This is a genomic window from Ghiorsea bivora (genome assembly GCF_000744415.1).
Lineage (GTDB): Bacteria > Pseudomonadota > Zetaproteobacteria > Mariprofundales > Mariprofundaceae > Ghiorsea > Ghiorsea bivora.
On the sequence record NZ_JQLW01000001.1, the window covers coordinates 1 to 84274 of the forward strand.

Annotated in this window: 84 protein-coding genes and 4 tRNA genes; 12 read left to right on the top strand and 76 right to left on the bottom strand. The window is 42.8% G+C overall.

Annotated elements, in window-relative coordinates; genetic code table 11:
* A partial coding sequence (locus tag DM09_RS00005) for an IS4 family transposase (RefSeq protein WP_038246457.1) occupies nucleotides 1–389 on the top strand: 389 nt, incomplete at its 5' end.
* An 85-nt stretch (nucleotides 390–474) separates the two neighbouring features.
* On the opposite strand, the gene lplT is transcribed toward DM09_RS00005, so the two are convergent.
* The 13 genes from lplT to DM09_RS00070 form a co-directional block, all read right to left on the bottom strand.
* Nucleotides 475–1635 (bottom strand): lysophospholipid transporter LplT, encoded by a 1161-nt coding sequence (gene lplT, locus DM09_RS00010; protein ID WP_038246460.1) that lies wholly within the window; start codon nucleotides 1633–1635, stop codon nucleotides 475–477.
* Complete coding sequence (locus DM09_RS00015) at nucleotides 1628–3787, bottom strand: AMP-binding protein (RefSeq protein ID WP_051937828.1); 2160 nt, start codon at nucleotides 3785–3787, stop codon at nucleotides 1628–1630. Before DM09_RS00015 ends, lplT begins: the two co-directional genes overlap by 8 nt.
* Nucleotides 3784–4380, bottom strand: coding sequence for a TetR/AcrR family transcriptional regulator (locus tag DM09_RS00020; protein ID WP_038246462.1), 597 nt, complete (start codon nucleotides 4378–4380; stop codon nucleotides 3784–3786). Before DM09_RS00020 ends, DM09_RS00015 begins: the two co-directional genes overlap by 4 nt.
* A 125-nt stretch (nucleotides 4381–4505) precedes the next feature.
* Nucleotides 4506–6863, bottom strand: coding sequence for a phenylalanine--tRNA ligase subunit beta (gene pheT / locus DM09_RS00025; RefSeq protein WP_038246463.1), 2358 nt, complete (start codon nucleotides 6861–6863; stop codon nucleotides 4506–4508).
* Nucleotides 6864–7937, bottom strand: a complete 1074-nt coding sequence (gene pheS / locus DM09_RS00030; protein WP_038246467.1) for a phenylalanine--tRNA ligase subunit alpha — start codon at nucleotides 7935–7937, stop codon at nucleotides 6864–6866.
* 172 nt (nucleotides 7938–8109) lie between these two features.
* Nucleotides 8110–8466 (bottom strand): 50S ribosomal protein L20, encoded by a 357-nt coding sequence (rplT, locus tag DM09_RS00035; protein ID WP_038246469.1) that lies wholly within the window; start codon nucleotides 8464–8466, stop codon nucleotides 8110–8112.
* A gap of 21 nt (nucleotides 8467–8487) precedes the next feature.
* Complete coding sequence (rpmI, locus tag DM09_RS00040; protein ID WP_038246473.1) at nucleotides 8488–8685, bottom strand: 50S ribosomal protein L35; 198 nt, start codon at nucleotides 8683–8685, stop codon at nucleotides 8488–8490.
* Nucleotides 8686–8698: 13 nt separating this feature from the next.
* Nucleotides 8699–9232, bottom strand: a complete 534-nt coding sequence (gene infC, locus DM09_RS00045) for a translation initiation factor IF-3 (RefSeq protein WP_051937830.1) — start codon at nucleotides 9230–9232, stop codon at nucleotides 8699–8701.
* Between the two features lie 24 nt (nucleotides 9233–9256).
* Nucleotides 9257–11161: a threonine--tRNA ligase gene (gene thrS / locus DM09_RS00050; RefSeq protein WP_038246478.1), complete on the bottom strand. Its 1905-nt coding sequence runs from the start codon at nucleotides 11159–11161 to the stop codon at nucleotides 9257–9259.
* Nucleotides 11162–11194: 33 nt separating this feature from the next.
* A tRNA-Val gene (locus DM09_RS00055) sits at nucleotides 11195–11269 on the bottom strand.
* 178 nt (nucleotides 11270–11447) lie between these two features.
* A complete protein-coding gene (locus tag DM09_RS00060) occupies nucleotides 11448–13709 on the bottom strand; it encodes a CHASE2 domain-containing protein (protein ID WP_038246482.1) in 2262 nt (753 codons plus the stop codon).
* A gap of 117 nt (nucleotides 13710–13826) precedes the next feature.
* Entirely contained in the window at nucleotides 13827–14972 is a 1146-nt protein-coding gene (locus tag DM09_RS00065) for a cysteine desulfurase family protein (RefSeq protein ID WP_038246484.1), read from the bottom strand.
* 9 nt (nucleotides 14973–14981) lie between these two features.
* Nucleotides 14982–15434, bottom strand: a complete 453-nt coding sequence (locus DM09_RS00070) for an Rrf2 family transcriptional regulator (RefSeq protein ID WP_038246487.1) — start codon at nucleotides 15432–15434, stop codon at nucleotides 14982–14984.
* A gap of 121 nt (nucleotides 15435–15555) precedes the next feature.
* Here DM09_RS00070 and alr point away from each other — a divergent pair, with 121 nt between their 5' ends.
* The 4 genes from alr (at nucleotide 15556) to DM09_RS00090 (ending at nucleotide 21258) form a co-directional block, all read left to right on the top strand.
* On the top strand, nucleotides 15556–16626 hold the full coding sequence (gene alr / locus DM09_RS00075) for an alanine racemase (RefSeq protein ID WP_038246489.1): 1071 nt from the start codon (nucleotides 15556–15558) through the stop codon (nucleotides 16624–16626).
* 3 nt (nucleotides 16627–16629) lie between these two features.
* Nucleotides 16630–18591: an acetate--CoA ligase gene (gene acs, locus DM09_RS00080; RefSeq protein WP_038246492.1), complete on the top strand. Its 1962-nt coding sequence runs from the start codon at nucleotides 16630–16632 to the stop codon at nucleotides 18589–18591.
* A 53-nt stretch (nucleotides 18592–18644) separates the two neighbouring features.
* Nucleotides 18645–21074, top strand: a complete 2430-nt coding sequence (locus DM09_RS00085) for a hypothetical protein (protein WP_038246494.1) — start codon at nucleotides 18645–18647, stop codon at nucleotides 21072–21074.
* Between the two features lie 108 nt (nucleotides 21075–21182).
* Nucleotides 21183–21258, top strand: a tRNA-Phe gene (locus tag DM09_RS00090).
* A 603-nt stretch (nucleotides 21259–21861) separates the two neighbouring features.
* Here DM09_RS00090 and DM09_RS11445 read toward each other — a convergent pair.
* A complete protein-coding gene (locus tag DM09_RS11445) occupies nucleotides 21862–22002 on the bottom strand; it encodes an Arm DNA-binding domain-containing protein (RefSeq protein WP_198401630.1) in 141 nt (46 codons plus the stop codon).
* A gap of 254 nt (nucleotides 22003–22256) precedes the next feature.
* Nucleotides 22257–22332: transfer RNA gene (locus DM09_RS00095), tRNA-Ala, on the bottom strand.
* 104 nt (nucleotides 22333–22436) lie between these two features.
* Between DM09_RS00095 and trpE the strand changes: the two genes are divergently transcribed.
* From trpE to trpC, 4 genes are all read left to right on the top strand, one after another.
* Nucleotides 22437–23873, top strand: a complete 1437-nt coding sequence (gene trpE, locus DM09_RS00100) for an anthranilate synthase component I (RefSeq protein WP_038246497.1) — start codon at nucleotides 22437–22439, stop codon at nucleotides 23871–23873.
* Nucleotides 23870–24439: an anthranilate synthase component II gene (locus DM09_RS00105; protein WP_038246500.1), complete on the top strand. Its 570-nt coding sequence runs from the start codon at nucleotides 23870–23872 to the stop codon at nucleotides 24437–24439. The genes trpE and DM09_RS00105 overlap by 4 nt, the downstream gene beginning before the upstream one ends.
* A gap of 2 nt (nucleotides 24440–24441) precedes the next feature.
* Nucleotides 24442–25476: an anthranilate phosphoribosyltransferase gene (gene trpD, locus DM09_RS00110; RefSeq protein ID WP_038246502.1), complete on the top strand. Its 1035-nt coding sequence runs from the start codon at nucleotides 24442–24444 to the stop codon at nucleotides 25474–25476.
* A 136-nt stretch (nucleotides 25477–25612) separates the two neighbouring features.
* A complete protein-coding gene (trpC, locus tag DM09_RS00115; RefSeq protein WP_038246505.1) occupies nucleotides 25613–26413 on the top strand; it encodes an indole-3-glycerol phosphate synthase TrpC in 801 nt (266 codons plus the stop codon).
* Nucleotides 26414–26457: 44 nt separating this feature from the next.
* On the opposite strand, the gene DM09_RS11755 is transcribed toward trpC, so the two are convergent.
* The gene (locus tag DM09_RS11755; protein WP_269764219.1) at nucleotides 26458–26592 is read right to left on the bottom strand and encodes a hypothetical protein; all 135 of its coding nucleotides are present in this window, start codon (nucleotides 26590–26592) and stop codon (nucleotides 26458–26460) included.
* Between the two features lie 86 nt (nucleotides 26593–26678).
* Here DM09_RS11755 and DM09_RS00120 point away from each other — a divergent pair, with 86 nt between their 5' ends.
* Both DM09_RS00120 and DM09_RS00125 read left to right on the top strand, forming a co-directional pair.
* Nucleotides 26679–27059 carry a helix-turn-helix domain-containing protein gene (locus DM09_RS00120; protein WP_038246508.1) on the top strand — a complete coding sequence of 127 codons (381 nt, stop codon included), beginning with the start codon at nucleotides 26679–26681 and terminating at the stop codon, nucleotides 27057–27059.
* Nucleotides 27060–27061: 2 nt separating this feature from the next.
* Entirely contained in the window at nucleotides 27062–29233 is a 2172-nt protein-coding gene (locus tag DM09_RS00125) for a YgiQ family radical SAM protein (RefSeq protein ID WP_038246510.1), read from the top strand.
* A gap of 65 nt (nucleotides 29234–29298) precedes the next feature.
* Here the strand turns inward: DM09_RS00125 and DM09_RS00130 are convergent, their stop codons facing one another.
* From DM09_RS00130 to DM09_RS00195, 14 genes are all read right to left on the bottom strand, one after another.
* Entirely contained in the window at nucleotides 29299–30081 is a 783-nt protein-coding gene (locus DM09_RS00130; RefSeq protein ID WP_038246512.1) for a hypothetical protein, read from the bottom strand.
* Between the two features lie 57 nt (nucleotides 30082–30138).
* Entirely contained in the window at nucleotides 30139–31029 is an 891-nt protein-coding gene (locus DM09_RS00135; RefSeq protein ID WP_038246515.1) for a hypothetical protein, read from the bottom strand.
* A gap of 85 nt (nucleotides 31030–31114) precedes the next feature.
* Nucleotides 31115–31525, bottom strand: a complete 411-nt coding sequence (locus tag DM09_RS00140) for a hypothetical protein (RefSeq protein WP_038246518.1) — start codon at nucleotides 31523–31525, stop codon at nucleotides 31115–31117.
* A gap of 88 nt (nucleotides 31526–31613) precedes the next feature.
* The gene (locus DM09_RS00145) at nucleotides 31614–32084 is read right to left on the bottom strand and encodes a hypothetical protein (protein ID WP_038246520.1); all 471 of its coding nucleotides are present in this window, start codon (nucleotides 32082–32084) and stop codon (nucleotides 31614–31616) included.
* 89 nt (nucleotides 32085–32173) lie between these two features.
* Nucleotides 32174–32719 carry a diheme cytochrome c gene (locus tag DM09_RS00150; protein WP_051937832.1) on the bottom strand — a complete coding sequence of 182 codons (546 nt, stop codon included), beginning with the start codon at nucleotides 32717–32719 and terminating at the stop codon, nucleotides 32174–32176.
* 28 nt (nucleotides 32720–32747) lie between these two features.
* Nucleotides 32748–33206, bottom strand: a complete 459-nt coding sequence (locus tag DM09_RS00155; RefSeq protein WP_051937834.1) for a DUF1924 domain-containing protein — start codon at nucleotides 33204–33206, stop codon at nucleotides 32748–32750.
* Between the two features lie 35 nt (nucleotides 33207–33241).
* Nucleotides 33242–33865: a hypothetical protein gene (locus DM09_RS10920; RefSeq protein ID WP_051937836.1), complete on the bottom strand. Its 624-nt coding sequence runs from the start codon at nucleotides 33863–33865 to the stop codon at nucleotides 33242–33244.
* An 83-nt stretch (nucleotides 33866–33948) separates the two neighbouring features.
* Nucleotides 33949–34698: a thermonuclease family protein gene (locus tag DM09_RS00165; protein WP_157753567.1), complete on the bottom strand. Its 750-nt coding sequence runs from the start codon at nucleotides 34696–34698 to the stop codon at nucleotides 33949–33951.
* Between the two features lie 10 nt (nucleotides 34699–34708).
* Nucleotides 34709–35644, bottom strand: a complete 936-nt coding sequence (locus DM09_RS00170; RefSeq protein ID WP_038246524.1) for a dihydroorotate dehydrogenase — start codon at nucleotides 35642–35644, stop codon at nucleotides 34709–34711.
* 108 nt (nucleotides 35645–35752) lie between these two features.
* The gene (gene coaD / locus DM09_RS00175; protein ID WP_038246527.1) at nucleotides 35753–36235 is read right to left on the bottom strand and encodes a pantetheine-phosphate adenylyltransferase; all 483 of its coding nucleotides are present in this window, start codon (nucleotides 36233–36235) and stop codon (nucleotides 35753–35755) included.
* A complete protein-coding gene (gene rsmD / locus DM09_RS00180; RefSeq protein WP_051937837.1) occupies nucleotides 36232–36768 on the bottom strand; it encodes a 16S rRNA (guanine(966)-N(2))-methyltransferase RsmD in 537 nt (178 codons plus the stop codon). The genes coaD and rsmD overlap by 4 nt, the downstream gene beginning before the upstream one ends.
* Before the next feature lie 14 nt (nucleotides 36769–36782).
* On the bottom strand, nucleotides 36783–37628 hold the full coding sequence (locus DM09_RS00185; protein ID WP_038246530.1) for a response regulator: 846 nt from the start codon (nucleotides 37626–37628) through the stop codon (nucleotides 36783–36785).
* A gap of 36 nt (nucleotides 37629–37664) precedes the next feature.
* Entirely contained in the window at nucleotides 37665–38969 is a 1305-nt protein-coding gene (locus DM09_RS00190; RefSeq protein ID WP_232507705.1) for a M16 family metallopeptidase, read from the bottom strand.
* Complete coding sequence (locus DM09_RS00195; RefSeq protein ID WP_038246532.1) at nucleotides 38969–40303, bottom strand: M16 family metallopeptidase; 1335 nt, start codon at nucleotides 40301–40303, stop codon at nucleotides 38969–38971. Before DM09_RS00195 ends, DM09_RS00190 begins: the two co-directional genes overlap by 1 nt.
* A gap of 93 nt (nucleotides 40304–40396) precedes the next feature.
* On the opposite strand from DM09_RS00195, the gene DM09_RS00200 reads away from it, so the two are divergent.
* The gene (locus tag DM09_RS00200) at nucleotides 40397–40684 is read left to right on the top strand and encodes an EscU/YscU/HrcU family type III secretion system export apparatus switch protein (RefSeq protein ID WP_038246533.1); all 288 of its coding nucleotides are present in this window, start codon (nucleotides 40397–40399) and stop codon (nucleotides 40682–40684) included.
* Nucleotides 40685–40771: 87 nt separating this feature from the next.
* Here the strand turns inward: DM09_RS00200 and DM09_RS00205 are convergent, their stop codons facing one another.
* The 46 genes from DM09_RS00205 to DM09_RS00425 form a co-directional block, all read right to left on the bottom strand.
* Entirely contained in the window at nucleotides 40772–41149 is a 378-nt protein-coding gene (locus DM09_RS00205; protein WP_038246535.1) for a VOC family protein, read from the bottom strand.
* Entirely contained in the window at nucleotides 41146–41637 is a 492-nt protein-coding gene (gene def / locus DM09_RS11450; protein ID WP_038246536.1) for a peptide deformylase, read from the bottom strand. Before def ends, DM09_RS00205 begins: the two co-directional genes overlap by 4 nt.
* 9 nt (nucleotides 41638–41646) lie before the next feature.
* Nucleotides 41647–42171: a glycine cleavage system protein R gene (locus DM09_RS11455; protein WP_038246538.1), complete on the bottom strand. Its 525-nt coding sequence runs from the start codon at nucleotides 42169–42171 to the stop codon at nucleotides 41647–41649.
* A 19-nt stretch (nucleotides 42172–42190) separates the two neighbouring features.
* Nucleotides 42191–42751, bottom strand: coding sequence for a sugar transferase (locus tag DM09_RS00220; RefSeq protein WP_038246540.1), 561 nt, complete (start codon nucleotides 42749–42751; stop codon nucleotides 42191–42193).
* A gap of 23 nt (nucleotides 42752–42774) precedes the next feature.
* Nucleotides 42775–43146 carry a type II toxin-antitoxin system PemK/MazF family toxin gene (locus tag DM09_RS00225; protein WP_038246542.1) on the bottom strand — a complete coding sequence of 124 codons (372 nt, stop codon included), beginning with the start codon at nucleotides 43144–43146 and terminating at the stop codon, nucleotides 42775–42777.
* Nucleotides 43140–43394, bottom strand: a complete 255-nt coding sequence (locus tag DM09_RS00230; RefSeq protein ID WP_038246543.1) for an AbrB/MazE/SpoVT family DNA-binding domain-containing protein — start codon at nucleotides 43392–43394, stop codon at nucleotides 43140–43142. Before DM09_RS00230 ends, DM09_RS00225 begins: the two co-directional genes overlap by 7 nt.
* A 68-nt stretch (nucleotides 43395–43462) precedes the next feature.
* A complete protein-coding gene (locus DM09_RS00235) occupies nucleotides 43463–44410 on the bottom strand; it encodes a UDP-glucose 4-epimerase family protein (RefSeq protein ID WP_038246546.1) in 948 nt (315 codons plus the stop codon).
* Nucleotides 44407–45627, bottom strand: coding sequence for a glycosyltransferase family 4 protein (locus tag DM09_RS00240; RefSeq protein WP_038246549.1), 1221 nt, complete (start codon nucleotides 45625–45627; stop codon nucleotides 44407–44409). Before DM09_RS00240 ends, DM09_RS00235 begins: the two co-directional genes overlap by 4 nt.
* 4 nt (nucleotides 45628–45631) lie before the next feature.
* Nucleotides 45632–46489, bottom strand: coding sequence for a dTDP-4-dehydrorhamnose reductase family protein (locus tag DM09_RS00245; protein WP_038246551.1), 858 nt, complete (start codon nucleotides 46487–46489; stop codon nucleotides 45632–45634).
* A gap of 1 nt (nucleotide 46490) precedes the next feature.
* Nucleotides 46491–47618, bottom strand: a complete 1128-nt coding sequence (gene wecB, locus DM09_RS00250; protein WP_038246553.1) for a non-hydrolyzing UDP-N-acetylglucosamine 2-epimerase — start codon at nucleotides 47616–47618, stop codon at nucleotides 46491–46493.
* A 9-nt stretch (nucleotides 47619–47627) separates the two neighbouring features.
* Complete coding sequence (locus DM09_RS00255) at nucleotides 47628–48653, bottom strand: polysaccharide biosynthesis protein (protein ID WP_038246556.1); 1026 nt, start codon at nucleotides 48651–48653, stop codon at nucleotides 47628–47630.
* Entirely contained in the window at nucleotides 48654–49787 is a 1134-nt protein-coding gene (locus DM09_RS00260; RefSeq protein WP_038246558.1) for a glycosyltransferase, read from the bottom strand.
* Complete coding sequence (locus DM09_RS00265) at nucleotides 49784–50719, bottom strand: NAD-dependent epimerase/dehydratase family protein (RefSeq protein WP_038246560.1); 936 nt, start codon at nucleotides 50717–50719, stop codon at nucleotides 49784–49786. The genes DM09_RS00260 and DM09_RS00265 overlap by 4 nt, the downstream gene beginning before the upstream one ends.
* A 39-nt stretch (nucleotides 50720–50758) precedes the next feature.
* The gene (locus DM09_RS00270; protein WP_051937839.1) at nucleotides 50759–51652 is read right to left on the bottom strand and encodes a glycosyltransferase; all 894 of its coding nucleotides are present in this window, start codon (nucleotides 51650–51652) and stop codon (nucleotides 50759–50761) included.
* Complete coding sequence (locus DM09_RS11675; protein WP_232507706.1) at nucleotides 51653–53668, bottom strand: glycosyltransferase; 2016 nt, start codon at nucleotides 53666–53668, stop codon at nucleotides 51653–51655. It lies immediately after the preceding gene.
* Nucleotides 53665–54939, bottom strand: coding sequence for an O-antigen translocase (locus DM09_RS00280; protein ID WP_038246562.1), 1275 nt, complete (start codon nucleotides 54937–54939; stop codon nucleotides 53665–53667). Before DM09_RS00280 ends, DM09_RS11675 begins: the two co-directional genes overlap by 4 nt.
* A gap of 31 nt (nucleotides 54940–54970) precedes the next feature.
* Nucleotides 54971–55387, bottom strand: coding sequence for a sulfotransferase family protein (locus tag DM09_RS00285; RefSeq protein ID WP_038246565.1), 417 nt, complete (start codon nucleotides 55385–55387; stop codon nucleotides 54971–54973).
* Nucleotides 55387–56955, bottom strand: a complete 1569-nt coding sequence (locus tag DM09_RS00290) for a glycosyltransferase family protein (protein WP_038246567.1) — start codon at nucleotides 56953–56955, stop codon at nucleotides 55387–55389. The genes DM09_RS00285 and DM09_RS00290 overlap by 1 nt, the downstream gene beginning before the upstream one ends.
* Nucleotides 56952–57800 carry a hypothetical protein gene (locus tag DM09_RS00295; protein WP_038246569.1) on the bottom strand — a complete coding sequence of 283 codons (849 nt, stop codon included), beginning with the start codon at nucleotides 57798–57800 and terminating at the stop codon, nucleotides 56952–56954. The genes DM09_RS00290 and DM09_RS00295 overlap by 4 nt, the downstream gene beginning before the upstream one ends.
* On the bottom strand, nucleotides 57797–58633 hold the full coding sequence (locus DM09_RS00300; RefSeq protein ID WP_038246571.1) for a sulfotransferase: 837 nt from the start codon (nucleotides 58631–58633) through the stop codon (nucleotides 57797–57799). Before DM09_RS00300 ends, DM09_RS00295 begins: the two co-directional genes overlap by 4 nt.
* Before the next feature lie 11 nt (nucleotides 58634–58644).
* Nucleotides 58645–59397 (bottom strand): ABC transporter ATP-binding protein, encoded by a 753-nt coding sequence (locus DM09_RS00305; protein ID WP_038246573.1) that lies wholly within the window; start codon nucleotides 59395–59397, stop codon nucleotides 58645–58647.
* Between the two features lie 2 nt (nucleotides 59398–59399).
* The gene (locus DM09_RS00310; RefSeq protein WP_038246575.1) at nucleotides 59400–60236 is read right to left on the bottom strand and encodes an ABC transporter permease; all 837 of its coding nucleotides are present in this window, start codon (nucleotides 60234–60236) and stop codon (nucleotides 59400–59402) included.
* Complete coding sequence (locus DM09_RS00315; protein ID WP_038246577.1) at nucleotides 60229–61332, bottom strand: DegT/DnrJ/EryC1/StrS family aminotransferase; 1104 nt, start codon at nucleotides 61330–61332, stop codon at nucleotides 60229–60231. The genes DM09_RS00310 and DM09_RS00315 overlap by 8 nt, the downstream gene beginning before the upstream one ends.
* Nucleotides 61333–61375: 43 nt before the next feature.
* Complete coding sequence (locus DM09_RS00320; protein WP_038246579.1) at nucleotides 61376–61948, bottom strand: acyltransferase; 573 nt, start codon at nucleotides 61946–61948, stop codon at nucleotides 61376–61378.
* On the bottom strand, nucleotides 61923–62321 hold the full coding sequence (locus DM09_RS00325; RefSeq protein WP_038246581.1) for a sugar 3,4-ketoisomerase: 399 nt from the start codon (nucleotides 62319–62321) through the stop codon (nucleotides 61923–61925). Before DM09_RS00325 ends, DM09_RS00320 begins: the two co-directional genes overlap by 26 nt.
* Complete coding sequence (gene rfbA / locus DM09_RS00330) at nucleotides 62318–63190, bottom strand: glucose-1-phosphate thymidylyltransferase RfbA (protein WP_038246583.1); 873 nt, start codon at nucleotides 63188–63190, stop codon at nucleotides 62318–62320. The genes DM09_RS00325 and rfbA overlap by 4 nt, the downstream gene beginning before the upstream one ends.
* On the bottom strand, nucleotides 63187–64257 hold the full coding sequence (gene rfbB / locus DM09_RS00335; protein WP_038246585.1) for a dTDP-glucose 4,6-dehydratase: 1071 nt from the start codon (nucleotides 64255–64257) through the stop codon (nucleotides 63187–63189). Before rfbB ends, rfbA begins: the two co-directional genes overlap by 4 nt.
* A gap of 192 nt (nucleotides 64258–64449) precedes the next feature.
* Nucleotides 64450–65049 carry an adenylyl-sulfate kinase gene (gene cysC, locus DM09_RS00340; RefSeq protein ID WP_038246630.1) on the bottom strand — a complete coding sequence of 200 codons (600 nt, stop codon included), beginning with the start codon at nucleotides 65047–65049 and terminating at the stop codon, nucleotides 64450–64452.
* Nucleotides 65050–65083: 34 nt separating this feature from the next.
* Entirely contained in the window at nucleotides 65084–66370 is a 1287-nt protein-coding gene (locus DM09_RS00345) for a nucleotide sugar dehydrogenase (RefSeq protein ID WP_038246587.1), read from the bottom strand.
* Between the two features lie 79 nt (nucleotides 66371–66449).
* Nucleotides 66450–66722 carry a ComEA family DNA-binding protein gene (locus DM09_RS00350; RefSeq protein WP_051937841.1) on the bottom strand — a complete coding sequence of 91 codons (273 nt, stop codon included), beginning with the start codon at nucleotides 66720–66722 and terminating at the stop codon, nucleotides 66450–66452.
* A 74-nt stretch (nucleotides 66723–66796) separates the two neighbouring features.
* On the bottom strand, nucleotides 66797–67900 hold the full coding sequence (gene rodA, locus DM09_RS00355) for a rod shape-determining protein RodA (RefSeq protein WP_038246593.1): 1104 nt from the start codon (nucleotides 67898–67900) through the stop codon (nucleotides 66797–66799).
* On the bottom strand, nucleotides 67897–69687 hold the full coding sequence (gene mrdA, locus DM09_RS00360; RefSeq protein ID WP_038246595.1) for a penicillin-binding protein 2: 1791 nt from the start codon (nucleotides 69685–69687) through the stop codon (nucleotides 67897–67899). The genes rodA and mrdA overlap by 4 nt, the downstream gene beginning before the upstream one ends.
* Nucleotides 69671–70102, bottom strand: a complete 432-nt coding sequence (locus DM09_RS00365; protein WP_157753569.1) for a hypothetical protein — start codon at nucleotides 70100–70102, stop codon at nucleotides 69671–69673. Before DM09_RS00365 ends, mrdA begins: the two co-directional genes overlap by 17 nt.
* Entirely contained in the window at nucleotides 70092–70886 is a 795-nt protein-coding gene (gene mreC, locus DM09_RS00370; RefSeq protein ID WP_038246597.1) for a rod shape-determining protein MreC, read from the bottom strand. The genes DM09_RS00365 and mreC overlap by 11 nt, the downstream gene beginning before the upstream one ends.
* Nucleotides 70883–71920 carry a rod shape-determining protein gene (locus DM09_RS00375; protein WP_038246600.1) on the bottom strand — a complete coding sequence of 346 codons (1038 nt, stop codon included), beginning with the start codon at nucleotides 71918–71920 and terminating at the stop codon, nucleotides 70883–70885. The genes mreC and DM09_RS00375 overlap by 4 nt, the downstream gene beginning before the upstream one ends.
* Before the next feature lie 78 nt (nucleotides 71921–71998).
* Nucleotides 71999–76177, bottom strand: coding sequence for a DNA-directed RNA polymerase subunit beta' (gene rpoC / locus DM09_RS00380; protein ID WP_038246601.1), 4179 nt, complete (start codon nucleotides 76175–76177; stop codon nucleotides 71999–72001).
* A gap of 2 nt (nucleotides 76178–76179) precedes the next feature.
* A complete protein-coding gene (rpoB, locus tag DM09_RS00385; protein WP_081881018.1) occupies nucleotides 76180–80283 on the bottom strand; it encodes a DNA-directed RNA polymerase subunit beta in 4104 nt (1367 codons plus the stop codon).
* Nucleotides 80284–80423: 140 nt separating this feature from the next.
* Complete coding sequence (rplL, locus tag DM09_RS00390) at nucleotides 80424–80804, bottom strand: 50S ribosomal protein L7/L12 (RefSeq protein ID WP_038246603.1); 381 nt, start codon at nucleotides 80802–80804, stop codon at nucleotides 80424–80426.
* Nucleotides 80805–80860: 56 nt separating this feature from the next.
* Nucleotides 80861–81376: a 50S ribosomal protein L10 gene (rplJ, locus tag DM09_RS00395; protein WP_038246604.1), complete on the bottom strand. Its 516-nt coding sequence runs from the start codon at nucleotides 81374–81376 to the stop codon at nucleotides 80861–80863.
* Between the two features lie 178 nt (nucleotides 81377–81554).
* The gene (gene rplA, locus DM09_RS00400) at nucleotides 81555–82241 is read right to left on the bottom strand and encodes a 50S ribosomal protein L1 (RefSeq protein ID WP_038246606.1); all 687 of its coding nucleotides are present in this window, start codon (nucleotides 82239–82241) and stop codon (nucleotides 81555–81557) included.
* Nucleotides 82242–82244: 3 nt separating this feature from the next.
* A complete protein-coding gene (gene rplK, locus DM09_RS00405) occupies nucleotides 82245–82673 on the bottom strand; it encodes a 50S ribosomal protein L11 (protein ID WP_038246607.1) in 429 nt (142 codons plus the stop codon).
* 112 nt (nucleotides 82674–82785) lie between these two features.
* A complete protein-coding gene (gene nusG, locus DM09_RS00410; RefSeq protein ID WP_038246609.1) occupies nucleotides 82786–83316 on the bottom strand; it encodes a transcription termination/antitermination protein NusG in 531 nt (176 codons plus the stop codon).
* Nucleotides 83317–83505 carry a preprotein translocase subunit SecE gene (gene secE, locus DM09_RS00415; protein ID WP_038246610.1) on the bottom strand — a complete coding sequence of 63 codons (189 nt, stop codon included), beginning with the start codon at nucleotides 83503–83505 and terminating at the stop codon, nucleotides 83317–83319.
* Between the two features lie 47 nt (nucleotides 83506–83552).
* Nucleotides 83553–83628: transfer RNA gene (locus DM09_RS00420), tRNA-Trp, on the bottom strand.
* 14 nt (nucleotides 83629–83642) lie between these two features.
* Entirely contained in the window at nucleotides 83643–83795 is a 153-nt protein-coding gene (rpmG, locus tag DM09_RS11260) for a 50S ribosomal protein L33 (protein ID WP_081881019.1), read from the bottom strand.
* A gap of 74 nt (nucleotides 83796–83869) precedes the next feature.
* On the bottom strand, nucleotides 83870–84274 hold a 405-nt coding region (locus DM09_RS00425; RefSeq protein ID WP_038246612.1), incomplete at its 5' end, for an EF-Tu C-terminal domain-related protein.

The window sequence follows — 84274 nt, forward strand, 5'->3', positions numbered from 1 at the left end:
CTGTGCGTAAGGTTGTCTATAAAGATGAAGAAACAGGTAAGATTTTCACCTTTATAACCAATCATTTTCATTGGTCAGCCAATACTATTGCAGGTATTTACAGACAGCGATGGCAAGTTGAATTGTTCTTTAAGTGGATTAAGCAAAACCTAAAAATAAAAACATTCATTGGCACCTCTATGAATGCTGTTATCACACAAATTATGGTCGCACTTTGCACTTACCTTATGCTTGCTTGGATGAAGTTTACATTCAACTTGAAACAAAGCCCGATGCAAATTATTCGATTGCTACAAATGAATTTGTTCGTGAGTAGAAACTTGATGGAAATCTTCAAGCCTCCCGAACAAAAACTTGAAAATACGAATCAATTGGGGTGGAAGTTTTGAATACAAATCTAAGTGGGACAGCAGTGGGTCAGAGCCCTTTTTATAAATAACCAACACATCTTCGTACCTTCCCCTTTATCCAAACCTATGTATTTTCAGGTAATTTTTCCGCAATGATAGTTGTCACCACCAAAATAAAACCACCCAATACCATCATGGATGTGGTTGCAGCCACCCCCATACTCACTGCAAAAGTATACACAGCCGTAGCCGTCAACATTGCCGTATTTTCAAAGAAATGTTGCACTGCAACCGCATGCCCGCTACCCACCGATTGATGCCCAATATCTTGCAATACCGCATTCACCGGCACAACAAACAAACCACCGCACAAACCTGCAACAAACAACAACGCCCGCGCTACGTTAACATCATCCACCAACATCAAAGCCAAAATACTTAAACCCAAAGCATAAGCTGCAAATCGCACCCGCCTTAATTGGTGCATGGGGATGATTTTAGGGGCTAAAAGTGCGCCGCATGCAATGCCCAGCGCAATAAACAATGAAAGCAGTGAAATATCTTCAGTGGTGGACAATAACAACACCACAGGCGCCCAAGCAATAATAATGAGACGCAAGGATACTGCCGATGCCCAAAACAAACTCACACCCAAAGTGGAAAAACGTGCTCTAGGGTTGGAAAGTAAGGTGGTCACTGTTGCCTTAAAACTACCCAAGGCACCCTTGGCTTCTTTTTTATGTGCCGCAGGCAGCTTGGACATCAACAACGCCACCACAGCCGAGACGGTGTATAAACTTAACACAAAAAGCAGTGCCATATGAATGGAATAATCCGCAACCTTCGCACCAACCACCGTGCCCACCAAAATCGCAACAATGGTGCTGCCTTCTACCCAGCCATTACCCTTCATTAAATCATCATCATTATCCACAAGCTCAGGTAGAATCCCATACTTAGCAGGGCTGTATGTCGCAGCCCCGACACCCACCACAGCATAAGCAATTAAAGGCTCCATACCCAACAGCAACATCAATGCGCCCACACCTTTAATGATATTGGCTAACATCAACACTTTGGGTTTGGAATGAGTATCGGCAAACGTGCCCACCCAAGGGGCTAACACCACAAATGCCACCAAAAAACAACCTTGAAGCGCAGGCACATACCAATCACCTTGCAATGCACCTTGCATCACCATCGCCACCGCCACAAACAACATCGCATTGTCTGCCATTGCCGTTAAAAATTGGGCAGTAAGCAGCTTACGAATATCTTTATTCATTACCCGCCAACATCTTCTCAGCCAATGCTTGCGCTGCCACATAATGAATTTTACCCGTACCCAACAGTGGTATCTCAGAGGTATACAAATATGTTTTAGGCACATTTAACTCATTAATGCCATGTTCTTTAACATATGCCACCAAATCCTTGCGACTTGGTGATTCTAGGGTACTCATCAGCACAACTTTCTCACCCTTACCCACATCAGGAAAAGCCAGTGCCACATGTTCATGCTCAGACCAACAGTGTTTACATAATTCTTCCACTGCCGTGAGTGAAATCATTTCTCCTGCCACTTTGGCAAATCGTTTGGCTCTGCCTTGAATATGTACAAAACCTTCATTATCCACTTCAACAATGTCACCCGTGTCATACCAACCGTCTTTGGGTGGTTGAATTTCACTCGGATTATCATGCAACAAATAACCTTTCATCACATTGGGTGCTTTCACAAACAACCGACCACCTTTGGGAATACCTGGAATATGCTCCAATTTGTATTCAATGCTGGGCATAAATCGCCCCACAGTGCCCAGCTTAAAATGCATGGGCGTGTTCACCGATAAGATTGGGCTGGTTTCCGTGGCACCGTACCCTTCCAGCAGACGCACACCAAACTTCTCCATCCACAAATCGCGTGTTTCCTGTTGTAACTTTTCAGCACCTGCTACAGCATATTTCATGGTATAAAAATCATAAGGATGCGCATATTTTGCGTATGCTGCTAAAAAGACATTGGTACCAAAAATGATGGTTGCATTGATATCATAGGCCATTTCAGGGATAATACGATAATGCAGTGGCGAAGGGTAAAAGAATGTTTTGATACCATTTAAAGTGGTTAACATGGTGCCTGCCGTTAGCCCGAAAGAGTGAAACATAGGCAGTGCATTCAAACACACATCATTTTCATTAAATGAAATACTAGCACGTACTTGCTCCACATTTGCCAAGATATTTTGATGTGAAAGCACCACGCCCTTGGGCACACCTTCTGAGCCCGACGTAAACAATACCACTGCTGCATCATTTGGTTTCACATGTTTAATCAACCTGCGAATACCCAAACTTGGGAATTTCGCCATCACCAAACCTTTCAGCTTATGAACTATATTCAGGTTTTCTTTCAGGTCTTCCAAATAAACAACTTCAGCTTTGGTGGCAATCGCAGCGATAAGTTCATCCAACTCTGCCAATTCAATAAACTTCTTCGATGTTATCACCGTGCTCACACTGGCAGTTTTTAGCGCAGCAAGCACAGCTTTCTCACCTGCTGAAAAGTTCAACATAGCTGGAATAAGCCCGCGTGCCTGCATAGCAAAAAAGGTTAAAAAGCAACCATTGGCATTGGGTAACATCAAACCAACACGCTCACCCTTTTGCAACGACTTGGGCAACAGTTGCTGTAAAACCATGCTGCGCGTAAAAATATCTGCATAATGCAACGGTGTACGCTCCAAATCTTCAATCACCTCATGTTTTTTACCGTGAATCACAGCCGCATCGAGTAAACTATCCCAAAGCCGTTGTTTATAGTTGGACGATTGAAACACCATGTCCCGCATAATATCCGCCAGCTGCTCCCCTGCTTTATGCCTACGTTCACGGCTACTTATACCTTCAGGAAAAACCATGTTTGTTGGCGGTAAAATGGTTAAGGAAATTTGCGGAAACCAACGCAATTTAGCCTGTCCTTGCATACGTGAAAGATGAGAGTACTGCGCTCCCTGAATGCACACGGGAAGTATAGTCGCGTCTGCTTTATCCGCCACCATACCAGAGCCTGGATATACCTTCATCAATGAACCCGTAGAAGTAATTCTACCTTCAGGAAATACCACAACTCTGTGCCCTTCTTTGACATGCTGAATCAAACTTTTCATCGCCATAGGATCGCTATGATCAATGGCAAATAATGACACAATACGTTTAACGGGTGCCATCCACCATTTATTATAATATTGCCCATGTATTGCAAAGCTGACTTTGATGGGTAAAAACAATGTTAATAAAATACCATCTAAGAATGATGTATGGTTTGCTACAATAAGGGCGCGTTCATCTAGGTCTTTAAGATGCTCCAAACCTATCACTTTCACCTTAAACACCTGTTTTAATAATATCTTAGCAAAAAACATCAACAATCTCATACATCACCTCCCTCAATGTTAAAACGGACCAATAAAGTTTGCACAATATCTTTGATGTGCAAACCATCATCATCCAACTTGTTCAGCAGTGTTAGGGTACAAATCCCATGTACGCCCGCCCATAACGCCCTCGCCTCTAAGGCAATGTCTTGATTAGACTTATCAGGATAGGCGCATTTCAACTGTTCTTCAAGCAGACGAAACAATTGTGCCCTATGTTTTTGATATATTTCAGGAAGCTCTACATCATCAGGCAAACGATGCTCAAACAAAGTCTGCCAGCGATTTGTTTCTTGCAATGCATAATCCACATAACGCATCACCATGGCTTCAATCGCCGCATGACAATGTGTCGCATCTTGCACCGCTGCACGTAAATATTTCTCCAAAGCCAACAATGAGCGCATATTGACTTCAAAAATAAGCAAATCCATGCTCTTAAATACTTGGTATAATGTACCTACAGCATAACCCATTTCTTTGGCAATATGTCTTGCATTCATCCCCTGCATGCCATGCTCAACAATACACTGCTCAGCAACATCAATCGCCAGCTGCCTGATTTCTTCACGCGTATGTTTTCCTCTTGCCATAAGATCCTCTCAAAGTGAACGCTGTTCATACCACCGGAACAGTAAAGTGAACACTGTTCATTATGTCAAGCGAAAAAAGTCAGGCTAGTCTAGTTTAGCCTGACTTTTTTATTTCTAAAAGGATGTTATCCGCGAAGTTCTGCTTTAAACTTCGTTGCCATTGCATCAATTACTGCTTGCATCACCTTGTCTGAATCCTCTTGTGTCAGTGTACGTTTGGCATCTTGTAATACAAAACGAATACCCAAACTCACCTTACCTTCAGGCACACCTTGACCATCATACAAATCAAAAATAGAGGCATCAACCAGCTGCTGCCCACAAGCTTTACGCACAGTTTGTAGAATAACATCGGAAGTGACACCCTTATCAAACAGAAACACCAGATCGCGTTCAATCGATGGAAACTCGGGAATAGGCTGGAACTTGGCTTTTTTGCCCGTGTGTAATACATCCAAATTGATGGATGCCACAAACACATCATCGGATAAATCAAAACCACCCGCCAAATCACCATCCACTTTACCGACATAACCCGCTACGGATTTACCAATAAAAATCTTTGCTGTTTGCCCTGCTTGTAAACCTTGCACATCATCATCTGCCATAAAACGCGCCGTTAAACCGCGCCCTTGCAACCATGATTCAATCGCACCTTTCAAATCAAAGAAATCAGCTTTTCGAGACTTCGCATACCAAGTATCTTGCTGCACATCACCCGTCATCAACCAAGCCAACATATTGGTTTCTGTATGTTCATCAAGCGGACCCGTATAAATTCGACCTTGCTCAACCAATGCCACACCTGTTTGCTGACGGTTCATATTGTATTTTGCCGTATTCAACAAACTTGGAAACATCGAACGACGCATCACGCTCATGGCTTCAGAAATCGGATTGGGTAATATCAAATCTTTATCATCAACAGGTACAAATAAACGCTGCTCATCTTTTGAGATAAAAGCATAATTAATCACTTGCACAAAACCCAAACGCACTGCATCAGCAATACCTGTATCCACCTTACTTGGTTGAATAGTTGTCAACGGTGGTAACACTGCAGGGATATTGTCAAAACCAATCACACGTGCATATTCTTCAGAAATATCTTCTGCCAACCGCACATCAGGTCTATGACTGGGTACACTAAAGTTTAAAATATCCCCATCATGTTCAATACCAAAACCCATACGTTCCAGCACTGCATCTGCCGTTTTAGGCACTTCAATGCCAAGACGTGATTCAATGCGCTGCATATTCACTTTTATTTGCGTGTCTTTAATTAAACTATCCGCATCACCTACGGCTGTAGTTTTGCTAACTTGGCCACCAAACAAACTCACAATCATTTGTGCTACTTGATCCATAGCAACCGCAATCATGGCAGGATCAACGCCCCGCTCAAAACGCATGGATGAATCCGATACCAAACCGCAAGTGCGCCGCGTAATACTAATGCGCGCAGGTCTAAAGGCTGCGGATTCCAAGATGATATTGCTGGTTTTTTCAGTCACACCCGTAGGTTCTGAACCCATAATACCCGCCAAAGCAATCACATGGGCATCATCAGCTATCACCAAGTCTTCAGCCTGAAGGCTCACTTCTTTGCCTTCTAAAGAGGTAAACGTTTCGCCTGCTTTGGCTAAACGCACAGTAATGCTTCCATCCAGTGTGTCCGCATCAAAAGCATGCATGGGTTGCCCCAAATCCAACATGGTATAGTTAATCACATCCACCACGCCATTAATCGGACGCAAACCCGCTGCAATTAAACGTGTTTGCAACCATTCAGGTGAATCAACCACTTTCACCCCTTCAATGCGGCAAGCCGTATACAATGTGCAATCTTCACTGGCTGTAACCGCAACAGTCGGCGCAACCACACTATCATCGGTTGTTACAACTTCATCACCAGGCTCAATCAACGGCAGAGCATAATCTGCTGCCAAATCTCTTGCGATACCTCTTAGACTCATGCAATCACCGCGGTTGGGTGTAATGTCCAAGTCCAATACCGCTTCTTCAAGCTCGAGGTATTCACCAACTTCTTCGCCTACGGGAGCATCTTTGGGTAGAATCAACAAACCATCTGCATCTTCAGCCAAACCAAGTTCAGCTTCCGAGCAGCACATGCCAAAGCTAACCTCACCACGGATTTTACCTTTTTTAATTTTTAAACCATTGGGTAAACTCGTACCTACAGTGGCAACGGGTACTTTATCGCCTTCCACCATATTCGATGCACCACATACAATGGCAAGATGGTCAACATCACCCAAATCAATTTTAAGCAGTTTCAATTTGTCTGCATCAGGATGTGGTTTCATTTCCACGATATGACCCACGCGAACGCCTTTCACACCAGCACGCGGTGTTTCAATACCTTCAACTTCATGCCCCAAACGTACCAAATCATCAGCAACATCTTGCGGTGTTTTTTCAATGGGGCAATGCTCTTTTAACCAAGAAAATGGAATTTTCATCTACTTAGCCCCCATTCTGCGTAAGAATCGCACATCGTTTTCAAAGAATAATCGCAAATCAGGAATACCATGTTTTAGCATCACCAAACGCTCCACGCCCAAACCAAAGGCAAATCCAGAATATATACTGCTATCAATACCCACCGCTTTCAGCACATTGGGGTGAATCATACCGCTGCCCAACACTTCAATCCAACCGCTGCCTTTACAAATACGGCAACCTTTGTGATTGCAAAATACACAACCAATATCTACTTCCGCAGAAGGCTCTGTAAACGGGAAATAATGGGGGCGCAAACGAATCGGTACATCTTTTTCAAAATAAGCTGACAAGAAATGTTGTAGCACACCTTTTAAATGCGCCAGCGATACATCTTTATCCACCTTAAACACTTCAACCTGATGAAACATAGGTGAATGGGTCACATCATAATCACAACGATAAACACGCCCCGCTGCTACTACCGCAAGTGGCGGTTCACCACCTGCATCCACACAAGCTTGCATAGCACGAATTTGTACGGGTGAAGTATGCGTGCGCAATAATTTTGTATCGGCGGTGCCTTCAATATCAAAGAAAAAGGTATCATGGTTGGCACGCGCAGGATGTTCTGCAGGAATATTTAAAGCATCGAAGTTATGAAATTCATCTTCAATTTCAGGACCTTCCGCCAGCGCAAAACCCATTTGAGAGAATATAGCCGTCATTTCATGCAAACCCTGCTGCACAGGATGAAGTGCGCCGGGCGTTGACGTGCGTCCAGACAAGGTTACATCAATACGCTCTGCATCAATACGCGCTTCTTTTTCTTTGCTCGCCAATAAAGATTCAGCTTTATCCAAAGCTTCCGCCAATGCATTTTTGGTCGCATTTACAAACTGACCAATCACAGGTCTATCTTGCGGTGGTAACTTACCCACGCCTTTAAGCACACTGGTCAGTTCACCTTTTTTACCCAAATAAGCCACACGCAAGGCTTGCAATGCTTTTAAATCAGCTGCATCTGCAAACAAAGCCAACGCTTTCTCTTGCAGCGCTTGTAGCTGTGCTTTTAAAGAATCAATCTCACTCATACGTTAAACCTCTGTTTAGCTGTGATGAATTGCCTACTCTCAAGGCAAGAAGTTTACCCCTTGTGGGTACCGCGCACTATGCGGTTCAAAAAAGTTTTGCACAAACAAAAATGGCAGAGTCATTACGACCCTGCCATTCTCCAATCGAACATCCGACATCTGTCGGGAATATTTATTGAATGTTTGCTTTAGCCGTTGCTGCAAGTTGCGCAAACGCTTCTGCATCACGAACTGCGATATCAGCAAGAACTTTACGATCTAGCGTGATACCAGCTTGGGTTAAACCAAACATGAAACGTGAATAGCTTAAACCATTCAAACGTGCTGCCGCATTGATGCGAACAATCCACAAACTGCGGAAATCACGTTTTTTAACTTTACGGTCACGGTACGCATACTGGCGACCTTTATCTACCGCTTGAGTAGCTACACGGAAACAGCTCTTACGACGACCGTAATAACCTTTTGCAGCTTTAATAACTTTCTTATGACGAGCATGCGCCTGAACACCTGATTTTACGCGAGGCATATCTTTCTCCTATCTACTAACTTATGCGCCGGGAATCAAACGATTCAAAGCTTTAACATCTGATGGTGCAACTAAAGTTGTACCACGGAATCCACGAATACGCTTCGGCGATTTTTTAGTCAAAATGTGTTGAGCGTTTGCTTTATTACGCTTCCATTTGCCGCTTCCTGTTTTAGAAAAACGTTTTGCAGCACCACTGTGTGTTTTCATCTTAGGCATTGTGTACCAACCTCTATTTCTTCAACGGATTAATGATCATAATCATTTGCCGTCCTTCCATGTTAGGCATTTTTTCAGGTTTGCCCAATTCCTTTACTTCTTCAGCAATATGTTCCAATTGCTCACGTCCTTGCCCCGTATACGCCATTTCGCGACCACGAAAACGCAAAGACACTTTAACTTTGTTACCTTCTGACAAGAACTTACGAACATTTCTAAGCTTTACATCCAAATCATGTTGGTCAGTGGTGGCGCGAACCTTCACTTCCTTCACTTGAATCACATGTTGCTTTTTCTTTGCTTCGTTCGCTTTTTTGCTTTGGTCGTACTTATACTTGCCATAATCCATAATTTTGCAGACAGGCGGCTTGGCATTGGGTGACATCATAATGAGATCCAGCCCAACTTCTTCTGCTTTTGCAATAGCCTCATGGCGTTTCAAAACACCAATTTGTTCTCCGTCATGACCAATAACACGAACTTCTGGAGCTTCAATGTCATGGTTCACTGCTAATTCTTTCTTGGCGATAAGTACTCTCCTTGCCAGCTTACGTTTTTTCCAGCTTCCCTGTTACAGGTACTGATTTTTCATATTTTGCATCTCTGCAATCCATGAATCCACAGATTGTACACCTAAGTTATCACCACTTCGGGTACGCACAGATACAGTGTTTTCCTCTTTTTCACGCTCACCCACCACTAAAATGAAGGGTACACGCTGCAAAGTGTGGGCGCGCACCTTATAGCCGACTTTCTCATTACGCAAGTCCGATTCTACTCTAAAGCCTGCAAGCCGCATTTTTTCAGTGATTTCTTGAACATAATTTGACTGTGAATCCGAGATATTACACACCACAACTTGTGTTGGCGCAAGCCAAAATGGGAATTTACCCGCATGTTCTTCAATCAAAATACCGATAAACCGCTCTAATGAGCCCAAGATTGCCCTGTGCAACATCACTGGCACATGTTTTTTGTCATCAGCACCAATATACTCTGCATCCAGACGACCTGGCATAGAGAAGTCCACTTGAATCGTACCGCATTGCCAAACACGCCCCAAACAGTCCTTGAGCGAGAACTCAATCTTAGGGCCATAAAATGCCCCTTCACCAGGGTTTAAACCATATTCAATACCCTTAGACTTCAAAGCCTCGTGCAAAGATGACTCAGCCTTATCCCACTGCTCATCTGTACCCACACGTTTTTCAGGGCGGTCAGACAAGAAGATAATGACCTCTTCAAAACCAAATTTCTTGTATGTTTCATACACCAAGTCGATAAATGTACCGACTTCATCTTGAATTTGCTCTTCTGCACAGAAAATATGCGCATCATCCTGTACAAAGTTACGCAAACGCATCAAACCATGCAATGTACCCGATGGTTCATTACGATGACATGAGCCGAACTCAGCCAAACGCAGTGGCAAATCACGATATGAATGTAAATTCTGATTGAACACCTGAATATGGCAAGGGCAGTTCATGGGTTTAATCGCATATTCACGGTTTTCTGTGCTGGTGGTAAACATATCCTCACGGAACTTTTCCCAATGCCCGGACTTTTCCCAAAGTTTTCTATCTACAACCTGTGGTGTTTTGATTTCTTGGTAGCCATTATCACGCATGATGGAACGAATTTCATTCTCAACAACCTGCCAAATATTCCAACCTTTAGGGTGCCAGAAAATCATACCTGGCGCTTCTTCTTGAAGATGGAACAAGTCCAATTGTTTAGCTAACTTGCGATGGTCGCGTTTCTCGGCTTCTTCCAATCGATGCAAATAGGCTTTTAGGTCATCTTTAGATGACCAAGCCGTGCCATAAATACGGTGAAGCTGCTCATTTTCCGCATTACCTTCCCAATATGCACCGGACACTTTCATCAATTTAAAATGTTTAAGCTTAGAAGTGTTAGGCACATGTGGACCACGACATAAGTCGCCCCATTCACCTTGTTTGTAAATACTAACTTCTTCGCCTTCAGGAATACGACCAATCAACAATGCTTTGTATTTTTCGCCAATGTTTTCAAAATGCGCAATCGCATCATCACGCTGCCAAACTTCACGCACAATCGGAAGTTTACGTTTGGCAATTTCTTTCATTTTCTTTTCAATGACTTTTAAATCATCCGGTGTAAAAGCGCGCTCAAAAGCAAAATCGTAGTAGAAACCATCTTCAATCACAGGACCAATCGTCACTTGCGCAGCAGGAAACACTTCTTGCACTGCCATGGCTAATAAATGTGCGGTAGAGTGACGAATCACTTCCAAGGCTTCATCAGACTTTTCAGTAATCAAAGCAACACTATCGCCATCAGATAAGGCGTATGACAAATCAACAACATCGCCGTTCACTTTCGCTGCAATCACAGCCCTTGCTAACCCTTCGCCAATATCCATGGCTAAATCGAATGCTGTTGCACCATCGTTTAAGGTTCGTGTAGAGCCATCTGGCAATTGGATATTCATAAAAAAGCTCTACTCCTTGCGTCCTACAAAAAATGGTAGGCTCGGGCGGTTTCGAACCGCCGACCCCCACCATGTCAAGGTGGTGCTCTACCCCTGAGCTACGAGCCTAAATCAATCAACCTGCAGTGTGCAGGGCTGCGCATTGTAAGAACAAGCCTCCACAAGGCAAGCCTTACTTCACAGTGTTCGACAACCACCTTTTCCAAACTTAAAAAACGACCGAAAGCCTACTGTCTTTTTACACGACAAAAGGCTTACGCAAAACACCTCGAAAACTTTATTTTTATTATTTGCTTTTAAGGTTAAACACACCTTCCCAATCGTCAGGCGGTGGTGTTTGCGTATAAGTCTTCAAACGATTCACCATGACATCATAAAGCCCACATTCAGGGTTTTCTACATACAAGATGCTCATCGCCTGCAGGGCATCTTCATATTGACCATGCATCATCAAACTCCAAGCTTGTTCATAAGCCCTACTTTCTTGTATTTGCGCTTGTGTCACCTCGCTCCTCATCCCAATTGGTTGATATAAATCTACAGGCTGAGAGCGCCCAACCACACGAACCCGGTCAACAAAACGCGCGGACACCTCGTTACGCACCAACACATACGTGTCCTTGCTCATCAAAATAGGTACACGGTAAACTTTACATACACCTTCAAGGCGTGCTGCCAAATTCACATGGTCACCCATAATGGTATAATTCATACTCGATTGTGTTCCCATATTCCCCACAACCATAGGCCCAGAGTTGATGCCAATACGCACATGTACTTCTGGTAAACCCTCTTCTTTCCATTCCTCACGCAACAAAGTCAACTTCTTTTGCTGTTCCAACGCTGCAACGACACAACGCACGGCGTGATCTTCAAGGTCAATGGGCGCACCAAAAAATGAGATAATGGCATCACCTTCATATTTATCGATTGTTCCTTTTTGCGCCAGAAGAATATCACTCATAGCCGTAAGATAACGGTTTAAAAATGCGACCAACTCCGATGGCGTTAATTTCTCCGAAAAAGTTGAAAATGAAGCAATATCTGAGAAAAAAGCTGTTAAATGTTTTTCTTCACCACCCAGCTTCAAGGCATCAGGGTTTTTTGCTAAATTCTCTACCACAGACGGTGCCAAATAATGTGAAAAAGCATCATGAATAAAAGCGCGTTTTCTCGACTCGATAATATAACCAAACAATGCTGTAGGTAATGTTGCCAACAATACGCCAATAATAAGATAGGTTTCTTGAATCCAAATATTTTGTGCCGTAAACATCCACTGCGAAAAAACCATTATCAACAGCGGAATACCTATAATACTCAACCCTTGCACCAAAGGAGGGCGATGATATACCAAATAACCAGCCAACATGCTCAATAATAACACAGCCAACAACTCCAAAACTTCTACTGAAATTGGTCTGCGCAATTCTTCGCCATTCAAAATATTAGCAATCGCAACCGCATGCCCTTCTACCCCTGGAAACACCGAATCAAATGGTGTGGGTCGATAATCATAAACACCAATGGCTGTCACACCAAAAATAACAATTCTATCTCTAAGCTCATCACCCTTTAAACGATCATACAAAATATCTGCAGCTGAAATATGCTTAAATGTACGTCCTGGCCCATAATGATTAAGCAACATATTACCGCGCTCATCGGTCTGCATAGACAATGGCCCTAACTGAACTTCTTCTACACCAGCTTCGCCCACGACAACAGCCATGCCCGGCCAATCCAAATACATACGTAAGGTTTGCATAGCCATACTGGGGTACACAAAACCATCCATTTCAGCCATCAATGGGATACGGCGCACCGTACCGTCAGAATCAGGAAAGAAGTTAAAAAAACCAATCGCATCTGCCGCCTGCGTAATACGCGGTAAGTTCCCTTCAATGGCAGCAATATGCGGCATGCTCAACATGGCTTCTTTACTAAACTTCGATATCATCGCCAACGATTGCATCAATTCAGCTTCAGCAGGCATTTGTTTTAAAACCAATTCAGGCACATCTGCACCTTGCGGATAAAAGAAGTAACCAGGCACCAACTTATCTTTATATTTTTTAATGACAGCTTCAAGCTCACCATCCACATCACCCCATTGGCGATGCTGTTTTAACCATGCTAAATGATTCAAAGTATAAGGGTCATCTGCTACTGCTGTACGCAAAACGCGTATGGCTTCATCTACTTTATTCACCTGTTTTTCTGAGAACACAATATCAAAACCCAAGGCTTTTGCACCGTATTTTCCTACAGCTTTATCAACCACTTGCGCAATCAAATCCCGAGACCACGGCCAACGCCCCACTTCGGCAAGCGAATTATCATCCACCGCAATAATAACAACTCTAGGATCGGCAGGGATAGGTCCTCTAGCCTGAAAACGAAAGTCCAAGGATTTCATTTCAAATTGTTCTAAAGCATTGGGTTTAATAATCACAAGAGAAAAAGCAACACATGACATCAGCACAACCAGCGGCATACCCAGCCACTTCGCATGTTGCTCAATAAATTTCGTAATGGACTGAAGCAAGAAGCCCTCCTAGCAGCATAAAACCATGCTATTGCAAAGCTTAACGTAGCTGTTCAATTCCTTCTCTTCAAGTTTTCACTGTAAAAACAGCTTATTACGCACTAAGAAGATTGTGTATCAACGCCCACTCATTTGACGTAATCTTGCTTTTATTTTGCACAAAGCCGCAATTAAAGCATCTACCGTTGTTTCATCATGCTCCAAACCGAAACTCACACGCAGACTACTTCTCGCCTGTTGTTCAGGCAAACCCATTGCCAGCAAAACATGTGATGGTTCACGTTTACCTGATGAACATGCTGAGCCCGAAGCCACGGCAAACCCCATCAAATCCATTTGCATTAATAATGTTTCACCCTCTAACCCTGGCACACAAAACATACTGGTGTTTGCCGTGCGTTGATGGGTTTGACCAAAAATACAAACATCAGGTAATGCCGCCAACAACTTGCTTTCAAACAAGTCACGCAAATGTTGAATAGGCGCATAATCCTGTTGCCCAAGTGCTGCTGCAAAACCAGAAACACCAACAACATTTTCGGTGCCTGAACGACGACCTCGTTCTTGCCCACCCCCTATCATCAAGGACTCCAATGACACACCTCGACGCATCACCAATGCCCCTACACCACGAGGGCCACCAATTTTATGCGCTGAGAAACTGACAAAATCAGCATCCAATTGTTGAAGATTGATTTCAAATTTACCCAAAGCTTGTACGGCATCTACAAAAAATGAAATGCCACGCTCACGGCAATGTTTACTCACTTCAAACACAGGCTGAATCACACCCGTTTCATTGTTGACCCACATCAAACAAGCCAACTTTGTATCATCTTGACATGCTGCCATAAAAGTTTCCACATCAATGCGTCCACCTTTATCGGGTTTCACCAGAGTGAATGACCAATCAGAATAACGCATGCACCACTGCTCCACAGCCTGCAATACTGCAGGGTGTTCAATAGCAGACAGGACAATATGCCCTGACTTTGCGCCTGCAACCATACCCTGAATCACCATATTGTTGGACTCTGTGCCACCGGAAGTAAAAACAACACTACCAGCATCCACTGCAAAATACTGGGCAATCGTATCTCTAGCATCATCCAATTTACGCCGCGCATTGCGCCCTGCCCAATGTAGGCTGGATGGGTTGCCAAACGCTGTTTCCACAACATCCTGCATCGCAACGGTTACTTGGGGCAACTGTGGGCATGTGGCATTATAATCAAGGTAAATGTGTTTGTTTTGAAATGTCATGCCCGCACCCTAGTGGTGCATCAAAGTTTTTTCGACTGCCTTTAATGTATGCATATAGTTTTTATCATCACAAACATCTTGTATGGTGACGGTTTCAAGGAAAAAATTGATATGGTGACCCAATGCTGTCCATAAGTTATGCGTATCACAGCGGCTTCCACGATGACAACCTTCAGTTTCCAACTTGCACATCGTTGTTTGAATGGTTTCATTCACTGCATGCATAATATCTGCAATGGTAATCTCATGGGTTGGTTTTGCTAAACGATAACCGCCACCAGGGCCGCGCACCGAATCAACCAAACCATTTTCCCTAAGCTTACGAAACAACTGCTCCAAATACGATAAGGAAATATATTGCCTTTCAGAAATAGATGACAAGGTAATCGGCCCTTCATCTTGGTGCCCTGCCAAATCTACCATGGCGGATACTGCGTACCGCCCTTTGCTCGTTAATTGCATGGTTCACATACCTCCATGATTTTATTTTTGATGCCGAATTCTGGTATACCTGAGCAAATTAGTCAAGTATAGTGCGTACCCACCTTTTGACCTTGTAGCCAATAAAAGCAACACTTAGCCCATGCGACCTGCAACATTAATCATAAACCTTCAACACTTGGCTTGGAACTACCACCTATTGCAAAAACATGCAGGGGAAACCAATATCATGGCAGTGGTTAAAGCCAATGCCTATGGTCACGGGCTATTACCTATCGCAAACACCTTATACCAAGAAGGCTGCCGAAATTTTGCTGTAACAGATGCTTATGAAGGTGAAACATTACGCAGTGAAATACCACAGGATAGCAATATTGTGTTATTTTCAGGTGTTTTTGATGCTGAGGATGCCGCTTTATGTCAAAAATATGCACTTACCCCGGTGATCGCATTACCCGAACAACTCACCTTGCTTCATTGCGCTGGTTTCACAGGTAAACTTTGGCTTAAGGTAGACACTGGCATGTCACGTATTGGCGCAACATCACCACAAACCCTGATTAAACAAATCCCACCTTCCATGCGACTTGCTGGCATGATGTCTCACCTTGCATGTGCTGATGAACCTAAACATGCGCTCAACCAACAACAAATCAAACAATTCAAAACCCTTCAACAAACCATACAAGCACCCGCATACAGCTTGTTTAATAGCGCTGGTCTGATTGCTTTTGCACAACATATCAACACGGATATTGCCCGCCCTGGACTCGCACTTTATGGCATAGAACCGATAGCTTCCAAAGCTTTAGGGCTTAAACCTATCATGCAACTGCGTAGCCAAGTCATGCAAATAAGAGACATTCAAAAAGGGGAAACCGTATCTTACGGCGCTACATGGTCAGCACCACAAGATATGCGTATCGCGATTGTTGCATTAGGTTATGCTGATGGTTTACCAAGATTATTATCCAACCAAGGGCAAGCTTGGATACATGGTCAGCTATTACCAATCGTTGGCCGTGTTTGCATGGACTATTGTATGCTCGCTATAAACCAACATCATGTGCAAGTGGGTGATGAAGTTGTGTTCTTTGGATACCATGATGGTCAACCCTCAGCCAACCACGTCGCTACACAGTGCCAAACCATCAGTTATGAGCTGTTCACGCAAATTCCTTCGCGTGTACCGCGAACCTATGTTAAGGAGTAAACCATGAGCCAAGACAATATTGAATCGACTTTAGAAGAAACCCGTATATTTAACCCGCCAGCATCGGATAGTTCTTTTGCTTCATTAGCAGATAGACAAGCTTTATGCGATAAGTTTGAGGCTGATTTTGAAGGTACTTGGGGCAACTTGGCAAAAACCGAACTCACGTGGCAAAAACCATTTACCACTGTGCTCAACAGCGACAAACCACCATTTTATAAATGGTTTGAAGATGGCAACATCAACCTTTCGGAAAACTGTATCGACAGGCATGTGACAAATGGGTTTGGTGCACGTACGGCTATTATTTGGGAAGGTGAACCCGGCGATGTCCGCCATATTTCGTATGCAGAACTATTGCGTGAGGTGAGCAAAGCAGCCAATGGTTTGAAAGCGTTAGGCATCAACAAGGGTGACCGCGTGGTGATTTATATGCCTATGGTTCCTGAAGCTGCATTTGCCATGTTGGCTTGTGCGCGTATTGGTGCCACTCACTCGGTAGTCTTTGGTGGTTTTTCCGCCCAAGCCCTTAAAGACCGTATTGAAGACGCAGGTGCAAAACTGGTCATTACCGCCGATGGTGGTTATCGCCGTGGCAAAGTGTTTAATCTTAAAGACAGCGTAGATACAGCCACCCAAGAAGGCTGCGCAAGCCTTGAACATGTCTTGGTGGTTAAACGTGGCAACAATGCTATCACATGGCATGAAAAAGATGTGTGGTGGCATGAGTTGTGTGATAAACAATCTGAAAACTGTGAACCCACCACCATTGAAGCTGAACACCCTCTGTTTATCCTTTATACCTCAGGCTCCACGGGCAAACCCAAAGGTATTGTGCATAGCACAGGCGGTTATTTGCTTTGGGCACATCTCACCATGTTGTATAGCTTTGATTTCAAAGCTGAGTCTGATGTATTTTGGTGTACTGCCGATGTGGGTTGGATTACAGGGCATTCCTATTCCGTGTATGGGCCACTATCCAATGGCGGCACGACCGTGATGTATGAAGGTACACCCACCTATCCCGATGCAGGTCGGTTTTGGAAAATTTGCCAAGACCATCAAGTATCCATTTTTTATACCGCGCCCACAGCTATTCGCGCGTTAAATAAAGCAGGTGATAAATTCCCCAATGCTTATGACTTATCCAAGTTGCGCGTATTGGGTACAGTGGGTGAACCCATTAACCCCGAGGCATGGATGTGGTACCATGAAGTGATTGGTGGTGGTCGTTGCCCCATTGTGGACACATGGTGGCAGACCGAAACAGGTGGGCACATGCTTGCACCCATGCCATTTGCCGTACCCACCAAACCAGGCTCTGCCACACTGCCTTTGCCAGGTGTATTTGCTGACATTGTTGATGAAACAGGTGAGACAGTGGCTCAAGGCGGTGGTTTATTGGTGCTCACCAAACCTTGGCCATCTATGCTCAGAGGCATCTGGGGTGATGATGCCCGTTTTGTTGAGACTTATTGGCAGGATTTTGCTGACCAAGCTTATTATTTGGCGGGAGATAGCGCGCGTAAAGATGAAGATGGTTATTTCTGGATTATGGGGCGGGTGGATGATGTGTTGAATGTATCAGGACACCGTTTGGGCACCATGGAAATTGAATCAGCATTGGTCTCCCATGATGCTGTCGCAGAAGCTGCGGTAGTGGGTCGCCCTGATGACATCAAAGGCGAGGGCATCTTTGCTTTTGTTATTCTTAAAGTGGATGCCAGTGAAACATTGGAACAAGAACTTCGCACCCATGTTGCCAAAGAGATTGGTGCTATCGCTAAACCTGATGTGATTCGTTTTACAGATAATTTACCTAAAACACGTTCAGGTAAAATTATGCGCCGCTTACTCAGGGACATTGCCGCAGGTCGTGACATCACTTCAGATATTTCCACCTTGGAAGACCAGTCTGTCATCGCCCAGCTTCAAGGTAAATTACAAGGTAAAGGGCTATCGTAACCGAACACTCGGTTTATCATGCGCCCATTGCCAAACCTTCGGCGGTGGGTCGTGTGTATTTATCTGTCTCTGGTGTATTACTGCTTTTATTGATTGCATGGCATTATTCCATTCAAGTGACAGCACATAATACCGCACGAAATCAAGTCACCTCATGGTTACAAAACATGGGCGCAAGCGCAGAACACGTTGATTTCCGCATGTTGCGCGGCGCATTAACCATCAACAATATCAAAGCGACCTATTTGGGTGGTGATTTGTTTATTCAACAACTTTTCATCAAAGGAAACCCCGCATCTATCACTAGTGAACACCCCTTATTACAGCAAGTGGTTATCAATCATGCATCGTATGATGCAAGTGGGATCAACAAAACATGGCAACCCCAACACATGACTTTTCCTGATACACTGGCACGTATTTTTTATCATGCAAAACGTGTGCAACTTATCCAAAGTGACATCAAACAGACTTTTGGCATGCCCAAATTTTTGATTAAACAGCTCACGGTATCTGGCTCACCCAATCAACGCCATATCACAGCGCAAGGCTCTTTAGGCAACACCACCAACACATGGCAAATGAATAGTATTGTACCAACACAAAACCAACAGCAAACTGGACATATCATCGCCCAATACCAAGACATCACCAGTGATATCAACTGGACAGGTTTTTGGCTTACAAAAAACCTTAAAATACATGTACAACAACAGCGTCAAAACAAATCACTGCAACTCAACATCAACCAAGAAGATAATCAATGGCGCACACAATTTACGGCAAATGCTTGGGACATTGTACGCCCCGATTTACAAACCAGCATTACAGGTCAGGGTGAGATTATCAAACAAGGCAAAACATGGGTAATCAACAGCCCCAAGCTTTCCTTGACCGATACCAGTCTTCATGCCTTACAAAGTGAAATCACCAAAAGCACCGTGCATGATGTTCATATCAATACCGCCAAGCAACGCATAGCCATCGACAGTCTACTCATTCAAGATGCCACATTCACCATAGACACATACAGCACAATCCAGTTGGATAATGGATGGCATATCAATCTCGATAATATCAGCCTGCTTGATATACACCCCACATTACGCGTACAAAACGCACCCATCACATTTCCAGCACTTAATGGTTATGCTAAAATAAAGAATAACCAACTTGAATTTGATGTATCAGGACAAAGTGCCAACGAACAATTCGTGCGTATAAAAAGTCAGGATGGCAACATTCATCTCACAGCCAAAGAAGTGCCGCTGCGTTTGCTGCGAAACCTGCTGCCTAAACCATTGCAAGAAAAAGCTTTAACCTTACAAGGTGATACCCAGCTTCAGCTTACCATAAAACCTTGGCAACAATGGCAAACAACGGGGAAAGTCAACATACACAATATGCACCTTGCATCGAAGAACCAAGCATTTAAGGCTGCTACATTCGATTTGCACATTCAACATGCCGACCTACAAGGTGTTCAACAAGCGACAGCTACCGCCAGTCAGTGGATGATGCAGCTGCCGCTTACCCCCCGCCAAGCATGGGGCACACCATCTCATTTAGAGAATTGGATGCGCATTCCGTGGCAACTACAAAATATTCAACTTCAAGATGGTCGCATTAATATCGGCGGTGAACAGCCATGGTTTAACCAAGCCAACCTGTATATTTCCAACTGGCAAACCAAAAATACCAGCTTAACTTTTCAAAGTGACTTTGGGTTATCCAAACTCAATGCCACCATGTTACTGCAACCTGATGCACAGCACATGATGCAGTGGAAAAAGATTCAATTATCCATACAACATGCCAATATGTTTACATTATCACCTTGGTTATCTTTTTCGGGCATGCCTACGCTCAACAAAGGTCAATTCAGCATCCAAATGCAAGCAACTAAAAAAACTAACATTCAAGGGACAGCTAAACTTTTGTTTAGCCATTTACAATTCACCGCATTAAATACACAAGATGACTTCCTACTACAAGCAACGGGGCAAACAGGGCAAAGCATTATTCAACACCTCAGTCGCAATCATCAAATTTCCTACCAACTCAATTTTCAAGGCGAAGCAACACAAGATTTAGGGCAGGTCATCGGTCAAGCTCTATTGCAAGCAACCATGAACAAACTTAGTCATACACAAAATCCTAAGCCCCATAACGAACAGAGAAAAGTTTTAGGCAGTATTCGTATCCATCAAAATGACCCCCTATCCCACAATGAACGGACTCGCTTACGCCAAATGATAAAACGAGCCAAAAGACATGGCTGGCATGTCGAACTGCTACCCGACTTAGGTACATCCGAGCTCACCTCACAACTCAAAATACAATCCTATCAAACACAGGCGCTTATCAAACATTTTATGTCCAAACGCGGCATAAAACCACAAAACATCTATCTTATTGCCGCCCAGAACAAACACCACAGCACAAGCAGCACGGCTTCCATTCATATTCATTTGGTGAAATAAGAGCTCTTAAGAACAAAGTGTAAGGAAAAGCTTGCAACCCAAGCCCAATCACACTAGAAATCGCACCTCTGAAAAAAGCAGCTTATTATTTACCTGCTTCTTTTGATTGGCTCGATAGCTCAGTCGGTAGAGCAAGGGATTGAAAATCCCTGTGTCCCTGGTTCGATTCCAGGTCGAGCCACCATATAAATAAAGGGATTACAGAAATGTAGTCCCTTTTTTATTTGCTTTTTGGTCAACAAATGGTCAAATGGTGCAATGGCAAGCATATCAAAACAAGGTCCTTATTAGTGGCGTGTTCGGATTACACGTAAAAGTTATCCCCTTTAATCAAAAACATTTGAAACCCATGCCGATGCTCAGGCTTGGGCGCAACTATCGAGTCGGAAATCACCCGGAAAAAGCGCAGCCCCCAACCCGAACATAGTAGAATTAATAGCATCTCAAAACTTGAAAATTTCTCATATGCACCTAGCAAATATTCCAGGGTAGAACCCCTCAATTTTTATACGATGTAAAGCACATGGCTTGTAAAAAACAATGTGCTTTATAACTATGACAAACTCTGGTTAGGCTTATTTCTTACAGCCCTGTTTATTTCCGCCATGGTATTTTAAGTACATGTGCCATAAGGCTGCCACAATGAATGGTGTGGACAGGGTTACCATAAATATTTCAAAGCTATTTAGTTTATCCATAAAACATCCCTCACTTTTTTATTTTATATGCCCGATTATGTATTGAGCATAGTGAACACTTATTTTTTCTCAACCTTAGAATATACCTGTCAACCAACAAAACTATAATCAAAACGCCAATATTTTCCTGATTTTAAAACAAGCAAATACAGCCCTTCTCCATCTGTTAGCTTAATTTGCGACTTACCTTCAGGAAGTTTCACTGCACAAATTTTCACATCTGGAAGCATATTATCACCCCATTTCCTCCCCTGTTTGGGAATATTTTTTAATGATTTTTCATGGACTTACAGATATAAAAAACCAAGAAGTGACGGTATATTTTCGTGCCATACTGTCCAATATAGATTTATACCGTCAAATATACCGTCATTTTTGTAAGATGTTCACAACCAGCATAAGACAACATAGGCTACAAGGTCAAGAAAAAAGCCGCTAAACACTAGGCTTAACGGCTTATATTGGATGCTGATAGATATTGAAATGGTGGAGCCTAGCGGGATCGAACCGCTGACCTCCACACTGCCAGTGTGGCGCTCTCCCAGCTGAGCTAAGGCCCCATTTTGCGCAGCGGATGGACTTCACGCCAGCAAAAGTGAGCCGCATTTAGCCATGTGCTTTGTTTTGTGTCAACATACGCCCATCTTTATTGTCGAGGTTTGTTGTGAAACTGTTTCAACGCATATTATCTGCTGATTGTGATACACCTGTATCTTTGTTTGCCCGTTTACGCGGCGCACATAACTGCTTTTTATTTGAAAGTGCTGAGGGTGGTGAGCATTGGGGAAGATACAGTATTATCGGCTTCGATCCAGCACAAATCGCCATTGAAAAAGAAAATGGTTTAATGATTCAACACCGTGATGGTAGCGAGCAATATTTTGCTGCTGGCGATATGCTGACTTGGATTCGTAATACGGTGATCAAACAACCCAAAATTGAAGCCCATGACTTGCCTTTTACGGGCGGTGCTGTGGGTTATTTTTCTTATGACATTATTCACCGCTTTGAGCCTGGTGTTGAACAACAAAACACCAATGCGCAAGTGGTTGCAGCATATATGTTGGTTGATCGTTTTGTGGTCGTTGATAATCTCAAAGGCATTGTACACTTATGCGCACTTGAAAAAGACGCACATCAAGCGCAACAAGTGTTGGATACCATAGAAGCAACCTTAGCAAATCATCCAACACCTGCACCATTTCACCCTGCTGCTGTAACCGATGCCAAGCTAAACATTCCGCCATCCAGCGTCAGCCAAACCGAATATGAAACCATGGTAGAAACAGCCAAAGAATATATTTTGGCAGGTGATATTTTTCAGGTTGTGGTATCCCAACGTTTTAGCCAGCCCCTCAATGTTGACCCCTTAAACCTTTACCGCGCTATTCGCCACATCAACCCTTCACCTTACTTGTTTTATATGCACATCCAAGATGTGACCTTGATTGGTTCATCTCCTGAAATCTTGGTGCGCAAAGAAGGTAATAAAGCTATTGTTCGACCCATTGCTGGCACACGTCCGCGCGGCAAAACAAGCCAAGAAGATACGATGTTGGAACAAGAACTGTTGGCGGATACCAAAGAAATAGCCGAACATGTAATGTTGGTCGACTTAGGACGCAATGATTTGGGCAGAGTAAGTCAATTTGGTTCAGTTAAGGTCACCGATTCCATGGCAATTGAGCGCTATTCACATGTGATGCATATTGTGTCTCAAGTTGAGGGGGAGTTACGTGATGATGTAGACGCTTTGGACTTACTCGCGGCAACCTTTCCAGCAGGCACACTTTCTGGCGCACCGAAAATAAGAGCTATGCAAATCATTGATGAACTTGAAGGGCAACCGAGAGGAGCATACGGTGGCTGCATTGGGCATATCTCTTTTGGTGGTGAAAACATGGATACTGCGATTATCATTCGCACCGCAGTGATTGAAGATGATATGTTACATGTGCAAGCAGGTGCTGGTTTGGTGGCTGATTCTGTACCCACCAATGAGTACCAAGAGTGTGTAAACAAAGCTTCAGCTATGTTTAGGGCCGTCGCCCTAGCATCAGCACAGACTTCCTCTGCACAAAGCAACGGAGAAAAATCATGAGTTCGGCAACATTGGTTATTGATAACTACGATTCTTTCACATTTAATCTGGTGCAATATTTGGGTGAATTGGGCGATACCCCCCATGTGTTCCGCAATGATAAAATCAGCATTGCCGAGATTGAAACTTTGAATCCATCGCGCATTCTGATTTCACCAGGGCCTTGTACTCCTGCCGAAGCTGGGATTTCCAAAAGCGTGATTGAAACTTTTTCAGGAAAATTACCTATTTTAGGCGTATGTCTTGGGCATCAATCCATTGGCGAAGTCTTTGGTGGCAAAGTGATTCGTGCACCACGTTTGATGCACGGCAAGGTCAGCCCTATTGAACATGATGAATCGGGTATTTTTAAAGGTTTACCTACCCCATTTACAGCAACACGTTACCATTCCTTGATTGTGCAAGAACCATTACCTGAAAGTTTAATTCGCACCGCCTGGACAGCAGAAGGAGAACTCATGGGACTGCGGCATAAAGAACACCCCACTTTTGGGCTACAATTTCATCCTGAGTCCATACTCACCGAACATGGACACACCATGCTCAAAAACTTTTTGGAGTTATAATCATGCCTAAAGTGCGCAAACACTACAACATCCAACAAGCAATTTCTGACACCCAGAAAGGCATACCTTTAAGTGCAGCACAAGCTGAAACTGTCTTTAATGAAATCATGCAAGGCGAAGCCACCCCCGCCCAAATCGGCGCATTGTTAATGGGGTTAAGCATCCGTGGCGAAACCCCTGAATTGGTTGCAGGTGCAGCGCGTGCCATGCGCAGTGCGGCAACTAAAATCAAACCCAAAGCTACGGGACTATTAGATACTTGTGGTACAGGCGGCGATGGTGCATCAACGTTTAATATCTCCACCACGGTTGCCATTGTCTTGGCGGCATGTGGTGTACCTGTTGCTAAACATGGTAACCGCGCCATTTCTTCCAAGTCGGGTAGTGCCGATGTGCTGGAAGCTTTGGGTGTAAAATTAGATATTTCACCTGAACAGGTGGCAGCATGCGTGGATGAAGTGGGCATTGGTTTCTTGTTTGCACCCCAATGTCACCCTGCCATGAAATATGCAGGCCCTGTTCGCCGAGAAATGGGGGTACGTTCCGTGTTTAACCTTCTCGGCCCCTTAACCAACCCTGCGGGTGCAGAATATCAAATCTTAGGCGTATTTGGTGAAGAAAAGTTAGACCTTGTGGCAGGAGCATTATCCCAACTGGGTACCCAACGTGCATTAATTGTGCATGGCAGAGATGGTCTTGATGAAATTACCACCACAACCATCACGGATGCCGTATGGGTAGAAAATGGCACAACCCACCGCTTTGAAATTGATCCTGCTGCATTTGGTATGCCTTATGCCACACCCCAAGCTTTAGAAGGTGGTGATGCTTCATTTAATGCGGAAGTGATTAAACATATCCTTGCAGGTGTACAAGGTGCAGGGCGTGATATTGTACTCTTAAACAGTGCTGCAGCCCTTTGGGTAGCCGGCAAAGTAGATAGTATTGCCGACGGATTAGGCTTGGCTGCGCAAACGATTGATGATGGCAAAGCCACTGCCACTTTGGATGCGTTAATTGCATTCACCAATAAATAATAATGAACCGCAGAGGGCGCGAAGGTACGCAGAGTTCTTATAAGAGGGTTACCACAATAACTAACATAGATCTGAATCTACATTTCATTCCCTCTGCGAAACTCTGCGTCCTCTGTAGTTCAAAAAAGGTTAAAACATGAGCTCAATATTAAATGAAATCGCAGCCTACAAACGCGAATGGGTGAAAAGCTGTAAAAGCAAAGTCAGCGAACAGACTTTATTGTCTGAAGCCAAAGCCATTGCACCTTTGGATTATGCAGGTGCCTTGATTAAACGCATTGGCAACAAAGAAAATGCAGTGATTGCTGAAGTCAAAAAAGCTTCACCATCCAAGGGTATTATCCGTGAAGACTTTAACCCTGTATCCATCGCCAAGGCTTATGAGGCAGGCGGGGCAACATGTTTATCTGTGCTTACCGATGTGAAATATTTTCAGGGTGATGACCAATTCGTGTCTGATATTCGTGAAGCCGTAAACATCCCCATTTTACGTAAAGATTTTATGTTAGACCCTTATCAAATCATTGAAGCGCGCGCCATGGGTGCAAGTTGTATTCTATTAATTATGGCGATGATTGAAGATAGTTTAGCCCAAGAATTATGTGCAACCGCCAAAGAATTAGGCTTATCCGTATTGCCTGAAGTACATGATGCCAAAGAATTGGAACGCGCCATGGATTTAGACACCCCTCTACTTGGTATCAACAATCGCAATCTGCACACCTTTGATATTAGCTTGCAAACCACACTGGATTTATTGGCTGAAATCCCAAGTGAGCGTACCGTGATTACCGAATCGGGTATTTTCGCCCACGATGATATTCAAATGATGAATCAGCATGATGTGTATGGTTTTTTAGTCGGGGAATCTTTGATGCGCCAAGATGACCCAGAGCTGGCTTTAAGAACACTATTGGAAAGGTCTTTAATAAAATAGTTGAGAGGGAGACTTGCTCCCCCCCCTCTCAACTATAGTAAAACTTATTTCTTTCCTTTATTGTTAGGGTTCATTTGGCTACCCCTGTTACCTTGCGCTTTATCATATGCAGTATTAGTACCTGAAGTTCCTTTATTGCTGTTTTGTTGATTTGCAGAGTTATCTGAAGGTTTTGTCATAATTGACTCCTGTTATATAATTTATTCCCTACGGAATATTTAATGCAGCAGGGAATATAGGATCCAATGTAGACTTCGGAGTTACCATGTCAAGAAATTTCAATAACTCAACTGTTACCTTTCGTGCGATGCTTGGAAACTGTTTAAAGAACATACGACAACTAAAGCATATTGAGCAGGCATACATCGCTTCCCATGTAGGCATATCTCAATCCACTTGGTCAAAAATTGAACGTGGCGAAAGTTCCATATCAGTTTCCCAACTCGTGCAAGCTGCAAGATTATTTAATATTCAACCAAGTGACATTCTCCTAAATGTGGAAACACTCATAAGAGAACTTGAGTCGCAAGGTGTCCATATCGAGTATGAGAAAGTCGTAAATTCAAATAGTACTGCAACCTCCTTTGTTGGAGGAGCTGCATTAGGAGCTCTTATTACAGCTGTATTAATGAGTGACAAAAAATAATTATGCACAGTACCCCCCGCTCCATTCTCTCTTACCCCAAATATTGGGCAGCAGCCCATGAAAAACCTGCTTTTCAGTTACCCATGTGTAAAGCTGATATGGATAAACTGGGCTGGGATAGCTGCGATATTATTTTGGTTACGGGTGATGCTTATGTGGATTTACCCAGCTTTGGCATGGCGGTTGTTGGTAGAGCTTTGGAAGCCCAAGGTTTTCGCGTTGGCATTATTGCCCAGCCCAACTGGAAATCAGCCGATGAGTTTAGAGCATTGGGTAAACCCAACCTATTTTGGGGTGTAACAGCAGGTAATATGGACTCCATGGTTAATCGTTATACATCCGAGCGTAAGATTCGTTCGGATGATGCATATACCGTGGGTGATGTGGGCGGCAAACGCCCTGATAGAGCGGTCACTGTGTACGCACAACGCGTGCGTGAAGCCTTTAAAGGTGTACCCGTGGTGATCGGCGGCATTGAAGCCAGCTTACGGCGCATTGCCCATTATGATTACTGGTCGGACAAGGTTAGGCGCTCTGTGCTTATGGACTCCAAAGCGGATATTTTGGTCTATGGCAATGGCGAGCGGCAAATTATCGAAATAGCACATGCCCTTGGCGCAGGTAAAAACATCAAAGACTTAAAACATATTCGTGGCACTGCTGTGATGATGAACCAAGTACCTGATGGCTGGATTGAAATTCCTAGCACCGATGTAGATGAGGTGGGTCAACCTTTTCAGCACCCAAACCCCTATGCGATGACAGGCGCAGACAAAGCATGCGATGAAAAGCAACTGCATAGAGTACGTGAACAAGTGCAACCTGTATCCATTTTGGATATCAAACAACACCGTAATACCACGGTCATTCGAATGCCATCGTATGAAGCTTTGGTGGATGATGAAATTTTGTATGCTCATGCTTCCCGACTACTGCATTTGGAGACCAACCCTGGAAATGCGCGTGCTTTAATTCAACAGCATGGCAACCGCGAGGTGTGGATTAACCCACCCGCTATTCCACTTACCACAGAAGAGCTGGATAGCGTCTTTGATTTACCCTATTCAAGGCTGCCTTATATGGGTTATGGTGATATCAAAGCCAAAGAAAGCAAAATTCCTGCATATGAAATGATTAAAAACTCAGTCAACATTATGCGCGGCTGCTTTGGTGGCTGTACATTTTGCTCGATTACTGAACATGAAGGGCGAATTATCCAAAGCCGCTCTGAAAAATCTGTACTCAAAGAAGTGGAAGCCATACGCGATAAAACACCGAATTTTACGGGCGTGATTTCCGATTTGGGTGGACCAACGGCAAATATGTATAGACTCAAATGTAAGTCTGCTGAAATTGAAGCATCATGCCGCAAGCCATCTTGTGTATTCCCTGGTATTTGTAAAAACTTAGGTACTGATCATAACCCACTGATTCAATTGTATCGTAAAACACGCAACCTCAAAGGTATTAAACGCGTGTTTATTGCCTCGGGTTTACGTTATGACTTGGCAGTCGAGTCCCCTGAATATATCAAGGAATTGGTTACCCATCATGTGGGTGGTTATCTCAAAATTGCACCCGAACACACCGAAAATGCCCCATTGGACAAAATGATGAAACCTGGCATTGGCAGTTACGATAAATTTAAAACCTTGTTTGAGAAATACTCCAAAGAAGTTGGCAAAAAACAGTATTTAATCCCGTATTTTATCGCCGCTCACCCAGGCACTACCGATGAAGATATGCTCAATTTGGCACTATGGCTCAAGCAAAACAATTATAAGGCAGACCAAGTGCAAGCCTTTTTGCCATCTCCGATGAGCACCGCCGCAGCCATGTATCGGTCGGGGCGCAATCCGCTCAAAGCTATCAGCCGTGTTAAACCCCGATATAAAGAAGAAGTATTTGTACCCAAACGCAAAAAACAACGTGATTTACACAAGGCCTTCCTTAGATACCACGACAAAGATAACTGGCCTATGCTCAGGGATGCCCTGAAAAAAATGGGTCGTGCAGACCTCATTGGTAGCGGAGAACATCAATTGATTCCTGCATATCAATCTGCACCGCTCAAACAAGGTAGCCGTAAACAGGGCATAAGTTTTCGCACCCAACATAGCCGTGCAGAGCGCAAACCCAAACAACATCAATCCCGCCACCGAAAACGCAAGTAACAAAAAAAGACCTTATAAAGCTATGCCTTATAAGGTTAAGGTCTTAATATCATAACAGTAAGTTTTTAAGCCTGTTTACGTCTTAACAACAAACCCATAACCAACAAACCAAATGTCATCAAAAGTGGTGTAGATAATGAGCCTGAAACACAACCTTCTTCATCTTCTCCACCTCGAGGTGATCCTGCTCTAGGCACAATAGGTGTAGCTCTATCCACAACAATATTAACGCTAGCAGCATTGGGCAAACCACTCACTGTCACACTACCATCAGCATTAAAAGTTGCCGTGTTCATAAGTGTTGCTGTCGAGTTCGTAAAATCAACCATATACACTTTATCACCAGCATTCACTGCCCGATTAAAGTAAATAGTTGGTGTTGGTGTAACAGCCGTATTAATCAAGGGTGAAACTCCACCTGCAATGCTATGCCCGGCCGCAAGCGTGATACCTGCTTGCGTATAAATATCTGTGATTGCAGTTTCAGTAACCTGACCACCGCCCACAACCACTACAGTTGTTGATGCTGAACCTTCAGCTGTTTTCGCAAGCGTAAACGGTGACATCGTATTATAATTAAAATTCGTGCTACCCCCATTTACTTCTTGCGCATTGTTATAACCATCACCATCACTATCTGACAAAGCCAAACTTGCGCCACTGCGCCATGTAGCTGCCATGGGTAATACTGCATTGCCACCGCTGGGGCTACCTGAATGACATGCGCTGCAAGACACAGCTGCCCCATTACCCAACCCTGCATTCAATGACCCAACATATTGCGGCTGTGCCAATGCTGAAGTGTTTCCCAACACCAACATCAAACCTAAACCCAACACTTTTTTCATCGGTTATCTCCTACCAACACAAAACCCTAAAATTTTTACCGTAGTTTTTTTGTTTTATCAAATACTTTGTTTACGACGATTCACTAAACCCAGTGCTAGTAATCCACCAAACATCAGCAATGGCAATGTAGGAACGCCCGTGATACAACCACCAACGCCTGAGCCTTCACCATCATTTTCATTGTCGCCACCCAAATTTGGGAAGTTTATACCCGGTTGAAGCGTTGTTGGGGCAACAGGTATTGTTCGAACCACTGCAATTCTTGCAGGCGTAGATGTACCATTCGGCAATAATTTAATTTGCACACCGCCATTAGGGGCAATCGCCCAACCTGTTGCTGCAATAGGTGTATTGGTTTGTGCATAAGTATCAATGACATACACCATTGTTGCCATATCAGGTGCGCCAGCCTTAAACAATAGCGTGACGGGTGTAATTGCCGAAGGCGTAGCATAAATATCCACAGCAACACCTGCTGTTACCGTTGCCCCACCCATCACTTCTTTACCCGCTGGAATTGTAATTCCTGCTTGGGCATAAATATCTGTAATCGCAAACTCAGTGGCTTGCGTATCACCTTGCACAAACACGTTAGGCAACTTCACATCATTCGTTGTAGCAACAGCTTTGGTAAATGGTGTAACCAACTTATTATTAAAATCCAGTGATGTACCGCTGGCTTCTTGTACATTGGTAAAACCATCTTGATCACTATCTGTTGTTCCCAACGGTAGTCGAGCTGCTTGAGTTAAACCCATAGGCAATGTAATGGTTGCACGGCTTGGTGCCACTGCAGGATAACCCGCATGGCAAGCTTCACATGATAACCCTGTTGTTCCCAAAGCTGTGTTTAAGGGGGAAACATATTGTGCCAACGCACTTGCAGTTGTTGACATACTCAAAAGCCCGCCTGCCACAGCCAGGGCTTGTATCCATTTGATATTCATCTATAACCTCACATTTTATTTGAATAACGCATGGCTATAAAAGCAGCTATTCTTTGCCGTGCGTTAAATCACAATACTTATAAGATTAACGTTTGCGTCGAACCACAAAACCCAAACTTAACATTGCCAAAAACATCATCAACGGAGTGGATAGAGAGCTTGCAACGCAGCCAGTTAAAGATGCTGTACCAACAGGTGTTGGTGCCGAAAAAGTCCAATTAGGGTTCACACCACCGTAATTAGTCGCATATTTTATATCAAGTGCATCCCAACCTGCTTGTGTGCTAGGACCCGCTTGGCTGCTACCACCCTGGGCTTTCCAATCGACACCTAGTGTAGTAGTAACACCTGGGGTTCCCGTGTGGCAAGATGTACAAGTAGCTGGATTAATGTAATGTGCATTAAATGCGTTGTAAGCACCTATATTCGCACTTGCAACTGTAGAACCAATACTGAGTACGCCCAATAAAGAAGCCATCATTATATTTTTTTTCATCTGATTCCTCCATGAATATGTAAAACTGTGTAAAAAAAGCCTCTTGAAATAAGTATATTCCAAGAGGCTTGTTCTTACATACTAAAACTTAGTCTTTTTTGCGACGAACAAAAAAGCCCAAAGACAACATTGCCAATACCATCATTAATGGTGTTGTTAATGATGAAGTCACGCAACCGCCACCTGATGAACTAGCTGCTGTAGTAGTTACCACAATGTCAGTAGGCGCTGCCAATGTGCCATTGCCCGCTGGTGCATTACCTGCCGCAATTTGCGCACCATTCAACACACCATCAGCATCAGCATCCATACCATCAAGAGTTGCCCAGTTAGGCATATAGGCAGTCTTAGCCCCACCAGCGGTTTTAAAGTTTGCACCAAAGGCGTTTAGTGTGCCAGTCGTCGCATTAGTTGTATGGCATAATGCACATGAAGTTACCGTGGTACCATAGTTAACATTGAAGTTAGACAACGCTAGAGGTTGAGCACTAACTATAGTTCCACCCATGGTTAATGCACCTGCAATGGCTGCTGTTGTTACAATCTTTTTCAAATTCATATCTTCTCTCCTATCTTTCCTCTATAGCAAAAAACTAAACATTTATATTAGCTATATGATGCACAACATATGTGATGCCCCGCACATAGCTAATCACCAATATCACTCCAGTAGCCATAATTCGGAATCAGAATCGTGTCATCATCAAATATACCCTTATCAATCGCTCTATGGCAAGCATTACAGTTGATTAAAGACTTCACCTTGGGATTATTTTTAACATATTTATCAGGTAAATTCTTATGTTTACGTTTGATGTATGGCACTTCCGTAATACGTAACGGTGTTACACCCTCGGGGATTGAGCGAACGATTTTGGTTGAGCGTTTATAAATGGAGGTATCTGCAGCATTATCCACCAGAAATTTAAGCACTTCAACGCGGTCTTCCTCATCCAGCTCTGCATTTTCACCAAAATGGTCTTCCAACTCATCAGGCAACATGAGTTTTTCCCAAGAACGTTTGGGTAATAAACCAGGGTAATATGCATAATGACATTCTGAACAGCTATCATTGTACAAATCATTCATGACTGGTTTTACACCCTTGAAGCGAAAAAGATTCTCAAAGATATTTTCTGCATATGCCTGACTAGAAAAACCAACAATAGCCATCACTAATAATATTTTTTTCATCTGTGAACTCTCTTATTTTATTCTTATATTACTTAAAACTTTTGAAAAACGCCAAGAAATTACCTTTTTCTTGGGCAGTACACTCACGACCATAAGTCCATTTACAGTTGCGTTTAAACCATTTTTTGATTTTCTTCGCTTCCGAAAAACGTGGCACTTGTTCGCCCTTACGGTTAACACTCACCCCTGAAAGTGTCATGGGAGCAATTTCTTTACCCGTCTTGGCATGTTTGCCAGGCTTGGTTAAATCCACGCCATGACAAGTTGCACAGCTTCTATCTTTCATCATTTCACCTTTATGCTCAAAAGGCATAACCTTGGTCCACATTTTTTTGCCTGCTTCAGCGCTAAAGTTAGAAGCGCCTTCGGCTTCAAATTTTGCCATCATTTCAGGAATAGCACTGCCACCTTCTGCTGCATATCCAACGGTGTTTCCCACCAGCGGTGTCATCCATAAAGCAGCCGCTAACATCAATGTTTTTTTCATGGGTCTATCTCCTTATACCTTTATTTATTATTTGTTTACCAGGTTAATGCAATGCCTGTAATCATCGCCGCACTACCTAAAATACCATAAGACGCATGGTCTGTGCTCACTGAACCACTATTGGTATTGTAGTCGCTCACGGCACTGTTCACCGCCAAGTAATAACCAATCACACCAAGTGTTCCCAATAGTACATGCAGATTATCTCGGTCTAACAAGCCATCTTCCAAATGAAAGTCATCCCAGTGTGTCCACAGACCTGTGCCGATCGCCAATGCACCAAGCTGCCAAGCTGCTTTTGCCGCCACAACATGCACATTACTTTTTAAATTTGCTGAGCCATTATCTTTTGAAACAGAGTCCGCCGTCAAACCTGTAATCCCAGCCAACCCCATTGATGCCAAACCCAAATACATATGCGTTTGGTTAAGTGTAATCACTGGTTTTTCAAAAGCTGAGTCGGGAATATTTGGCACCACTGAGTGACTCGAGGCTGAGACCACATTATTATCAGCAAGCAAAAACTCTGTATGCATATCCTCAATATTTAAGTTTAAATCAGCCAATAAAATATTGTTTTTTGTATCTTGTGCTGCTGCTGTTGTTATACATGCAAACACCATTGCTAACATTGCTATCGGTCGAACAATAAAATGCATAGATCATCCTTTTTCTAAATTTTTTTATTATGTTTTATACAAGGTCACGAACTCTAATGAGCAAAACCCTCGCCAAGCAAGTTTTAGTTTATGTGATATACATCACTTTGTGTGTAGACACTCAAAAACCACTTGCCCTTCTTGGATATACGCAACTTCCCCCGCACCAATATCTGTTGCCCCAATTTCAAAGTATTGCGCTTGAATGCTCTGCGATAGCTCTTAGGCACAGTTACCGTCAACTTACCAAGCTCAAATCGCCAACCATTTTTCTCTACTTTTGTGACAACACCATGAATTAAACGAAACTGACCCAATAAACCAGTGCGCAATTGCTTGGGTGTTATCACGCGCCAGCGCTTATGTCCCCACATCTTTCGCTTGGCTGCAATGGCTTTTTGCTCTATCCGCAACAACTTCTTTGCTGCACTTATATTCGGCGCAAAGGTATACACATGTGCCAAGCCTTGCTCCACCAAAGCTGCATTTACCCACAAGCCATTTCGCAGATATACATGCGCCAATGTGCGCCCATATTTATCTTTCTTTTCTTTATCAAAAGTAAGGCGAACTTGTTTGCCTGCAATCAAAGTAATCAGCGCATTTTTGGCTTGTTGACCAAAGGGTTGGGCAGAGCTGGTATCGTGCTGTATTTCAGGCGTGTTGATGCCCAACAAACGAATCTTTTCACCTTGGATTGTTTTAAACGTATCCCCATCCACGACCCTATCCACGGTCACCCATCTATTGTACGTAATCCAAGATAATGAACCTGCAAAACCTGGCTGTATAAATAAAAACAGCACACATAATACAATTCCATGACGTGTCAAACCACGCACATCAAATACGTAAACTTCCCACCAAATCTTGATAGGCTTCCAGCTTATGTTTGGTAAGGTAGTCCGACAAAGCATGCAATACTTTGCGACACAATAGCGGGTCATAAAACAACCCTGTACCCAAACCCAAAGCTGAGGCACCAGTGATCGCAAATTCCAAGGCATCTTTGGGTGTGGTTAAACCACCCTGCCCTAAAATTGGGATATTGTGCTGATCAGCAACCGCGCGCGTTTGATGAATTTTCCAAAGTGCTACAGGTTTAATCGCAGGCCCTGAAAGACCACCTGAAATATTACCAATCACAGGTGTTCGACTTTCGACATCGACAGCCATACCTACCAATGTGTTAATTACCGATAAACCATCCGTGCCTGCTTCTATGCAAAGGCGAGCTGTCTCTGCAATATCCGCGTTATTTGGGGATAGCTTGGTAATCAAAGGTTTGGATGTTTGCGCCCGCATCACTTCCACCACTTTGGCAGCCATACAAGGGTCATTACCAAAATGTACACCACCCTCTTTCACATTGGGACACGAAATATTAATTTCAATTGCCGTCACAGGTGAATCATCGTACATGGCTGCCACTTCGGCATAATCATCAAGTGTTGAACCGTTGGCATTTGCCCAGAATTGGGTGTCCTCATGCGGCAAATGGGGCAACACTTCATCAATCACATAACGTGTACCTGGGTTTTGTAAACCAATCGCATTCAACATGCCCGATGGTGTTTCATACACCCGGTGCGGTGCATTACCCATACGCGGCTCAACGGTTGTACCTTTAAGAATCACTGCGCCCACATCTTTGTTAGAAAAACCTTCAATACGCGTGTATTCCTCACCAAACCCTACACATCCCGATAATAGCACCAATGGTGTTTGTAACTTTAACCCTGCAAATTCAACACTTAAATCAGGTGTAGATACACTCATCTGTCTACCTCTATCGCTTCATACGCAGACACATGTAAACTTGGGCTTATGTGTTTTGCCATCGTATCAATACACCCATGCATTTGGCCTTTTAAATGATATATCATGTTACTTTTTTCCTTTTTGCGGCAAATAAACTCGAACAGCAGCTGGCACCAATGCGTTCACATCGCCGCCCATGCTCGAAATTTCGCGAATAAAACTGGATGAAACAAAGGTATATTCTTCACGTGCCATCACAAAAACCGATTCAATGTCTGCATCCAACTTACGATTCATTGCAGCCAATTGAAATTCATATTCAAAATCTGATGCGGCGCGTAAACCACGCAAAATAGCAGTGGCTTGGTGTGTCTGTGCCAAATTGACCAATAAACCATCAAAACTTAAGGTTTGGATACGATTTTCATTGGTAAATGTTGCATTCACCATATCCAATCGCGTTTGCACATCAAACATTGGGCTTTTTTTAGGGTTATCTGCAACTGCAATAATCACCTTATCAAAAAGTTTTAACCCACGTTGTACAACATCCACATGCCCCATGGTTATCGGGTCAAATGTGCCTGGATAAATAGCTGTTTTCATCATGGTGTTTCGGTATTGGCAGCAAAAAAATACAATGTTGTTTCACTGTATTTGCGCGTTTGAACGGGAAAAATATCTTGTTTCCATTGCAAACGTGAGCGTGATGATTCTTCAATCACCAAATTTTCATAAGTTATGCCTTGTTTGGCTAACCATGTGGGTATTTGCGCAGCAAGCCCTGTGTTGTAAGGTGGGTCAGCAAAAATAAAGTCAAAATATTGCCCTGCAGGTAAAGCCTTGGGCAATGAAGCAGATTGAATACGCCATCCTTCAATACCCCATGATTCTTCAATCACCTTCATGGCTTGGCAGGCAGTCCTATCGGATTCGATACTAAGCACACTACTTGCACCACGCGATAAGGCTTCAAGCCCAATCACCCCACTACCTGCAAACAAATCCAATACCGATGCATCATGCAAATCACCAAGAATATTAAACAATGCTTCACGCACCCGTGAAGGTGTTGGGCGCAAACCTTCTATATCAGGCACACGCATCGTGCGCCCACGCATATCTCCAGCTGTAATTCGCACTTTAAATTAAGGTGTTACCACTTGCGTTCAAACGAGCCAAGATTCTTTTTCAGAATCGCCAAAGCATTATCATCGCCAGGCGATAAATCATCACAGGTAAAACCAATATCTACCGCAATGTTTTGCTCTGTTTCAGGCCAAACCAAAGATAAGTCCCACTCTTGATTTAAACGCTCAGCCCAAGTTTTCGCTTTTTCAGCCTTCACATTGGGCAACAAAGCAGCAAACCGACCTTGCCCCATATCTGCGACCACATCATAAGAACGTGTTTTCTCACGAATTAAGCTACCCGCTTCTCTTGCCGCACTTTCAGCAAACCAATCGGCATGACCGCGCACCAGAGATACATAGTTGCCAATGCCAATCACCACCAAACTCAATGGCTGCTGAGCTGCACGACAGCGATCAACCTCTTGATTAAACCGCTGATAAAAATACTGCTCTGTTTCAAGGTCTGTAACAGGGTTGCGGTAAAAATATTGCTCCAACCGCTCGCTGCGCATCAATGCTGTATTCACCCGAGCAATCAGCTGCATAGGAGTCACGGGTTTCACCAAATAGTCATCTACACCCAAGGTTAACCCTTTAACTTGATCATCAATTTCATCCAACACAGAAAGAAAGACAAATGGTGTCAGGTTAAAACTTTTGTCCGCTCGAATTTCTCTGTATAATCCCCAACCATCCAAATTAGGCATCATAATATCGGTTAAAATCAAATCTACATGACGGCTACGCAAAATATTTAAGGCATCTTCACCATCTTCAGCTTCCAAGACACGAAAACCACCTTGTTGTAAAAAGTGGCTGGTTACATCACGACTGGTATTGGAATCTTCAACCACTAATACTGTCTTCATTTTTCCCTCACCTTGCCCATGACATCACTTGTTTTGCTATTGTACCCCATCAGGGCCAACCAAAACACGCTTCCAATCTTTGGGCTGTAAATATTGTTTTGCCACCCGTTTAACATCTGCAAGTGTGACTGAACTCACGCTTTTCGTCCAGTTTTGCAAATAATTCAAAGGGCGTTTATATACCCCCATCATGGCCAACAGACCTGCCCGCTCCCGATTAGAATCCATACGCTGTGCAAAGCTACCCATCAGATTTCGCTTGCTTTTATTCAAGTCTGTTTGACTAATATGCCCATCAGCTAAATCTTTCAACACATCTCGCAACACCGCCTCTGCTTCAGCAGCTTGGTTTGCCTTGGTTAACAAACGTATGGTGTACGCACCATTGGTCTCTAACGGTTGAAAGAATGAATATACACCATACACAAGCCCACGTTTTTCACGAATCTCCTCCATCAACCGAGAGCCAAACCCACCGCCGCCCAACATATGGTTTAACACCAACAAAGCCTTGTAATCACGATGATGACGCGATGGGCCAAGCCGCACCCACTCAACCAAAGCTTGATGTTTATCTAATGTTACAAACGCTGATTGTTGCGCACTGGGTTGGGGTGACTTGATATCAGAGAAAACATGCACAGGTTTACCTTGCCAAACATTTAAATACGGTTTTAGAGCCGCAACCAACGCATCCATCGTAATGTCACCACTGACTGCCAACACCGCACCGTTCGGTTTCACTTGTTGCTGGTACACCTGCTGTAAGTCTTTCAAATGGATACGCTTCAACGACTGCACATCACCCGACACAGCATGTCCATAAGGGTGGTTGGGAAACAATAGTTTATTCACTTCTTCAGCCGCATAAGTTGTGGCCTCTTCTCTTGCTTTGGTGACTGCTGAAATAGCATTTTGCTGTAAAAATTCAAATCTTTGCTGATTCCAACCCGGCTGCAATACCGCTTCTGACAACGCCTGCACACCTTCATCCAAAGCCTCGCGCAAAACCGTGAGCGAAAAAGACATGGTATCTTTATCCACGCCACTAGCCAAACGAATCGCTGCATCATCCAACTTGGCTGCCCATGCTTGATCATCATGTTTTTGTGTATGGTCAGTAAGCATGGCTGACAATAGTGCTGCTGAACCCGCCTTACCTTTCGCATCAAAACGGCTGCCCGCTGGCACGACCAATTTCATCGCCACCATGGGCACATTGTGTGCTTCTATCAATAAAATATTTAACCCATTATCCAGTATTTTTTGTTGTACCACAGGTGCTGCAACGGCTTGACTGCTCACCAATAAACCTAAACAAAACATCCAAACTTTCATCATTATGCCCCCTTTCTTGCTACGTTATGTTTCGGTTGCAATATACCCGTGGTGGCACGATTGGGTTTCAACCAACGTGCAATAACATCACGCACATCTTCAGGTTTGACGGCACGAATCAAATCCAACCATTTATCTTGTTGTGCCGCACCAATGCCTACTGTTTCTAAAATACCAATATGCTTAGCGCGTAGGTATAAAGAGTCTTGTGCAAACACTGCATTGGCAATCAAGCTACGTTTGGCTGCTGCAAAACGACGTGCATTCGGTAAATGTTTGCCCATATCACTAATCAGTGCCCAGAAGTTGGTTTCAAACGTCGCCACGTTTTGCCCAATACCAAGCGCACCATAGGCATACCATAAATCCAGCCCCATTGTAAATGGGTCATAACCTGCTCCCACCCCTGCCGCAGAACGCTGCTCATTAACCAACACCTGATGTAATACTGCTGATTTTCCACCAGCCAAAATCTCTGTCGCCAAAGCTAAAGCTGCCGCTTCTTTATCATTCTGACCGGGCACCCAAGAAGGCACGGGCAACGTGAAAGCAACCATAGGTAATTGAGCTGGAAGCTCTACAATCACCCGTTTTGCACCCAAAGGCTCTGGCTCCGTGGGATTGAACCTTGGTTCAACAGCTCTTTTTTTCATCTTGCCAAAGGTTTTACCCACAACCTTTTTAACCTGCTTAAAGTCCACATCACCCACCACCACAACTGTCACATTGGCTGATACATAATGTTTATTGTAAAAGGCTCTTACATCATCAATGGTTAATGCTTGTAAATCCTGCATCCAACCAATCACAGGGTTGCGATATGGGTGTAAACGCAGCGATGCAGCGGATAACTCTTCAAACATACGCGAATTAGCATCATCTTCAGTGCGCATCCTGCGTTCTTCCATAATCACTTTAATTTCGCTCTGAAAATCTTTGTCCCTCAGTTTAAGATTAGCGAAACGTTCGGCTTCCATCTTTAAAACACGGTTAACTTCGGCTGCAGGCACAGTCTCAAAATACGCCGTATAATCCGTGGATGTAAAGGCATTATCATTGCCGCCCATGGCTGAGATGATTTTAGAGTATTCACCTGCCGCCAATTTTTTAGAACCTTTAAACATCATATGTTCAAACACATGTGCCAGCCCCGTTTTACCTGGCACCTCATCACGCCCACCCACTTTAAGCCAAACCTGCACCATGGCCACTGGTGCAGAATGGTCCTCTTCTACAATAAGTTTGACACCATTGTTAAAACTTGCCTGTTGTAATTCCGCCTGTGCAGTTGTCGCAAAACTCAGAAAAAATACAGTGATCCATAATAATTTTCGCATCAACAATAACTCCAGCCTTAAAATTTGAATCTGAAAGCTAACCTATGCTTTCATGAAGGTTAAGCATTCTGAAAAAACAGCGATGAATAGAAGATGAAGAAAATTCGTGAACAGCAAGCCGCCGTCGCCATTGGTTATGATACCCAAACCCATGCTGCACCAAAAGTGTTAGCCTCAGGTTATGGTGAGGTTGCCAAAGCAATCCTCAATTTAGCCAAAGAAAATAACATACATATTCATAATGACACCCAGCTTGCACAACTCTTAGCACAAGTGCCTGTTGGACAAGAAATCCCCGAAGAAGCATACCAACTGGTTGCTGAGCTCCTTGCCTTTCTCTACAACATGGATCAAAAAATGGGCAAACCTACGCCACCATAGCAGGTTGGTTATATCACCCACTTCAGTGATTCAGCAGCTATAAACCACTTATACGCCAGAAACATTGCGCACTAAACTACCCCTCATTTAGCAGTTGTTTTGTATTTGGATTAACTCAACCGCGTTACCATCAAAATCATAAAAGAAAATTGCCTCACGACCTGACTTACTTTGCGTATAGACTATATCATTGTGTTCAAGTTTCATTTTAATGGCTTCAAGATTGGAAACAGACAAGGCAAAGTGACGATAACGTCCACCATGTTTAGGTTTTATACTTGCTGAATCTGGATTATCCAACAGCATAATATGCAGCTGCTGCCCACCACCCAAACTATAAAACAACCCAGCAAAATTGAGGTCTGGGCGAATATCTTGTTCTAAACCCAATATATCGCCATACACTAACTTCGCCTTAAGCAAGTCGGAAACGATGATAGCCACATGATGAAAAGCAGTGCTCATACATCCATCCTACGAATCAAGTCTTTGGTCGACACCACTTTATCGATAAAAAGAATACCGTCCAGATGGTCGATTTCATGTTGAATCACCCGCGCTTCAAAAGCTTTGGTAGACAGTTCATGTACTTGCCCATCTAAACCCTGATAGCGCACAGTAATCCGCCTCGCCCGTGGTACAGTACCCACCCATTCAGGCACAGACAAACAGCCTTCACGCCCCAAGGCTTCGCCATCGTGTTCAATGATTTCAGGGTTCACCATAATTAAACGACCATGGTTTTTATTTTTATGTAAACCCAAGGAGCAATCCACAATAATAATACGCTGCAACACCCCCAACTGTGGAGCCGCAATACCTACACCGCCAGCACCCGCCAACATCGCCGCTTCCAAGCGCCTCACAACATCATGCAGCTTGGCATCAAACTGGGTAACAGGTAATGATTTTTTCCGCAACCGTTCATCAGGCAAAGTAAGCAATTCATACATGGGTAAAGTTTACATCACCCCATCATCAAGCGAATGCACCTCAATGGATACACCAAGCTTATCTGCAACCACTTTAAGCTTATCAGATAAACCTTGCAGATGCTCACCCACAACCACTTCCAACGCCATCATATACACCCCACTACGCTCACGCGTGGATACATCGGCAATGGACACATCCATATTCGCCAACGCATCAGTCACTGCAAACACAATACCCGACTGGTCTGCACCACTGACCGTAATCACGCAATCAGGCTCTTGCGGAATCAAGCTTGCTTCATCATCGCTCAACACTTGTGATTGCACGCTTAAACCTGTGCGTTGCTCTAATGCTGCGAGCGAAGCTTTTAGGGCTGTAACATCACCACCTGCTGCCAATTCCACAATCAACATCATGGTAAACCGCCCACGCAGCACCGCCATGGATGAATCTTCAATATTTGCTTGCGCATGAAGCAGCACTTCACTCACATCTCGTACAATACCTGCTCTGTCTTTTCCTGAAATGGATAATAAAATAGACTGTTTCATGTTTGCACCTCGTTTACTTTTAGTGGGAAACCCCATCCTTACGCATCACTTTGATAAAGGTTAACCACAAAATATAAATATCAAAGAAAAATGATTGTTTATCACTGTATTCCACATCCAAATCTACCTTCTGCGGAATCGGAAGCTCATCGCGCCCGTTGACCTGCGCCCAACCAGTCAAACCTGGCACAAGCTGATGCACACCCTTTTCTGTGCGTAGGGAAACCAAGTCATCTTGATTAAACAAAGCAGGGCGCGGCCCCACAAAACTCATGTCCCCTTTCAAAATACACCACAGTTGCGGCAACTCATCCAAACTTGATTTCCGCAAGAAATCACCAATCGGTGTAAGCACACTTTTAGGGTCTTGCAGCAAATGTGTCGCAACAGCTGGTGTATCCACCTTCATACTACGAAACTTGGGCATCTTAAATATTCGGTTATCTTTGCCTACCCTGTCCGACCAATACAGCGCAGGCCCTTTGGATGTTAAACGCACAGCCATTGCCACCAAAATAATCGGCACAAGCAAAATTGCCGATGCAATCAAAGCGAGAGTGAAATCAAATAGTCTTTTCATGCGACTCCCCCCCTCCCATGAGCTTATTCATTTAGCATCATAATTTGATTTAACCGTTCACAAACCACGCGAAAAAGAGATTGCTCCAACATGCCTAAAGGATGGGGCTTCGCTCGTCTTGCACGCCAATCAAATGATTTGGGTTGATGACAAAGCACATAGCCAACTTTATTTGCCTTAGCTTTTCCCACTGCTACGGCAAAGGGGTTATCCGCATTGTATGCTGCGCTTGTCATCGGCAAACCAATGACCAAAGATGTTTTATCATTAAAATTTTGTGGGCTTAGCACTAAAAATGGATGCATATCCCTCATTTCACGACCAGCCTGTGGGTTACAGTCCATCCAAATCACTTCTTTTCTTGATGGTATCCAATGCTTAGCTGGCTTCACCACTTCTCAGCACCCAAATGTTCTTCAACACTCATCACTTCGCCACCATGCCTAGCTCGGTCAAACTTTTCTAACCGCTGCTCCAGCGTTAAAGAGGCTTGTTCAACAGGCGTGATAATAACCTTATCGTCGATAACCGACACTTTAACTTTTTGGTCATTATGCAAATGTGCTTCACGGGCAATCACTGCAGGCAAACGAACACCCAAACTGTTTCCCCACTTTTTAATATCTAGCATGACTTCTTTCATAAGCTGACTCCTAAGCACGCACGTTTAAACATAAGTTTAAACATAGAGGCAGGGTTATGCAAGGATTTTTACTTCCTAAGATATGGATAAACAGTTTTCTTTAACTGTTTATCCATCGTTACTACAGGCTGCCAGCCCAATAACTCGCGTGCCTTACTGCTGTCCACTTGCAACGAACCAAACAACCGCTCTGCTACATCTTCTTTGCCCACAAGTTTGGCTGCAAATGTCATTAAACTTACAGGCACCGGAATAAGGCGCGCAGGTTTACCCAAAGCTTTGCCAATTTCTTGCAATAACTCGGTGGTTGAAACATCTTCACCATCTGAAACCAAGAAGGTTTCATTGGCTGCCTTGGGGTGTGTCGTACACAGCACAATAAAGTCCACCAAATTATCCAACGCAACTAAACTACGTTGATTATGCACCGCGCCCAAAGGCAAGGGAACACCCTTATCTACCGTTTCAATCAGTTTTCTAAAGTTCGCCTTCACGTTTGGACCATAAATCAACGGTGGACGAATCACGACTACTTCCATACCTGTTTCCTGCGACAGCCTGAATAAACCTTGTTCAGCTTCAAGCTTGGATAATCCGTAAGGGTCAGTCGTTTGATAGATATCATCTGGCAAAAAAGGTGGCTTACCCGTTGTGGTTTCACCATTTACTTTAATCGAACTGATAAATACAAATCGCTTCACACCTGCATCAGCAGCCTGCCTTGCTAAGTTCAATGTGCCATGTACGTTCACTTTGCGAAACTCAGCCAAAGGGTCTACTGAATCATCATCCATCACATGTACACGCGCAGCAGTATGCACCACAACATCCATATGTTTCACTGCACCGGTGTAATCGGTGTCTACTGTCAAATCACCAACGATGACCTGCTTCACTTCTTCAGAAAACATATCACTTGGCTTACGAACAGCGGCATAAACATGCCCTTGCTCACTGAATCGTTGAACCACCGCTGAACCAACAAAACCCGTTGCTCCTGTAACCAAAACATTCATGATACTGATTTCTGCATGTGTTGTTCCAATTTTTGAACCAAGTATTCCCTATCAAAGTGAACAAGGTAATATTCTCGCGCTGCTTTCCCCATTTGAGCTCGCTCATCTGCTGAAAGCTTACTCATGTTTAAAACATATTGAGCAAAACCATGCTCATCCCCTGAATCCACACAGTAACCCGCACCACTCTCTTGAATGACAGTTTGCCCAGAGCCATTAAGAGCACCAATAATAGGCTTACCACATGCCAAATACGATTGAACTTTACCTGGAATGGTTGTTGCCATTACTGGGTCATCTCTAAGTGTTACCAACATCACATCTGCCAGTGAAAAATAGGCTGGCATGGTTTCCATTGCTTTCCGCCCAAGCACCTTAACCTTTGTCAGAGCTTGTTCAGAAACTTCTTTCTCTAACCATTCTCGCCTTCGCCCATCACCCAAAAAGACCCAATAAATATTTTCATCTTTTAATTGCTTCGCAGCTTCAACAATCGTTTCCAACGATTGCGCGGAGCCTAAGTTTCCTGCAAACATCGCCACAAAACCATCACTTGGCACTTCTTCTCGCTCTTTTGCATGAGAAGGTAGTGTTATAGGCTGATATAAAGCCTCAGCCCAATTCGGAAAGTAATAAACTTTCTCCTCTTCTGCCCCTGCTACAACCGCAGGTTTGATAAAACCTTTGGATTGCACCAAAATAATGTCGCAATGTTTATAAATCCAACGCACCAACCGCCCAACAGCCGATAATATTTTAGGTGATTGAACTGCCCCAGTGGCAGAAAGTGTTTCAGGCCATAAGTCTTGAACCCAAAAGAAGTGTTGGGCTGACTTCAGCTTTGCCATCAAAATTGCAGGGATACCAACGGTGACGGGTGAGACTTCAAAGGTAAGAACAACATCAAAAGATTGCTTGCGTAACATCCAAGGAGCTAACAAGCAGGCAAAGAAAACAAACGACAAATAATTTAAAGCCAACTGCCAACCTTTACTTTCCCGCCGCGCAAAAAGAGGAACGCGTACAACAGGAATACCATCCATGTTGTCTCTGCGCTTTGACCACCATGTATACCCATCATACACCTTTCCCGCTGGATAGTTTGGTATACCTGTGAGCACAGCAACATCATGCCCTTTTTCTTTTAGAGCGAGCGCCAAATCATTAATACGAAAGCTTTCTGGCCAGAAATACTGTGATACAATTAAAACTTTCAATGCATTAAAGGGTGTAATGCGGATACAGTCTTTTGTTCTCTCGCATAAACACAACCATATCTTCAATCATTTGATTATAATCAGGAACCAAGTTTTGCAGAAGCTTTCTGCTATCTAGGAAGCTTTTGTTCACATGTTTTCCCTCAACGGGTAGCACTTCCACTTTATGCCCCGTATGCTTCTTAAATAGCAACAAAAGTTCATACTTATTAATGGGGTGACCATTGGTTAGATGGTATAAACCTGACACATCATCACTGATGGCTTGCACAACAACTTGCGCCAAAGTTATTGTTGTTACACCTGACCATATAGCCTGAGTATACCCATGAAGCGTACCCTGCTGCTTGAGAAAGAAGTCAAACAAGCTTGTACCATCATTTTTTAATTCAGGACCAATAATTGAAGTGCGAATCGTTAAGTGTTGATCGCTGATGACCTCACCCAAAGCTTTGGAACGCGCATAATTATCATCGCCATCACGAAATGATGACTCTGTATATGCACCTGTTTTACCTGAAAACACACAGTCCGTACTAATATGAATAAGTTTAAAACCTTCTTGGCCACCAAGCTCTGCCAAAAAGTGAGGCAGGTAGCTATTCAATAAAATTGCAGTTGTGATGTTTTCTTGCGCTTGGGCAACAAGCACCCCTACACAGTTCACAATATAGTCTGGTTTCAACTTTAGAATATAGGCTTTTAACGCTGGGAAATCAGAAACATCTAAAACTTCATCAACAAAAGCACCCTCTTGTCGCGCAACACCAAACACTTTAAACTCTCTTTGCTTGCGTAAAGTATGAACCATCACATGCCCTGCCATACCCATGGAGCCTAAAACCAAAACTTTTTTGCCCATCTTAATTTTTCTGCCAAACTGTACGATTGATATAATCCGTGTAAGAAAGAATAATTCTTACAATTTTTTTCGATACATTATCCACATCATAGTCAGCAACCACTTTCATCGGTCTATGAGTATCATCATGCTGTTTTGTAACCACTTCAATTGCCTGCAACACCCTTTCCTTCTTCAAGCCCGACATAATTAACGTGCCTTCATCCATGCCTTCAGGTCGCTCATGCGCTTGGCGAATGGTAATCGCAGGGATATTGAGAAGAGATCCCTCTTCGGCAATCGTACCACTATCGGAAATCACACAAAATGCTTCCATTTGAAGTTTGTTGTATTCATGAAAACCATAAGGCTTAGAAAAACGAACCAATGGGTTGGTCGATGTATAATTCATCATTTCAAGCTTTTTGCGTGTCCTAGGATGCGTAGAAACAATAATGGGCATTTGATAAACATGGCTCATCTCATCAATCGACTCTAATAAGTCTGAAAAATTGCTCTCCGAATCAACGTTTTCCTCTCTATGAACACTCATCAGAATGTACTGCTTAGGCTCTAATCCTTCTTTTTCTAAAATATCCGAAGCCAATATTTTATCCATATTTGCATTCAAGACTTCCAACATGGATGAACCTGTTTTGATAATCGTTTCAGGGCGTATTCCCTCGGCAATCAAATAGTCTCTAGCCTGCTCAGAAAGCGGCATATTAATATCACTTAAATGATCAACAATTTTCCGATTAATCTCTTCAGGAACCCTTTGATCAAAACAACGGTTTCCAGCTTCCATATGAAAAATAGGCACTTTTCTTTTCTTGGCTGGAATCACAGATAAACAACTGTTGGTATCCCCATACACCAAAATTGCATCTGGTTTTTCCGCAACAATAACCGCATCTGCTTTAGCAATAATGTCACCGATTGTTTCTGATGCTGTGCCCTTCATGGCTTCAAGAAAAAAATCTGGTTTACGCACACCCAACTGCTCAAAGAAAATTTCATTCAGTTCATAATCATAATTCTGGCCTGTATGTACGATGATATGCTGAGTGAACTTATCAAGCTCTTTTATCACTTCACTAAGCTTAATAATTTCAGGTCTTGTGCCTACGATCGTCATTACTTTTAGCATGTTTTTGTCCTATAAAACTTGAAAATCTCTGAGGTCACTTTGAATTTCTCGTAAATTCAGGAGCATTTCACTCAATTCATTTGCTGACAACTGTCTTGTATTATGCGAGTGGTATTCGTGTGCTTGGGTCACAACCTCTTCACCTTCTTCAAAGAACTTGGCATAATTCAAGTCTCTTACATCTGCAGGGATACGATAATAGTCACCCATATCTTCAGCAGCAACCATTTCCTCTCGGCTCAACAACGCCTCATATAATTTCTCACCATGACGCGTGCCAATAATACTGATGGGATGGTCGGGGTGTCCTAATAATTTTGTGAGTGCTTTCGCCAATAAACCCACTGTGGCGGCAGGTGCTTTTTGCACAAAAATATCACCACTATTACCATGTTCAAATGCAAACAGTACCAACTCAACCGCTTGATCCAGCGTCATCATAAAACGTGTCATCGCTGGGTCTGTAATGGTTATATCTTTACCCTGCCTAACTTGATCAATAAACAAGGGAATGACTGACCCTCTTGATGCCATCACGTTACCATAGCGCGTAATCGCAATCATCGTATCCTGCTCATCAAGATTACGCGATTTAGCTACAGCAACCTTTTCCATCATCGCCTTGGATACACCCATAGCATTAATCGGGTAAACCGCCTTGTCTGTACTTAATACAATCACTTTCTTCACATTCGCAGCAATCGCACAGTTCAGCACATTCTCTGTGCCAATCACATTGGTTTTTACAGCCTGCATCGGGTAAAATTCGCATGAAGGAACCTGCTTGAGAGCTGCAGCATGAAACACATAATCTACACCACGCACCGCATCAGCAATAGAGTTCACATCACGCACATCACCAATATAGAACTTTAACTTCGAGTTGTTGTACTTTTTTCGCATATCATCCTGTTTTTTCTCATCACGAGAAAAAATGCGGATTTCCTTTACTTCAGTTTCTAAAAATCGCCGAAGCACAGCATTGCCAAAAGAGCCCGTTCCACCTGTTATTAATAATGTTTTATTCTTAAACATTTATACCTCACTACAAACCTTTTCGCATAAGTCTCTATGTTTCTGCGCTGAAATAGTCCAAGTATAGTTCATTTGAATAAAACTTTTAGCTTTAAGTCCCATTTCACCCAGCATGTTTGCATTTCCCATTAATGTATTCATCGCTTCAGCCAAGGCCTCACTGGTTACAGGAACCTCTAGTGCCCCTCCTGCATCAACCAATTCTGAAAAGCCACATTCATTTGTCATAACAACAGGAGTTGCACATATAGCTGCCTCAAGTGCCACAATAGACATGGCCTCTAGCCTTGATGGAACGACTAAAATGCTAGCAGCATGATATAAACCTGATTTATCATTACCTGATACAAAACCTAAAAAATGAACATTCTGACCTAGCCCTGCCCCTTGAGCTGTGCTTTTGATCAATACCTCCATACCACCATCAGGGCCAGCAAACACCAAGTGCCAGTCTGGAAACTGTTTTGCTGTTAATAAAAAAGCATCCATTAAAATATCTGGCCCTTTAATCTCATTCAGCCTGCCAACAAACAATAAAAAAGGAGCTTCCCCCAGCCCATGCTTTGCTCGGATACTCATAGTATCATGATGTTTAAAATCTTCAGGGGAAATACCATTGGGAATTAAGGCTAGTTTATGGTTATCCACACCCAGCTTGTAAAATAACTTTATTTCATCTTTGGGGATTGCAATCACCGCATCAGCATGTTTTAAGATAGCATTACCTACCAAAGCATTATAGGCTCTCTTGAAAAAACCAGACCTTCCAAAAATATGTAATGCACCAGCTGGACAAAACAAATAAGGTCTCCCCACAAGTTTATTCACCCAATAAACCAATGCATTTAAAAGTGTCCAATGTCCAATAATAACAACCGCATCTGCCCACTTAATACTTCGATATATCTTACCAAAATACGGTGCTGGGACATACCAACGCTTATTCATACATGGTAGTAAAATATATTGTTTATCTTTGAAAACTTCTTCATCATTCAGGTTTGCAGTGGTGCTCAATACTTTGGCTTCCGTATGGGGAAGTTTTTGCAGCTCTTTGGCCAACTGTCGCGTGCGTTCAACAGTTCCTCCACCTAAAACTGCATCCACAGACATATTCACAATCAATATTTTCATAGCTTATTTAATGCTTTGCCACATACATCTGAAATAGCTTTTTCTAACCCTAGTGAGAACATAAAACCTGCACTTCTAAGCTTCTTTTCTGAAAAGCGTACTCGCCCATGTAAACTTTTACCCTGCTTACATTGGCGCACAAAGTGTGAAATCATATTGGGTAAAGCAAACAGTATCTTTGCCCCCAGATTCCCTTGCATTGAACAGCATAGGTTATATACACCCAATACAGTATTTCTCGTATCATCATCATAAGATACAAAGAAAACCTCAGGCTTCATTAACCTTTTATCCATAAAATATAACCCTGCCTCCGCCACATCTTTTGCATGCACCAAGTGCGCACCCTCATAACCTTTCATAAAAACAGAAAGCTTATCTTTGAGCGAGTGATTCTGAGCATAACTCAACACGCCAGGCTTGTGTACATCAAACACATTGGCTGGACGCAAGACGCATACATTCATTGCTAAATCAGCATTCAGAACCAACTGCTCCGCCTCAAACTTACTTCGTTCATAGGCATTATTTGGCTCACATATTGTTTCTTCATCCACAATCAAGTCACTCGTTGGGCCAACAACACCCGCAGAACTTAGATAGCAAAAGTATTGAATTGTAGAAACAGCCTTCATTGCTTCTAATAATATGTGCGTTCCCTTCACATTCACATCAAACATTTTAGTTTCATCATTAATTTCTGCGGCACAATGAAAAACAACATCAGCATCTTGCAACATCTTCTCCAAAATATTCGCTTCACTCAAACTACCTTTAAAGCACTCCACACTTTCAAGTACAAAAGCCGTGTTTCTAGTTAAAACCCGTACAAGGTACCCCATCTTTAGTAATCGCTGCGTAATATGTAAGCCAATCATTCCTGAGGCACCTGTAATACAAGCTATTTTACCATTACCTCCTTCGTTTTTCATTAGAACTGAAAACCACCTGTATCATCAACATACCTTTATTTACCACCAACCCATTTTTCTTAATTTAAAAGCGAGCGTTCTCCATAGCCTTGAAGGGGAAGAAATATAAGTTCGTAACATTATGAAAAAAACTTGAATAAACTTTCCTTTTGCCAGCAGTAGCTTAGCTCTTTCTACGTCTAATTGATTGCGCCTTCCTTTTTTTATCGACTGCTCATAGCCTGCATATTCGGTTTCTAAAATATCGAATGTTCTTTGCAGGTCTTCATAGCAACGCCAACTATCATTGGTTACATTCTGTGAGTGTCGTCTATAACTTGCATAAACACCTTGAATATAACCAAACTCTTTATTTTCACCACGAAGGCAGTCAATCCATAACATATAATCAGAAACTGATGGTAAACGCTCATCAAAGCCTTTGCTTGGTATACTCTCTGCTCGCACCATAATGGATGTTGCACCATATGGAACACCATTCTCAATAAGCCAACTTGCCCCTTTCCCCGATGGCAAACTAGGGAGAAGCAAGTGGCTAGGTGAGCCATCTTCGTAGAAAACTTCAACTTGGTGTCCACACAGCACCCGCGTGTCATCTTCTTCCATCCAAGCAACTTGGGCAGTTATCTTCCCAGGAAGAAGAACATCATCCCCTCCTTGGAATGCTACATACTTACCTTCACATAAACGAAGCCCCCTATTGCTGTTTCCCGTGATACCTAAATTGGGCTCTCCAACAATGGCAATCAAACGTCCTTTGTATCTCTCGGCATAACTTAAAATAATATCAGGGGTACGGTCTGTAGACCCATCATCAGCAACGACCACTTCAAGATTTTCATAATCCTGCTCCAAAGCACTTTTCAAGGCTTCTTCGATAAAAGCCTCTTGGTTAAAACTTATGATGAGTATCGAGACTAAAGGTTTTGACACTTATGATTTCCTCACAAACTGTACCAATTTAAATAATAGTGGTACTCTATAATACAAGAATGTACTCAAAACCCGCTTAAACCACAATACTCCGTCTTTAGAAAAACCTTTCCTGTATAATATTCTAAATAACAATAAAAATACTTGGTTATATGACACATTCAATACTTCTAACTGGCTTTCATGAGTTTCTTCGTGCAATTGCAATATTGTCTTTGCCCATTCAACATCACCTTCCGTTAAATAGCCCGCAGCGTAGGCTACTTGAATATCTTTCCTCCAATTTTGGTACATAACCAAGTCAAACTTAATGACTTCTTTACCCAAATCCTTCAATGCTTTCCCAGACACATTTTTTCTTTGTGCCCAAAAGGATATATTTTTCCCGTGATCCCTATATTGCACCAACGGTTCATCTATATATGCAACCTTACCCAAAAGCGCACAGCGAAAAGGGATACTTGCATCTTCACCCAAGATATTGACTGGTATTGGCCCAAAAACTTCACATATTTTTCTGTCCCAAGCAAAGCTGCAACCCCATGCGCCATGCCCTCCCAAAGCAACCATATCTTTCCAACTTGTAAGGTGCTTATACCCTTGATGCATAAACAGACCACAAGGCCTTCCCCTAGAATCAATAACTTCTGCATTTGAAAATATACCAACAGCTCCGTGTTCCCATTCTTCAACAATGCGCTCTACCCTGTTGGGCATAGAAATATCATCGCCAGATGCAATCACCACCAAACGCCCCGTACACTTCTTTGTAGCTTGGTTTATATGTGCGTTGATACCCATATTAACCGTTTGAGAAATGACTTTAACAGGCACGATGCTTTCCACTTCCAAACATGCCTCTATTTGTTGAAATGTTTTATCAGGTGAGCTGTCATCTGAAATAACAACCTCAAGGTTTTGAAAATTCTGATTCAGAGCTGAGTTTAATGCACTTTCAATATATTTCTCATGATTATAAGTAATCAGGCATAAGGATACCTCTGGCGTAACATGACTATGCTGTTTTTCAAACTGCATATAATTATATTTCACCAGCTTCTTAATATCTAAATTTAATACACCTGCCCAGTTCTTTTTTAAAAACAAACATGACTTTAAGCTATCCAGTTTATCTTGGCCCAAAGGTTTATGCTCAATAGCATCACTAAAGGATCTATCATTTAACCAAAACAAAAACTTTTTATATATTGAATAAAGACGTTTAAATTGCTTCAGTCTATGCAGGCTAGATTTTCCAAATAGTAACGACTTAAGTGCTTGGAAATTTTCAAGCAACGAAACTTTCCTACTAAGTTTTCCTGATTCACCTCGAACGCCCTTATTTTGTTCTTTTACAAAAAAATGCTCTTGAATAAACGACTGTTCTAACCCAAAGAATTCCGAAATACCCTTAATATACTGATCTCGATCCTGCTTTATATCCTCAAATAATAAGGCACTTAAGTCAGGAAATAACATTCTCAAGTGTGTAAGAAACCTATCTAAACATACAATGTCAAAATCTTGGTTAGATGGGTTAGTCAGCACTGCCAAAGCAAACTTTTCAAGTGAATCCAAGCTCTTCATATGTACAAAGGTTGTTGGATAAAGTTCAATGTAATACGAATAAAAGAAATCAACAGGCGACCGTAGTGAAATAAGGACCTTCACATCAAAGGGGCTTAATATTCTCTTAAGGTTCTCTAACCTAACATAATGAAACCCATGCGTTAATGAAAGAGACTCTTCACTAATAACATTCAGCTTACCCACATCCAAACTGCGTTCAAGCTTCTTACGTAAAGCCACAACCTTATTCTCACTTAATGGTGATTCGCCCAGTTGTGAAAAAATGGATTCAAAGGGGTAAAAATAGCCCTTCTCAAATATCACCCCTGATCTACCAAGAAAATTAATGTCTCCATTTTCATGAGCTGCATGAAGCACATTTTTTTGTAAACTGGTTGTTGCAGTCTTTGGTAAACCAATATGTAGCGCTATCCGATATGCTTTCATACCGTTCTATCTCTATACTTAGCGTCACTTTTAAAGTAATAACGCATTATAATAACAAGCCATATCAAATTCACGCTGTATGTTACAACATACGCATAAGTCACTCCAATCAAACCCCATTGGTCTACACATACATACGTCGAAAATACAAACAGCACATTGATTATGATTTCCTTAATAATATATATTGTTGTTAGCCCTTTTGCCAAAAGCACAAAACCCATAAGAAAACAGCCAATTTTTATAACATCCCCAACAAGCTGCCAAAAAAATAACTCCCTCATCGCAGAGAATGCATCCGTAAATAGTAAGGCAACAATCCAATCTCTTAATAAAAAAATAACCAATGATGACACAATGACAAAAGGCATAATCAATTTGTAACCATACTTCATTTCAGCAAGCAAATCGTTTTTATCTGCTAGCGATGAGAGCTTAGGTAAATAATAAACGGATAACGTCATGGTTATCACCAACAGATATGCTTCCGACACCCTCCACAACCCTGTCCATAGTCCCGCTCCTTCAATGGAGACTGACTCTCCCAAATAGATTCGTATAAAAATATGCGCTAAAGGCACACTGACGGCAGTTGTTAATGCCATCAAAGCAAACTTTCCTAAACGACGAGAACTCTCGCTGTCTACACTTTCCCAAAGCCAACCCCAAGAAAAAAAAAGCACTTTAGATAAGTACCATATTGAAAGAATTAAAACAAAAACAGGCGTTAGCAAAAGGCCTGCAACAGCTCCTGATGCCCCCCACTCAGGAATTAAAAAAAGAGCCAGCCCTATCCCTAGGAGACTACTTATCACACCAATTAACGTTAAGTATCGAATCTCCCCAAGACCGTTAAGTGCCGATACAAACAATAAACCTAATGCCGCAGGAACAAGGCTTACAGATAACCCCTGCAACCAGGTTTCATACTCACTTGTACTAAATAAAAGCTCTGACAAATTGCTGGAAAATACAAACACTAAGATTGAAAGTGGAAGCAACAGCAAACAAACTAACTTGACTGCTGTTGCAAAAATATATTTACACCTAGCAGCATCCTTTTTAAATTCTGCCAAGTATTTTATAAGACCTTGCCCGAAGCCTGCCGTTGCTATGCCCACCAAAGAAGCCTGAATATTTTGAAACTGCCCCACAAGCGCAATTGCCGAAGCTCCGCCATAAACAGCAAGCAACTTATTCACCACTAAACCAAACGATATTTTAAAAACTGTAGCAACGAAGGATAATACCGATGTCTTAATGAGCGTCATAAACTAAAAGCTTCCCTAATCCACACAGACATCATTCATAATTCCCCCAAGCCATTACACCTGCAAACATCTCTTCAACCTGAGATACCTCAGCCTCCGATAAATCTTTTTCAAGCCACCTTAGCGAAGCTGCTGTAATATCACTACCGTAATTCACAGATGAAAAAAGATTTGCTTTATCAAACTCAAAAGAACGCTTTGAATAAGGGTTGTCCATGTCTACTTTACAACCTGTAAAGTGTGCCAGCTCATAAGCACCCTCATTACTCTTAATAAAAGAAGTGAATCTTGTTTTATCAGGGTATGTCTTTATTTTATGACATAAAGAAATAATACGCGTAAGGTATATACACTCTGGCAACATCGGGTACGCCTCCTCACCCTGAAGTAGACCTGAGATTAAAGTAGTACCACTTCTTGGTAGGCCAGCAACAAATACAATATCCATTATGACCTCCTAAGCAGAGCCTCTAACACTTGAAACAAACGAAAAGGAACAACCCATTTTGCAAAAGCTTTGAGCTTATATACAATAGCCCTTGCTTTTATAAAAGTCATCTTACTCTCAGCTTTATTATCACCCTCCACGGACAACACCTTCACTCTAGGCTCCCACATTTTAATAACATTATATGGAAGGAACCACTGACTTGAACTGTAAAGCCTTGCCTCAATAAGCATTGCTCTCGTAATTTTCTCAGCCTCACCAGTAATATCTGAGCTACTAACCCATCTACCACCTCGGAACTGAAGGTATGACACTGATCCGCTTAGACTACTATCAAGCCGAACTCCTGCCTCATCACAATAAGACTTCGCTCTATGCTCAAAAGTTATACCCTTGTCTTTAATCAACTGATTGCACTGTTCAACAATTGCCCTTCGCTCACTTTCATGCTCGAGGAAGTAGGCAACCAACTCGCGTAGCTCTGTAGCATTCTTATACATAGGGACGGGCATATCTTGACCAAATAACACGAACAGCTCAGAGTCTTTGTGGTACTCTGTAATAAGTAATGCACTTGATGCCATAATATCATATACACGATATGGCATCCCTGCTCCTGCCTGATGATGAGGGATATTCAAGGCTATCCTAGAACGCTGATAAAGCTTGATAAGCTTATCTCGGCTATCAATAAACTCATCAAATTGAAAACTTTGTAAAAGCCTCATTGAAAACTGGCTAACCTGCACCCAGTTGGATGTACCAAATAATTTCAAACCCATATCAACCACTGCATCTAAATAATGAACGCGCTTATTTAAAGCATGCACATTAGAAATTTGCATACGCAAAAACTCAGAATCTACACCCAACTCTTTACATAATACCTCAATATCATGGCTATAACTAAGCTTTTCAAAATTTATATGGAAATTATTTTTGATATCATCACTAAGCTTAAGAAAGGTCGACCTTAGTCTGGGAGCATTCTTCAAGTCTGATAAAATATTGGTGATTAAGTCCGCATAAAAATAAGTACCTACAAAACTAACTGAAATATCCTTTTCAACACCACAATAACGCACAAAAGCCGAAGGGTCTGTTGCGAAAGGAAGATATGACACCTTACCTTTCAAAATAGGGTGTTGCTGCTCAAAGCTTTTAACACTTTCTAGTGTAGGTACAAACACATAATCTCTATCACAAAACAATGGATAACCTAAACCGCCCTGATGGTAAAATGGAACCAAATCAACCATTCTAGTAATAATAGGGCACTCAGTTTGCGACATAATCTCTTGTGTGATGCCGCCACGGTTTGTTGTGAATATAAATAGCGGGTTTAAATAATTAATAAAATCAACCAGCTTATTTATATTAACCCCAACGCCTATATGCGTTGATGCTAGACTAGGAACAAGATCATTTGTGCGTATAACATGCACATTTAAACCGATACTCTCAAACCCTTTCACTACTGAAACCATATAAGGGTCAAACTCACCATCAGCTTGATATGTATGAATAAAAGCGATGATACTAAGAGGCTTACTTACCTGTTCAATCATGATTCTAAGAGGTGTTTCAATCCCATTGTCTCCACTCTTTCTAACAAGGCTTCATAATTAGAAACAGTAGACTTCATATCTTTTATCATTATAGAGTACTCAGACTCTTTTGGAAGTTCAAAGTCTACTCCGATAAACTCAAACAACTCTCGAAGAAACGTATTACGATTCTGTAAAAAGTCTTCATATGAAACCGACAGTAAATCAAAGCCAACTTTCCTCAGCATATCTTTTTCTTTTTCAACCAAAACTAACTCAGACCGCACTCTCATTTCAAAATCATCCAAGTCTATTTCAAAATTCTCACTCACATGTTGGAAGTTCTTCCTGTTATAAACGCCTCTTTTTGATGCCACGATACCCGACAGCACCTTTCTTACAACATTCTTCCTTTCCAAGTATACAACTACATATCCACCTTCATATAAGACCTCTGAAAGCTTTGGCCAGTTATCCAAGTGGTTCACTAAAAGTTTAAATCCAAAAGCGACCTTCCTTTCCATTCCTTTATTTATCGCATTCAATTCTAAATCTCGAAGATAGCTTCTCAAAATGCCCTTTTCTCCAACAAGCCTCAATCTTCTCCAATAAAAGCGTTTCCGGAGAAAACAAAAGATCCTCCATTGCTTTAACCACAGTTCAAATGGAACAAACTTTCGAGTTTTACTTACAGACTCATACGACTCTCCACTTTCTAGAGCCTTCATTAACTCTTTTATACCTTCTAAAGGGATAAAAGGTTCCTGAAGGCAGAGTGCCTTTGTATGTGAATCAATTTCATCAACAATTGCAGTCGAACCTGTCCTTCCCCGAGTAAAAACAATAAACTTTTTACAACTTGTCATGCAAGCATATCTCCCATGCCAAGCTCGTGCACCCTAGCTGCAAACTCGGTGTAATTCTCAACAACCTCATGGATAGGTTTATTAATCATTTTTGAATAATCCGATTGAGTTGGTAGCCTATACTCAACCCCAAGAAACTCAAAAACAGGTGTAAAAAAAGCTTCTCTATCTGCAACAAAGTCTTCATAACTGACTTCTAGAAGAGGAAACCCTGCACTCTTGAGCATTTTCTTCTCTGTCTGAACACCCTCTACCGTACATTGAACCTTAAGTATAAAGTCATCCAAATCTATAGTGTAAGTCTCTTCCGGCACAACAAAGTCTTTGCGGTTGTAAACACCGCGTTGTTCAGCCACAACGCCAGATAGAACCTTATTCACAACGTTCTTTCTTTCCAAATAAAGCACTTGGTAATCACCCTGACGTAGCTTTTCTAAAATACCAGGGTGTGCATCAACATGATTTGTTAATGCTTTAAACCCAACTGCAGTCGCCCCCTGCTCCTTACCATATTGCTCTATAGCATCTAGATAATCTAACATTATCTGCCCGAAACGTTTAAACTTACCTGAACGCCTGTATACATCCATAGGAAAGGAAAAAACTTTCTTATACTGCAAACGAAACACCTCAAAAGGCACCAAAGGATAAGGGCTATCAACGTGCTCCAAGAAATTTTCAGCATACTTTTCATGAGCATCCATCAATATCGGAGCATTCACCTTTGGAATAAAAAGCTCTTGTAAACAGGCTATTTCAGGGTGCTTATTTAACTCATCAATAATAGCAGTAGAACCTGTTCTCCCCTGCGTAAACATAAAAAACTTTTCCATTCTTACCTCAATTAAACGTTAATTAACTTATGGTAAAATTCATAACCTTCATCAATTGAGGTATCTTTTACTATTTTACCATGATCCATCACCACCATTCTATTGCATACATCTCTAATAATGGATTCTTGGTGTGAAACCATGAGTACAATTTTACAGTTATCGATCATCTCTTCCATTTTTGCCTTTGCCTTTTTCACAAAAGCCACGTCACCTGTCGCAAAGACCTCATCTAAAAGCAGTATTTCAGGGTTTAAAAATGATGCCACGCTAAAACCCAGCCTACTTCTCATCCCAGATGATAAACTGATCATGGGCTGATCAGAAAAATTGCCCAATTCAGAGAATGCTAGAATATCTCCTTCAAGCTCTTGTACTTTTTCTTTAGGCAAACCTAGGATTGCTCCATTCAGGTAAATATTTTCCCGTACACTCATCGCCATAGAAAAACCAGCACCAAGCTCAAGCAAAGGAATCATCATACCATTCACTTCAATCATACCCTCAGTAGGCGGGTAAATACCAGCGATACACTTGAGGAGTGTAGACTTACCTGCACCATTATGACCAACAATAGCAACCCTCTCTCCTTCTGACGCACTAAAATTAACATGATCTAATGCGAGAAAGCTCTTGGGTCCAACCTGTTCTCTGCGTAATATACGGTTTAAAGTCTCCCTAAATGACGATGCTAAACCTGCATGACGCATAAATGTCACGCTTAAGTTATCAACATTAATACCTACTGCACTACTTTGATTCATAATCATAACCTAAATACGAGTTGCCTGCCCAGGCGCCTATGCATGGCCAAGCCAAGTAAGAACACAACTATCGCTAGACCCAACGGAGCAACCATATAGCCCCAAACAGGAGGGGAAGAGCTATATATTGCTTGATGAAAAAGCCTTACAAATTGAAACATCACATTAAACTCCATGAATACATGGTATTTTTCTGGAACCATCATAATTGGATAAACAATCGGAGTTAGGTAAAATAAACCTTGCACAGCCATTTCTAATATTTGCTTAATATCTCTATAGTAAACAACAAAAAGGCTAAGCAATGAAGCTAACCCAATGCAAAAAAACAATGTAATCACTATTGATACAAACAAGTATAAAAGGTGTGTGTTAATTTCAAAAGAAAAAGCTAGTGCAACAAAGTGCAATGCGACCATTACTAATAAAAAATTCGCAAATTCAACGGCAACAATTACTGTAGGGTAAAGCATCGAGGGCAAGGCAACTTTTGAAATCAGCGCTTTATAGCCAACAACGGCATTGCTACCCATACTAATCGTACTAGAAAGAAGACGAAACACAACTAAACCAGAAAACAAATATACTACATAGTTTTCTACTCTCATCTTCATAATCAGCGGAAAAATTATAGCCATAATCACCATCATCACAACTGGCGTAATCACAGACCACAATACTCCCAGAACCGAGCCTTGATAACGCTCTGATAGCTTCACACGAAACAAGTTTACACCCACATACCGGCTACGCCATAAGTCTCCTATCTCCGCAAGCATTCCTTGAATAAAATTTTCTTTAAACCTCGGGCGGTATACCACAACTTTTCGACTATACATGTACCAACGCCTTCTTAACAACCTCAACCACACGCTCTGCACCTTCAGCAGCTAGGTGTGGCCCCATTGGAATACTAAACACTTGCTCAGCCAGCATTTCACTTACTCGCAAGTGGTGCTTGTAGTTTACATATGCTTTTGTTTTATGGCATGCATGCGGATAATGAATTAATGTCTCCACGCCCTGTTCTCGCATATAACGGCAAACCTGATCACGCTTAGGGTGGCGCAATACAAATAAATGCCAAACATGTTCGGCACCTTGAGCGCATTCGGGTAAGATTAAATCATCACTAATCCCCTGAAATGATGACAAGTAACTCGACGCAACCTGTTGCCGCCGCTTATTCCATTCATCCAGCACCTTCAGCTTTACGCGCAACATTGCAGCCTGTAATTCATCAAGCCTTGAGTTCACACCCTGTACATCATGTTCATACTTAATCTTTGAACCGTAATTGCTTAACATGCGAACCATTTCAGTCAACGTTTTATCAGAGCTGACAACGGCTCCTCCATCACCAAATGCACCAAGATTTTTCCCCGGGTAGAAGCTAAAAGCAGCAGCATCCCCTAAGCTTCCAACACGATGTCCATTGTATCGCGCACCATGTGCTTGCGCTGCATCTTCAATAACCTTCAAACCATGTTTTTTAGCAACCGTATTAATCGCATCCATATCTGCAGGCTGACCATAAAGGTGAACAGCAATAACCGCCTTCGTTTTTTTTGTTATCGCACTCTCAATCAGGCTAGCGTTGATATTGTATGTTATTTCGTCTGGTTCAACAGGTACTGGTATTGCACCTACTTGAGACACTGCCAACCATGTTGCAATAAATGTATGAGAGGGAACAATTACTTCATCTCCTTCGCCAATGTTCATGCCGCGAAGAATCAACACCAGCGCATCTAACCCGTTGCCAACGCCCACACTAAAATTGGAACCGCAGAACGCAGAAAAATCCTTCTCAAAAGAAGATACTTCTGACCCATTCACATACCAGCCCGAAGACATAACATGCTCATATGCACTATTCAACTCAGCCTGCAGTTCAACAAATGGGCTTTTCAAGTCCAAAAATGGTACTTTCATATCCTATTTAAACCCCTAACCTTTCTCGCGCAACAAGCATTTATCAACTAACCTCTAAGCACAAGTTCTTTGCAATATATTTTTTATCACAGCACACCGTACAATTATGTTCATCAAACTGTAATTTCTTTCCACATATACAAACCCAACCGTTCTGAACTGCAGGGTTCCCATAAACCAAAGCATGAGCAGGCACATCCTTGGTCACAACACTACCCGCGCCAACCATAGCAAATGCACCAATAGTAACACCCCCAATAATGGTTGCATTCGCACCTATAGAAGCGTTCTTTTCAATATGCGTATTTAGAAAATGTGCAGGCCTTACTTTTGATCTAGGCAGAAAGTCATTGGTAAACGTGACATTCGGGCCAATAAAAACATCATCTGCAATCCTTAAGCCATCCCAAACCTGAACACCTGACTTAATTGTAACGTTATCCCCAATAGAAACATCATTTTCCACGAGCACAAATGCATTGATATTGCAGTTCTCACCTATCTTAGCTTCTGGGAGAACAACACAATATTGCCAAACATATGTGCCTTTCCCAATGTGCTCACTTTGCACATTTGCCAGAGCATGAATATTAACTTGCTTCTTTGATAAACTCATCATAGTCCCGAATATAATCAGATTCATCATAGTGCTCACTAGCCAACACCATCAATACACAATCTTCACTAAAATCATACATTTCACGCCACATCATATGCTCAATCAATAAGCCGTGGTTTGGTGATGCCAACACCACTTCTTCTTTACGCCGACCATTATCCAGCACAAAGCGACAGCTTCCACTCACACAAACCGCAACTTGCCTTAAGGCTTTATGAGCATGAAATCCTCGTGCAACACCTGGGTTTGTCCCAAAAATATAATATACCCGCTTTATATCGAAGGGAATCTCCTTCCCTGTTTCTAAGGCAACCAAAGATCCCCTGTCATCCCCTAGGACTTGAAAATCTACTATTTGCATCAAGCTCATAGTTTACCTTCAACAAGCGAACTCAAATAGCGTCCATAGCTATTTTTGGATAAGTCTGCAGCCACCCTTTTAACATCTTCATCAGAAAGCCAGCCTTGATGCCACGCAATCTCTTCTAGGCAAGCAATCTTATAACCTTGACGTTTTTCGATTGTTTCAACAAACAATGCAGCTTCCAATAAACTTTCATGTGTACCTGTATCCAACCAAGCAAAACCACGCCCCAAGACCTCAACATGCAAATCCCCTCGCTCCAGATAAGCTTGGTTGACGCATGATATTTCCAACTCCCCCCGAACAGAAGGCTTGACAGACTTTGCTATCTCAACCACTTGGTTATCGTAAAAATAAAGACCTGTTACAGCATAGTTGGACTTGGGGTTTTCAGGTTTTTCTTCAATCGACAGTGCCTTACCCTCAGCATCAAAATCAACTACACCAAACCGTTCAGGGTCTAAAACCTGATAACCAAACACCGTCGCACCAAACTCTCTTTCCGCGGCATCCATAAGCTTAGGGCTAAAGCCTTGTCCCCAGAAAATATTATCACCCAAAACCAAACAAACCGAATCATTACCAATAAAGTCTTCACCAATAATAAAGGCTTGGGCTAGCCCGTCAGGACTTTCTTGTACCGCATAACTTAACTGAATACCAAAATATGAGCCATCTCCAAGCAAGTTCATATAACTTTGCTGGTCATGAGGCGTCGTAATCATGAGTACCTCTCGGATACCCGCCAGCATCAAAACAGACAAGGGATAATAAATCATTGGCTTGTCATACACTGGTAACAACTGCTTCGACACACCTTTTGTGACAGGGTAAAGCCTAGTACCTGAACCGCCTGCTAATATAATTCCCTTCATGCCGATTCTCCCAAACGCTCTCCTTGATAGGAACCATCTTGAACATGCTGGCACCATTGCTTATTACTCAAGTACCATTCCACAGTTTTCCTCAGCCCTGACTCAAATGTTTCCTCTGGCTTCCAGCCAAGTTTACGCTCAATTTTGCTCGCATCAATAGCATAACGCATATCATGACCAGGTCTATCCGAGACAAAAGTAATTAAATCTGTGTATTGGTACACGCCTTTAGGTTTATGTGGTGCCAGCTCTTCGAGCAGCTCGCAAATCAACCGAACCACTTCAATATTTTTCTTTTCATTGTGCCCACCAATATTATATGTTTCCCCTATCTCACCTTGCCCAGCAACTAACGCAAGAGCCCGAGCATGATCCTCAACATAAAGCCAATCTCTAATTTGTTCTCCTTGGCCGTAAACAGGCAGAGGTTTGCCTTCAAGCGCATTTAAGATAACCAAAGGGATAAGCTTCTCTGGAAAATGATATGGCCCATAGTTGTTTGAACAGTTCGTTACCAATGTTGGAAGCCCATAAGTTCGTTGCCAAGCTCGCACAAGGTGATCAGAGCTTGCCTTGCTCGCCGAATATGGTGAACTTGGCGCATAAGGCGTATCCTCGGTAAAGAAACTATCCAGTCCTTCAAGGTCACCATATACTTCATCAGTTGAGATGTGATGGAAACGAAACCTTTCTTTCTTTTGAGCATCAAGCGTTAACCAATATTCTCTGGTAGCTTCAAGCAATGTATATGTACCAATAATATTAGTTTGAACAAACGCTCCAGGACCATCAATTGATCGGTCAACATGAGACTCCGCAGCAAGGTGCATAATGATATCTGGTTGGTACTGCTTAAATATTCGTCGGACTTCCAAACCATCGCATATATCATACTTCTCAAAATGATACCGTGAGCTGCCAGCAACTTCTGCAATTGACTCTATATTCCCAGCATATGTTAATTTATCAATATTCACCACTGAGTAGTTCGTATTACTTATCAAGTGCCTAATCAATGCAGACCCAATAAAACCTGCACCGCCAGTCACTGCAATCATTTTTCCCATATAGTCCAACCTCTTACGCCTTTGAGCCAATACCCTTCGACCCAATTACTACTTCACGACAAATAACTTTCACTAAACATCCTAAATAAAAAAATAGGCGCACATCCGTTCGCCTGCTCCAAAAGTCCAACGCTACTAAAGCTTTCCACTCTCTTCAAAATAAGCAATTCAAGATTCAAACCAACAAACTCATCAAGAAATCATTTTATTAACTCTTAGGTAGTCAATCACTTGATCGGCACACTCTTCAATACTGTTAGCTACGGTATTCAGCACAACCTCAGGGCACTCTGGCACTTCGTACTCAGAATCAATACCTGTAAAGTTCTTGATTTCACCTTTGCGTGCTTTTTTATATAAACCCTTTGGGTCTCTACGCTCACACTCTTCTAATGCGGTTTCCATATATACTTCAATAAACTCATGGTTTTGCACCAAACTTCTCACCATTCTTCTATCCGACTTGAAGGGTGAAATAAATGCTGTCATCACCAATAAACCAGCATCCACCATCAATTTTGAAAGCTCACCAATCCGGCGAATATTTTCAACCCTATCTTCATCGGAAAAGCCCAAATCTTTATTCAGCCCATGACGCACATTATCTCCATCCAATAAGTATGTATGATAGCCTGACTCAAAAAGCTTTTGCTCCACAGCGCTGGCAATGGTTGATTTCCCTGAGCCGCTCAACCCCGTAAACCATAAAATGCATGGGCGCTGTTGCTTTTGTTTCGCCCTATCATCTTTGGTGATATGGTGCATATGCCAGATGACATTCTCTGAACTCATCATATCCAACCCCTCTCCGTATCTACTGGAAAAATCATAATCGCCATACCGTAAAACCTGCCTGTGTAAGTTTATGTTTAGCAAAAGCCGATTTCACATCTAAAAACGGCATACCTTGTTTGCCTTTTTTTGCCAAAGCCTCAATATTTATGCGCATAACTTCATCATGCGGAACTGCTGCCACAACAGCCTGCACAGCATCAAGCTCATTCAACTGAACCAATTCAATATCATATATCTTTTTCACTTCATCAGCATCTGCCACAGGGTCAAACACTTGCACATTTACACCAAAAGACTGCAACTCTTCAATCACATCAATCACCCGAGAATTACGAATATCCTCGCAGTTTTCTTTAAATGTAATGCCAAGCACCAACACCTTGGCACCTTTGATTTTACAATCTGCATCAATCATTTTTTTGATGGTCACGCCCGCAATAAACTTACCCATACCATCATTGATTTGTCGCCCTGCCAAAATCACATCGGGCTGGTAACCCATCATTTCGGCTTTATAGGTCAAATAATAAGGATCAACACCAATACAGTGTCCGCCAACCAAACCCGGTTTAAAAGGTAAAAAATTCCACTTACTGCCTGCCGCATCCAACACATCTTGGGTATCAATGTCCATTTTATCAAAAATGACAGCAAGCTCATTCATCAAGGCAATATTTAAATCGCGCTGGGTATTTTCAATCACCTTTGCGGCTTCTGCGACTTTAATGGTTGGAGCGCGATACACACCTGCTTCAATGACTTGCTCATACAGCTGTGCAACTTGCTCTAAAGTGTGTTCATCTTGCCCTGAAACGACCTTCACAATGGTCTCAAGCCTATGCACTTTATCACCAGGGTTCACCCGCTCAGGAGAGTAACCAACTTTAAAACCCTCCCCGCACTTCAACCCAGATTCTTTTTCCAAAATAGGAACACACACATCTTCCGTCACCCCAGGGTAGACTGTAGATTCAAAAATCACAATTGTCCCTTGTTTAAGGTTTTGACCCACCATGGCCGTTGCATTTTTTACTGCTGTTAAATCAGGTTGATGCGCCCTATCTACGGGTGTAGGCACTGCAACAACCACAAACGCTGCCTGCTTAATATCTTTAGCATTGGTCGAATAACTAAGGTATTCTGCTTGGGAAAACAACACCTTATCCATTTCCCCTGTTGGGTCATAACCCTGCTGGTACGCCTTGATTTTATCATGCGATATTTCGAAACCTACAGTGTTCATCACCCGACCAAAAGCCAGCGCCAAAGGAAGCCCTACATAACCCAAACCTACAACCGCAACAGTCTTTCCCTGCATGACACCATCCCACTCTCAATGTACTTCAAAAATAAAACAGGCGGGCATTGCCCGCCTGTTTAACTTACTGCTTTTTAAGTTAATGCTTTTGATCCACCGTTAAACCATCAGCAATTTTTTGTAACTTCTTATCACCAACACCTTTAACAGCTGTTAATCCAGCCACACTAGAAAAATTACCATGTTCTGTTCTGTAGGCAACAATAGCCGCTGCAGTTTTCGGACCAACACCCTTAACCATTTCCAATTGTGCTGCCGTTGCAGTATTCACATTGACCATATCCCCAGCATATACTTCACCAGCCAACATCATTGACATTAAAAACATCAAAACAACCATTATTTTTTTCATTATCATCTCCCCTTCCCTCTTTATCTAGACAAAGCATAAACGATTGTTATCTAGCGTCAAGCCATCAATAAGGCTCAAGTTAAGGGACTTGTCGGGCGTTGCCAACTGACTTGCCCATCGGATTCAATGGCTACCCGCATCACAAGCCCTAGGGCTACCAGCATACTTAATAGCGCAGATCCACCATAACTAATAAAGGGTAAAGGCACGCCAACCACAGGCAACATGCCTGAAACCATACCAATATTCACAAAAACATATAATGTAAAGATAGATGCTATACCCACACATGCTAAACCTGCAAAACGGCTATGCGCACGAAGTGCAATGGTTAATATTCGTGTTATCAAAACCCCATACAACAAAAACAATACCGATGATGCCATCAGCCCACCTTCCTCTGCCAACACGGCAAAAATAAAATCGGTGTGTTGCTCTGGTAAAAAGTGTAACCGTGACTGACTTCCTTCAAGATAACCCTTACCAAAAATGCCCCCTGAACCAATGGCAATAGATGATTGAATCACATGATAACCTTTACCTAAAGGGTCCAACTCGGGGTTAAGAAAACTCAGCACTCTGCCCTTTTGATAGTCCAACATATTGTGCCACAAAACATAGAGTGCGATAGGGCTAACTGCCACTAGACCTAAAAACCACTTCCAAGGGAAACCTGCCATCAAAATAATCGCTGAAGCCGCCAAACACAACACTAACGCTGTACCTAAATCAGGCTGAATCACAATCAAACCTGCTGGCACCCCCACAAACATTAAAGCAGCGCCAAGCGCTCTCAAAGATGATGCTTCACGCATCGCAAACCAATAAGCCAAAAGTAAGACCAGCGCCCACTTCATCAACTCTGATGGTTGAATATTGGCAAAACCCAAGTTAATCCAACGCCTTGCCCCCATTTGCACATCCCCCACAAAGGGTACCAACATCAGCATCAACAAAGCGAACAAATATACAGGCCATACCAACATACCCACCATACGAATCGGAATAAAACACATCGCTGTAAATGCCCCAATACCAAGCAGCCAGTATACCCCCTGCTTATACCAAATGGATAAATCTCCAGCATGCACAGCCCCATATAACGTTGCCATCCCAATCACGGCAAGAGACAGTAAACACAAAAGTAACACACGGTCTAAGCGCTGAAATATATTCATGGGCTAACCTGCTCATGAATAACACGCTGTTTTTCTGCCCAAGCATCGATAACCGCACGTGCGACAGGCGCCGCAGAACTGCCACCATGCCCGCCATGCTCTACAAATACTGCTATTGCAATTTCAGGGTTTTCAAAAGGCGCATAACCCATAAACCAGGCGTGATCTTGATGATTCGCCGCATCCGATGATGTTCTTGCTTCATCATTTGCCATCATCACCACTTGTGCCGTACCCGTTTTGCCTGCAACCGTCCATTTTGCGCGCGATAATGCGCGGTGAGCCGTGCCTCTCGGGTCTGCAACCACATCACGCATCGCCTGACGCACTATTTTTAAATGACTTGCTTTAATATCTAGTGTTCGCACAACATGTATCGGTTTATTCTTCTCCACCAAAGGTCGTAAAATCTTACCACCATTAGCAATAGCAGCCGCAAACCTTGCCATCTGTATAGGTGTTACTGTCACTGCACCTTGTCCAATAGCTGTAATCATCGTTTCTCCACGGTACCAGCTTCTTCTCCCCATACCAGGTCGCTCTTTGGGCAAAAGACCTTTAGATTCAGGTGGCAAATGAATACCGGTTCGTTCTCCAAACCCCCACATCTTGGCTTCTTGGGTTAACCGACTCATACCCAGTGCATCACCCATTTCATAAAAATATACATCACAAGAGTGAACAAGTGCATCATGCATATCAACATGACCATGCCCTTGTTTCTTCCAGCAGCGAATTTTGCGGTCGGCAAGCTCAATATAACCTGGGCATTGGGTTGAGCCCCTTGCCAATTTTAAACCTTGGGCTAAACCTGCAAAGCTCGGTATCATCTTAAAAGTCGACCCGGGTGGATACGCAGCTTGCGTTGTGCGGTTTAAAAGCGGGCGCTGCACATCATTCAGCCATGCATTCCACTGTGCTGTTTCAAGCCCCGTTATAAACTTATTACTATCATATCCAGGCTGACTCAATAACGTTAATACTTCTCCAGTATGAACATCCATCACCACCACAGCACCCGTTCGTTTGCCCAATGCTTTGGCAGCTACATTTTGCAATTCCACATCTAAGCTTAGCTGAATATTCTCACCTGTAATGGGAGCAATTGTCTTTAATAACGCTACCCGCCGACCTTTGGCATCCACTTCTTCATGCCTATAACCCAAATGACCATGCAACCGTTTCTCAAAAATACGCTCAAGGCCACTGCGTCCAACATATTCCATACGCAAGTATCCTTCTTTAATGTCCACATCTCGAACCAGAGATAAATAACCTACCATGTGTGATGTTTGTATCGCATGCGGATAATAGCGATGGGTACCTGCCACCACATCCACGCCAGAAAACTTGTGTAAACGCGCCGCAAGTGGTGCAACGGTTGACCATGTCAATTGGTCCATGAGCAAAACAGCCCTGTCAGAACGTGCGCGATGAACGCGTTTCTGCATGCGTTGAATTTGTTTGTCTGACCAACCTAACAATTGTTGCAGTGAAGAAAAAACTGATGTTAAATTTTCCACACGCTCGGGAACCAAGGTGATTTTATACGATACTTCATTAACAGCCAGACCTTGTCCAAACCTATCCATCATAATACCACGCGTTGGTAATACTGGAGAAATATGAATTCGATTATCTTCAGACTGTGTAAAATGTTTTGAGTATTGTACCCACTGCAATTGAATCATTCGCCCCAACAACAACAGCATTAGGCAGACGAGCAACACCATAAATATGTAAATGCGTTGATCATAACGCTGGCGAACCTCAAGCTGGTTCCACATAGACCTTCTCTCTGCTTGATGAAAACACAAACCACAACCAAACACTTAAACTTAAGGTAAGAAATAAACTGAAATCATCCAGACCTGTCAACCACAAGGCATAAATATGCAACACCAGTGCAGCCCATCGCTGTGGTTGACCCGGCCCGATTTTCTTGTCTGTATAAAAAATAAGAATTGCTGAAAGAATCGTAAAGGGGAACACCCCCCATACCGACCAATATAAAAATAAATCATGCAGACCTACACTTGGCAAAAGCCAAATCCAGGTTTGTGGTTTACTTAGCAACACCGCCAGCAATAATGCCAAACTCCAATCTGGCTGGCTCCAATCACCTGAGAAAGCCATTGTACATATCAGACCTACAAACGCACTCAGCAAGACTGATGGTATAAGCATCTTCTCAGTGTTCATGATGTTTACTTGCAATGGCCAACCACGCATCACGTTGCCAATATGCAACAGGGCTGGCAATCACTTCAACAAATACCCCACCAGCTACAGCTTTTACCTTTTCAACCACAGCAACAGGTAAACCTACGGGGAAAACACCGCCTGCACCACTCGCCACCAAGAGGTCACCAACATTCGGGGCCTTGGCTCTTGGTATAAAATCAACAAGCAGATGCTCACCGTCACCACGCACTAAACCTGCCATCTGAGTACCCGCCTTGGTTACAGGTACAGCAATGGATGCATCAAGAATAGTGCGCACCACAGCATATTCTGCATCCACTTCATCAACCAGCCCCACCAAACCTTCATGGGACACCACAATATCATCTTTATGTATACCCGATGCCTGCACCATCAAACGCCGACTTTTTTCTTCTTGGCTGCGACTCACCACGGGTACAACCTGCCAAATATAACCATCAAGTTGAGTAACCTTTAATAAACGCCTTAGCTGCTTATTTTCTGCTTTAACCGTCGCTAAGATTTGGCGCAGGGATGCTTGTTTATCAACTTTTTCTTGTAAATTTAACACCCGTTGTTGTAACGCGCTAGACGAATCAAACCACAATGATAAATCATGCAACCAACGCACAGGGGTTTGCACCATATGAATCAACGGTGCTGCCGCAATATTAAGTTTTTGACCAACGGGGAATTGAAACGATAAAACCACAATGCATAAAAACGCAACTGCCCACCAAAAGTGGGCAACTTTATATTTTATACGAAAGTTTTCATTCATTCTTCAAATAAAACGCCACGCATTTTATCGAGTTCCTCAAGCACTCTGCCACTGCCTAAAACAACGCAATGCAAAGGGTTTTCTGCAACTGTAACGGGCAAGCCTGTTTCATCACGTAACAGTGTATCTAAACCTGTAAGTAAAGCACCGCCACCTGTAAGCACAATACCCTTGTCTACAATATCAGCAGACAATTCAGGTGGTGTTTGCTCCAAACATATTTTGACACCTTCTACGATAGAATTCACTGGTTCAATCAAGGCTTCTAAAATATCAGAGTCATCTAATAATAAGTTTTTAGGTACACCATTAATTAAGTCTCTACCCTTCACATTCATTTCGCAGCGTGTTTCTTGCGCACACGCACTACCCAATGTCATCTTAATACGCTCTGCTGTTGGCGCCCCCACAAGTAAACTGTACTTACGGCGCAAGTGATTGATAATCGCATCATCAAACTTATCACCACCGACACGAACGGATTTAGAATACACAATGCCGCCATAACTAATCACTGCAATTTCAGCTGTACCACCGCCAATATCCACCACCATCGATCCATTAGCTTCAGTCACAGGTAAATCTGCACCAATCGCCGCAGCCATCGGCTCTTCAATCAAAAACACTTGGCGGGCACCGGCTGACAAGGCTGATTCACGAATGGCGCGACGTTCAACAGGCGTTGAACCATAAGGCACACAAATCACAATACGTGGTGCAATGCCCCATGAACGTTTATGCACTTTGCGAATAAATTGTTTAAGCATTTCTTCGGTAACAACAAAATCTGCAATCACACCATCTTTAAGTGGACGGATTGCACGAATCGAATCAGGTGTACGACCAAGCATACGTTTGGCATCTTCACCTACTGCCAAAACACGACGGTTTTTTGGGCCGCCACCTTCATAGACGGCAACCACAGATGGTTCATTCAACACAATACCTTCACCACGCACATAAATCAGCGTGTTGGCTGTGCCCAAGTCGATCGATATATCTCTTGAAAACATTCCAAAGAGTTTCTGAATCATGTTTCACCTCACCAACTTTACAATGCCGCACTCTTTCATGAAATCATAAAAAAGGCACCCTCAGGTGCCTTTTTTGTTTTATGCTTCGTCTTGGACACCGGCTTCTGTTGAAGCTTCAACCACTTCCACATCCACTTCCGTGACCTCAGCCACAACTTCGTCATCATCATCTTGCTTGGGTTTCGGTGCATTACGCACTGCCATACCCGTACCCGCAGGAAGCAAACGACCAAGAATTACGTTTTCTTTCAGACCTGTTAACCAATCCACCTTACCAGCCAAGGCTGCTTCAGTAATCACACGTGTCGTTTCTTGGAACGATGCCGCAGAAATAAAGGATTCAGTGTTCAACGATGCTTTGGTAATACCAAGCAATACAGGTTCAAAGACAACAGGTGGTTTACCTTCAGCTTCAAGTTTACGATTCAAACGAATCACCTGTTTACGTTCAACTTGTTCACCAGCCACATAAGTCGAAGCACCTGGATCCATAATTTGCACACGGCGCATCATTTGACGTACAATCACTTCAATGTGTTTGTCGTTAATTTTCACGCCTTGCAAACGGTAAACCTCTTGCACTTCATCGGTTAAGTATTTCGACAATGCTTCCACACCCAATACTTTTAAGATGTCATGCGGTGCAGGTGAACCTTCCATCAAACGCTCACCACGACGTACACGGTCACCCTCTTGTACACTGATATGTGAACCTTTAGGAATTTGATACTCAATCGCATCGCCACCATCATCGGGTTCGATATAAATACGGCGTTTACCGCGAATATCTTTACCAAACACAATCGTACCATCAGCGCCTGCAATAAATGCCAAGTTTTTCGGTTTGCGTGCTTCAAACAATTCAACCACGCGTGGCAGACCACCCGTAATATCTTTGGTTTTCGATGTTTCCCTAGGAATACGAGCCAATACATCACCGGCACGAACTTCTTCACCATTTTCACGGTTCATAATCGCACCTGGCGACAAGAAATAACGTGCTGGAACATTGGTACGTGCAATCACAATAGGATCATCATCAGGATTCTTCGGATCAACCAATTGCATTTGTGGACGCAATGCAGCAGAACCTGCATCAGAGCCTTGAATAACCACGCGGCTAGACATGCCTGTTACTTCATCCACTTCTTCACGAATTGTTTTGCCTTCTTCAATATCAACATAACGAACTTTACCGTCGACTTCTGCAATCAATGGCATGGTGTATGGGTCCCATTCAGCCAATGTTTTGCCTTGGGCAACTTCATCACCTGATTTAACCAACAAACGTGCACCATAAGGAATACGATGGCGTTCAACTTCTTTACCACCTGCATCCATCACCAACAATTCTGTATGACGGTTAATCACAATTTCAGCGCCTTGGGTATCCGTTACCACAATTTCATGCTCAAGTTGAATCGTACCATTATATTTTGCTTCAACAGATGCCGCTTCAGTCGAACGTGATGCCGTACCACCCACGTGGAATGTACGCATGGTCAACTGTGTGCCTGGCTCACCAATGGATTGTGCTGCAATCACACCCACAGCTTCACCCATGCCTACAGGTGTACCATGTCCAAGGTCGCGACCATAACAAGTGGCACAAACACCTTCGTCTGCTTCACAAGTAAGCACTGAACGAATACGCAATGATTCAATATTTGAAGCTTCAATTTTCTCAACCAAGTCTTCATTAATCATGGTACCAGCGGCAGCAATTTCTACACCTGATAATGGGTCAACCGCTGCTTCAAGCAATACACGTCCAAGCACACGCTCAGACATCGCTTCAATCACTTCACCACCATCAACCAGGTCAGAAATCGTAATGCCTGTAGCAGTACCACAGTCTTGTTCACGAATCACAGAGTCTTGCGCCACATCAACAAGCCTACGTGTTAGATAACCTGAGTTTGCAGTTTTTAGTGCAGTATCGGCAAGACCTTTACGTGCACCATGGGTAGAGATGAAGTATTGTAATACTGTCAAACCTTCGCGGAAGTTTGCCGTAATCGGTGTTTCAATAATCGAACCATCAGGTTTTGCCATCAAACCACGCATACCCGCCAACTGACGAATTTGCTGTGCGGAACCACGTGCCCCCGAGTCAGCCATCATATAAACTGAGTTAAATGTGGTCATCGATTCTGTTTTCTTACCATCTGGAGACATTACTTGCTCAGTTTGCAAGTTATCCATCATAGCACGAGCCACTTTTTCAGTGGTGTTGGTCCATAAATCGATTACCTTATTGTAACGCTCGCCAGCAGTAATCAAACCATCTCTATACTGCTGTTGTACGTCTTGCACTTCTTGTTCAGTGGTTTCAACCATGGTTACTTTATTCTCAGGAATAATTACATCCCCAAGACAGAACGAAGCACCAGAACGCGTTGCAAAGGTATAACCCAAATGTTTCAAACGGTCTGCTAGCAATACTGTTGCTTTATTACCTGCTGCCACAAAACATTGCTCAATAAGATTAGCCAACTCTTTTTTACCCAACACACGGTTGATGCTAGAAAAAGGTAGTTCTTCCGGTAAAATAGTTGAAAGAATAGCACGGCCCACTGTGGTTTCCTCACGAGCACCACGGATACGGCATGTGATACGCGTATGAATATGTACAGAACCTGCATCATAAGCACGTTGCACTTCATCAGGTGAAACAAAAATTGTGCCTTCACCTTTTTCAAAAGGGCGCTCACGTGTTAAGTAATAAATACCAAGCACCATATCTTGCGTAGGTACAATCACAGGTTTACCCGTAGCTGGTGACAACACATTGTTCGATGCCATCATCAATGCACGTGCTTCCATTTGTGCTTCTGTTGAAAGCGGTACGTGAACTGCCATTTGGTCACCGTCAAAGTCGGCGTTGAACGCAGTACAAACCAATGGATGCAATTGAATCGCTTTACCTTCAATCAAAATGGGTTCAAAGGCTTGAATTCCCAATCTATGCAATGTTGGTGCACGGTTAAGCATCACAGGATGTTCATGAATCACTTCTGCCAAAATATCCCAAACTTCAGGAATACCTTGCTCTACAAGTTTGCGTGCTTGTTTAATGGTTGATGCCAACTCACGCACTTCAAGCTTGTGATAGATAAATGGTTTAAATAATTCCAAAGCCATTTTCTTAGGTAGACCGCACTGATGCAGTTTAAGCTCAGGGCCAACCACAATCACCGAACGACCTGAGTAATCTACACGTTTACCCAACAAGTTTTGACGGAAACGACCTTGTTTACCTTTAATCACATCAGACAATGATTTAAGCGGACGACGGTTGTTACCAGCGATGGGTTTAGAGCGACGCGCATTATCAAACAATGCATCTACAGATTCTTGCAACATGCGTTTTTCATTGCGTGTAATGATTTCTGGTGCGTTAAGCTCTAACAAACGTTTCAAACGATTATTACGGTTAATCACACGACGATACAAATCATTCAAGTCAGAAGTGGCAAAACGACCACCATCCAAAGGAACCAATGGACGAATTTCTGGTGGTAACACAGGAATCACTTCCATAATCATCCACTCAGGGCGGTTACCTGAACCCACCATGGCTTCAATGGTTTGCAAACGTTTGGTAAGTTTTGTTAATTTGGTTACAGCTTTGGTCGCTGCAATTTGTGCACGTAATGATTGGCGTTCTTCTTCAAGGTCAATGTTTTTCAACATTTCACGTAAAGCTTCACCACCCATGGCTGCGCGGAACTCTTCACCATACTCTTCAAAAGCTTCGATATATTCTTCTTCTGAAAGCAATTGGTATTGATCAAGGCTGGTTAGCCCTGGATCTAGCACCACATAAGATTCAAAATACAAGATGCGTTCAAGTTCTTTTAAGGTTTTATCCAAAATCAAACCAATACGCGAAGGCAATGATTTCATAAACCAGATATGTGCAACGGGTGCAGCCAAATCAATGTGTGCCATACGTTCACGACGAACTTTCGATTGAATCACTTCAACCGAACATTTCTCACAAACCACACCACGATGTTTCAAACGTTTGTATTTACCACACAAACATTCGTAATCTTTAATCGGACCAAAGATTTTTGCGCAAAACAAACCATCACGCTCCGGTTTGAATGTACGGTAGTTGATGGTTTCAGGTTTTTTAACCTCGCCATAAGACCATGAACGGATTTTCTCAGGGCTGGCCAAACCAACACGAAGGCCATCAAAGTCTTCAACACGACTTGGTTTTTGGAATAATTTAAATAATTCTTGCATGATTATTCTCCTTCACCTTCTTTTGGTTTCTTGACCATGGACATATCAATACCCAAAGCATTCATCTCTTTGACCATCACATTGAATGATTCAGGGATACCTGCTTCAAACGTCATTTCACCGCGAACAATGGACTCATACATCTTCGTACGACCTTGAACATCATCGGCTTTAACAGTAAGCATTTCTTGTAAGGTATAAGATGCACCATACGCTTCCAATGCCCATACTTCCATCTCACCAAAGCGCTGACCACCAAACTGCGCTTTACCACCCAAGGGTTGTTGTGTAACCAATGAGTAAGGGCCAGTCGAACGGGCATGAATTTTCTCATCCACCAAGTGATGCAGTTTCAAGATATACATTTGACCCACAGTGACTGGTCTATCAAATGCTTCACCTGTATAACCATCATACAGAACCATTTGACCTTCAGCTTCTACTTCTGCCAAATTCAACATATTGTCAATATCAGCTTCTTTAGCACCATCAAATACTGGTGTGGCAATCGGCACACCACCTTTCAGTGTTTCTACAAGGCCTTCAATATCTTTGCTGCCCATTTTTTTGATGGATGCACAAGCCTTGTCATCACCTTCATAAATTTCTAACAAGAACTCCCGCTGCTCTTCAACAGCAACTTCTGCTCTCACCATTTCATCCAAACGACGACCCAACTCTTTGGCTGCATGACCCATATGCACTTCGAAAATCTGACCGATATTCATCCGTGATGGTACACCCAATGGGTTCAAACATACATCAACAGCATGACCATCTGCGGCATAAGGCATATCTTCTTCAGGTACAATCACCGAAATCACACCTTTGTTACCATGACGACCCGCCATTTTATCACCCGGTTGTAGTTTACGTTTCACCGCAACAAATACTTTAACGACGGTAAGTTCACCTGGTTTTAATTCAGAGCCTTCACGAACTTTAGCAACTTTTTCTTCAAAACGTGTTTCTAAACGTTCACGTTCTGTATCCATATTACTTAGGATTGAAGCAACTTGTGTGTTGATATCGTCATCTTCCACAGAAAGCGTAGACAAGTCTTTTACGGTTAATGAGGATAAGTGATCATCAGGAATAGTATCACCCTTATTCAAACCTTTCACAGTCACCGCTTTTTTGCCTGCCAATAGTGCTTGCAAACGAGAGCGAACATTTTCTTCTAAAGTACGACGTTCATCTTCTTTATCCGTATAAAGCTGCTCAACCGATGCTTCTTCAATGGATTTGGCACGGTCATTTTTTTCATCACCACGGCGTGTAAATACTTGAACATCAATCACCACACCTTCATCACCAGGTTTCACACGCAATGACGAATCCCTAACATCCGATGCTTTTTCACCAAAAATGGCGCGCAATAATTTTTCTTCAGGTGACAATTGGCTTTCACCTTTTGGTGTAATTTTACCCACCAAAATATCACCTGGTTTTACTTCTGCACCGACATACGCAATACCAGACTCATCCAAATGACGCAGTGCATCTTCACTTACATTTGGAATATCACTGGTGATTTCTTCATCACCCAACTTGGTTTGACGTGCTGTACATGTAAGCTCTTCAATATGAATGGATGTGTACACATCATCTTTCACCAGTTTCTCAGAAATCACAATCGCATCTTCGAAGTTATAGCCACGCCAAGGCATCAATGCTACTTGTACATTACGACCAAGTGCCAACTCACCCCTATCCGTTGATGGACCATCAGCAATAATATCGCCTTTACCAATCACATCATTCACTTTCACAATCGGACGTTGGTTAAAACATGTATTCTGATTTGAACGACGGTATTTAAACAAGCGGTATACATCAATACCAGGCTCGCCTTCAACTTGTTCATCATCATGAACACGCACAACAATACGCGAGCTATCCACACGCTCAACCACACCACCACGGCGTGCAACTGCTGACACACCAGAGTCACGTGCCACTTCAGCTTCCATGCCTGTACCCACAAGTGGTTTCTCAGCACGCACCAAAGGCACGGCTTGACGTTGCATGTTTGAACCCATCAATGCCCTGTTCGCATCATCATGCTCAAGGAAAGGAATCAAACCAGCTGAAACAGATACCACTTGTGATGGTGATACATCCATATAATCGATTTCTTCAGGTGGCACCATCAAGAATTCGCCATCTTGCCTACACTGAATAAACGCGGCATCAAACTCACCCTTATCATTCACTTTAGCATTGGCTTGGGCAATGATTAGTCCTGCTTCATCAATGGCTGACAAATACACTACTTCACGGGTCACACTACCCTTTTCAACTTTACGATATGGTGTTTCAATAAAACCAAAATCATTCACTTTAGCAAAAGAAGACAATGAGTTAATCAAACCAATGTTTGGTCCCTCAGGTGTCTCAATTGGACATAGACGACCATAATGCGTTGGATGTACGTCACGTACTTCAAAACCAGCACGGTCACGCGATAAACCACCAGGGCCAAGTGCCGAAAGGCGACGCTTGTGTGTTACTTCAGACAATGGGTTGGTTTGGTCCATGAATTGTGATAATTGTGATGAACCAAAGAACTCACGAACAGAGGCAATCAAAGGTTTAGAATTTACCAAGTCAGAAGGCATCATTTCTGCAATTTCAGCCGTGCTTAAACGATCACGAATCGCACGTTCCATGCGAATCAAGCCAATACGAATTTGGTTTTCTAACAACTCACCAACAGAACGAAGGCGACGGTTACCCAAGTGGTCAATATCATCCACTTCGCCAATACCATCACGCAATTTCAATAATGTATCAACAGATAAAAGAATATCGTCAACACGCAACGTACCTTGATCCAAAGGCACATCATCATCAGAAATGTTCAGGCGGCTATTTAACTTCATCCGCCCAACACGTGATAAGTCATAACGTGATTTGTCAAAGAACATAGATTCAAACAATGCTTTTGCTGTTTCCACAGTTGGTGGTTCACCAGGACGCATCATACGATAGATTTCAACTTGTGCTTCTTCTTTAGACTGCACCATATCCATACGTAATGTATCGGCCAACCAAGGACCCCTATGGAATGCATCAATGAACAAACATTCAAAAGTTTCAACACCTGCTGTACGCAATGCTGCCAATGACTCTTCAGTTAACTCATGGTTAGCATCCATCAACATTTCATCGCCTGCCAACATCACAGGCTGAGCTGTTACTTCACCCAATACATTTTCTTCAGGAACATCCAACCATTCCACACCAGCTTCGCTTAGCTTTTTAATCGCTACACGGTTAATCTTTTTACCTTCGGCAACAATACGTTTGCCATCAATTTCGATGTCACGCACAGCACGGCTACCCAAAAATAAATCAGCATCAAATTTCACTTGATAGCCATCTTTGGTAATTTGGTATGTACGACGCTTGTAGAAATGATCCAAAATATCTTGTGTACTTAAGCCCAAAGCTTTAAGCAAGATACCAGCTGTCATTTTACGACGTAAATCAATACGGAAATACAACTTGTCTTTAGCATCAAATTCAAAATCTAACCAAGAACCACGATAGGGGATAATTCTTGATTTAAACAACAGCTTACCTGAAGCATGCGTTTTACCACGGTCATGGTCGAAAAACACACCTGGAGATCTATGCATTTGTGAAACAATAGCACGTTCCGTACCATTAATAACAAATGAGCCATGATCCGTCATCAAAGGAATTTCACCCATGTATACAGTCTGATCACGTACTTCTTTTAATTTTCTTTTCTTGCCTTTGCTGCCATCTTGCTCAAACACCTTAAGGCGGAGCTTCACTTTCACCGGCAAAGCAAAAGTAATATCACGACGAATACACTCTTCAAGGTCGTAGCGAGGTGCCATATATTCAAGGCCTTCAAAATGAAGCTCTGCACCACCTGAGTAATCACGAATTGGGAACACTGACGCAAATACAGTTGCTAAACGCGAACCTGCAATATCTGTAGAACCCTGCCCTACACCAACGAACTCACTGTATGAACTCAATTGGAGTTGCAGCATATTTGGCATCTGTGTAACCGAATCAATTTTACCAAAATTCTTGCGGATACGTTTAACAATAGCTTGTTTGCCCATGTGTTGACCTCAATATTTCTTATAAATCTTATCTTTCTTTCAATCTCAAACTAAAACGCGAAAAAGACCAAACCCTTAGCAGTAAACTACTAAGGGATTAGCCTTCAATTACGCGTGAATCAAAAAGCGCAATGCGCTAATTATTTCAACTCTACAGTTGCGCCAGCTTCTTCAAGTTTTGCTTTCAAAGCTTCAGCGTCGTCTTTAGAAAGACCTTCTTTCACGTTACCTGGAGCGCCGTCAACGACTGCTTTAGCTTCTTTCAAACCAAGACCAGTTGCTTCACGAACAGCTTTGATTACTTGAATTTTCTTTTCGCCTGCTGCAGTCAATACAACGTCGAACTCAGTTTGTTCTTCCGCTGCTCCAGCGTCGCCGCCAGCTGCTGCAACACCAGCTACTGCTACAGGAGCTGCTGCTGATACGCCGAATTTTTCTTCCAATGCAGATACCAACTCAGAAAGTTCAAGTACTGACATAGTTTCGATTGCTGTGATTAAATCATCTTTTGTAATAGCCATTTTAATTGTTTCCTCTTGCGTTTTTTATTAGTTATAAAAATAAATACGGTTTGTATTTATGCTTCTTTTTGGTCGCGTATTGCTGCCAAAGTCCGCACAAATGATGCCGGAATTTCGTTCAAAGTACGTACGAAACCACTGATCGGTGATTGCATGCTGCCCAACATCTTAGCCAACAATTCATCGCGCGATGGTAAGCTCGCCAATGCTTTGATACCCGCTGCATCAATCGCTTTTCCATCAAGAACACCACCACGAATTTCTAAGGCTTTATTCTCTTTGGCAAAGTCAGAAATTGCTTTGGCCATACCCACTGGGTCTGAACCATATGCAATTGCAACAGGACCGGTGAAAAATTCTTCAGCTGCTTCGACACTTGTACCTTTTGCTGCACGACGTGCTAATGTGTTTTTTACGATACGTAAATTAACATTTGCATGATGCAAGCGACTTCTTAGGTCACCCATAGCAGATACATTCAGACCACTGTATTGTGCAACAATAGCAGAGTCTGACTCCGACCAAGCAGTATGAAGTTCTTCGACAATAGTTTGTTTGTTTCCCCGATTCACTTCTACCTCCTTGCTTATTTTTGACCCGCGCAAGTGAGCTATCACTCCATCTGTACTGGCTTTCATGATTAAGCAAATAAATGCGCCTGTAGTCTGGGACGGATCGTTCTTTAATCACATAATGCGATTAACTTGTTGTATGCACCGCTTCCCAGGAAGCGGTGCATACCAATTCTTATTAAAGTGTACCCAAGTCCACGCGTACGCCTGCACCCATAGTCGCAGAAAGTACAAAACTTTGCATATAACGACCTTTAGCAGATGCTGGTTTCATACGGTTCAATTCTGAAATCAAAAACTCAACATTTTCATTAAGTTTTTCAGCATCAAAAGAACAACGGCCAACAGGCGCATGAACCACACCTGCTTTATCTACACGCACTTCAATTTGACCCGATTTGATCGCTGCAACAGCCTTAGCCACATCCATAGTTACCGTACCCAATTTAGGGTTTGGCATCAAACCACGAGGACCCAACACACGACCCAAACGACCCACTTGACCCATCATGTCTGGTGTTGCCACAACACGGTCAAAGTCCATGAAGCCACCTTGGATTTTCTCAGCCAAATCTTCAGCACCTACAATATCTGCGCCCGCTTTTTCAGCTTCTTCAGCTTTAGGACCTTTAGCAAATACCGCAACACGTGCAGTTTTACCAGTGCCGTTTGGCAATGCGATTGTACCACGAACCATTTGGTCTGCGTGACGTGGGTCTACACCCAATTTGATTGCAACATCAACAGACTCATCAAATTTCGCTTTAGGTTGTGCCAGAATTGCTTCTAGCGCTTCTTTAACACTTACATTGTTCTCAGGAACGCAGTTACGCGCTTCTTTCATACGTTTCGTTAACTTTGCCATGACTTATCCCTTGACCTCTAGACCCATAGAACGAGCGGTACCAGCAATGATTTTTGCACCTGCTGTTACATCATAGCAGTTCAAATCAACCATTTTTGCTTGTGCAATTTCTTCTAATTGCGCTTGGGTTACTGTGCCAACTTTATTTTTGTTCGGCTCACCACTGCCTTTTTTAATATTCGCAGCTTTCATCAATAAAATTGATGCAGGTGGTGTCTTGATAACAAAATCAAATGATTTATCTTTATATACTGAAATCACAACAGGAAGCGGCATGCCTGCTTCCATTTCTTGCGTTCTGGCGTTAAACGCTTTACAGAACTCCATGATATTCAGACCAGCTTGACCCAATGCAGGACCAACTGGTGGGGCAGGGTTTGCTTTACCTGCAGGAACCTGAAGCTTTACAAGCTTCTCTAATACTTTTGCCATTATACATTCTCCAACCGATTTCAAAGCATCGTGCTTATCTATCTTTATTCGTGATTATTCAACCACTCCCGCAAACGCGGTAAAACCCAGCATCCTTGCCAGGCCATAACTTTTAAGCTTTTTCGACTTGGAAGTATTCCAACTCAACAGGCGTAGGGCGACCAAAAATTGAAACACTTACCTTCAACTTCGCCTCATTCTCATCCACTTCTTCAACCAAGCCGTTAAACGAAGCAAACGGGCCGTCAATAACGCGAACAGCCTCACCAACTTCAAACAATACTTTTGGCTTAGGACGTTCAACACCTTCTTCAATCTGATGCAACAAACGATCAACTTCCTTCTGAGGCATAGGACGCGGTTTACCCGTACCACCCAAGAAACCAGTAACCTGCTGTGTAGACTTCACAATATGCCAAGTCTCATCCGTCAGCTCCATTTCAACCAAAACATAACCCGGAAAAAACTTGCGGCGACTAATAACCTTTTGACCATCGCGTAACTCAACCACTTCCTCTCTAGGAACCATAATCTGACCAAACAAATCCTGAAGACCCGCTCGCTCAATATTCTCAGTTAAAGCTGCAACAACCTTATCTTCCGCATTCGAATACGCCTGAACCACATACCATTGTTTTGCCATTTATATCACCTTCTGAACAAGCCAACCTAACAGCGAGTCAATACCGTATAAAAAGATGGAAATAATCACCACCATTACAAACACCATCAAAGTAGCTTGAATCGTTTCTTTACGCTCAGGCCAAACCACTTTCTTAGCCTCAATTTGAACTTCGCGTATAAATTTTTGTGTATCTGCGATACGACCCATGTTACCAACCTCTACAAAGAAACTTTACTACTTCAAACGGTAAAAAATGGCAGGCGAGGAGGGACTCGAACCCACAGCACCCGGTTTTGGAGACCGGTACTCTACCAATTGAGCTACTCGCCTATCTCACCCTGACCTTAAACTTTACTTTCTTTATGAAGTGTATGTTTACGGCAAGAATTACAATATTTTTTCAACGCTAACTTTTCAGTCATCGTACGTTTATTCTTATCCGTCGTATAGTTACGACGCTTACAATCTTCACATGCCAATGATAATAGTTCACGCATTTTATTTACCTCTACCAAACAGCAAAGGCGACTGCAGATTCCTCCGCAGTCGCCTACCGTTTTTTTAACCTTAATTACTTGTTAATATCAGTTACAACGCCAGCGCCAACTGTGCGTCCACCTTCGCGGATAGCGAACCTAAGTTCTTTATCCATTGCGATTGGTGTAATCAATGTTACGTCCATAGCGACATTATCGCCAGGCATTACCATTTCAGTGCCTTCAGGCAACTTAACAGAACCAGTCACGTCAGTTGTACGGAAGTAAAACTGTGGACGGTAACCGTCGAAGAATGGCGTGTGACGACCACCCTCATCTTTGTTCAAAATATATGCTTCAGCTTTGAACTCAGTGTGTGGTGTGATTGAACCAGGCTTAGCCAATACTTGACCACGCTCAACGTCTTCACGTTTGGTACCACGTAACAATGCGCCAATGTTGTCGCCTGCTTCACCACGATCCAAAAGCTTACGGAACAT

Coding starts and splice junctions, on each gene's coding strand:
- lplT (WP_038246460.1), bottom strand. CDS start 1,635: ATGAATAAAGATATTCGTAAGCTGCTTACTGCCCAATTTTTAACGGCA.
- DM09_RS00015 (WP_051937828.1), bottom strand. CDS start 3,787: ATGAGATTGTTGATGTTTTTTGCTAAGATATTATTAAAACAGGTGTTT.
- DM09_RS00020 (WP_038246462.1), bottom strand. CDS start 4,380: ATGGCAAGAGGAAAACATACGCGTGAAGAAATCAGGCAGCTGGCGATT.
- pheT (WP_038246463.1), bottom strand. CDS start 6,863: ATGAAAATTCCATTTTCTTGGTTAAAAGAGCATTGCCCCATTGAAAAA.
- pheS (WP_038246467.1), bottom strand. CDS start 7,937: ATGAGTGAGATTGATTCTTTAAAAGCACAGCTACAAGCGCTGCAAGAG.
- rplT (WP_038246469.1), bottom strand. CDS start 8,466: ATGCCTCGCGTAAAATCAGGTGTTCAGGCGCATGCTCGTCATAAGAAA.
- rpmI (WP_038246473.1), bottom strand. CDS start 8,685: ATGCCTAAGATGAAAACACACAGTGGTGCTGCAAAACGTTTTTCTAAA.
- thrS (WP_038246478.1), bottom strand. CDS start 11,161: ATGAATATCCAATTGCCAGATGGCTCTACACGAACCTTAAACGATGGT.
- DM09_RS00065 (WP_038246484.1), bottom strand. CDS start 14,972: ATGACATTTCAAAACAAACACATTTACCTTGATTATAATGCCACATGC.
- DM09_RS00070 (WP_038246487.1), bottom strand. CDS start 15,434: ATGCAATTAACGAGCAAAGGGCGGTACGCAGTATCCGCCATGGTAGAT.
- alr (WP_038246489.1), top strand. CDS start 15,556: ATGCGACCTGCAACATTAATCATAAACCTTCAACACTTGGCTTGGAAC.
- acs (WP_038246492.1), top strand. CDS start 16,630: ATGAGCCAAGACAATATTGAATCGACTTTAGAAGAAACCCGTATATTT.
- DM09_RS11445 (WP_198401630.1), bottom strand. CDS start 22,002: ATGCTTCCAGATGTGAAAATTTGTGCAGTGAAACTTCCTGAAGGTAAG.
- DM09_RS00105 (WP_038246500.1), top strand. CDS start 23,870: ATGAGTTCGGCAACATTGGTTATTGATAACTACGATTCTTTCACATTT.
- trpD (WP_038246502.1), top strand. CDS start 24,442: ATGCCTAAAGTGCGCAAACACTACAACATCCAACAAGCAATTTCTGAC.
- trpC (WP_038246505.1), top strand. CDS start 25,613: ATGAGCTCAATATTAAATGAAATCGCAGCCTACAAACGCGAATGGGTG.
- DM09_RS11755 (WP_269764219.1), bottom strand. CDS start 26,592: ATGACAAAACCTTCAGATAACTCTGCAAATCAACAAAACAGCAATAAA.
- DM09_RS00120 (WP_038246508.1), top strand. CDS start 26,679: ATGTCAAGAAATTTCAATAACTCAACTGTTACCTTTCGTGCGATGCTT.
- DM09_RS00125 (WP_038246510.1), top strand. CDS start 27,062: ATGCACAGTACCCCCCGCTCCATTCTCTCTTACCCCAAATATTGGGCA.
- DM09_RS00130 (WP_038246512.1), bottom strand. CDS start 30,081: ATGAAAAAAGTGTTGGGTTTAGGTTTGATGTTGGTGTTGGGAAACACT.
- DM09_RS00135 (WP_038246515.1), bottom strand. CDS start 31,029: ATGAATATCAAATGGATACAAGCCCTGGCTGTGGCAGGCGGGCTTTTG.
- DM09_RS00140 (WP_038246518.1), bottom strand. CDS start 31,525: ATGAAAAAAAATATAATGATGGCTTCTTTATTGGGCGTACTCAGTATT.
- DM09_RS00145 (WP_038246520.1), bottom strand. CDS start 32,084: ATGAATTTGAAAAAGATTGTAACAACAGCAGCCATTGCAGGTGCATTA.
- DM09_RS00150 (WP_051937832.1), bottom strand. CDS start 32,719: ATGAAAAAAATATTATTAGTGATGGCTATTGTTGGTTTTTCTAGTCAG.
- DM09_RS00155 (WP_051937834.1), bottom strand. CDS start 33,206: ATGAAAAAAACATTGATGTTAGCGGCTGCTTTATGGATGACACCGCTG.
- DM09_RS10920 (WP_051937836.1), bottom strand. CDS start 33,865: ATGCATTTTATTGTTCGACCGATAGCAATGTTAGCAATGGTGTTTGCA.
- DM09_RS00170 (WP_038246524.1), bottom strand. CDS start 35,644: ATGAGTGTATCTACACCTGATTTAAGTGTTGAATTTGCAGGGTTAAAG.
- coaD (WP_038246527.1), bottom strand. CDS start 36,235: ATGATGAAAACAGCTATTTATCCAGGCACATTTGACCCGATAACCATG.
- DM09_RS00185 (WP_038246530.1), bottom strand. CDS start 37,628: ATGAAGACAGTATTAGTGGTTGAAGATTCCAATACCAGTCGTGATGTA.
- DM09_RS00190 (WP_232507705.1), bottom strand. CDS start 38,969: ATGATGAAAGTTTGGATGTTTTGTTTAGGTTTATTGGTGAGCAGTCAA.
- DM09_RS00195 (WP_038246532.1), bottom strand. CDS start 40,303: ATGCGAAAATTATTATGGATCACTGTATTTTTTCTGAGTTTTGCGACA.
- DM09_RS00200 (WP_038246533.1), top strand. CDS start 40,397: ATGAAGAAAATTCGTGAACAGCAAGCCGCCGTCGCCATTGGTTATGAT.
- DM09_RS00205 (WP_038246535.1), bottom strand. CDS start 41,149: ATGAGCACTGCTTTTCATCATGTGGCTATCATCGTTTCCGACTTGCTT.
- def (WP_038246536.1), bottom strand. CDS start 41,637: ATGTATGAATTGCTTACTTTGCCTGATGAACGGTTGCGGAAAAAATCA.
- DM09_RS11455 (WP_038246538.1), bottom strand. CDS start 42,171: ATGAAACAGTCTATTTTATTATCCATTTCAGGAAAAGACAGAGCAGGT.
- DM09_RS00220 (WP_038246540.1), bottom strand. CDS start 42,751: ATGAAAAGACTATTTGATTTCACTCTCGCTTTGATTGCATCGGCAATT.
- DM09_RS00230 (WP_038246543.1), bottom strand. CDS start 43,394: ATGAAAGAAGTCATGCTAGATATTAAAAAGTGGGGAAACAGTTTGGGT.
- DM09_RS00235 (WP_038246546.1), bottom strand. CDS start 44,410: ATGAATGTTTTGGTTACAGGAGCAACGGGTTTTGTTGGTTCAGCGGTG.
- DM09_RS00245 (WP_038246551.1), bottom strand. CDS start 46,489: ATGGGCAAAAAAGTTTTGGTTTTAGGCTCCATGGGTATGGCAGGGCAT.
- wecB (WP_038246553.1), bottom strand. CDS start 47,618: ATGCTAAAAGTAATGACGATCGTAGGCACAAGACCTGAAATTATTAAG.
- DM09_RS00255 (WP_038246556.1), bottom strand. CDS start 48,653: ATGTTTAAGAATAAAACATTATTAATAACAGGTGGAACGGGCTCTTTT.
- DM09_RS00260 (WP_038246558.1), bottom strand. CDS start 49,787: ATGAAAATATTGATTGTGAATATGTCTGTGGATGCAGTTTTAGGTGGA.
- DM09_RS00265 (WP_038246560.1), bottom strand. CDS start 50,719: ATGAAAAACGAAGGAGGTAATGGTAAAATAGCTTGTATTACAGGTGCC.
- DM09_RS11675 (WP_232507706.1), bottom strand. CDS start 53,668: ATGAAAGCATATCGGATAGCGCTACATATTGGTTTACCAAAGACTGCA.
- DM09_RS00280 (WP_038246562.1), bottom strand. CDS start 54,939: ATGACGCTCATTAAGACATCGGTATTATCCTTCGTTGCTACAGTTTTT.
- DM09_RS00285 (WP_038246565.1), bottom strand. CDS start 55,387: ATGGATATTGTATTTGTTGCTGGCCTACCAAGAAGTGGTACTACTTTA.
- DM09_RS00290 (WP_038246567.1), bottom strand. CDS start 56,955: ATGATTGAACAGGTAAGTAAGCCTCTTAGTATCATCGCTTTTATTCAT.
- DM09_RS00295 (WP_038246569.1), bottom strand. CDS start 57,800: ATGACAAGTTGTAAAAAGTTTATTGTTTTTACTCGGGGAAGGACAGGT.
- DM09_RS00300 (WP_038246571.1), bottom strand. CDS start 58,633: ATGGAAAAGTTTTTTATGTTTACGCAGGGGAGAACAGGTTCTACTGCT.
- DM09_RS00305 (WP_038246573.1), bottom strand. CDS start 59,397: ATGAATCAAAGTAGTGCAGTAGGTATTAATGTTGATAACTTAAGCGTG.
- DM09_RS00310 (WP_038246575.1), bottom strand. CDS start 60,236: ATGTATAGTCGAAAAGTTGTGGTATACCGCCCGAGGTTTAAAGAAAAT.
- DM09_RS00315 (WP_038246577.1), bottom strand. CDS start 61,332: ATGAAAGTACCATTTTTGGACTTGAAAAGCCCATTTGTTGAACTGCAG.
- DM09_RS00320 (WP_038246579.1), bottom strand. CDS start 61,948: ATGAGTTTATCAAAGAAGCAAGTTAATATTCATGCTCTGGCAAATGTG.
- DM09_RS00325 (WP_038246581.1), bottom strand. CDS start 62,321: ATGAGCTTGATGCAAATAGTAGATTTTCAAGTCCTAGGGGATGACAGG.
- rfbA (WP_038246583.1), bottom strand. CDS start 63,190: ATGAAGGGAATTATATTAGCAGGCGGTTCAGGTACTAGGCTTTACCCT.
- rfbB (WP_038246585.1), bottom strand. CDS start 64,257: ATGGGAAAAATGATTGCAGTGACTGGCGGTGCAGGTTTTATTGGGTCT.
- cysC (WP_038246630.1), bottom strand. CDS start 65,049: ATGAGTTCAGAGAATGTCATCTGGCATATGCACCATATCACCAAAGAT.
- DM09_RS00345 (WP_038246587.1), bottom strand. CDS start 66,370: ATGCAGGGAAAGACTGTTGCGGTTGTAGGTTTGGGTTATGTAGGGCTT.
- DM09_RS00350 (WP_051937841.1), bottom strand. CDS start 66,722: ATGAAAAAAATAATGGTTGTTTTGATGTTTTTAATGTCAATGATGTTG.
- rodA (WP_038246593.1), bottom strand. CDS start 67,900: ATGAATATATTTCAGCGCTTAGACCGTGTGTTACTTTTGTGTTTACTG.
- mrdA (WP_038246595.1), bottom strand. CDS start 69,687: ATGTGGAACCAGCTTGAGGTTCGCCAGCGTTATGATCAACGCATTTAC.
- DM09_RS00365 (WP_157753569.1), bottom strand. CDS start 70,102: ATGAACACTGAGAAGATGCTTATACCATCAGTCTTGCTGAGTGCGTTT.
- mreC (WP_038246597.1), bottom strand. CDS start 70,886: ATGAATGAAAACTTTCGTATAAAATATAAAGTTGCCCACTTTTGGTGG.
- DM09_RS00375 (WP_038246600.1), bottom strand. CDS start 71,920: ATGATTCAGAAACTCTTTGGAATGTTTTCAAGAGATATATCGATCGAC.
- rpoC (WP_038246601.1), bottom strand. CDS start 76,177: ATGCAAGAATTATTTAAATTATTCCAAAAACCAAGTCGTGTTGAAGAC.
- rpoB (WP_081881018.1), bottom strand. CDS start 80,283: ATGGGCAAACAAGCTATTGTTAAACGTATCCGCAAGAATTTTGGTAAA.
- rplL (WP_038246603.1), bottom strand. CDS start 80,804: ATGGCTATTACAAAAGATGATTTAATCACAGCAATCGAAACTATGTCA.
- rplA (WP_038246606.1), bottom strand. CDS start 82,241: ATGGCAAAGTTAACGAAACGTATGAAAGAAGCGCGTAACTGCGTTCCT.
- rplK (WP_038246607.1), bottom strand. CDS start 82,673: ATGGCAAAAGTATTAGAGAAGCTTGTAAAGCTTCAGGTTCCTGCAGGT.
- nusG (WP_038246609.1), bottom strand. CDS start 83,316: ATGGCAAAACAATGGTATGTGGTTCAGGCGTATTCGAATGCGGAAGAT.
- secE (WP_038246610.1), bottom strand. CDS start 83,505: ATGGGTCGTATCGCAGATACACAAAAATTTATACGCGAAGTTCAAATT.
- rpmG (WP_081881019.1), bottom strand. CDS start 83,795: ATGCGTGAACTATTATCATTGGCATGTGAAGATTGTAAGCGTCGTAAC.